At 35.4% G+C, this 115,343-nt stretch carries 88 protein-coding genes and 2 tRNA genes (2 of these 90 running past the window's edge); 56 read left to right on the top strand and 34 right to left on the bottom strand.

Annotation, left to right across the window (positions count from 1 at the left end):
* Nucleotides 1-61 carry the final stretch of an ABC transporter permease gene (locus U6A24_RS02005; protein ID WP_324178262.1) on the top strand. 1,193 nt of this gene lie to the left of the window's left edge, so 61 of the gene's 1,254 nt are visible here — the last part of the coding sequence; the start codon falls outside the window, past its left edge; the stop codon is at nucleotides 59-61.
* Nucleotides 62-80: 19 nt separating this feature from the next.
* Here U6A24_RS02005 and U6A24_RS02000 read toward each other — a convergent pair whose 3' ends face one another.
* The 5 genes from U6A24_RS02000 to U6A24_RS01980 form a co-directional block, all read right to left on the bottom strand.
* Nucleotides 81-518: a retropepsin-like aspartic protease family protein gene (locus U6A24_RS02000; RefSeq protein WP_324178261.1), complete on the bottom strand. Its 438-nt coding sequence runs from the start codon at nucleotides 516-518 to the stop codon at nucleotides 81-83.
* Nucleotides 515-3,079, bottom strand: coding sequence for a CHAT domain-containing protein (locus U6A24_RS01995; RefSeq protein WP_324178260.1), 2,565 nt, complete (start codon nucleotides 3,077-3,079; stop codon nucleotides 515-517). Before U6A24_RS01995 ends, U6A24_RS02000 begins: the two co-directional genes overlap by 4 nt.
* 31 nt (nucleotides 3,080-3,110) lie before the next feature.
* Nucleotides 3,111-5,087 (bottom strand): PKD domain-containing protein, encoded by a 1,977-nt coding sequence (locus tag U6A24_RS01990; protein ID WP_324178259.1) that lies wholly within the window; start codon nucleotides 5,085-5,087, stop codon nucleotides 3,111-3,113.
* Nucleotides 5,088-5,190: 103 nt separating this feature from the next.
* Nucleotides 5,191-6,417, bottom strand: coding sequence for a serine hydrolase domain-containing protein (locus tag U6A24_RS01985; RefSeq protein WP_324178258.1), 1,227 nt, complete (start codon nucleotides 6,415-6,417; stop codon nucleotides 5,191-5,193).
* Between the two features lie 176 nt (nucleotides 6,418-6,593).
* Nucleotides 6,594-7,631, bottom strand: a complete 1,038-nt coding sequence (locus tag U6A24_RS01980; RefSeq protein WP_324178257.1) for a hypothetical protein — start codon at nucleotides 7,629-7,631, stop codon at nucleotides 6,594-6,596.
* Between the two features lie 104 nt (nucleotides 7,632-7,735).
* Between U6A24_RS01980 and U6A24_RS01975 the strand changes: the two genes are divergently transcribed.
* The 11 genes from U6A24_RS01975 to U6A24_RS01925 all read left to right on the top strand — a co-directional run bounded on the left by U6A24_RS01975 (nucleotide 7,736) and on the right by U6A24_RS01925 (nucleotide 14,982).
* Nucleotides 7,736-8,323 carry an RNA polymerase sigma factor gene (locus tag U6A24_RS01975; RefSeq protein ID WP_324178256.1) on the top strand — a complete coding sequence of 196 codons (588 nt, stop codon included), beginning with the start codon at nucleotides 7,736-7,738 and terminating at the stop codon, nucleotides 8,321-8,323.
* Entirely contained in the window at nucleotides 8,320-9,108 is a 789-nt protein-coding gene (locus tag U6A24_RS01970) for a tetratricopeptide repeat protein (protein WP_324178255.1), read from the top strand. The genes U6A24_RS01975 and U6A24_RS01970 overlap by 4 nt, the downstream gene beginning before the upstream one ends.
* Nucleotides 9,109-9,237: 129 nt before the next feature.
* Nucleotides 9,238-9,525, top strand: a complete 288-nt coding sequence (locus U6A24_RS01965; protein ID WP_324178254.1) for a hypothetical protein — start codon at nucleotides 9,238-9,240, stop codon at nucleotides 9,523-9,525.
* Nucleotides 9,526-9,580: 55 nt separating this feature from the next.
* Nucleotides 9,581-10,369 (top strand): TatD family hydrolase, encoded by a 789-nt coding sequence (locus tag U6A24_RS01960; RefSeq protein ID WP_324178253.1) that lies wholly within the window; start codon nucleotides 9,581-9,583, stop codon nucleotides 10,367-10,369.
* 34 nt (nucleotides 10,370-10,403) lie between these two features.
* Nucleotides 10,404-11,438: an asparaginase gene (locus U6A24_RS01955; RefSeq protein WP_324178252.1), complete on the top strand. Its 1,035-nt coding sequence runs from the start codon at nucleotides 10,404-10,406 to the stop codon at nucleotides 11,436-11,438.
* A 67-nt stretch (nucleotides 11,439-11,505) separates the two neighbouring features.
* Nucleotides 11,506-11,596, top strand: a tRNA-Ser gene (locus tag U6A24_RS01950).
* A gap of 80 nt (nucleotides 11,597-11,676) precedes the next feature.
* Complete coding sequence (locus U6A24_RS01945; protein WP_324178251.1) at nucleotides 11,677-12,480, top strand: MotA/TolQ/ExbB proton channel family protein; 804 nt, start codon at nucleotides 11,677-11,679, stop codon at nucleotides 12,478-12,480.
* Nucleotides 12,481-12,552: 72 nt separating this feature from the next.
* A complete protein-coding gene (locus U6A24_RS01940; RefSeq protein ID WP_324178250.1) occupies nucleotides 12,553-13,026 on the top strand; it encodes a hypothetical protein in 474 nt (157 codons plus the stop codon).
* A 2-nt stretch (nucleotides 13,027-13,028) separates the two neighbouring features.
* Complete coding sequence (locus U6A24_RS01935; RefSeq protein ID WP_324178249.1) at nucleotides 13,029-13,637, top strand: ExbD/TolR family protein; 609 nt, start codon at nucleotides 13,029-13,031, stop codon at nucleotides 13,635-13,637.
* 26 nt (nucleotides 13,638-13,663) lie between these two features.
* The gene (locus U6A24_RS01930; protein WP_324178248.1) at nucleotides 13,664-14,146 is read left to right on the top strand and encodes an ExbD/TolR family protein; all 483 of its coding nucleotides are present in this window, start codon (nucleotides 13,664-13,666) and stop codon (nucleotides 14,144-14,146) included.
* 128 nt (nucleotides 14,147-14,274) lie between these two features.
* A complete protein-coding gene (locus U6A24_RS01925) occupies nucleotides 14,275-14,982 on the top strand; it encodes a porin family protein (protein ID WP_324178247.1) in 708 nt (235 codons plus the stop codon).
* Here the strand turns inward: U6A24_RS01925 and U6A24_RS01920 are convergent.
* The 6 genes from U6A24_RS01920 to U6A24_RS01895 all read right to left on the bottom strand — a co-directional run bounded on the left by U6A24_RS01920 (nucleotide 14,977) and on the right by U6A24_RS01895 (nucleotide 20,404).
* Nucleotides 14,977-15,582, bottom strand: a complete 606-nt coding sequence (locus U6A24_RS01920; RefSeq protein WP_324178246.1) for a hypothetical protein — start codon at nucleotides 15,580-15,582, stop codon at nucleotides 14,977-14,979. The genes U6A24_RS01925 and U6A24_RS01920 overlap by 6 nt on opposite strands.
* Nucleotides 15,582-17,042: an RNA polymerase factor sigma-54 gene (rpoN, locus tag U6A24_RS01915; protein ID WP_324178245.1), complete on the bottom strand. Its 1,461-nt coding sequence runs from the start codon at nucleotides 17,040-17,042 to the stop codon at nucleotides 15,582-15,584. The genes U6A24_RS01920 and rpoN overlap by 1 nt, the downstream gene beginning before the upstream one ends.
* Nucleotides 17,043-17,345: 303 nt before the next feature.
* Nucleotides 17,346-17,984 (bottom strand): response regulator transcription factor, encoded by a 639-nt coding sequence (locus tag U6A24_RS01910; protein WP_324178244.1) that lies wholly within the window; start codon nucleotides 17,982-17,984, stop codon nucleotides 17,346-17,348.
* A gap of 260 nt (nucleotides 17,985-18,244) precedes the next feature.
* Nucleotides 18,245-18,928, bottom strand: coding sequence for a sensor histidine kinase (locus U6A24_RS01905; protein ID WP_324178243.1), 684 nt, complete (start codon nucleotides 18,926-18,928; stop codon nucleotides 18,245-18,247).
* An 83-nt stretch (nucleotides 18,929-19,011) separates the two neighbouring features.
* Nucleotides 19,012-19,671, bottom strand: coding sequence for a hypothetical protein (locus U6A24_RS01900; protein ID WP_324178242.1), 660 nt, complete (start codon nucleotides 19,669-19,671; stop codon nucleotides 19,012-19,014).
* A 4-nt stretch (nucleotides 19,672-19,675) separates the two neighbouring features.
* Nucleotides 19,676-20,404: a hypothetical protein gene (locus U6A24_RS01895; RefSeq protein WP_324178241.1), complete on the bottom strand. Its 729-nt coding sequence runs from the start codon at nucleotides 20,402-20,404 to the stop codon at nucleotides 19,676-19,678.
* Nucleotides 20,405-20,996: 592 nt separating this feature from the next.
* Between U6A24_RS01895 and U6A24_RS01890 the strand changes: the two genes are divergently transcribed.
* From U6A24_RS01890 to U6A24_RS01880, 3 genes are read left to right on the top strand one after another with little or no spacing between them, the layout of a single operon-like run.
* On the top strand, nucleotides 20,997-21,812 hold the full coding sequence (locus tag U6A24_RS01890) for a hypothetical protein (protein ID WP_324178240.1): 816 nt from the start codon (nucleotides 20,997-20,999) through the stop codon (nucleotides 21,810-21,812).
* Between the two features lie 27 nt (nucleotides 21,813-21,839).
* Nucleotides 21,840-22,694 (top strand): hypothetical protein, encoded by an 855-nt coding sequence (locus tag U6A24_RS01885; protein WP_324178239.1) that lies wholly within the window; start codon nucleotides 21,840-21,842, stop codon nucleotides 22,692-22,694.
* 26 nt (nucleotides 22,695-22,720) lie between these two features.
* A complete protein-coding gene (locus U6A24_RS01880) occupies nucleotides 22,721-23,560 on the top strand; it encodes a hypothetical protein (protein WP_324178238.1) in 840 nt (279 codons plus the stop codon).
* A 71-nt stretch (nucleotides 23,561-23,631) separates the two neighbouring features.
* Here the strand turns inward: U6A24_RS01880 and U6A24_RS01875 are convergent, their stop codons facing one another.
* From U6A24_RS01875 to U6A24_RS01860, 4 genes are all read right to left on the bottom strand, one after another.
* Nucleotides 23,632-24,108: a GNAT family N-acetyltransferase gene (locus U6A24_RS01875; RefSeq protein ID WP_324178237.1), complete on the bottom strand. Its 477-nt coding sequence runs from the start codon at nucleotides 24,106-24,108 to the stop codon at nucleotides 23,632-23,634.
* Nucleotides 24,105-24,581, bottom strand: a complete 477-nt coding sequence (locus U6A24_RS01870; protein ID WP_324178236.1) for a MarR family winged helix-turn-helix transcriptional regulator — start codon at nucleotides 24,579-24,581, stop codon at nucleotides 24,105-24,107. The genes U6A24_RS01875 and U6A24_RS01870 overlap by 4 nt, the downstream gene beginning before the upstream one ends.
* Before the next feature lie 372 nt (nucleotides 24,582-24,953).
* Nucleotides 24,954-25,550 (bottom strand): hypothetical protein, encoded by a 597-nt coding sequence (locus tag U6A24_RS01865; protein WP_324178235.1) that lies wholly within the window; start codon nucleotides 25,548-25,550, stop codon nucleotides 24,954-24,956.
* Between the two features lie 56 nt (nucleotides 25,551-25,606).
* Nucleotides 25,607-26,005: a type III secretion system chaperone family protein gene (locus tag U6A24_RS01860; RefSeq protein WP_324178234.1), complete on the bottom strand. Its 399-nt coding sequence runs from the start codon at nucleotides 26,003-26,005 to the stop codon at nucleotides 25,607-25,609.
* Between the two features lie 322 nt (nucleotides 26,006-26,327).
* Here U6A24_RS01860 and U6A24_RS01855 point away from each other — a divergent pair, with 322 nt between their 5' ends.
* The 12 genes from U6A24_RS01855 (at nucleotide 26,328) to U6A24_RS01800 (ending at nucleotide 40,885) form a co-directional block, all read left to right on the top strand.
* A complete protein-coding gene (locus U6A24_RS01855; RefSeq protein WP_324178233.1) occupies nucleotides 26,328-27,086 on the top strand; it encodes a helix-turn-helix transcriptional regulator in 759 nt (252 codons plus the stop codon).
* 134 nt (nucleotides 27,087-27,220) lie between these two features.
* Nucleotides 27,221-29,590, top strand: a complete 2,370-nt coding sequence (locus tag U6A24_RS01850) for an outer membrane beta-barrel protein (RefSeq protein WP_324178232.1) — start codon at nucleotides 27,221-27,223, stop codon at nucleotides 29,588-29,590.
* 9 nt (nucleotides 29,591-29,599) lie between these two features.
* Nucleotides 29,600-30,799, top strand: coding sequence for a serine hydrolase domain-containing protein (locus U6A24_RS01845; RefSeq protein WP_324178231.1), 1,200 nt, complete (start codon nucleotides 29,600-29,602; stop codon nucleotides 30,797-30,799).
* Nucleotides 30,800-30,808: 9 nt separating this feature from the next.
* Nucleotides 30,809-31,822 (top strand): sensor histidine kinase, encoded by a 1,014-nt coding sequence (locus tag U6A24_RS01840; RefSeq protein WP_324178230.1) that lies wholly within the window; start codon nucleotides 30,809-30,811, stop codon nucleotides 31,820-31,822.
* A gap of 4 nt (nucleotides 31,823-31,826) precedes the next feature.
* On the top strand, nucleotides 31,827-32,591 hold the full coding sequence (locus U6A24_RS01835) for a LytR/AlgR family response regulator transcription factor (protein ID WP_324178229.1): 765 nt from the start codon (nucleotides 31,827-31,829) through the stop codon (nucleotides 32,589-32,591).
* A gap of 246 nt (nucleotides 32,592-32,837) precedes the next feature.
* Nucleotides 32,838-35,084, top strand: coding sequence for a catalase/peroxidase HPI (gene katG, locus U6A24_RS01830; RefSeq protein ID WP_324178228.1), 2,247 nt, complete (start codon nucleotides 32,838-32,840; stop codon nucleotides 35,082-35,084).
* Between the two features lie 166 nt (nucleotides 35,085-35,250).
* Nucleotides 35,251-35,736 carry an ankyrin repeat domain-containing protein gene (locus tag U6A24_RS01825; protein ID WP_324178227.1) on the top strand — a complete coding sequence of 162 codons (486 nt, stop codon included), beginning with the start codon at nucleotides 35,251-35,253 and terminating at the stop codon, nucleotides 35,734-35,736.
* Nucleotides 35,737-35,745: 9 nt separating this feature from the next.
* Entirely contained in the window at nucleotides 35,746-36,306 is a 561-nt protein-coding gene (locus U6A24_RS01820; RefSeq protein ID WP_324178226.1) for a hypothetical protein, read from the top strand.
* A 256-nt stretch (nucleotides 36,307-36,562) separates the two neighbouring features.
* Entirely contained in the window at nucleotides 36,563-38,017 is a 1,455-nt protein-coding gene (locus tag U6A24_RS01815) for a hypothetical protein (RefSeq protein ID WP_324178225.1), read from the top strand.
* A 96-nt stretch (nucleotides 38,018-38,113) separates the two neighbouring features.
* Nucleotides 38,114-39,115 (top strand): sensor histidine kinase, encoded by a 1,002-nt coding sequence (locus tag U6A24_RS01810; protein WP_324178224.1) that lies wholly within the window; start codon nucleotides 38,114-38,116, stop codon nucleotides 39,113-39,115.
* On the top strand, nucleotides 39,112-40,146 hold the full coding sequence (locus U6A24_RS01805; protein ID WP_324178223.1) for a histidine kinase: 1,035 nt from the start codon (nucleotides 39,112-39,114) through the stop codon (nucleotides 40,144-40,146). Before U6A24_RS01810 ends, U6A24_RS01805 begins: the two co-directional genes overlap by 4 nt.
* Nucleotides 40,127-40,885: a LytR/AlgR family response regulator transcription factor gene (locus U6A24_RS01800; RefSeq protein WP_324178222.1), complete on the top strand. Its 759-nt coding sequence runs from the start codon at nucleotides 40,127-40,129 to the stop codon at nucleotides 40,883-40,885. Before U6A24_RS01805 ends, U6A24_RS01800 begins: the two co-directional genes overlap by 20 nt.
* Before the next feature lie 69 nt (nucleotides 40,886-40,954).
* Here U6A24_RS01800 and asnS read toward each other — a convergent pair whose 3' ends face one another.
* The 9 genes from asnS to rplM all read right to left on the bottom strand — a co-directional run bounded on the left by asnS (nucleotide 40,955) and on the right by rplM (nucleotide 52,498).
* On the bottom strand, nucleotides 40,955-42,397 hold the full coding sequence (asnS, locus tag U6A24_RS01795) for an asparagine--tRNA ligase (RefSeq protein ID WP_324178221.1): 1,443 nt from the start codon (nucleotides 42,395-42,397) through the stop codon (nucleotides 40,955-40,957).
* Between the two features lie 586 nt (nucleotides 42,398-42,983).
* Complete coding sequence (locus U6A24_RS01790; RefSeq protein WP_324178220.1) at nucleotides 42,984-45,383, bottom strand: efflux RND transporter permease subunit; 2,400 nt, start codon at nucleotides 45,381-45,383, stop codon at nucleotides 42,984-42,986.
* Nucleotides 45,384-45,468: 85 nt separating this feature from the next.
* Nucleotides 45,469-47,910 carry a DUF5686 family protein gene (locus U6A24_RS01785; RefSeq protein WP_324178219.1) on the bottom strand — a complete coding sequence of 814 codons (2,442 nt, stop codon included), beginning with the start codon at nucleotides 47,908-47,910 and terminating at the stop codon, nucleotides 45,469-45,471.
* 90 nt (nucleotides 47,911-48,000) lie between these two features.
* A complete protein-coding gene (gene frr / locus U6A24_RS01780) occupies nucleotides 48,001-48,564 on the bottom strand; it encodes a ribosome recycling factor (RefSeq protein ID WP_324178218.1) in 564 nt (187 codons plus the stop codon).
* Between the two features lie 62 nt (nucleotides 48,565-48,626).
* Nucleotides 48,627-49,334, bottom strand: coding sequence for a UMP kinase (gene pyrH / locus U6A24_RS01775; protein WP_324178217.1), 708 nt, complete (start codon nucleotides 49,332-49,334; stop codon nucleotides 48,627-48,629).
* A 420-nt stretch (nucleotides 49,335-49,754) separates the two neighbouring features.
* Nucleotides 49,755-50,576, bottom strand: coding sequence for a translation elongation factor Ts (gene tsf, locus U6A24_RS01770; RefSeq protein WP_324178216.1), 822 nt, complete (start codon nucleotides 50,574-50,576; stop codon nucleotides 49,755-49,757).
* Between the two features lie 142 nt (nucleotides 50,577-50,718).
* Nucleotides 50,719-51,531 (bottom strand): 30S ribosomal protein S2, encoded by an 813-nt coding sequence (gene rpsB, locus U6A24_RS01765; RefSeq protein ID WP_324178215.1) that lies wholly within the window; start codon nucleotides 51,529-51,531, stop codon nucleotides 50,719-50,721.
* Nucleotides 51,532-51,656: 125 nt separating this feature from the next.
* Nucleotides 51,657-52,043, bottom strand: a complete 387-nt coding sequence (gene rpsI / locus U6A24_RS01760) for a 30S ribosomal protein S9 (protein ID WP_324178214.1) — start codon at nucleotides 52,041-52,043, stop codon at nucleotides 51,657-51,659.
* On the bottom strand, nucleotides 52,043-52,498 hold the full coding sequence (rplM, locus tag U6A24_RS01755) for a 50S ribosomal protein L13 (protein WP_324178213.1): 456 nt from the start codon (nucleotides 52,496-52,498) through the stop codon (nucleotides 52,043-52,045). The genes rpsI and rplM overlap by 1 nt, the downstream gene beginning before the upstream one ends.
* A 279-nt stretch (nucleotides 52,499-52,777) precedes the next feature.
* On the opposite strand from rplM, the gene U6A24_RS01750 reads away from it, so the two are divergent.
* Complete coding sequence (locus U6A24_RS01750; RefSeq protein WP_324178212.1) at nucleotides 52,778-55,480, top strand: DUF5916 domain-containing protein; 2,703 nt, start codon at nucleotides 52,778-52,780, stop codon at nucleotides 55,478-55,480.
* 68 nt (nucleotides 55,481-55,548) lie between these two features.
* Nucleotides 55,549-56,748, top strand: a complete 1,200-nt coding sequence (locus U6A24_RS01745; RefSeq protein WP_324178211.1) for a serine hydrolase domain-containing protein — start codon at nucleotides 55,549-55,551, stop codon at nucleotides 56,746-56,748.
* Nucleotides 56,749-56,800: 52 nt separating this feature from the next.
* On the opposite strand, the gene U6A24_RS01740 is transcribed toward U6A24_RS01745, so the two are convergent.
* From U6A24_RS01740 to U6A24_RS01725, 4 genes are all read right to left on the bottom strand, one after another.
* Nucleotides 56,801-57,490, bottom strand: a complete 690-nt coding sequence (locus U6A24_RS01740; protein ID WP_324178210.1) for a hypothetical protein — start codon at nucleotides 57,488-57,490, stop codon at nucleotides 56,801-56,803.
* The gene (locus U6A24_RS01735) at nucleotides 57,487-63,786 is read right to left on the bottom strand and encodes a leucine-rich repeat domain-containing protein (RefSeq protein WP_324178209.1); all 6,300 of its coding nucleotides are present in this window, start codon (nucleotides 63,784-63,786) and stop codon (nucleotides 57,487-57,489) included. The genes U6A24_RS01740 and U6A24_RS01735 overlap by 4 nt, the downstream gene beginning before the upstream one ends.
* Before the next feature lie 77 nt (nucleotides 63,787-63,863).
* Nucleotides 63,864-64,574 carry a LytR/AlgR family response regulator transcription factor gene (locus U6A24_RS01730; protein WP_324178208.1) on the bottom strand — a complete coding sequence of 237 codons (711 nt, stop codon included), beginning with the start codon at nucleotides 64,572-64,574 and terminating at the stop codon, nucleotides 63,864-63,866.
* Nucleotides 64,571-65,581 carry a sensor histidine kinase gene (locus tag U6A24_RS01725; protein WP_324178207.1) on the bottom strand — a complete coding sequence of 337 codons (1,011 nt, stop codon included), beginning with the start codon at nucleotides 65,579-65,581 and terminating at the stop codon, nucleotides 64,571-64,573. Before U6A24_RS01725 ends, U6A24_RS01730 begins: the two co-directional genes overlap by 4 nt.
* Nucleotides 65,582-65,790: 209 nt before the next feature.
* On the opposite strand from U6A24_RS01725, the gene U6A24_RS01720 reads away from it, so the two are divergent.
* Entirely contained in the window at nucleotides 65,791-66,648 is an 858-nt protein-coding gene (locus tag U6A24_RS01720) for a DUF5694 domain-containing protein (protein WP_324178206.1), read from the top strand.
* Between the two features lie 7 nt (nucleotides 66,649-66,655).
* Here U6A24_RS01720 and polA read toward each other — a convergent pair whose 3' ends face one another.
* Nucleotides 66,656-69,484, bottom strand: a complete 2,829-nt coding sequence (gene polA, locus U6A24_RS01715) for a DNA polymerase I (protein ID WP_324178443.1) — start codon at nucleotides 69,482-69,484, stop codon at nucleotides 66,656-66,658.
* A 399-nt stretch (nucleotides 69,485-69,883) separates the two neighbouring features.
* Here polA and U6A24_RS01710 point away from each other — a divergent pair, with 399 nt between their 5' ends.
* Nucleotides 69,884-71,122, top strand: a complete 1,239-nt coding sequence (locus U6A24_RS01710; RefSeq protein ID WP_324178205.1) for a metallophosphoesterase — start codon at nucleotides 69,884-69,886, stop codon at nucleotides 71,120-71,122.
* Nucleotides 71,123-71,202: 80 nt separating this feature from the next.
* Nucleotides 71,203-71,499 carry a thioredoxin family protein gene (locus tag U6A24_RS01705; RefSeq protein WP_324178204.1) on the top strand — a complete coding sequence of 99 codons (297 nt, stop codon included), beginning with the start codon at nucleotides 71,203-71,205 and terminating at the stop codon, nucleotides 71,497-71,499.
* Here the strand turns inward: U6A24_RS01705 and U6A24_RS01700 are convergent.
* Together U6A24_RS01700 and U6A24_RS01695 are read right to left on the bottom strand one after the other, a co-directional pair.
* Nucleotides 71,496-72,149: a polysaccharide deacetylase family protein gene (locus U6A24_RS01700; protein ID WP_324178203.1), complete on the bottom strand. Its 654-nt coding sequence runs from the start codon at nucleotides 72,147-72,149 to the stop codon at nucleotides 71,496-71,498. The two genes, U6A24_RS01705 and U6A24_RS01700, sit on opposite strands and share 4 nt — an antisense overlap.
* Before the next feature lie 44 nt (nucleotides 72,150-72,193).
* Nucleotides 72,194-75,514, bottom strand: a complete 3,321-nt coding sequence (locus U6A24_RS01695) for a glycosyltransferase family 117 protein (protein ID WP_324178202.1) — start codon at nucleotides 75,512-75,514, stop codon at nucleotides 72,194-72,196.
* A gap of 210 nt (nucleotides 75,515-75,724) precedes the next feature.
* Here U6A24_RS01695 and U6A24_RS01690 point away from each other — a divergent pair.
* The 4 genes from U6A24_RS01690 (at nucleotide 75,725) to U6A24_RS01675 (ending at nucleotide 80,766) form a co-directional block, all read left to right on the top strand.
* Nucleotides 75,725-75,797, top strand: a tRNA-Gln gene (locus U6A24_RS01690).
* A gap of 569 nt (nucleotides 75,798-76,366) precedes the next feature.
* A complete protein-coding gene (locus tag U6A24_RS01685; RefSeq protein WP_324178201.1) occupies nucleotides 76,367-78,235 on the top strand; it encodes a T9SS type B sorting domain-containing protein in 1,869 nt (622 codons plus the stop codon).
* Between the two features lie 728 nt (nucleotides 78,236-78,963).
* Entirely contained in the window at nucleotides 78,964-80,556 is a 1,593-nt protein-coding gene (locus tag U6A24_RS01680; protein ID WP_324178200.1) for a leucine-rich repeat protein, read from the top strand.
* Between the two features lie 51 nt (nucleotides 80,557-80,607).
* A complete protein-coding gene (locus U6A24_RS01675) occupies nucleotides 80,608-80,766 on the top strand; it encodes a hypothetical protein (RefSeq protein WP_324178199.1) in 159 nt (52 codons plus the stop codon).
* Between the two features lie 111 nt (nucleotides 80,767-80,877).
* Here the strand turns inward: U6A24_RS01675 and U6A24_RS01670 are convergent, their stop codons facing one another.
* On the bottom strand, nucleotides 80,878-81,132 hold the full coding sequence (locus U6A24_RS01670) for a hypothetical protein (protein ID WP_324178198.1): 255 nt from the start codon (nucleotides 81,130-81,132) through the stop codon (nucleotides 80,878-80,880).
* Between the two features lie 189 nt (nucleotides 81,133-81,321).
* Entirely contained in the window at nucleotides 81,322-82,155 is an 834-nt protein-coding gene (locus tag U6A24_RS01665; RefSeq protein ID WP_324178197.1) for a universal stress protein, read from the bottom strand.
* A 248-nt stretch (nucleotides 82,156-82,403) separates the two neighbouring features.
* Here U6A24_RS01665 and rimP point away from each other — a divergent pair, with 248 nt between their 5' ends.
* From rimP to infB, 3 genes are read left to right on the top strand one after another with little or no spacing between them, the layout of a single operon-like run.
* Nucleotides 82,404-82,868 (top strand): ribosome assembly cofactor RimP, encoded by a 465-nt coding sequence (gene rimP / locus U6A24_RS01660; RefSeq protein WP_324178196.1) that lies wholly within the window; start codon nucleotides 82,404-82,406, stop codon nucleotides 82,866-82,868.
* Between the two features lie 12 nt (nucleotides 82,869-82,880).
* Complete coding sequence (gene nusA / locus U6A24_RS01655) at nucleotides 82,881-84,113, top strand: transcription termination factor NusA (protein ID WP_324178195.1); 1,233 nt, start codon at nucleotides 82,881-82,883, stop codon at nucleotides 84,111-84,113.
* A gap of 44 nt (nucleotides 84,114-84,157) precedes the next feature.
* Complete coding sequence (gene infB / locus U6A24_RS01650; RefSeq protein ID WP_324178194.1) at nucleotides 84,158-86,938, top strand: translation initiation factor IF-2; 2,781 nt, start codon at nucleotides 84,158-84,160, stop codon at nucleotides 86,936-86,938.
* Nucleotides 86,939-87,018: 80 nt separating this feature from the next.
* Here the strand turns inward: infB and U6A24_RS01645 are convergent, their stop codons facing one another.
* Nucleotides 87,019-87,477, bottom strand: a complete 459-nt coding sequence (locus U6A24_RS01645) for an SPOR domain-containing protein (protein ID WP_324178193.1) — start codon at nucleotides 87,475-87,477, stop codon at nucleotides 87,019-87,021.
* Nucleotides 87,478-87,701: 224 nt separating this feature from the next.
* Between U6A24_RS01645 and U6A24_RS01640 the strand changes: the two genes are divergently transcribed.
* The 17 genes from U6A24_RS01640 to sov form a co-directional block, all read left to right on the top strand.
* Nucleotides 87,702-89,021: a c-type cytochrome gene (locus tag U6A24_RS01640; protein WP_324178192.1), complete on the top strand. Its 1,320-nt coding sequence runs from the start codon at nucleotides 87,702-87,704 to the stop codon at nucleotides 89,019-89,021.
* Between the two features lie 52 nt (nucleotides 89,022-89,073).
* Nucleotides 89,074-92,208, top strand: coding sequence for a TAT-variant-translocated molybdopterin oxidoreductase (locus tag U6A24_RS01635; protein WP_324178191.1), 3,135 nt, complete (start codon nucleotides 89,074-89,076; stop codon nucleotides 92,206-92,208).
* Between the two features lie 35 nt (nucleotides 92,209-92,243).
* Entirely contained in the window at nucleotides 92,244-93,974 is a 1,731-nt protein-coding gene (gene nrfD, locus U6A24_RS01630; RefSeq protein ID WP_324178442.1) for an NrfD/PsrC family molybdoenzyme membrane anchor subunit, read from the top strand.
* Between the two features lie 3 nt (nucleotides 93,975-93,977).
* Nucleotides 93,978-94,517, top strand: a complete 540-nt coding sequence (locus U6A24_RS01625) for a DUF3341 domain-containing protein (RefSeq protein ID WP_324178190.1) — start codon at nucleotides 93,978-93,980, stop codon at nucleotides 94,515-94,517.
* A gap of 5 nt (nucleotides 94,518-94,522) precedes the next feature.
* Nucleotides 94,523-95,170 (top strand): c-type cytochrome, encoded by a 648-nt coding sequence (locus U6A24_RS01620; protein ID WP_324178189.1) that lies wholly within the window; start codon nucleotides 94,523-94,525, stop codon nucleotides 95,168-95,170.
* A gap of 41 nt (nucleotides 95,171-95,211) precedes the next feature.
* Nucleotides 95,212-96,537 carry a quinol:cytochrome C oxidoreductase gene (locus U6A24_RS01615; RefSeq protein ID WP_324178188.1) on the top strand — a complete coding sequence of 442 codons (1,326 nt, stop codon included), beginning with the start codon at nucleotides 95,212-95,214 and terminating at the stop codon, nucleotides 96,535-96,537.
* 33 nt (nucleotides 96,538-96,570) lie between these two features.
* Nucleotides 96,571-97,647, top strand: a complete 1,077-nt coding sequence (locus tag U6A24_RS01610) for a cytochrome c oxidase subunit II (RefSeq protein WP_324178187.1) — start codon at nucleotides 96,571-96,573, stop codon at nucleotides 97,645-97,647.
* A 46-nt stretch (nucleotides 97,648-97,693) separates the two neighbouring features.
* Nucleotides 97,694-99,514: a cytochrome c oxidase subunit I gene (locus U6A24_RS01605; RefSeq protein ID WP_324178186.1), complete on the top strand. Its 1,821-nt coding sequence runs from the start codon at nucleotides 97,694-97,696 to the stop codon at nucleotides 99,512-99,514.
* A 115-nt stretch (nucleotides 99,515-99,629) separates the two neighbouring features.
* Nucleotides 99,630-100,652: a Holliday junction branch migration DNA helicase RuvB gene (ruvB, locus tag U6A24_RS01600; protein WP_324178185.1), complete on the top strand. Its 1,023-nt coding sequence runs from the start codon at nucleotides 99,630-99,632 to the stop codon at nucleotides 100,650-100,652.
* Between the two features lie 36 nt (nucleotides 100,653-100,688).
* Nucleotides 100,689-102,020: a cytochrome P450 gene (locus tag U6A24_RS01595; RefSeq protein WP_324178184.1), complete on the top strand. Its 1,332-nt coding sequence runs from the start codon at nucleotides 100,689-100,691 to the stop codon at nucleotides 102,018-102,020.
* Between the two features lie 8 nt (nucleotides 102,021-102,028).
* Complete coding sequence (gene queG, locus U6A24_RS01590; RefSeq protein WP_324178183.1) at nucleotides 102,029-102,958, top strand: tRNA epoxyqueuosine(34) reductase QueG; 930 nt, start codon at nucleotides 102,029-102,031, stop codon at nucleotides 102,956-102,958.
* 205 nt (nucleotides 102,959-103,163) lie between these two features.
* Nucleotides 103,164-104,882, top strand: a complete 1,719-nt coding sequence (locus U6A24_RS01585) for a sodium:solute symporter (RefSeq protein ID WP_324178182.1) — start codon at nucleotides 103,164-103,166, stop codon at nucleotides 104,880-104,882.
* A gap of 16 nt (nucleotides 104,883-104,898) precedes the next feature.
* A complete protein-coding gene (locus tag U6A24_RS01580; RefSeq protein WP_324178181.1) occupies nucleotides 104,899-106,119 on the top strand; it encodes an MFS transporter in 1,221 nt (406 codons plus the stop codon).
* Nucleotides 106,109-107,959, top strand: coding sequence for a trehalase family glycosidase (locus U6A24_RS01575; RefSeq protein WP_324178180.1), 1,851 nt, complete (start codon nucleotides 106,109-106,111; stop codon nucleotides 107,957-107,959). Before U6A24_RS01580 ends, U6A24_RS01575 begins: the two co-directional genes overlap by 11 nt.
* 140 nt (nucleotides 107,960-108,099) lie before the next feature.
* Nucleotides 108,100-110,409, top strand: coding sequence for an NADP-dependent malic enzyme (locus U6A24_RS01570; RefSeq protein ID WP_324178179.1), 2,310 nt, complete (start codon nucleotides 108,100-108,102; stop codon nucleotides 110,407-110,409).
* A 125-nt stretch (nucleotides 110,410-110,534) separates the two neighbouring features.
* Nucleotides 110,535-111,116, top strand: coding sequence for a Holliday junction branch migration protein RuvA (gene ruvA, locus U6A24_RS01565; protein WP_324178178.1), 582 nt, complete (start codon nucleotides 110,535-110,537; stop codon nucleotides 111,114-111,116).
* 5 nt (nucleotides 111,117-111,121) lie between these two features.
* Nucleotides 111,122-115,343: the 5' portion of a T9SS outer membrane translocon Sov/SprA gene (gene sov, locus U6A24_RS01560; protein WP_456062059.1), read on the top strand. It continues 2,993 nt past the right edge of the window; the window shows 4,222 of its 7,215 coding nt (coding positions 1-4,222); its start codon is at nucleotides 111,122-111,124; its stop codon lies beyond the right edge, outside the window.

Genomic DNA, 115,343 nt, shown 5'->3' with positions numbered 1-115,343 from the left:
TTTACCCGCAGTATCAGCTTCAAGACTGGATCCTGTAGAAGCCATTAGAACAGGAATGTAATTTATGGACTTTTATGCCTTTATTTTAAATATAAACACATTCTTTCATAATCAATAACGGCTTTTCCTCTTTTTAAAATGTCAGCACCGATAATTCCGTCTACTGGTTCTGCTTGGTGAGCTATTAAGGCAGCATTGACATGGTTTAGATCAAATAAGATAAGAGATACTCTGTTTCTTGACCAAGTTCCTATTTTAATAGAATTCTTTTTCGAAAGTTGTGTAAGCATATCAGTAGCACCTGCACCTGCTGCTTTTACATCGCTATCTTGAGCAAAGAGATTGAATTTATCAACGGCTTCAAAACCTACACATGAGTTTGATGCGCCAGTATCCACGATAAAGTTGCCTTCAACACCGTTTAGTATGGCTTTAACTTCAAAATGATTGGTTTTGGTAAGGACTAATTTTATGCGATGATATTCTTTTTGGATCAAAAATTTTCTAAGTGTACTCATTTTTTTTGTTGAAGAAACTTGCGTAAAAGTAGTGCAATTAATATGAATAAAACAATACCCATGTAATACCAAACATAATTTAGTGAATCAAGTTGTTCTATTCCCCCATAATATACAAATGCTGCCCAGTAATACGGTGATTTTTGTATGTTCGAAATATCTTCAGCTTTAAGATAATCTAGTTTTGCCTGGTGCAACGAATATCCTTTTGCATTTGACTTTTTTAGGTTTTGATAAAATTTTTCCATTACCACAGAAGTTGTTTTATCATTAACTTTCCATAAAGAGAATAAAACATTTTTCACTCCAGCATATTGAAACCCCCTACTTATACTTATTGGGCCTTCTCCTTTTATCAATTTACCGACTCCTGTTTCACAAGCACTTAAAACTATTAAGTCTGCATTAAGGTTCAATGCATACAATTGATTTACCAGAATGTCTTGATTTCTAAATTTTATAGATGCGGGCTTAGAGAAACTCCCAGATTGGGCATGTGTCGATAAATGAATAATTCCATGTTTTTTATTATTACTTTTCTGAACGAATGTATCATAAGTGGCTTGCTCTTTTTCAATAAACTCTCCATCAAAGTGCTTCTGGATTTTAGTATTTTCGATTGATGAATGAGGGAGCTCTAAATCTGTGTTTTCAAAAATCGGAAACACCCCTAGAACGGTATTTTTATTGAGCCTTGCCTCAGATGTTCGCAGGTATTTACCAGCAGAAATCTCATAACTTGTTTCGATTGATTTTAACAAGAAAGGCATCTTGTTGAAGCTTATACCATTTATATGCTCGATTAATAGAGCTTCGAAAGGAATAAAATACAAGAGGCCATCAGGTATAATTAAGAGGTTTTTTGAATGGATAGGAATTTTGAGAAGCTCGAATGTTTTTATCGCATTTTTTATATACCTCGGTATATCATTTGAAATATTTGAAGGGCTGTCATAAAAACCAATGTGCTCTTTAATTGTTACTTTAAAATCATCTGTATTCTCAATCTTTTTTATGTTGAAGAAATCCGAACGAATCTCAAATTGGTAGATATTGCGGTTGCCATAGAAGTATTCGATCAAAGTCGCTTTGTCTTTTGTTAGCTTTTTTTGAAGTTCCTCAAGAGAAATCGTTTTTTTTGGATGTATGAGTACTGGGTATTTGTCCTGAAGAGCTTCTGTGGTTTTTTTAAGATCAATTGATTTTGAAGCATGAACTTTTACCCATTTTTGAATTTGGCCAATATTAGCGCTACTACCCTTTATTTTTTCCTTTATAATTAATGTTTCGTAAAACGATAATTCAGAGTCAATTTTGTTTTTTGTTCTGATTAAAGAATCATTTTTATACTGGGACAGTATTTCTTTGGATAACAAGGCTTCTGTTACAATGGGAGCTTTAGAGTATTCAGAAGCTTGAAAAGCATGTTCTATAAATGTTTTATTCTTTTCAGAATGATATAACGAAAATAATAGCTCAATGTAGTTTTCGGTTCTATTGCGGTTTTGACTGTGTTGAAGAATTTTAGTCTCCTGGAGTGGATACAAAATGTTAAGTTTTTCGTTTACAGAAAACGCAAGATTAAATGCCTTGATGGCTTTATAGGGTTTGTGTGTTTGTTGATATACATACGCTTGGATATCCAGTGATTTTAATAAAACTTTATCTGCGATGAGGTTTTCTTCTGTAGGGAGTTCATTCTTTTCAGAATAACCTGGAAGAAGGGAAGCATAAATATCATTTAGACTTTTTTGAACTTCTTCATATTCCAATTTGGAAAGCAAGATATCAATATAAGCCAAGTTCCATTTTGCAAAGGATCTTGCAGTCGTGCTTTTATTTTTTAATAGTTGTGATCTTGCTTTAAGAATATATTTTTCGGCAGTATGAAGTTGTTTTTTTTCAAGAGCAATTGCTGCAAGAATTTTATAAGCATTTATCTGGTTTGGGTCAATTTGCAGAACATTATTAGCTTTTTCTTGAGATTGTTCTAGGTCACCAGTTTCCAAATAGTTCGTTGCAAGATTGGTGAGGATGTTGATGTTATTTGGATCAATACGTAGGCCTTTCTCGAGTATTGCAAAAGCCTTGGTGTAATTGGATTGATTATTGTATGCAATAGAAAGATTGATGATGGCTGAAATTACTTTAGGTTCATTTTGGGATTGTTCTGCGAGATAGAGATAGTTTATGATCGTATTTTCGGCTTTTGGCAGATCTCCTATTTTAATATACAAATTGCCTAATGGCTGCAGGCAGTTTTCAATAATGTCATAGTCAGATAGTTTTTTTTCATAAAATAGTTGCCATGCTTTTTCATAATAATGAATCGCCGAAGAGATGCTTCCAAATTGAGAACGATAATATCCCAAATTACAATGTACTATTACCCAAGCAAGCTGATCGGACTTTGTATACAGCTGGTCTTCTTTTGAAGCTATGGTTTTGCTTAGTTTTAATGATCCCAACGATGTGGGGTTGTGTAAAAACAGATCCAATTGTTTGTACAAAAAGTCAGAGGTATTGGTTCCTTGCCAAGAAAAAACGGTAAAGTTACCCATGAAAACAAAGATACAGCTGTAGATAAGTAATTTAAAATTTCCAAATTCCATATAACTGAATTTGACTGTTGGGAGCATCAAAATTATAGACGTATCGTACTCCAAGACTGGGTCCTATTCTTACAGTGCCCAGGTTCATTCCTATAAAGATACCGGCCTGCGTATTTATGAGACTATTTGTAATTCTATCGGTTTCAAAAGAGTCCAGATCTGGATTTGGGTTAAGGTTGCCATTCCCGTCAAGAAGGAAAGCCTGCCCGGTGGTTTCCTGATCATTTTTACTTGTCATATCCATTTTTAATTGTAGCCCCGTTCCCATTGCAAAAAAATTATTGAAATTATATCGCAAGGAAGCCGGCACGGCATAAACAGTAATATTGTGAAATTGATTTAATTCTGAAAATTGTATAACAGTTCTTGATCCGTCTGCGTTAACCGTAGAGGTTTCAAAATTTCGAAGTTCATCGTAGGATCCAGAAGATAACATCAATTCTGCCTGGTAATAGGCACGATATGATTTAAAAGGGGATAGGGTTGCACCTATAAAATATTCTCTCTGATTATCTAGTTCTGGAGTGCTAATATATCCAGCTTTTGCGCCAATCGATATGCCAGGCATGAACCTGGTAGTAGCATAATTGGTGATTATAGGTTCGTTTTTGTCAAAGTAAATTGCCGTGCGACTTTTGGTTTTCTTCTTATGAAAATCCTTGGCAAACTTCATTGAATATTTTACAAACCCTTTGGTAGAATCTATTTCCTCGACATTCTTTTGTTCGCTTCCAGGAAGATAGATTTTATTGAATTGAAAGATGATTTTATCTTTTTGTAAAATAGTATCAAGGCAACTGTAGTTTACTTCCTGTTCTTTTGGGCAAATAGGGCAATCGGGATACATGCCATCTATCCTAAGTGTAGATTTGTCAAACATATCCGGAATATCTGTTTCTAATCGAATTGTATTCGCAGGTCCTTCTCCATTATTCTGAAAACGAATTTTGAATTTAAGTCGTTTAAATCGAACAAATCGATAATTCATGAACCAACCGTTGGATGACATTTTATTGGGATCATGTGATGTCACAATCTCCATTTCGGTATCCTTTACGGTGTGGTTGTCAAAATTTTCGTCGGGCACATAAACACTTCGTAATGTTACAATGGCACTTGTGTCTTTTATCATTTCAGGAGTGGTTCTTAGTGTCCTGAAGATGTTTCGCTCTTCTCCCGGCTGCATGTCATCAAAAGCAATGACTTGATAACTGCGGTATAATGCTTTTGATTCTTCAAGCGTGAGGGGTAAATTTCTTCTTTTGGTGGTATCCTGTGCAAAAAGTGTTTTGTTTTGAAGAAAAGAATTTGAAGAAGAGGCCAGCAATGTTTGGTCATCGTTTTCTCCAAGTACTTCAGAAATTCCTTCTAACGGAATAATGCGCTCACCATGATGCAAGCGAGTATCTTCTATGGTGAAATTATCATTCTTGAATTGATTGTCGTTATAGAACAGGTATAGTTTTCCACTGGAAGCGTAGTTGTTATTGTTTTTATAACTAGTGATCAACACCATTTCCTGATCTGGAATTGGTTCACGGTTTCGTTTCAGTATTAGGTCTTCATTTTCGACAAAGGGTGAAATATTCTCAACCGATGCTTCATCAAAATTACTTGAGATTGTAATTGATTTTGGTCGACTTTTTGGTGGTTTGCCGTTATCATAATTATTGGTTGCCCACAGTTTTGTTTTGTAATTACCAGGTTTATTAAAAGTATGCGTCGGATTTTTTTTGAAACTATAGTTTCCATCTCCAAACTCCCAATAATATGTGTAATAGGCTTTAGGTGCGCCAGCAATTTGATTTAGGGCAGGCATTTTTGCTCCAAAAGTAACCCTGTTGCCCTCTATCTCATGGGTTATCGAAGCAATCCTTAAAGTATCATTGCTTTGAATTTGTGACAAGCTCAAGAATGGGATTAATACCCCAAAATAAAATAGTATGATGCCCCTCATGATTTTGTTTCTTGCTATTAAAGATAAGTAAAAGTTAAATTATCAATTTCCGGAAGGGTTTACCTCCCGGAAATGTAATAAGATTTATAAGAGATCTCCTAAATTATGGTTGTACCCATGCAGCATTATAAGCGTTGTATATCATTTGACGTAGGCTCGTGGTATTTTGCAGAGTCACACCTTGAGAATTCATCACGATCACACAATCCACTCTGTTTGATGGAAACATTACAATTTGTGTTCTTACTCCTTGTGAAACAGTTGCATCGCTACTTGTTCCAATGGATCCTGCTTTACCGTAATAATTTCCATGAATTTCATCGGCGGCATCTTCAGTATCCATACCTAATCGGTGTAATTTCATTTGATCTCTTTGATCTTTGGTAACTAACACTTCGGTCTGCTCGAAAAATGCATTTACTTTTGCCATTTCTAATGTGGTCATAAAATAACCGCCTCCGCCAGATTTGTTGTTCCAGCTACCATAATATTGGCCGTTGGTATTTGTGTTGGAATCATTTGCATTGTAATACAAGGTTGAAGTTTCTCTATCTTCAGGAACGCATCCTACCAAGGGTAAAGAAAGTCTGTTAAAAATATTTTCTTGCATATATAGCAAATACATGAATTGGGTATTGGCATCATTTTCAATATCAATTGCGTTATTGCTAATTGTACTCCATAAAGATGGAATAAGAACTCTGTACAAGGCAAAGTTTACATTCAAATAATTTCGTGTTTTTGAATTTACCACCCCGGTTTCAATACAATCTTTTAATCCGTCGTATCCCAAGGTCGTATCAAAGTTATTGTTGGTGCTTTGTAATCCCGATTCATGTTTTAATAGGTCTTTAAAACTAAGTTCGCTCACTCCTGGCCCTTGTGCCCAAGAATCGGGTAGCCAATCTGTTATTTTATCTTCTATTGTAAGGTCATTTGCTTCTAATAACTGCATTACGGCAATGGCGGTATAAAATTTGGTTACACTAGCCACATTGATTTCTTTGTTTAGAGTGAAGTCCGTGGCCCCATCGGCCGATGTTCTCGCTTGTCCGTAAGCATTAGATCGGGCCAGATTGCCATTTTTACTAATGGTATATGCCCAACCTATAGGGCTGTCTCCCCCAGCTTCTATATAATCAATCAAGTTTTGCTCAAAAAGATCTAGGTCAAATACAGGGCTATTGGTTTGAAAGTCATTGATGTCATTGTCGGTTTCGCAACTTGTAAACGAGATTAATGAAAAAGTAGATAATAATACGTTAATCATGATTTGTTTTACGAACCTACTTTTTTTCGGTAAAGTAAAGATGTTATTTTTTGTTGTCATGAGTTTTTATTTTTTTTGCGTTACACCTCTATATCAACAAGAGTGTTTTTTTGTTACCTACTTTTTGAAACTTTTTCCAAAAAAAAAATCCGGAAGAGAAAACTCCTCCGGAAAATATGCCGGAATGTGCCGTAACCCCCGTTAACCTATTAAGTATATTCCAGTATGCTTATTTGTTAGGGCAATGCATTAATAAGCGCCACTAATTCTGCTTCAGTGCCCGTACTAGTGGATCCGATTACCTCTAGATGATCTTCTTCAATCGTAGCGGCCTGAATCGCATATACGTATTCGCCATTTTGTATAGAAACAAATATGATGTGTACTTCTAATCCGATTGGGATTAATCCGTAGTGCTCAGAGAAAAGCTCGGTTTGGGTATTATAAATATCCAGTAGAGCTAGGGCCGTAGGTTCTCCATCGTAAGATATGTATACATTAGAGTTGGTGTCGTCATATCCTTCGGGGACATCAACATAAAGAACAGTTTTTGGTCTTGGGTCGCTGTACCAACGATCAATATTAGTCCATCCAAAGTTGTCTATAAAACCTCCATAGACAGTTACTCCGGTACCGTTAGGTCCCTCACGTTGCATTTGTTCTAAACCGCCTTGTTCTTGTTCTTCCCAAACTACATCACATTCTAAATCATCTTCAATACAATTATCGTTTTGGCCATTAAAAAGCACCATTTCGTCATCAAATTCATTTGTTGGAGCGAATATTTGAAATCCATTGGCAAGTTCTAATTGTTCTTCTTCCAGAGTTGCATTTACATAGAATTCTCCTCCCGAGACCAAGGTTTCTATATCTCCATTAGGTCGTCTACCATTCGTTGGCATTTTGGTCAATAGCATTTTTGCTTTATCATATATTTCAATGAATTCGATAGTAACATTTCCGGTAACGGGATCACCGTTTTGATCTAGGAAACTATTAGGAGGGAAGAAAAGAATTGTACCTTCGTCACCTTGCACTTCTCCTCCCGCATTCGCGTCTAGAGTGTGAGTTTGCTTTGCATCTTCCCGGTTTTGTATAATTTTTGCGGTAACTTCTAATCCATTGATTGAGGGAGGAACACTCATCTCACTATCATCATTATTACAGCTTCCTAAAAATAGAATAGCTAATGCCAAAAGCAAAAAGCTCACCGTAGTTGTTTTTACACTCCTACTATTGTTCGGTAATGTGATTGTAATATTTCTTGTTTTCATAATTTTAAAATTTTATGGTTTACAATCTCATATCAATCCCCTTTCCTTTTTGTTACCCTTAATCCTGAAACTTTTTTTAAATTAGATGCACCAACCAAGTATGTATGCCAAATAATAAACCACATCCTGATCAGAAGTATATCGAGGCACTTTTGAAAAACGACACCGTACTGCTAGCTGAGATTTATGACAAATTTGCACCCAAGGTGGTGGGATATATCAAAAAGAATAGTGGAGATGATTCTGGAGCCCAGGATATTATACAGGAGACATTAATTACTATATACAGGCAAGCCAAAGAAAAAGCATTACAACTTACTTGCCCATTTGATGCTTACTTTTTCCTATTGTGTAAACGTAAATGGCTGAATGAATTAAAAAAATCTTCTCAAAAAGAGGTAACAATTAATGAAGAGGTTGTATCTATTAATGATGAGAGTGTTCGTTTTGCTGAAGAAACCGAAATTTTTAATGCAAAACACGAACTTTTTACCGAAATGTTTGACCAATTAGGGAAGGCTTGTAAAGAATTGCTAAAAGTAACTTTTACCATCAAATCGATGGAAGAAGTAGCGCAAAAACTAGGACAATCATATGCCTATGTTCGCAAAAAGAAGTCCTTGTGCATTGGTCAATTAACACAATTGGTTCAGAACACTCCTAAGTTTAATCAACTAAAGAATATGTTATGACCCCAGAAGAAAAATACGAACTATTCGAGAAGTTTTGCAGCAATGAGCTTTCTATCAACGAAAAGGCCAGATTAGACAAGTTGATAAGCGAAGATAAAACCATTGAAAAGGAATTACAGCTTTATAAAGAATTACACATTCACTTAGATGCTAGTTTTAATTTAGAAAAAGAGCAGGAGACTCTAAAGGCGAATCTAAAAAGGATTGGAGATGACCACTTTGCAAAGATACCTAAGGAAAAAGTGGTCAAAGAAAAAACAGATAAAAAGAATTCTGGACAAACTACAAAGAAGCCTAAAGTGATCAAGCTCCCTACTTGGTCCTATGCTGTAGCTGCTAGTATAGCAATAATCTTTGGGGTATACTTCTTTACTCAAAGCAATCCAACCTATAATGATTTTGCTGCAATACCAGAGTTGTCTATTTCTGAAAGAGGAGTAGATGAGGAGAATGTGAAAAATGCCGAAAACGCATTCAACAAACAAAACTATGCTATTGCAGAAAAATACCTTTCACTATTAGTATCAAAAGATCCTGAAAATGCAGAGTATCAATTTTATTATGCTATCTCATTATTAGAGCAAGATAAATATTCGGGTGCCTCAGAAGTTTTAGAAAAACTATCTCAGGGCAACTCCGTGTATAGATACAAAGCAATATGGTTTGAGGCCTTAAATCAACTGAAACAGAAAAAATACGATCAAAGTGCAAAATTGCTCAAAACACTTCCAAAAGAGGCAGAGGATTATAATAAAGCACAAGAGTTATTAAAAAAACTTGATTAAGTAGCTCATGATGCTGATTGCAAAAGTGTTAATTAACATTGTTTTTACGCTATAAAATGTTAAAATACTGTAATTTATAGCTTACAATTCCCACTAAATTTTCAGAGTCGAATTTTAAAAACGAAAGTCATGGAGGCTATTGATCATATAAAGCATATCGAAAAAGAAGAAATTAAATTTTTACATTTTCCAAAACAAGAAGTGTTAGGTAATAAAAGAGATAAACGTGATCGATATAGGAAATTAACCAGAGGACTTCGATTGGGAAATTTAGAGCATGTGAAGGTCAAAATTGTTTTTGCCGATGATGCAGGAATAAAAGAGGTAGAAACTACCATATGGGGAATTACAGATAAGTCTGTTATTCTGAAGCGATCTACTATAATTCCTTTGGAAAGAATCATAAGCATTTCATGATATAAGTTCAAATTTACCATTGTAATTGCGTGCAAAATTTATTTACTTTTGCCGCATGATTATTACCGATACACATACACATATTTATAGCGAAGCTTTTGATGAAGATCAGGGAGCAATGATGCAACGTGCCATAGAAAGTGGAATAACGCGTTTTTTTGTGCCAGCGATAGATTCGGCTTATACAAAAACAATGTATGAAGTCGAATCTCGATATCCAGAACATGTTTTTTTAATGATGGGCTTGCATCCAACTCATGTAAAAGAGAATTATAAAGAAGAGCTTGCACATGTTGAAGAGGAATTAGAAAAGCGTTTGCACTCAAAAGGAGACAAAAAATTTTACGCAGTTGGAGAGATTGGGATTGATCTTTATTGGGATAAAACGTTTCTCGAACAGCAAAAGGAAGCATTTCGGTACCAGATTCAATTGGCAAAAAAATATAAGTTGCCCATCGTAATACATTGTCGCGAGTCTTTTGAAGAAATTTTTGAGGTGCTCGAATCCGAAAAAGGGGATGATCTTTTTGGGATTTTTCATTGTTTCACAGGAACAATAGAAGATGCTCATCGCGCAATAGGTTTTAATATGAAGTTAGGGATAGGAGGAGTTGTAACATTCAAAAATGGAAAAATTGACAGGTTTTTGAATCAAATACCTTTGCATAATATAGTTTTAGAAACTGACTCACCTTATTTGGCTCCTACACCATATCGAGGAAAAAGAAATGAAAGTGCATACATAATCAATGTCCTTAATAAGTTGTCAGAAATCTATAATATGCCAGTAGAAGAGATCGCCTCGGTTACCACTCATAACTCCAAAGAAATATTTGGAGTATAGATCGACAATAACTTAAAATTTGTTCATTTGTATTATGAATTCATCACCCAACATACTTCTTATCTATACTGGTGGTACAATTGGTATGATCAAAAACTTTGAAACAGGAGCACTTGCGGCTTTTGATTTTGATGAATTATTGTTGAAAATTCCAGAGCTTAAACAATTAGATTGTTCTATAGATACGGTAAGTTTTGCGGAGCCTATTGATTCGTCAGATATGAATGTGGATCGTTGGAAGGACTTGGGAGATATAATCAATACTAATTATGATGCTTATGATGGTTTTGTAGTATTGCATGGTAGCGATACCATGTCGTATACAGCTTCTGCCATAAGCTTTATGTTCGAAAATCTGGCAAAGCCAATCATTTTTACGGGATCTCAACTTCCTATAGGTGATTTAAGGACAGATGCAAAAGAGAATCTGATTACTGCTGTTCAGATTGCGGCATTACGAGAAAAGGGTAAGCCCATTGTTACCGAAGTAGGGCTTTATTTTGAGTACAAACTTTTACGTGCCAACCGAACCACCAAAATAAATGCAGAGCATTTTGAAGCTTTTCAATCGTTGAATTATCCTATGCTTGTAGAGTCGGGAGTACATCTCAAGGTTAATAAATCATTTTTGCGCCTAGCGAACCGAAGAAAAAAAATGGTATATCACACTCATTTTGATAATAATATAGTTATTGTGAAGATGTTTCCGGGAATAAATGAAAAGATTATTCAACATATTTTTTCTTCTGAAGATATCAAGGGTATCATTATTGAGACGTATGGAGCAGGGAACACGACAACAAAAAAGTGGTTTGTAGATATCATTTCAAAGACAATTAAAAGAGGAATTCCTGTGGTTAATGTAACACAATGCGCAGGAGGAAGTGTTGAAATGGGGAAATATGATACTAGCGTGGCTTTAAAAAAAGCAGGGGTTATCTCTGGAAAGGACATCACAACAGAAGCTGCAGTAGCCAAACTGATGTACTTGTTGGGAGAAAATTTACCTCTTAAAGTCCTCAAAACCATTTATGAAACCTCGCTACGCGGGGAAATGTTAGAAAATTAACGCCTCAAATTTTAGTACTTAACATTTTTTTTGTTATTTGCTCCTCCCATTTTTTGGGAAAACTTTTAGAGAGGTGGCCGAGTGGTCGAAGGCGCACGCCTGGAAAGTGTGTATACGTCAAAAGCGTATCGAGGGTTCGAATCCCTTCCTCTCTGCCATTATATTTAAATTTTTGAAAGATTATATAATATTTTTATATCTTTAACCCTTTAACTAATTAAAATTAAGAATCAGCGCAATGAAAAGATTATTTTCTATTCTGGCAATCGCAGCGGTAATGGCTTTTGGAAACTTACAAGCAGCTACTGCACCTGCCCAGTTATTTACGGCAAACGTGCAATTATTAATTGCTCCTATAACTACGACAACAATACAAGAAGATGCAGCATCTGATGCTACAGAAGATTTATCCTTCCATCAAAACTTGAAAAAGCGTTTTATCGAAGGAGGTCCTGAATTTATGGGAATCGTACTTTTATGTTTAATCCTAGGTTTAGCGATTGCAATTGAAAGAATTATCTTTTTAAATCTTTCTACAACAAACACTAAAAAATTACAACAAAATGTTGAAGACGCACTTAATAGTGGTGGAGTAGAAGCAGCTAAGGAAGTTTGTAGAAATACGAAAGGTCCTGTTGCATCTATCTATTACCAAGGTCTTGACAGAGCAGACGAAAGCATTGATGCTGCAGAGAAAGCAGTTGTTGCTTACGGAGGTGTTCAAATGGGACAATTAGAGAAAAACGTATCTTGGGTTTCTTTATTTATCGCATTAGCACCGATGCTTGGGTTTATGGGTACTGTAATCGGTATGATCCAGGCATTTGATAAAATTGAAGCAGCAGGAGATATGCAGCCTTCACTTGTAGCAGGAGGTATTAAAGTAGCACTTCTTACTACTGTATTTGGTCTTATTGTTGCGATTATTCTTCAGATCTTTTATAACTACATTGTTGCAAAAATCGATAGAATCGTTAATGATATGGAAGATGCTTCGATCACATTGATCGATATGTTGGTAGCTTACAAAAACAAGAAATAATAAGATTTTTCTAAGTAAAGTAAGTAATCTTATTGTTTAATCGTGCGGTAAGCACCAAAAAAATATAAACACATGAAAATTTCTAAAATATTATCATATGTTGTACTGGCAGTAGGTATCATAGGGGCGATCCTTTGGTATGTGATGAGTAGTTCAATTAGTGATTTGATGGATCAAAATGGTGTTTCAGAGGCTAGAGAGCTTTCTTTGGATGAAGCGGCACCAATGGTAAGCCCATTGTATACGCTTACATTGATAATCTTTGTAGTCACCATTGTAGCAACATTGATTACAGTGTTTTCTACACTGGCTAAGAACCCTTCAGGTCTTAAAAATACTTTGATCGGAATCGTTGCTTTTCTAGTTGTCGTAGGACTTGGTTTTGTGATGGCAGAAGGAGTTGAAACTCCTTTGAAAGATGGAGAAGTACTTTCTGAAAGTGGATCGAAATGGGTAGGAACCGGATTGTACGCATTCTACTTCTTGGCTGCAGTAGCGGTTGGTTTAATGTTTCTTTCGGGTATTAAAAAATTAATAGGTAAATAATTATGGCAAGAAGATCAGCACCAGAAGTAAATGCAGGGTCTATGGCAGATATTGCATTCTTACTTCTTATATTCTTCCTGGTTACTACAACTATCGAAACCGATAGTGGTATTAGTCGTAAGCTTCCACCTCCACAGGATACGGATCAACCGCCTCCAATCTTGAAGGAGAAAAATATTTTTGTTGTTGAAGTGAATAAAAACAACGATTTATTGGTAGAGGAAGTGCCTATGGAGTTAAAAGACCTTCGTGAAGCAGCAATTAAGTTCTTGGATAATGGAGGAGGAACAGGTGAAGATAGATGTGGTTATTGCCAGGGAGCAAAAGATCCGTCTTCTTCAGATAATCCAACAAAAGCTGTAATTTCTTTACGTAACAATAGGGAGACTACATATTCTACCTATATTGCAGTTCAGAATGAATTGGTAGCAGCATATACTACTTTGCGTAACAGGGAGGCCGAGCGTTTATACGGTAAGTCTTTTGAGCAGATGGAGAAAGATCTTAAAGATGTTAATTACGCCGGTAACAAGGAAACTCTTAAGGAAGATATCAAGAAAATTCAGTTCTTATTCCCAGAGAAACTCTCTGAGGCAGAACCAAAGAAATAATTGTAATAACGTAAAACAAAATTCTTATGTCAAAGTTTAAAAAGAAAAAAAGTGGTGAATTACCAGCTATTTCTACGGCATCATTACCAGATATTGTATTTATGTTATTATTCTTCTTTATGGTTGCAACGGTGATGCGTCAAAATACTTTGATGATCGAAAATAAATTACCGTATGCAGATCAGATAGAGAAACTAGACAAGAAGAATTTGGTAATGTATATCTATGCAGGTAAGCCAAGTTCCAGATATCGTGCTAGTGCCGGTAATACAGCTAGAATTCAGCTTAACGATAAGTTTGCTGCTGTAGAGGATATTAAAGCTTTTATTCTTGCCGAAAGGGCATCCAAGAGGGAAGAAGAAGTTCCTTATTTAACTACCGCTCTTAAAGTAGATGGAGATACCAATATGGGTCTTGTTGGAGATATTAAAAATGAATTAAGAGAGGTTGAGGCCTTGAAAATTAATTATACCACAAGGCAAGGTAGCGCCAGTCAAAACCTTAAATAAAGGAAAGACTAGAAAGAATCTTTTATAAATAAAAAACCCGCCAAAAATATTTGGCGGGTTTTTTGTAATTTAAAGTTTTATCGTAATAGTATAAATTCAGAAGAAATTGATTTACTTTACGGATGTATATGAAGAAGTTTTTGCTGTATATTATAGGTACTTTTAATTTGTTTCTGGGTGTTTCTCAAGAAACGAAATCTAATGAACAGGAGTATAAGGCTATAGACTCGCTTTATAGAGAAGATCAATTTTATGTTGGGGTAACTTATAATATTCTCCTTAATAAGCCGGATAAAGTAGATCAATCTGGCTTTTCTGTGGGGTTACATTTAGGGTTTACTAGAGATATGCCTATTAATAAACGACGCAATGTAGCATTTGGATTGGGTCTTGGTTATTCGTTAAATGTATATAACCAGAATTTGTTTATTGGAGAAGAGGAGGAGACAGAAAGTAGTGTGTTTACAAGTTTAGAGGGAGAGGATTTTGATACAAATCGAATCACTACTCATTTGGTTGAAGCACCGTTGGAGTTTAGATGGCGAACTTCGGTACCAGAGACACATAAATTCTATCGAATCTATACAGGTTTCAGGATTGGATATCTTTATCATTTTAAGTCTAATTTTAAAGGGTCAAATTTACAGATAAAGCAAACAAAAGTAAATGAGTTAAATCGATGGAGATTTGGTGCTACTTTTACGTTTGGTTGGAACACATTTAATTTTCACTTTTATTATAGTCTAAACGCATTATTTGATGATAATGCCGTTTTAGAAGGAGAAAGTATAGGCTTAAATCCTGCCAAAGTAGGTTTGATATTTTACATTTTATAACCAAAAGTTGACTAGTGTCAATTGGGGGATTACTCCAATTAGAAATCCAAGTATTAGTTCAAGATTGCTATGAGCCTTACAATGTAAACGTGATGTGGCTACGAGGCCATTTGCAATCATAAGGGTCGAAATAAGCAGGATTAGATTCATTCCAAAGTGAATGCTCAAAGCAATAGTAAACATGGTAACGCCACTTATTCCAATCATATGAAGACTGGCTTTGATGTTAAAAAAGACCATGAAGATCGAGCTTAACATCGAAAATAAGATCCCCAAAAAGAAAAAGTAAAGCTCGGGGTAGTGATATATATCGATTATCATTTTTATTACCACAATCAACAGTATGGATTGTAATAATAAAGGAATTTTACGTTGTTTTACATTTTCCAGGTGAATCGAGGTAATAGTTCCCATATTCTTAAGAAAGAAAAACAAGACTATAGGAATTAAAACTGTGAGTACGGTTAGTCCAATAATTTTGGCTTTTATAATATCTTCAGGAATAAATCTGGGCGCCGCCATAAAATAAATTATAGCGCCCATCAAAGGCATTAAAATAGGGTGTAAAATGTACGAAACGCTTTTTAGAAAAAAGTTCATTAAATTTTTTTTCGTAGCCTGGCAACCGGTATTTCCAATTGTTCGCGGTATTTGGCAACTGTTCTTCTGGCGATTGGGTACCCTTTTTCTTTCAGGATTTTAGCAAGTTTTTCGTCGGTTAACGGTTTTTTCTTGTCTTCTTCACCAATCGTTATTTCTAATATCTTTTTTATTTCGCGGGTCGAAACTTCTTCTCCTTCAACATTGGTCATTGATTCAGAAAAGAATTCTTTGATCAGCTTTGTACCATAGGGAGTATCTACATACTTGCTATTGGCTACTCTAGATACAGTACTTACATCCATATCAATCTGATCGGCAATGTCTTTAAGGATCATTGGCCTTAGGTTACGTTCATCTCCGCTAAGAAAATAACTTTTTTGATAGTGCATTATTGCACTCATGGTGATAAAAAGTGTTTGTTGTCGCTGTTTTACTGCTTCGATAAACCATTTTGCCGCATCAAGCTTTTGCTTTATGAACATTACCGCGTCCTTTTGAGATTTAGATTTCTCTTTACTGGCTTTGTACCCTTGAAGCATATTATTGTACTCTCTGGATACATGAAGTTCTGGGGCATTGCGGCCATTGAGGGTGAGTTCAAGCTCACCATCTATAATCCTAATAGTAAAATCAGGAACTACATGTTCGATAATACGATTGTTGCCGGCATATGCTCCTCCTGGTTTAGGATTGAGATGCTCTATTTCATCAATGGATTCTTTTAATTGCTCTTCGGTGACATCGAATTTTGCCAAAAGTTTGTCATAATGCTTCTTGCTGAAATGATCAAAAGCCTTTTTTAATATTTCTGAAGCTAATTTTATAGGGATTGTGGTTTCTTTTCTATCGAGTTGAAGCCAAAGACACTCCTGCAAACTGCGAGCTCCTACACCGGCCGGATCCAATTGTTGTACAATTTTAAGAACGCTTTCGATTTTATCTTCAGTGGTGTATACATTTTGAGTAAAAGCAAGGTCGTCCAGGATATCTGATAGTGATCGTCGTATGTAACCGCTTTCATCCACACTACCGACCAAAAATTCGGCTATTTCTCGCTCTTCGTCATCAAGTCTGTAGGTGTTTAGTTGATTTACCAAATGTTGATGAAAAGAAGTGCCCGATGCGTAAGGCACACTTTTGTCTTCGTCATCAGAACTATAATTATTTGAGCTTAATCGATAACTTGGTATTTCATCGTCACTTAGGTATTCATCAACATTGATTTCGGTTTCTATTTTCTCGGTACCATAATCCTCATCTCCAAGGTTTTCATTGCTAAAAGCGTCTTCAAATTCATCTGCTTTTTCTTTGCCACTATCCAAAGCAGGATTTTCTTCCATTTCCTGCTTAAGTCTTTGTTCAAAAGCTTGCGTAGGAAGTTGAATCAACTTCATGAGTTGAATTTGCTGAGGAGATAGTTTTTGAGAAAGCTTAAAATTTAATTGTTGTTTTAGCATAAAAATATCAATGTTCTTCTACTCACAAAAATAAACAAAAAAACAGTGTTTTTATTGAAGTATAAGATGGTTAGTTTATTCAAAAAGTTGTTAAATCACAATATTTACCAAGATAATCGTGACTTTGTTTTTTGCTTTTATCAATAAACGAGCCAAAAGTAAGTACAATATGCAATAAAGATAATTTTTTTGGTATAAAAATATCTTAAAAACATGAGGTAATTATAGCATCTACCTTTCAAAGGTAAATGTTATTATTTTGAATTAGAGAATAATAAAGAATAAAAGCCTAACATTTATTTGTTAAGGAGTAAATATTTTACTCTTAATCGCATAAATAACAAGGCCTGTACGATTTTTAAGATTCAACTTTTCAAAGATAGAATCTCTATACCCTTCAATGGTTTTTGGGCTCAAGCACATGTCGCTGGCAATCTCTTTGTATGTTTTTTCGGTGCAGGCATGTTTTATAAACTCTACTTCTCGATCTTTGAGTACAACCTCTTTATCCTCTTTTGGATTTAACGATCCAAGCAATAGGTTGGTTACATCTTTGGTATGGTAGAAGCCTGTTTCCTGTACTTGTATGAGGGCGTTTTCAAGAATACTTTTTTCGGTATCCTTTAACAGGTATCCTTTTGCGCCTGCTCTTAACATTTTTAATATGGTGTTTTCGTCTTCTTCTACAGACAGGGCCAGTACCTTCACTTGTGGGTATTCTTCTTTTAATGCAGCTGTGGTTTCTATGCCATTCATGATAGGCATATTAATATCCATGAGCACGATGTCAGGAATGTTTTTTGGATCCTTAAAGCGTGTTAGCAATTCTTTTCCGTTTTTACAGATATATAATATTTTGAATTTATCAAATCCGTTTACTAACCCAGATAGGGCCTGAGATAATAAAATATGGTCTTCTACGATTACGACTGAATACTTCATCTGTTTAATTTTTAATGCTTTTCTAAATCATCAGACCTTTCTTGCCGGTAGGCGAGTAAAATTTGTCATTGGAGGGTTGAATTTAGGTTATGATCTTCAATGACTCGTTTTATGAGTTGTGATTTATGTGCGTTCCCTTAAAATATATTTACAAAATTAATCAACTTGTATTGATTATGTCTTTCAAAAACCAAGTCTTTCCTTCTTTTTAATTAAAATAAGGTCCTGGTTGTTCATCTAGGATGCTATATTGCCCAAAGCTAATTAACTTCAGTGTCTAATGATGTTAAACTTTTCTTATTATAAAAATAAGTGAGTGTCATAGCGGTTCCTTTACCTTCTTCAGAATCAATGGTAACTTCTGCACCGATTAATTTACATCTGTTTTGTATGTTGCCTAATCCTATGCCTCGTTTTGCATTGGTATTTGAGTTATCAAAGCCTATACCGTCATCACAGGCATGGATTACTATTTTTTCTTCATCATAATTTACGTTTACTACCAGGTTCGATGCTTTTGAGTGTTTGATAGTATTGGTAAAAAACTCTTGCAAAATCCTGAAAATTATAATTTCAATTTTGTCATCCAGGGGTTTTACCTCTTCGTTACTAATAATTGATGCATTAATAAACTGCATCCTGTTAAATCGTTCAATTTCAAGAGTAATAGCTTCGGTTAAATTAAGACTCTTTATGGCATCGGGGTTTATTAACTTTGATAGTGATCGTAGCTCGGTTAAACTTTTGGTTATAGTATCGGTTACTTCTTGTAGTTTCGCGGGGTCATCTTGGGCTATGTTTACCTGTATTTTGGCCAATGTAAGTAACTGGCCAATGTTATCATGTAGCTCCCAGCTTATATTGCGTAATGTCTCTTCTCTTATTTCGATCTGCGTTTCGGCAATAGCCGTTTCAAATCTCTTCTGAGCCTCTTTTTGCTGCATCAACAAGCTGTTTTTTCTTTTCTGAAAAATTAAGAAAAGAAAAACAATTATTGCTATTAGCATAATTAAAATACAGCTGGCAATTAATATGATTGTTTCTTGTCGCTCCATATAAAGCCTATGATAAAGCAAATATTTAAGACTATAATTAATAAATAATTAATAGAAAAAAGCTCATTAAATCCTCCTATGTTTGCATAATAATTTAGTGCTATTCTAAAAGGAATGCTTCCAGCATAAAAAAGCAGAAAGCCAATACTTATCCAGAATAAAAGGTTTTTTTTAGCATGAAGAACTTTTTCGGTGCTTAAAATCCCTACGAAATAAAATATTATTGCAACAATCAATAAAGCTGAAGCAACTATAAATGGTATTGTTTGAGAGCTTGTTAAATAATTCTCGAAAAAGCCATTTATAACGAATATTAGTAAATATAGAATACTCGAAAATTGAATAATCCTTTTTTTCTTTTTATTCTTTACAATGGCACTATATAAATAGAATAAAAAAGTAAAACTGATCAAGTAAAACAGGTTAAATAACCATGCATTATTTTCTACTAAGCGATATTCAACAATTATGTAACCAGAGATTTCTAATAAGACTATAAACCATAAATAAAACAAAAAGAATTTAAGCACGGAATTTTTGTACTTCGAATAGAATATCGTACCTAAGATTGCAGAAACTAGTTCTATTATTGTAGAAAAGTTTCTTAGTATTATTAAAGTCTCTTGATCCACAGTTTTATTGGTTTGCGTCCTTTATATCTGATGGCGGAGGGCTTAACTGACCAGCATTTCTGGCCTGAGATTCTGCCCCATTATAGATTATTGAACTAGAAGGTAAAATTGATATCACCGCAGCTTCTTGTATTACTTTTTCTTCATTGGATAATTGTCCTAATCCTTCATTTAGAGTGTCTAGGACACTAATTAGGGGAACTGCACTCGTTTTATTGCCAGATCTTAAAATTGCATATGATAAATCCCCTTGTTTTTCTCCGCTTGAAAAAACTGTGGTAGGGTTGAAAAATAGAGTTTGTTTAAATTTTTTGTCCTTACCTACATTACTACCATATTGTCCAAAATAAAAGCGTAGTTGAGAGATCTTTATATTTGCTTCTTCTGCATTGTTTTGAATGAAATCTAGATAGTCTATTAATCCCTGATAATCGAAAGAAACAGCTCTGGAAGTTTCAAATGATGGATCGTTATTTCTTTGTCTCGTGTAATTTCGAATTACCGTATCCAAATTGTCAAAATTATCGTAAAAATCTAAAATCTCAACAAATGATAGAGTGTCTACTGGGTTTCCGCTAGGAGGATAAGGGCCAAAATCCCTTCCTTGCTTGCCAAAAATTAAAAACGCAATTAATGCACCTAAAAGAGCAACACCTAAGTATTCTATTGGATACTTGCTGATTCGATTAAAAAAGTTCGGTTTTTCTTGTTCGTTGTTTAATTCGCCTGCCATGGTTTAGGTTTTTTAAGATGTTAGTGAATCTTAAAAATACTATTATTCTCTTGTTTTTAAAAAGGTATCCCAAAATTTGTTAAAGAAAATAGAAGATAACACCTTGTTAATTAAGGGTTTTTGTAAGAATTGCAGTTGTAGGAATTAAAAACTAATAGAGAAAAAAAGGGGGAAAAACCCCTGTTTAAATGAGGGGATTGACTCTTTTCTTTGTTGTAAGGTTTTAATTGGTGAGTTTTTCTTAGTAACGAAAAATACTTAAAGTTTTCATAAACCCCAATGAAAAGGTTTTTGTAAGAGCAAAATAGCTACGATAATTTTCGTTTCAAATGCCGATAATTTTTCGTGATAATTGTGATTTTCTAAATACGATATCGTTTTTGGTTGTATATCTGATAATTCCAATTTTTTGAAATTAAATTTTGGTTAAAATGACGGGAAACCGAAAACGTTTTTAGTAAAATAATTGTTAAATCCATCCCCGTCAATTGCCCAGTTTCACTACGGGACATACCTTCATAATAACCCTTTTAACAACCACTAAACTTTTCGAAAAGAAAGTAACCGCATTAACATCTAACAAACATTAATTATGAGAAAATTCTATTTAGTATTCATCGCCATTTTGGGCCTGTACTCTTGTACAAATGACACAGATAATTTGGAGTTGATAAATGAGTCAATCGAACTGAAATCTAAAAACAGTTCAACAAATGTAAAACTGCTTAGAGCCTGGACATCGAATAGCAGTAGTCCTGTAAGACAACGATTTGTAAAACGTTTTGTCGTAAAAGTAAAAAACCTTGCATTCCAAAAACAGGTGGCAATACATAATGCCACTAGTAACGGAAACTGGGTGGATATCCCGTTAACTTTTCAGCAAAACATTGGAAATGATGAAGAGATCTGGGTAGGAGAAGTCGAGCCAGATACCCAATATTATGATGACGAATTTGTTGTAAAATATACCGTAAATGGAGAAACTTTCTGGGATAACAATAATGGGTCCAATTATAGCATGTCTGTAAACGAAGGAGCATTTCTGGCTCCAGAAATTGAAGTTTTAGTAGATAATTACTATACCCGGTTTTCAGGAAGTTATTTTGCTATTAATGTAGATGCGAGAAGAAATTATGGTGATGCAGGAAGCGTTGAAGTGGTCTATACAACAGACAATTGGGCTACCACACAAAAAGCTTTATTAAGTTATCAAAGATATTTTAGAGTTGGATATTCGAATTACATTATAAGCCCCAATCAATTTGATATTGATAAGTGGGAAACTTCAGTTCAGGTCGATCCCAATGCGAACTCGATCGAGTATGCAGTTGTTTACAGAACTGCAGGTCAAGAATATTGGGATAATAATTACGGAAATAACTACGTGATTAATAAAATAACTTACTAATAAAATCATCACACATACCACTCTAAAATGAAAAAGTACATATATCTACTAATAAGCCTTGTTGCTTTCTCTTGTGCAACAGATGATAGCTTAATTAATGATCAAAATCTGGAAAACAAAAGTGAAGTAATTCAAAAATCGATCGCGAATGATCAAAACGTTACATTGATAAAAGCATGGAACTCTTATAGCTTTTACAGAGGGTTTAATACTTGGACTAGAAGGTTTACAGTTAAGGTGGCAAACCTTTCATATGACAAAAATGTAAGTGTATTTCATGAAAAAGTTGATGGCAGCTGGGAAGAAATTCCATTGTCATTTAGCATAAGTGTTGATGATCAAAACGAGATCTGGACAGGAGAATACAGGTATACAGCATATACCGATGGTAAAATCTATGATGACGAGTTTGCGATTAAATATGAAGTCAATGGTACTACCTATTGGGATAATAATAATGGGGACAACTATCGTATTGAAGAAAAAGAAATTGGCGCTTTGTTTGCGCAACCAGATTTAAATATAAGTGTAGATGCAGATTTTGATAGCCTCTATCCTGTTTACGGAAGTGATGGTCTTAGGTTTTCTGTTGTTGCCGATATACGAAATATTTCTCCTTATAAAGAGGTTGAAGTAGTTTACACTACAGATGGATGGCAAACACAACAGTATTTATCACTTTCATATACGCCAAGATGGTATAGTGGTTACAATTATGTACTGTTAAGCCCAAATCAATTTGGGATTGAACGCTGGACAGGATCTGTAAATGTAGATGAATCTGTAAATACTATCGAATATGCAGTAGTCTATAAAGTAAATGGACAGGAATATTGGGACAATAACTATGGTAGAAACTACCGTATAATCTCTTCAAACTAAATATTAACTTTTAAAACCAAAAACCAATGAAAAAATTAGTTTATCTATTAATCAGTTTAGTTATCTTCTCTTGTTCGACAGAAGATAACTTCGAAGAAACGCCAGAGAGTGTGCTCACTAAGAGTGCAATTCCAACAAAAAACTCAGAACCTGTAAGTTTGGTAAAAGCCTGGACGGCTTCTGGATCGTATCGGGGGTATACTTCGTATTCAAGAAAGTTTACTGTAAAAGTAGCAGATCTTGATTTTGATAAAAGCGTAAGTATCTTTCACGAAAAAATAGATGGTAGCTGGGAAGAAATACCGCTATCTTACAGTTTCGATATTGACGACCAAAATGAGGTATGGACAGGAGCATACAATCATGGAGGATACGGAGTGTCAAGAATATATGCAGACCAATTTGTTGTTAAATATGAAGTTAGTGGCAACACATATTGGGATAATAATAATGGTACAAATTACTCCATATCTAATAACGAGGGATACTTTCTTGCAGATGCTAATGCCAATGTAAGTGTGGACACAGATTATGATAGTTTATTTTATGTACCCTACTATGATCAAAATTCTCTTAACGTTACAGTAGATGTGAGAAATCTTGCTCCAAATAAGGAAGTAGGTGTTGTGTATACAACTGATGGATGGCAAACGCAAGGATATTTTACACTTGATTTTAGAAGGTATTGGTACAATGGTCCATCATTTTATATCCAAAGTCCAAACGAATTTGGTATTGAGCGTTGGTCGGGTACAACAAGAATTGATAAATCAGCAAATAATGTGGAGTATGTAGTTGTATACAAGGTTAATGGGCAAGAGTATTGGGACAATAACTATGGTAAGAACTTTACAGTATCAAAATAATTCATGATTAGTTAAAAAGGGGAAGTTTAACTAAGATGTCCGCTTTGTTATAAAAGACAAAGCGGACTTTTTTATAAGACAAGTTCCATTTTTATATTGCTACGCTTGTAAAGGGGATTGTCCTCTATAGGAATCTCTATAAAACCGAATTTTTGGTAGATGTAAATGGCGTTTTCAAGGATTCTGTTGGAATACAAGACAAGTTTTTTCCAATGTTGTTCTTTGGCAAAGTCTATACAATGACGTAGTAATTGTTGTCCGATTTTTTTCCCTTGAAAGTTTGGAGAAACAGCCATTTTCCCAAGTTCGTAGGTAGCATCTTCAATTTTGATCAAAGAAAATGTTCCGGCAATTTCTTCTCCAACTTTGGCAAAGAAAATATAACCGCCTTTATTGATAATGGTCTCTTCGCATTGTTCTAAAAGCTCTTTATCCAAAGGTTCGACTACAAAATATTTCTCTAACCATTCTACATTAAGGCGTGCAAAATCTTTCGCGTATTTTGGGTCAAAGGGTATTATTGTTAATTGTTCTACGGTCTTTCTCATAATTTTTCTAGTATTCTTTTACTTAATGACTTTTCTTTAAATTGATTTTCGATATGGGCGAGATGTCTTGTTAAACCTGTTGAACTTCCTTCGGTTAACCATTTTACTTGCTCATCAATTACTTTCCAGACAGGAACCATGTTTTGATGTAACTTTTTGCCACTGGGAGTAAGTGTAAAAAGCTTCTTTCTTTTATCGGCTTTATCAGTTTTGTAGGTCACTAATTTCCTGTCACTTAGTTTTTTTAAGGATTGTGTGATTGCGGGTTGCGTAAACTGTAATCCTTCTTGAATCATGGTTGTGGTGGCAACTTCATGGTCTATTATGAATTTGAAAACAGGGAATAGGTAGGGGTCAAAATCAATATTACAAGCGTTATAAATTAACTGAGTTTCTTTCATTAAATATTCACTTAACCTTTTTAACCTGGATCCTAACCCTAGTTCACCATATTCTTGTAATTTATCTTGCATAAGTATTTATATAAGTGCTTATGTAAATTTACAAATTTTTTGGAGTTCATTGCATAATTATCAGAAAAAAACAGGGCTTTTAATAATTGAAAGATATATGAAGTTTATAATGATTATTAGTTTTGTTCAATAATATCATTACATCTTGTCATTCTGAATTTACTTCAGAATCTCATTATGCTCATAAACAATCATGAACTATAAGAACTTAAAATAAGTTTAGGTTAATAATTGTGATATTAGTATACATTGGCTTTAAACGGATCGATTCCAATGTTCAAGTAAAACTTTATCTAAGAAAACCTTAGCTTAAAATCGCTAATGTTTTTAAATATATGAAATAGGGTAATTAGTTATAATTTACTCTTTGATCTATCGTTTAAACTCTTGATTTTTTGGTATGGGAGATGCTTTAGTTTCTAATTTTTCAATTTTTGTATCTCCCCCTAATCTTTTTGTTAAAAGCCAATAATCATCAAAGACCGATTTATAACAAATTTCGATATTTATTTTATCTTTTCTTTCAAAAACCCATGCCGCCAAATTACGATCTTCTTGAAGTTGAGCCCAGTAGAATTCTTCATTCGCAGATACAACCGAGTTATAAATATCACGATTTGCAATTCCGTCGTCTATCGAATCTGGAAGTTTGGATTTTTTAAACAAATCCCACCAGTCAATGGTATGCTGATCTTCGTATAACACTCTTACACCTTCTATAATAGCTGGTCCAGTACCTTTGTTGTGTATTTCTATATTTAAAAAGAGAGGGGAGTCGTCTCTGTCAAACCCGATATTTAATCCAACATCTAATCTTGGCCATGCATTGGCTTTAGTTTGTTCGAGTAAAATATCAGTTTGTTTACTCATTATATTCGCTTGTTTTATATAAACAAAAAGAGCAGAAAAACTAGCAATAAGAACTCCAATTGCTATTAATAAATTTGGATCAATTTTTCTTTTTTTCATCTAGTTACAGTATTGTCGTGTAGAAGATACAATATAAGTTTTACTAATTTTTTGATTTATGAATATCTTGAAAAATTAATGATTTGTTCAGAATATTCCCCTAATAAGATTCCGATCGAATTTAATGAGCCCTCCAATTCATTCAGATCAAGATTTGCGATCTGCAAGGTGTCTCTAAAAATTACTTTTTCACCGGTTTCATCCAATACAAAAGCACCATGAAGAATGTCCCTGTTTTTTTGCAGAAGATTGCGATACACAGTTTCACTTTTGTTTTTAATATTGCAAATGTGTTGTTCCATAATCAAAATCGGTGGAGCAACCCCAAGAATCATATTTTTAATTCCTTCAGATTCTTTGCTAATCATAAAAATTCCTTCTCGAGTATTTTCATGAGTGATATCATAATGAAGTTTCTGTAAATAGTCTTTTACAACTTTAAAATGATCTTGCATTAGATGAGTGTTTTTTGATTGATAAATAATAGTACTTCCCGTTTCTATAGGTCTTTCAATATTACAAAAAGTAACAAATATTATGAATAATATGTTTGGCTAAATCGGCCAAATGTAATACAAGAGTAATCATGGGTATGAATGATTTAAGTTAGTAAATTGTTTTATGCTAAAAATTTTAGTATAGTTCCCCCTAATTCTTAAGAAAAGAATAAAACAACAAAGTATTTCTACTAAAATTAGCTTTTTAATCAAATATTAGCTAATATTGTTAGTGTAAAAGTACAATTATTTTTGATAATTGCAAATAAAATTAGCAAAAATGTCATTTTTTGGAAAAAACATTAAAAAAATTCGTGGAGTAAAAGGCCTGAGTCAACAGGCTTTTGCAGAGCTTTTTGACCTTAAAAGAGGTACTTTGGGAGCCTATGAAGAGGGTAGAAGTGAACCGAAAATAGAAACAATTATAAAGATTGCTAATCATTTTAGCATACAAATTGATAACTTACTCACACATGAATTAACCGTTAACGAGCTTCTTAAGTTTAAAGGAGATCTTACCACATATGCCGAAGATGTAAAACGTGAACAATTTGCCACTATTCCTTGTATAACCGAAAACTCTTCTAGTGATTACATTACCTTTTTTGATAAAGAGGGGTTCATAAAAGAATTACCCGCATTACAATTGCCGCTCAATCCTACCAAGGAGTTTCGAGGATATACCGTTACAAATCTTGAAATGACATCACACGATAAAGGCTTTTATCCCAAAGATGTGGTTATTGGAGAAAAAGTTCCTTCTACAGTAATAAAAAAACTTAATAATGGCACTTTGGTATTTGTTCTGGTAGATAATAAATTAATCTTCAGAAGGCTTTATATTACTAAAAGCAATGTTGTGTTAAGAGCCGATCATAAAAATATTGAGGATGAAGAATACCCAATTTCTGATGTAAAAGAATTATGGCGCGTACGCTATGTCTTTTGTAGACGAATTCCCGAGTTTGGAGATCATGTAGAAGACAAACTGCTGCTTATCGAACAAGAACTTTTGAAGATGAAAAATAGACTTTCTTGAGATCATTAGAATATCTAAAAAGGAAAATAAACCGATTTGACCGGTTTTTTACCCTACTTCGTCAGAATCACCTTTTATGTACATAGCTCTTACTTCTAGTTTTGTTTCAGCAAGTATAACGAAACAAAGTAAGCATGGGATTCAAAAAATTGATTTTCTTTCTATTAGTTTACATAGGGATAACAAATGTAAATGGCCAAAATTCAATTACAGGACGTATTTCTGATAGTAACAATGAGCCATTAGTTTTTGCCAATGTTATTTTATACGAAAATGAAACTAGCAAAGCAGTTACCGCTATGGCAACAAGCGAGACAGGTGTTTACCTGTTTGAAAATGTTAAAGAAGGTTCCTTCAAGATCGAGGTTTCAATGTTGGGATTTGAAACTAAAACATCCGAAATCATAGCATTAACAAATCGAGGTGTTGATATAACCTTGGATTTCACATTGCAGTCTGAACAGCTTGATGAGGTGGTCGTGACTTATAAAAAGCCGATTATAAAACAAACCGCCGAAAAACTGATTGTTGATATCGAAAAATCGGAGATGATTAATACAAATCTACAGGATGTAATGAAAAAGGTTCCAGGGGTAATAGTGACCAACGGAAGACTAAACTATGGGGGGCAGGGTAACATCCGGATTTTGATCAACGGAAAAACAACCGATTATATAGATGTCGATGCGCTATTGCGAGAAATGCCTGCAGATAACATTGCAAGAGTTGAACTTATTCAGCAACCTGGGGCCGAATATGATGCAGAAGGATCAGGACCGATTATCGATGTGATCTTAAAGAAAAATGTAAAACTTGGTACTCACGGTAGTGTAAAAAGTACCCTGGGATATGTAGACGATTACCTTTATGGCGTAAGTGCATCGATAGCTAGTTATAAAAATAAACTGAATTGGCAGGCGAGTGCCGGATATAATAGATCTTCATGGAGAGAGGATCTAATAATTTCGAGAGAGGTGTTGGACGAAACGTATAACCAAACGTCGATTTCACCTTTCGATCCAGAAACATATAGGGTAAGCGGAGGATTTGATTATTATCTAAACGACAAAAATACATTCGGAATCACTGCAAACGGAATTCGGGCAAAGTCAGATCGAATTACCAGTAACAATACTTCCATTGTAGCAGAAACTTCTCAAACTATGCTCGTAACAGATAATAGTTTCGATAGGGACCGAACTACATATACCATAAATCCATACTATGAATACAAGGATGAAAAGAATAAAGTAACTCTCGATTTCAATTATATAGATTATGAATATACCAACCAAAATAATCTATTCAAAATAGAAGAAAGCCCTGTGGATTATGATAATCAACGTTATTTTCAGGACGCCACTTATGAGATTTTTACTTATCAGGGAGATTATAAACGAATTGCTAGTGATAACTTTAGTTGGGGAGCAGGGGCAAAGTATTCTGAGGTGAATTCTGACAGTGATTTACAATCATTTACTCAGAATGATGAAGGTGTTTTTGTAAACAACACCACTCAAACTAATAGGTTTTTGATTGATGAAAGTATCGTGGCTCTATATTCAAAATTTAATGCAACTCTAGACAAGTGGTCTTTTTCCGGAGGATTGCGATGGGAAGAAAGCAATACCAAAGGAACTTCAGTAACCCAAAACGAAACCAGAACTAGAAATATATCCAAGTTTTTTCCTAGTATTACGCTTACCAGAAAAATTACAGATGAGATTAGTGTAAATACAGCCTATACTTATCGCATACAAAGACCTTCATATAGTTCATTAAACTCGTTTGTGTATTATTACGACCCATTTACCTTCGAAGAAGGTAATCCAAATCTTAAACCTGCTTTTACCAATAGTTTTCAGTTTAGTCTTACTTATGATGACCAACCATTTTTCAGTGTTGGATACAAGCAAACTACCGATGCATTATTCGAAATTATTACACAAAACGATGCTTCTGCAGAAACATCAAGGTCGGTCATCAATCTTGCCCAGAATAACAATTTTAGTGCTAGTCTTTTTGGGCCATTAAATTTTGTAAAAGGCTTAGATGGGTTTACCGGGGTCATTGTAAACTACAACGAATATCAATCCAAAAGATTGACCCCAGTCTTAGATCTTTCACAATGGAGTTTTACTTGGTATACTAGTGCAGAATATAAATTACCATGGGGTATAAATTCTGAGATATCTGGGTACTATACCACAGGAGGCTTAGAAGGGCAAATTGAGTATAAATGGATTGCTGGAGTAGATATAGCTTTAAGTAAAAAGTTTTTAAATGATCGCCTCAAAGTAAGTGTAGAGTTTGAAGAAATCTTAAACAGAAGGTTCTTTGGAGCGATTACCTATGACAATGTTAATGCTACCATAGAAAATGATTGGGCAAGACAAAACATTTATCTTCAGCTACATTATAGTTTCGGTTCTAAGTACAGTAAGAACAAGAAAAGAAAAAATGTTTCAAGAGAAGAACGCGATAGAATAGAAGATAATAACTAAACTTGTAGTATGTGTAGATTTATAAAATTACTTAGAATAGTAATCCTACTAGGAATTTTAGGGGCCTGCTCTTCAAAAACCGATACAATAGATAGTTATCTTGGTTTTGATATTCCTAAAGAGACTTTGGATGGGTTTCTCGATGCTAAAATGGAAGAATATGATATTCCTGGATTATCGATTGCCGTTCTTAATGATGGTAAAGTTGTATGCCACAAAACCAAAGGTTTGGCCGATGTTGCTAATAAAATACCTGTAGATTCCAAGACTATTTTTGAAGGTGCATCAATTTCGAAACCAGTTTTTGGATTTTTTGTAATGACTTTTGTAGAAGAAGGGGTACTAGATCTTGATAAACCATTATTTGAGTATTTGGAATATCCAGATATCGCACATGATGAACGGTACAAAAAAATCACAGCAAGAATGGCACTTAGTCACCGCTCGGGGTTTCCAAATTGGCGAGAAGATAATAAGGATGGTAAACTTAATATTCAATTTGAGCCGGGGACCGATTATTTTTATTCTGGTGAAGGATATCAATATGTAACACAAGTAATAAAACATATTTTAAACACGGATGATGCTGGACTTGAAGCCGAATTTCAAGAAAGAGTTGGTAAACCCCTGGGACTGAAACACACGGTATATATTCAAAATGAGTATACCAGAAAACACAAAGCAGAACCCTATGACGAAGACAGGAATTGGATAGACTGGAAAAATGATTATTGGGTACAAAAAGAGGAAGGTAATTTTTATGCACCTTCATCCATACATTCAGAATCTTTGGATTTTTCAAAATGGATGATAGGCGTAATGAATAAAAAAGTTTTATCCAGGCAAAGTTATAATGAGCTGTTGAAACCACATTCAAAAGTACCTTATGACGGAGTTGATGTGTCATATACACTAGGTTTTTTAACCATTCATTTTCCATTCACCAATATTTATCTGCACAGTGGCAATAATGAAGGATTTACTAGTTGGTTTACTTTGGATACAGAAAAGGATTGGGGGTTTGTAATATTTACCAATTCTGAATATGGAGAACAACTGGGGCAAGAATTGTTCTTTTATATGCTTGCAGATCCTGGAAGAACAAAACTGTATGTCATTTTAGGAGTGAGTTTTATTTTTCTTATTCTTGTCATAATATTTTTTGCAAGATGGATTATAAAGCAAATAAGAAAGCCTAAACAATTATAATTTAATTTAATGGAGACTAGGTTAAACAAGTCCGATTATACTGTTATAATAATTGTATATGTCATTACGACGATATTAAATTGTATCAATTATTATAGACAAGATAATGAGCTTTTAGAATATCTGATAGATATACCGGCAGCAATTATTACTTCTTTTGCGGTAAGCTTACTTTTTATATACTGGATTGTTCCTAACTTTCTAATTAAAGAGAAGAAATATTTTCAGCTTGCGTTTTGGGGACTTACTATATTGGGTATAGGTGGTTTTATTACTTATTTGGCTGGTTATTGGTCTGGAGGGCATGATTGGAATAGTTTTCCAACATGGTATAATCTTATAGCTATTAGTGTTTTTGAAATCACCGAAGAGGTGGGATTCACACTAGGTATTTTACTGTCCAAAAAATTCTATGAAAGTCAAGCACAGTTTTTTAACGTGCAAAAACAACAAAAAGAAAATGAGCTTAAATTGCTACGCTCTCAAATAGATCCTCATTTTTTATTCAATAATCTTAATACTCTCGATGCATTAATTGATAGTAATGCTACAAAAGCCAAAGAGTACATTAATAGGCTTTCATTGATCTATCGCTATTTGATACAGACCAAAGATGCCGAAGTAATGGAGCTTTCTGAAGAAATTGAACTTGCCGAAAACTATATTTTTCTTATTCAGACCCGGTTTGGAAAAGATTACAATTTTGAAGTGAAAAAAGATATCACCTTAGAAGATAAATTTATTCCAACGGGAGCATTGCAAACCTTACTCGAAAATGTAGTGAAGCATAATAAAGCGGTGGGGCAAGGTCGTATTAATGTATTGGTTGAAGTTACTGATGATTGGTTGACAGTAATTAATAACAAATCCAATATGCGTTCTGGACAAGAATCCTTTGGTACGGGTTTAGAAAATTTAAAAACAAGGTATAAATTGTTATCCGATCAAGAGATACAAATCATTAATACAGAATCAAAGTACAAGGTGTCAATTCCCATTATTAAATTAAGTAGTGAATCATAGAACAATGCGTATTTTAATTTTAGAAGACGAAATTCCAGCTTATCAAAAGCTTGTTAAATATCTCGACGAATACTTTGGTCAAGGTATTGCTCATGATTGGTCACGTTCTGTGGCTGAAGGCAAGAGTTTTTTAAAATCCGAAACATACAACGTAATATTATCAGATATTCAATTGTTGGATGGTATTTCCTTCGATTTGTTTAATGAGATAAATGTTGATTGTCCCATTATCTTTTGTTCGGCTCATGATGAATATTTATTCCAAGCATTTAACACCAATGGTATTGCATATATTTTAAAACCATATTCTAAGGGCGATTTTAAAAAGGCGATCGATAAGTATGAGTCTTTATTTAAACAAGGGCAATATAACACCTTAAATTCTTCAACTCTCAATTTTCTGAAGTCGGCATTACAAGAAGAGCATATACAGTATAAAAAAAGATTTGTAATAAAGAGAAGTAAGGGAATACAGTTATTAAATGTTAGCGATATTAGTGTTATTGAAGCTTCAGGAGATTTTTGTATGGCTACAGATATACAAGGTAAGAAACATCCAATTCTTCAAAAAATTAGCGTTCTTGCAGAACAGTTGCATCCAAAAAAGTTTTTTAGAATAAATCGAAGTCAAATTATACATATAGAATACATAGAAAATATTGAAAATCATTTCAAAAACAGATTACTTATAAAACTTAAAGGTGTTGAAGAAAAAGTTATGACTAGTTCTGCAAACACATCAGATTTCAGAAAATGGATAGAGCAATAGTGATCTTAAGCTACAGTATTCAAGCTTCAAATATAATTTTATGAATATTATATAATCTTCTTTTAGGTTAGAACCAATGCATTTTGCTAAATTTAAAAAGGGAAAGTCTGCATAAGAATTTGATTTATAAGTGTCTCAAATAACAGTATAGATCTTATATATTGAAATTTTATAAATAATAGGGAAATGTTATTGTAAATTTGGAAAAGTAGTAACACATTATCGTTTAATCTTAATTTACAAGCAATGGAAACTAACAATCTTAAAACCACTCATCCTCATGGCTCAAATTATAGTGGTAATGGGCAAGAAATGTGTCCTTTTTTAAATGGTTCTCTAAAAGAAGGAGCAGGTGGAGGTACCACTAATCGTGACTGGTGGCCAAATCAATTAAAACTAAATATCCTTAGACAACATTCTTCTTTATCCAATCCAATGGATACAACGTTTGATTATGCAGAAGAATTTAAATCTCTTGATCTTGATGCGGTTAAAAAGGATCTATATGTACTTATGACAGACTCTCAGGATTGGTGGCCTGCAGATTATGGGCATTATGGTCCATTCTTTATTCGAATGGCCTGGCATAGTGCAGGTACTTATCGAATTGCTGATGGTCGAGGAGGTGCAGGATCAGGAACACAACGTTTTGCACCATTAAATAGCTGGCCAGATAATGGAAATCTTGATAAAGCAAGATTATTGCTTTGGCCGATTAAGCAAAAGTACGGCAGAAAGATCTCTTGGGCAGATCTTATGATTCTGGCAGGGAATTGTGCTTTAGAATCAATGGGGTTTAAGACGTTTGGTTTTGGTGGAGGAAGAGAAGATGTATGGGAACCAGAAGAAGATATCTATTGGGGGGCAGAAACTGAGTGGCTTGGGGATAAACGTTATGAAGGAGACAGAGAATTGGAAAATCCACTGGGGGCAGTACAAATGGGATTGATTTATGTAAATCCAGAAGGACCCAATGGAAATCCTGATCCTGTAGCATCTGCCAGGGATATACGTGAAACATTTGGGCGTATGGCAATGAATGATGAAGAAACTGTAGCACTTGTAGCTGGTGGTCATACATTTGGAAAAGCCCATGGTGCCGCAGATCCTGATAAATATGTAGGAAGAGAACCAGCTGGAGCCAATATCGAGGAACAAGGTCTTGGTTGGAAAAATACCTTTGGAAGCGGTCATGGTGACGATACCATTACTAGTGGTATAGAAGGTGCATGGACTCCTAATCCTACAAAATGGGATCATGATTATTTTGATGTGTTACTAGGGTATGAGTGGGAGCTTACAAAAAGTCCTGCAGGAGCCCATCAATGGAAGCCTACTGCAGCATCTGCGGCAAAAATGGCTCCACAAGCTCACGATTCTTCAAAGAACCAGGATCTAATGATGACTACTGCAGATATGGGATTAAAAATGGATCCGGAATATTTAAAAATATCTAAACACTTTCAGGAAAATCCGGCAGAGTTTGAAGAAGCCTTTGCTCGTGCATGGTTTAAGCTAACACATCGTGATATGGGTCCGGTGGTTCGTTATTTAGGTCCTGAAGTTCCTCAAGAGGAATTAATTTGGCAAGATCCAATACCAAAAGTAACACACCAATTGGTTGATGATAGTGATATCGCTGCTTTAAAAAGTAATATACTAGCTTCTGGTTTGTCCATTTCTGAATTAGTATCGACAGCTTGGGCTTCTGCATCAACGTTTAGAGGTTCTGATATGCGAGGAGGTGCTAATGGGGCTAGAATTCGTCTTGCTCCACAAAAAGATTGGGCGGTAAATAATCCTAAACAATTGGCAAATGTGATTGATACCTTAGAGCGTATTCAAAAGGAATTCAACAGTTCGAATAGTGATAAAGAAGTTTCGCTTGCCGATATAATCGTTCTCGCAGGAAATGCAGCTATAGAAAAAGCAGCAAAAAACGCCGGTCATGAGGTAGACGTTCCTTTTACTCCTGGACGCGGTGACGCTTCACAAGAACAAACCGATGTAGAATCTTTTTCTATACTTGAGCCCAGAGTCGATGGCTTTCGCAATTACGTTAAAGGAAAATATGGGGTTTCTACAGAGGAAATGTTGGTAGATCGTGCTCAGTTGTTAACACTTACTGCACCCGAGATGACTGTTCTTGTTGGAGGTCTAAGAGTTCTTGATACCAATGCAGATAAATCAAAACATGGGGTTTTTACCAATCGTACAGATGCTTTAACTAATGATTTCTTTGTGAATTTATTAGATTTAAGTATTACATGGAGAGCAGCTTCAGAAAGCGAAGAATTATTCGAGGGGCGCGATCGATCCACCGGAGAATTAAAATGGACCGGAACCCGGGTAGACTTAATATTCGGTTCAAACTCAGAACTAAGAGCACTTGCCGAGGCATATGGTTGTGCAGATTCTCAAGAACAATTTGTGCATCATTTTGTGGCGGCATGGAGCAAAGTTATGAATCTAGATCGTTTTGATATAGTTTAATATTTATCATACAATTACCAGAATTTTCTCGGGTGGTTTGTTGTCAAATCACCCGTATTAATTCAATTACAGATAATAAGAATTGTAAATCCTTAGGATTCTGTGAGATCTAAGTTTTTTTTGATACCTTAAGGTTGAATTTCAATCGTTTATTTTAACTTTTTTAATGAAGATATTTCATGCTATGGAAGATATTTTTAATGCTATAAGATCCGGAGATTTAACAGAAGTAGAGGCAATACTAAATACAAACCCAAACCTAGTAAATGTGAAGGATACAAGGGGATCTACACCTTTATTGCTGGCATCATACTACGGTCATAAAGAAATGACAAGAGGTATTCTAGGTTTTAATCCTGATATAAATATAAAAGACGGATCGGGTAATACAGCCTTAATGGGGGTGTGTTTTAAAGGATATTATGATATAGCAAAACTGTTAATCGAATCCGGAGCCGATGTAAATGCCAAAAGTTTTAATGAGGCTACGGCTTTAATCTACGCTGCAACTTTTGGGCAAGTTGAAATTATTAAGTTATTGATCGAAAATGGAGCCGATATAATGGCCAAAGATAATAAAGGACATACTGCTGGTATGCACGCAAAAAATCAAGGCTTGGAAATACCAGAGTTATCCAATGTTGCTTCATGATATATTAGTATGAGTATAAAATCAGTAAATATAAGGTCGATAGACATCAAGAGACGACTTTTGATGTCATCGGCTATGGTTACTGTTTTTGAATCTTTTTTGAAAGAAAACATTGGAAACGAAGTATTAGTTGTCAACACGAACATAGGTATGGAAGTATACTATTATTCCACAAATGATTATAGTATTTTTATTAAAGAAAGTGTTTTGTTGTATACATTGAAACAAATTGATGCTTCCAAGCTTAGGTTCAGAAATAACCTGAGTAAAGAGGAAGTGTATCAAAGTTTTTGTGAGGCATTAATGACTTTTGCCCAATATCCTCAGATTTTCCTGGCATATACCAAAAAATTTATTCACATCAAGAGAAGAAATGAATCGAGTAAATACTTAATTCCTATTTTGAGCGGTTTTTTTGAGGAAGTCTTAAAAGCACTTACCGAAACCAATAAAATGCCACATTACGAAAAAATAAAAAGAGCAAGAAATAAGTCTCAAAAGCCCGATCCTGAAAAATTGGTAATTCAAGATTTGATTTCTGAGATTTTGATGAAAAAACATTATAATTAAGTAATACTTTGTTCTGAACATTGAATTTGAAGTCGCAATCTATTTTCGCCAAAACTAATGCTTTCACTATAGATTTCATTGTTATTAAGATTTTCCTTTGTACTACTTTATAGTTATTTTGATTGTTATTTTAACATGAAATTTATATCATATGTACATTTCAATACATAACCTGTACAGTTCACTTCATTAGTTTTTTATTATAGAGAATAACGTTTCATCTTTGGGTTAATCATTAATCAAAAAACGAATAGTTATGTATCTGGTATCAAGAATTATTACCGCGAATCTAAGCAGGATTATATTTTTAATTGCTTCTTTACTCTTTCTTTCTACTCTTAATGCTCAAAACACATCATATGCCGTAAATTACAATAATGGCAAAACTTCAATTAAGGTTCAAGATGGTTTTTTTGGGGATTTTTCGGTGAATTACGAAGGTGAAATTACGTTATCAAACGATGACAAAGATATTATCGCAATTTCAGAGGGAGGTTATATCGAAATAAAGAAATCTGCTTTTGGAAGTAGGCGTAAGATTGTAATCGAATCTGATGCCAATGGGAGGCTTAATAAAAAATACTTCGTTGGATCCTCTAAAAAAGATTTCGAATCTGAAGGTAAAAAATGGCTGGGAGAGATTTTACCAGATGTTGTAAGAACAACAACCTTGGGTGCAAAAAGCAGAATAAATCGCTTTTATTCACAAGGTGGGGCCAACGCAGTTTTTAATGAAATTCGATCATTAGAGAGTGATCATGTAAAATCTGCGTACTTTAAATTGGTGCTCGAAAAAAATCTTTCTTCCCAAGATTTGGAAACGTTACTTAAGGTTGCCGGAGAAGAAATAGAATCAGATCATTATCTTGCTGGATTGTTAAAATACAGACAAGATAGTTTTCTGGCCTCAGGAACCTTGATTTCTGCCTACATAGAAGCTGCAAAAAGTATTAGTTCTGATCATTATGTGGCTACGGTATTAAATACTGCCATAGAAAACAGAAGCCTTTCTGATGACCAGATTGGTAAGCTATTTAAAATCACGACAGGAATTGATTCTGATCATTATATGTCTCAAGTACTTATAAAAGTGATGAAAAACAGAGACCTTAATGATACTAACCTTACACTTTTAATTGAAAATTCTAAGCAAATAGGATCCGACCACTATAAATCTCAGGTGTTATTAAAAGCATTAGATTTACCTAGGCTTTCCAAAGAAAATTATAAAGCATTTATCGGGACAATTGAAGACATTCAATCGGATAGTTATATCACCAAAGTTTTTGCGAGGCTATTGGATCGGAAATTAAACAGTAGCGAATTAGGTGATTTACTTCAATTGGCAGGCTCCTCTGTTGGCTCTGATCATTACATGTCTGAAGTTCTAACAAAAGTGATCAATCAACAAGGTCTTGATGGTGCAAATTTAGATGTGTTTTTGCAAGCATTATCAAGTGTAGGTTCAGATCATTATACTAGTTTTATTCTAAAAAAACTTGCCAAGAGAAAATTGAACAATATCCAACTAATATCAGTACTTAGAGCTACAGATCAAATAAGTTCTGATCATTACTTATCCTCAAGTTTGATGGCCTTTGCATCATCGGTATCATTATCTGCAGATAATGTGAAAGAAACATATCGCAATGCCTGTAAAAGTATTTCATCTGAGACATACTACGGAAGAGCGATCAGGGCTATAGAATAATAAGATTATATTTCATCCTATCAAGTTTATTTTATTGACTATTTTGGTAGGATGAAATTTGGTTTGGATCAATATATTTATCGTCAATCATCAATCGTGAAAAAACATTTCATTGTCATTTTTGTAGGTTTTTTCTTAGGAATACTCTCATATAGTTTTGTTGGTTACTCTCTCGAAAAAGAGAATGCAAAACTATTATTGGGTTCGGGTTGTTTGGGCATTGCCATTGCATATACTGTTAGTATGTTTAATGAAATGCTTAACAATTATATTTCCTGGAAAAAATACACGGGACTGCGTCTCTTGGGAGGTATATTATCCAATACAATTGTTGCTTTTCTTATTACTTATGGAGTCTTATATGGCTTTTCTTTTATCGAAAATCAAGAAACTGCTTTTACCGATGAATACAATGAGATATTGTTAAAACTGGCTATACTTTTATTTTTTGTCTCCTTGATTTATAACATTGTATATTTCGCAATTCATTCGTATTATCAATATGCCAAAGGGCAGATAATGAGGTTGCAAGCAGAGCGAAAACAAACCGAATTGCAATTGACAGCATTAAAATTGCAATTGAGTCCTCATTTTCTATTTAATAGTATGAACACCATATCTTCTTTGATATATAGCGATATCAAAAAAGCAGAGCTTTTTATAAGAGAATTAGCAAAGTCATATCAATATACCCTTACTAAATATGAAGATAAATGGTTAAGTGTAGAAGAGGAGTTGCAGTTTGTTAATTCATATTATTTTTTATTGCGAACCAGGTTTAATGATCGCATTCGCTTAAAAGTTCTATTGCCAGATTCAGTTTTAAAAACCAGAATCCCTCCTTTAGCACTTCAGATGTTAATTGAAAATACGGTAAAACATAATCAGTTAACAGATTCGCAGATCGTAGAGATAGTTATTACGAGTGATCGTAATTATATTCATGTGTCAAATAATAAAACTGCTCTTCCAAAAAGAGTAGATTCTTTTAAAATTGGTCTTAGTAATATAAGATCGAGGTATGAGTTGCTATTTGACAAAACTATACAAATTGTAGATGATGATAGCTTTACCGTAAAACTTCCAATTATTAGATGAATAGGTTATTTATACATCATCCGGTTTTTAGACTCATTGGTCCGTTGTGTAGCGGGACGTTGGTGTATATGTTAATTTTGTTGGTTAACAATAACGTTGCTCAATTACAGGAAGAGTTTTTGGGTCAAGAATTATACGTCTGTATTGCATTATCATATCTTATCCAGGAATATTCCAGAATATCGTTATTCTTTTTTGAAAAATTGAGATCTCCAAAGTCCTTGGTTGGTAAAATTATGCTTCAGGTGGTAATCTCGATAATGATTACAATCATTTTGGTTACCGTGTCAATGTTCTTGTACTTTGATTTGGTATTGGGGTTTACTCCTAATGTTTCAGAACTTATAATTTTTAACAGTATTTTTTCATTAATAACCATTATATATCTTTCGCTATATCTAAGCCATCAGTTTTTGCATAAAATAAATACTGAAATTATTACTCAAGAATTATCCAAGAAGCAAGGGGTCGAAAAGGATTTTATTCAGTTTAAGAAAGGGATAAATCCTATATTGATGTATGAAACACTCGAGGCATTGATTTTACTAATGAAGAAAGACAAGGAGAAAGCCGAGCTTTTGGTAGATCATTTTTCGGCAGTATATCGTTACATTCTGGCCGAAACGTCAAAAGAATTGGTTTCACTAAGCAGGGAATTAGAAGTTTTGGATCAACTATTGCTTCTATTTGGTCACTTGCCTTACAGGAAAACAAGTTGCCTTAATAAAGAAACCATTACTACCTGGGTAGTACCAGGGAGTATTTTGTCTTTTGTAGAGCAAATAATTCGAAGTACAATAGTTTCTAAGGATGAAGAGTTGATCATTACTATACTAGAGAACTCTCAATATATTTTATTAAAATACCCGCATCAGGAAAAAATTATTGAAACAATGGATCATAGCGCCATTAAAGATATCCAGGACGCTTACCGATATTATTCGGATCTTGAAACTAGTATCACCGTAGATGATGCGTTCAAAATTATTCAGATACCAAAACTTACTGTAGATGAAAGTAGTTATAGTTGAAGACGAACCTTTGGCCTCAGAAAAATTAGAGCGATATCTGCATAAGTATGATGCAGAAATTGTGGTAATGAATAGATTAACATCCATAGAAGAAGCTGTAGACTGGATGAGACATCATCAATTAGAAGTGGACCTTGTTTTTATGGATATTCAGCTTGAAGATGGTTTAAGTTTTGAGATTTTTGACAAAGTTGAAGTAAAGAGACCGGTTATTTTTACTACAGCTTTTGATGAGTTTGCTATTGATGCCTTTAAAGTAAATAGTATAGATTATCTTCTAAAACCTATCTTGTTTACAGATCTTTCAAAAGCGCTAAAGAAGTTTACAACACTACGTTCTCAATTTTCTAGCGGTCATGAAATAAATGAGGTGGTTAAACATATTTCAGAAAAGGGATTTAAAAATAGGTTTTTGGTGCGTTTGGGTAATCATATTCACTCTGTGAAAAGTGAAGACATTTCATTTTTCTTTGCTGAAGGCAGGGATGTGTATCTCATTGTAAACAATAAAAAGAAGTATATTATCGAATATACTTTAGAAAAACTAGAAGAGTTATTGGCTCCCAGGATTTTTTTTAGAGTAAATCGTTCTTTTATCGTAAACATTAATTCAATTCAAGATGTTTTGGTGTATACAAATCGACGTTTAAAATTAACATTGTACCAGCATATAGATAAAGAGGTTATCGTGAGCAGAGAAAAGGTAGTTGATTTTAAAAAGTGGTTCGAAGGAAATTAAGTATATAAAAAACACCATCCGGAATTTAATCAAATTCCGGATGGTGTTTTTTATCTTTTGAGATTGCTATTAGAATTCTGCATTCAGCGGAGTTCTTGGGTAAGGGATTACATCTCTAATGTTCCCCATTCCGGTTACAAATAGGACCAATCGCTCAAATCCAAGTCCAAAACCACTATGTACACAGGTTCCAAAACGTCGGGTATCTAGGTACCACCATAATTCTTCTTCAGGAATATCCAGTGCAGCCATTTTTTCTTTTAGTACTTCAAGACGTTCTTCACGTTGAGAACCTCCTACGATTTCTCCAATACCCGGGAAAAGTATATCCATAGCTCTTACCGTTTTTCCGTCTTCATTTAAACGCATGTAAAATGCTTTTATATCGGCAGGGTAATCAAATAAGATTACCGGACACTTAAAATGTTTTTCAACCAAAAATCGTTCATGTTCACTTTGTAAATCTGCTCCCCAACCATCGATAGGAAATTTAAATTTCTTTTTCTTGTTGGGCTTAGAATTTTTAAGTATTTCTATGGCTTCGGTATAGCTTACTCTTTTAAAGTTGTTTTCTAAAACAAATTTCAGCTTATCTCTAAGCAGCATTTCTGCACGTTCTGCCTGAGGTTTTTGTTTGTCTTCTTGCACTAGGCGATTTTCCAAAAACTCAAGGTCATCCTGGCAATGATCAAGAACATACTGGATCACATATTTAATGAAATCTTCAGCAAGATCCATGTTTCCGTCTAGATCACAAAAAGCTATTTCAGGTTCGATCATCCAGAATTCTGCCAGATGTCGAGATGTATTTGAATTTTCGGCTCTGAAAGTTGGTCCAAACGTATACACCTGACCAAGTCCCATTGCATAGGTTTCAGCTTCTAATTGCCCAGAAACAGTTAAGTTGGTTTCTCTTCCAAAGAAATCCTGCTTATAATCTACTTCGCCATCTTCATTTTTGGGAATATTGTTGAGATCTAAGTTAGTAACTTTAAAAGCTTCTCCGGCACCTTCGGCATCACTACCTGTAATTATTGGCGTATGCACATAGTAAAAGTCATTTTTCTGAAAATAGTCGTGTATGGCAAAAGATACTTTGGAGCGTACGCGCATTATAGCACCAAATGTATTGGTGCGAACTCTTAAATGTGCCTGTTCACGCAATTTTTCGAGTGTGTGACGTTTTGGGGATAGAATGGTTAATTTAAGCTCTTCGGGGTCGGCATCACCTTCAATTACAACATTAGATACTTGTATTTCTACACGTTGCCCCTTTCCTTGACTTTCTACCAAAGTACCTTCAATTGTAAGTGCTGCTCCTACGTTTATTCTGTTTTTAATAGATGCATCTATTGTTTCGTCTTCTATAACGCATTGAATGTTCTTTATGGTAGACCCATCGTTGAGGGCAATAAAGCGATCATTTCGAAAAGAACGAACCCATCCCTTTACAGTTACGGGCTGTAATAGCTTATCACTTTTTAGTACTTCTATTACCTTGGTATGCTTCATTATGTATATTTTTTCTAATGTTATTAAATCTCCAATGGCTTAAATACGCTTGTCAATAAAATTTGAGGTTGCAAAGATAATTTTTTAATCTGATTGAAGCATAATGTTCTGAATTCAAAAAAGATTATACTTCTCGGTAGTTTGGTATTCTTTTTGTTAATTATAAATCTAATTAAGGGAAAATATAGAAATCTGACGTTTTTTTCGAGGACGATTCTATGAGGAAACCCGTAAAACAGTATTTTTTTGCGGTAAAACGGCCTATTTTTTACAGTTTTTTTAAGATTAAATTATAATTTTTGAAACAATTTTAGCATATTTAATAACCTGATAATCAAGCAATTATTTGTTTTTTTGCTTAAAATTACAAGTTTAAATAATGTTAATTTTTAAGTTAAATTACAAAAAAGGGGATTTTTCCCCCCCTGAGGCTATTTCAAAATAGAAAAAGGCATAGTATCTTGCTTATGCAATTATGACGATTGTGTTTACGTTAAGTTTAGTTCGATAGGTTTTGGGGTAATCTATCTTACACAAGTCCCGCTAAGTTTTTAGCGGGGCTTTTATTTTTTAGGATCTTTTTCTTTTATTCTTCAGAGTCTTCTAATTCCTCTTCATTGGGGATAATTTTCAGGGTAGGTTCTTTTAACGTCTTTTTATTGGCAATACTTCTTTCCAAAGAAAGTAGTAAAGAAGGTAGTAATAATAAATTTGCCAACATAGCGAACAAAAGAGTGGTAGATACCAAACCTCCAAGAGCCTTGGTTCCTCCAAAACTGGATATCATAAATACCGAAAAGCCAAAAAATAGTACCGTAGAGGTATAGAACATACTTACTCCCGTTTCACGTAATGAAGAAAGTACAGATTTCCTGATCCTCCAGTGATTAGATTTAAGCTCTTGCCTATATTTTGCCAAGAAATGAATGGTATCATCAACAGAGATTCCGAATGCAATACTAAAAACAAGAATCGTTGATGGTTTGATGGGTACTCCTAGATATCCCATTAACCCCGCGGTCATTAGCAGTGGTAGTAAGTTAGGAATTAATGAAATAACAATCATTTTCCAGGACCTAAACATCCAGGCCATAAACAATGCAATGAGTATAACGGCCAATCCAAGAGAGAAAGTAAGGTTCCACACAAGATATTGGGTTCCTTTTTGAAAAATTAATGCTTTTCCGGTAAAGGAAACTTCGTAGCGATCCTTCGGAAATATTTTTTCAAGCCTTGGTGACAGCGTAGCTTCTATGCGATCCATTTGATCGGTGCCTATATCTTTCATAAAAGTAGTGATACGAGCATACCTACCCGTAGAATCGACATAACTTTGCATCACACCTGCCTCCGATTCAAAACTTTTTGCATATGGTAGAATGAAATTTCTTTCCTGACTTGTTGGTATTTGATAGTATTTTGGATTTCCGTTATAAAAAGCTTGTTTAGAGTATTTTACTAGACTCACTATTGAAATAGGCTTGGACAGTTCGGGTGTTTCTTCTAGAAGTTCTTGGAGTTGCTCCATTCTCTTGAGTGTAGATAATTTTAATACGCCTTGTTTTCGTTTGGTGTCAATTAAAATTTCTAAAGGCATAATGCCGTCAAACTCTTTTTCAAAAAAAGTAATGTCTTGATAAAATCCAGCTGTTTTTGGCATATCCTCAAGCAAACTTCCAGAGACTTTTATGGTGTATATACCAATAATGCTTACTATTAATATTATTACAGATGTGAAGTAAATTGTTACTCTTCTGTTTTTTACCATGTTTTCCATCCAGTCTACAAGCTTCTCCATCCATTTTTTACCAAGATGTTCCAAGTGTCTTTCTTTTGGCTGAGGCATGTAACTGTATATTATTGTAATTACCAAAAGACAAAGAATAAATAAGGCAATGATATTAATAGAAGCAACAATACCAAATTCTTTAAGAAGCTTACTTTCGGTCAACGCAAAAGTGGCAAATCCAGATGCTGTTGTCACATTGGTCATCAAAGTGGCATTACCCACCTTGGTGATTACTCGCTGAAGTGATTTTGCTTTATTTCCGTGTTTTTTTATCTCCTGTTGATATTTGTTAATTAGGAAAATACAGTTGGGAATTCCTATTACTATCACCAAAGGAGGAATAATAGCGGTTAATACCGTAATTTCATATTCTAAAAGTCCTAGCAATCCAAAGGCCCACATCACTCCAATGATTACGGCCGTCATTGATATAAAAGTAGCTCTAAACGACCTAAAAAAGAAGAAGAATATTATAGATGTTACTAATAAGGCTGCCAAAATAAAAATTGAAATCTCATCCATAATGTTTTGAGAATTCAAGGTTCTTATATATGGCATACCCGAAACCTTTACATCAAGGTCATGTTTTGCTTCAAAAGTTTCTACTGCAGGTTGCAATACATTTTGAATAAACTTTTTCCTTACAGGAGTATTTACGATATCCTTTTTTAGGTATAATGCACTTTGTACAGTATGAGATTTTTTACTGTACACCAAACCTTCATAGAACGGTAGATTATTGAAGAGCTCATTTTCGTAATCAGAAACTTGTTTCTTGGTATATGTCGAATCCTTGATCAATGGTACCAATTCGAACCTAGCTGGATTATCTTTTTTTTCTAACTTTTTTAGATCGGCAATAGAAATTACAAGATCAATCTCTTGATACTTTTTAAAGGAATTATTGAAATCATTCCAGGCTTTTAATTTCTCTGGTGTAAAAAGGGTACTGTCTTTGACAGCCATTACAATCAAATTTCCTTCTTCACCAAACTTGTCAAGAAAATTTTGATATTGTATATTAATTTCATGATCGTCAGGTAGAAGATTGGCTTCAGAGTGAGAAAATTTCATGTTTTTCCACTGAAACCCCATAAAAACTGTTAGCCCAACTATTACGAGAAATATTATAGCTCTATTGCGGAGTATAACACCGGCTAACGCATTCCAAAATCCAAAAGTGAATAATTTTGTCATTCCTTTATTTTCCAGTTGCAAATGTAAGGATTTGATGAGTTATTACTCATGAATTTGAATAAGAAAATTATTTACCTCTAAATGATTATAATTTGAGATAAAAAGTAAACTTAAATGAGATATTATCTTCAAATCTCGGAAGGTGATAACCGCCATAGCGATAAGCAAAACTTAATCCAAAACCTGCAAATAATTTATTAATCTCGAAGCCTGATTCTTGATATCCCCGTTGCAAAGATGTAAACTCTACCCCCTGATGATTATCGCGATTACTTACATCTCCTATAGCATATCGTGTAATAAAAACGATTTCGGGTTTAAGCCAGCTTGCCACTTGTAAAGGTCTAATTCTATGTTTTATTTGTAGAGTAGCAAGTCTATCACTAAAAAACTCTCCAAAATACATGGTTTCAAAGGTTCTTCGTCCTGCAACAGAGAAACGTTGAAAAACAGTCTCTTTTGTAGGGGCATTTGGATATGCATGATACAAATGGGTAAGAGGTACATCACCATTGGCTATATCGGCTTCAAAAAGAATGCTAGTGCCGGATTGATTAATTCTATTAATACTGTATTCTGCTTTGATACCCACTTTGCTATAGCTAAAATCACTTTCGAATACTCCTTTTAACCCTTGCGAATATTGCGCTGTAATTTTGGGATACCCTTCTTTTATTTCTTTAATCCCTTTAGGGGTCTTTAGAAATTTACTGAAAGGACTCCATCGCAAAGCAAGCGTAGCTTCTGCCATTTTATACCCTGAAAAGGTCGTTTCATTATTCAAAAAAGTATATCCTCCAGTTTGATTAATGTTGCTAACAGAAAATTGAGTCTCTGATAATAATTTGGGAAAAATTTGATACTGCACCCCAGTGCTCCAGGTTCTATGTTTATAGTAAAAATCTATGTTTACTAATCTAGGTTCAAATAACGAATAAACTCTTCTATCAGTCAGGTATAAAAAACTACCCACTTCTCTGATGTCGTCAGTATAGTTGAAGTTGAGCCAGGAGTTTGAATTTTTATTTAATAATACTCCTGTGCCTACCCCAAACTTTGATCTTGAATCTCTGAAGCCATACACGACATATCCTTCAACTCTAAAGCGTTTTGAGAATTTATTATTGGTTAAACCACCAATTCCCAGTCGTAATCCCTCGTAATTATTATATTTTATTGGATATGTGAGATCAAAATCGAAAAATCCAACAGGATAATACCCCAAGTTAAAACTTTGTATTACATCAATTCTTCGTTTTATGTTTTGTGCTTTCACAATACTGTCAACAACAGGAAAAGAGTTTAAATCTTTTTCGGTAATCGTGCTAGTGCGATATTGATTCCAATATTCTTCCGATCTACTATTGGCTTCTGGGTCAATCTTTATAGAAGCTTGACTTTGTTTTATATCTTGTTCTCTGTTTAACTCAATCTCAAACAAGTCGGTTTTAGAAACTAAAAAATCATTATTGCCCGTAAAACTTCTCTGGTCACTAGCCAATCGCCCCACAGATATTTGCCCCCCAAATAGGCTTACTTTTTGTCTGCCATAACCAGGTCTGATAGAAATCTCTTGACTTACAGGAAACCAGCTATTGTGCTCAGAGAAATATGTAAAGTTATGAGTTGCCATAACATTGAACTCTCCTCGCAATTCAATTATAGCTTTTTGTATGGCCAACGTTTTCATATCGATATACAGTACACCTTCCAAACTGGCATGTTGCTTTGATTTACGAGGTTGAAACAGTATTACGAAAGCTGGGTTTTTGTCTTGTGTCGTGTCAAGAATTTTATAATAATAGTTTCTGAGAGCTCTATTGGATAAAGGCCCAATATATTTGTCTTGAAAAATGGTATAATCTTCATTATATAATGAATTAGATTGCACTTTGATTCCAAGTATATTATATATGGGTTCTTTGAAACCAGTCATTCTGGTCGCTAATACTGTTTCTTTTTCTCCGGCTTTTTTACTGAACTGATGGGTGCTTATCTTTTCGCTTAAAAAAGAATGTGCTTTATTAATAAGTTGCTTTATATCTACATGGGTAGAATCTGGGGTGTCTAATGTTGCTCGGTTATCTTCTGTAATAGTAAATTTGTTGTAGCTTTTATAACGATAACTATTCAAAGATTTTTGAGGATTATTTTGATTTTTTTTCTGAATGGCTTCTTTGATGATTTTGGCAGCAATATTTTCGGTGGCATCAAGATTTACAGGAGATAGGTTTTCTTCCTTAGGAAAAAGTTGTATTTCAATTTTTTCTATATCATTAGAGGTGATGACAATATTCTTGGTTTGATACCCTATATAGCTTATTGCAAGGTTTACTGGGTAGTCTTTACTTCTTATGATAAATTCGCCGGTTACTGAAGTTAATGCATACGAAGAAGTACCAGTTTTTACAGTGGCAAAGGGTAGGGGTTGGTTAGAACTTCCGTCAATTACAATACCATTAATGCTAATTTGAGATATTAAGACGAAGTGCGTAAAAAATAATAAACAAAATAATTTGTTCCGCATTATATTGACCGAGTTCAAAAAACGAATATACGAAAAAGCGTTTCCATAAAGAAAACGCTTTTGTATATTATTAACGTATATAACAAAATGTTAAACCGTCATAATTTCTTTTTCTTTTATGGTAAACATGTCATCAATTTTTTTGATGAATGTATCTGTAAGTTCCTGGATATCTAGCTCAGCATTTTTTGCCATATCCTCAGATAATCCATCTTTTTCTAGTTTTTTAATTTCGTTGTTAGCACTTTTTCGATCATTACGAACCCCAACTTTAGAGTCTTCTGCTTCAGCCTTTGCTTGCTTAACAAGTTCTCTACGTCGTTCTTCAGTTAAAGGTGGTACATTAATGATTACGCTTTCACCGTTGTTCATGGGATTAAACCCAAGATTTGCTATTTGAATTCCTTTTTCTATTTCTGGAATAAGAGATTTTTCAAAAGGTTGAATAGTAATTGTTCGAGCATCGGGTGTAGTTACATTTCCTACTTGATTAAGCGGTGTAGGAGAACCATAGTATTCTACCATTACACCACCAAGCATAGCTGGAGAAGCTTTGCCGGCTCTTATGTTAAGTAATTTTTTTTCTAAATGTGCAATAGCAGCTTGCATTGCTTCTTTAGTTGAATCTAGAATAAAATCTATTTCTTCGTTCATTTTTTTATTTCTTTACATTTGACTGATCTCAAAACGTGTACCACATTTTGATGCAATACTGATTATAAGTTTACTTGAGTACCTACAGATTCTCCAGAAACAACTTTAAGAAGATTCCCGGCTTTATTCATATCGAAAACTATGATCGGTAATTCATTTTCTTGACTTAATGTAAATGCAGTAGTATCCATAACCTTTAGTCCTTTTCGCAAAACATCATCAAATGAGATAAAGTCGAATTTTGTTGCATCTGCATTTTTTTCTGGATCGGATGTATATATTCCATCCACTCTTGTTCCTTTCAGGATTACGTCGGCATTAATTTCAATTGCTCTTAAAACAGCAGCAGAGTCGGTTGTGAAATAAGGATTTCCGGTTCCTCCTCCAAAAATTACAACTCTTCCTTTTTCAAGATGTCTTATTGCTCTTCTTTTTATGAAAGGCTCAGCAACTTCGTTAATTTTTATCGCCGATTGTAATCGAGTGGGGATTTCAGCATCTTCTAAGGCACTTTGTAATGCCAACCCGTTGATAACCGTGGCTAGCATTCCCATATGATCTGCTTGCACGCGATCCATTCCTTTGCTGGCTCCTGCTACCCCTCTGAATATATTACCTCCTCCAATAACGATAGCGACTTCTACTCCTTTATCGGTTATTTGTTTTATTTCATATGCATATTCTGCTAATCTTTTTGGATCAATCCCATATTGACGCCCGCCCATAAGAGCTTCGCCAGATAATTTCAGTAATATTCTTTTGTATTTCATTGCTCGGTTTAACTGTGATGCAAATATAATGATATTCTTAATTTAAGAAATAATTTAGAATATAAAGCTATGGTTTTTGATTCTGTAAATAGCACCAAAATTAAAAAACCCCTTTAAAAATGGGTTCTTTTCCCCTATGGCATGTATTGATTGGCATGGAATTATGTTATAGGTTTGCCTCGAGGAAAACAAAAAAAATGAGGGGGATGATAAATATTTTTGAAATAGTGCTTACACGTTTATACAGACTGATTGGGGAGTTAGTCTTTATTTTGGGGGCAAGACCTTGATGAGGTTCAAGGTTTTGTATTGTTGCGAGTGCTATCCAAGAAATATTTTGAAAAATGAGGAAGAAAAAACCGCTTCTAATTTACTTAGAAGCGGTTTTTAATTTTTTGCTATTAAGCGATTTTCTTTAGACTATCCTAGAGCTACTCTTTCAAAAGCAACTACAGATACATCACCAAGAGTTTTTACATAATCAGCAACACTTTGTTTGCTATCTTTTATAAAAGCTTGGTTTACTAATGTATTGTCCTTAAAGAAACGCTTGATTTTACCTTTGGCAATATTGTCTAACATTGCTTCAGGCTTACCTTCTTGACGTAATTGATCTTTTGCGATTTCGATTTCTTTATCGATCACAGTTTGATCAACACCATCTTCATTTAAAGCTACTGGGTTCATAGCGGCTGCCTGCATAGCAACATCCTTAGCAACTACTTCGGCACCATCTGCAGATCCAGAAAGACCTGTTAAAACCCCAATTTTATTACCAGCATGGATGTAAGAACCAACGAATGGAGCTTCAAGAATTCTGAAATCACCAATTTCAATTTTTTCTCCGATAACACCGGTTTGCTCGGTTAATTTTTCTTGTACAGAAATACCATTAAAATCTTTGGCCAGTAAGTCTTCTTTTGAAGAAGCGGTAAGTGCCAGATCAGCTAATTCATGAGCCAAAGAAACAAAAGTTTCGTTTTTTCCTACGAAGTCAGTTTCACAATTTAGAGAAACGATTACACCTTTGTTTTTTGCATCATTTACTTTTGCAATAACAGCACCTTCGGTAGAGTCTCTGTCAGCTCTGTTTGCAGCAACTTTCTGACCTTTTTTTCTTAAGATTTCGATTGCTTTATCAAAATCTCCTTCAGCTTCGACAAGCGCCTTTTTACAATCCATCATTCCGGCACCTGTTGCTTTTCTTAATTTATTTACTTCTGCGGCTGTAATCTTTGCCATATCTTTAAATATTAAATTTTGTATTGTGTTTTTTATAAAAAACAAGTCGTTTAGTTTATACTGCAAAAGTAAAGAACCAAACGACTCATCAATTTTATGTTAAAGTTAACTTTAACTATAGATTGTTAAACGGCCAATCTGCTTATTCTTCCTCTTGCTTTGCTGCTTCAGAAACTACCGGCTCTTCAACTTTTGCTTCTGCTTTTGGAGCAGGAGCAGCTTCTTTTTTAGAAGCTTCTTCTTTTTTAGGAGCATCTTTTGATGCTTTTCTTTCGTTCAAACCTTCTATTATTGCATCAGAAACGTATGTCATTACCTTATCAATAGATTTTGAAGCATCATCATTTGCAGGGATTAAATAATCAACTTGACGAGGGTCAGAGTTGGTATCTACCATTGCAAAAATTGGAATGTTTAATTTTTGAGCTTCTTTTACCGCGATGTGCTCACGAGTAATATCTACAACAAATAATGCTCCAGGTAGACGAGTCATGTCAGAGATAGAACCAAGGTTCTTTTCTAATTTTGCTCTTAAACGATCTACTTGTAAGCGTTCTTTTTTAGATAAGGTATTGAAAGTACCGTCTTTCTTCATTCTATCGATAGCTGCCATTTTCTTAACAGCTTTACGAATAGTAACAAAGTTAGTAAGCATTCCACCAGGCCATCTTTCAGTAATGTATGGTTGGTTTGCTTTGCTTGCTTTTTCGGCTACGATTTCTTTAGCTTGTTTCTTGGTCGCAACAAAAAGGATTTTTCTGCCGGACGCTGCTATTTTTTTTAAAGCTTCACTTGCTTCGTCGATTTTAGCAGCAGTTTTATATAAGTTAATGATGTGAATACCATTACGCTCCATATAGATATATGGTGCCATATTTGGGTCCCATCTTCTTGTCAAGTGTCCAAAGTGTACACCTGCATCAAGTAATTCTTTTACTTCGATATTGTTTGCCATTTTTGTAATAGTTTACGTTCTGTTGAATTAGCAATGCTCAAGTGGCTACTTTTGTAAGGCCTTGTACATTTAGATGCTAAACTAACCCTCGTTTAAGAGGTAACAACAAATACTGTTTTAATAAATTAACGTTTAGAGAACTGAAATTTCTTACGAGCTTTCTTCTGACCGAATTTTTTACGCTCTACCATTCTTGGGTCTCTGGTCAATAAACCTTCTGGTTTAAGGATTGATCTGTTTTCTTCGTCTAGCTCGCATACAGCTCTAGATATTGCTAAACGAACAGCTTCAGCCTGACCAGTGATTCCTCCTCCGTATACATTTACATTTACATCATATTTGTCCTCATTACCAGTTAAGGTAAAAGGCTGATTTACTTTGTACTGTAAAGGTGCGGTTGTAAAATACTCGTTAAGGTCTTTTTTGTTCACTGTAATTTTTCCAGAACCATCTTTAAGATAAACTCTAGCTACAGCCGTTTTTCTACGACCAATTTTGTGAATAACTTCCATTACTTAAAGTCGTTTAAGTTAATAGTTTTAGGCTTCTGAGCATCTTGACCATGTTCTGATCCTGCATAAACCTTTAAATTACGGAATAAAGCTGCTCCTAATTTGTTTTTAGGTAACATTCCTTTTACCGCTTTCTCGATTAAACGCTCTGGGTTTTTGTCAAATAACTCCTGAGCAGTAAGACTTCTTTGCCCTCCAGGATATCCAGTATGACGGATATAAGATTTATCTGTCCACTTTTTTCCTGTTAAGTTGATTTTTTCTGCATTGGTAATGATAACATTATCACCGCAATCAACGTGTGGGGTAAAGTTAGGTTTGTGCTTCCCTCTAAGTAGTACAGCGACTACAGAAGAAAGACGTCCTAAAGTCTGTCCTTCAGCATCTACGTGCAACCATTCTTTGGTAACGGTAGCTTTGTTGGCAGATACTGTTTTGTAACTTAATGTGTCCACACTAATTAATTTTACTTATTAAACATTCCTTTTCCTATATAAAATAGGGGTGCAAATGTACAATTATAAATTTATATAGCAAACCGCAAATTGATATTATTTTTAAAGTATGATTCCTTGGTTTTCAGATAGATTACCAAACGCCATTATAAATTGTTCATTTTTTAAAGTTAAATGTGTATTTGCTGTTAATTTTTTACTAAAAAACCATAAAAAGTGTGACAAACAATAATAATTTGGGTCATCTTAGATATATCAATCATTAAACATCTAATCATCATGAAACTGTTATACCATTTTCTGGTACTCTCATGTATTCCTTTATGCATCAATGCGCAAGATTCCACAAAAACGGCTACAGTAGTTAAAAAACGAATTTATACTACAAAGCCACTTAATGGTGCCGAAGCGCCTACTATAGATGGTATTATAGATGAAGCTAGTTGGAATCTTGTTGAGTGGACCGGAGATTTTGTCGAGAATGAACCCGATGAAAATACACCGCCTTCACAACAAACGAAATTTAAAATAGTATACGATCAAAAATATCTGTATGTAGCATATCGATGTTATGATAATGAACCTAATAAAATAGAAAAAAGATTGTCTAGAAGAGATGGTTTTGCAGGGGATTGGGTAGAGATTAACTTGGATACGTATCATGATAAAAGAACTGGATTTTCATTTACGATTACTGCTGCTGGGGTAAAGGGAGACGAATTCATTTCTAGAAACGGTAATAATTGGGATGGAAGCTGGAACCCTATTTGGTATACGGCTACCAATATTGATGATGAAGGTTGGACGGCAGAGGTTAAAATTCCTTTAAGTCAAGTTAAGTTTGGGAAAAGTAAAGAACAAATTTGGGGTCTTCAGGTAAATCGAAGGTTTTTTAGAAATGAAGAGCGATCGGTTTGGCAGCGCATACCGCAAGATGCTCCAGGATGGGTGAGTGAATTTGGAGAACTACATGGTTTGATTGATATCGAACCACAAAAACAACTAGAAATTCAACCTTTTGGAGTGATTCAGTTTGATACCTTTCCCGAAGAAGAAGGAAACCCCTTTAGAGATGGCGATGAATTTAAACTAAACGGGGGATTAGATGCAAAAATTGGAATTACCAATGATTTGACTTTGGATCTTACCGTTAATCCTGATTTTGGACAGGTTGAAGCCGACCCTGCAGCGATAGCATTAGACGGATTTCAAATTTTCTTCAGAGAACAACGCCCGTTTTTTGTAGAAAACAAAAACATATTTGATTATCGTTTTGCCAATGGGCAAGATAATGTGTTTTACTCTCGTAGAATAGGTAGAAGCCCTCAAGGGTCTATCACCGAATTAGATGGCGAATTCGTAGACAGACCAACCAATACAACTATGCTTGGAGCAGCAAAGTTTAGCGGGAAAACCAAAGATGGATGGTCAATTGGTATTTTAGAGAGTGTTACAGAGCGAGAAATTGCGAAAATACAAGATGAAGACGGAAATGAAAGAGAAGCTGTTGTTGAGCCTTTGACCAATTATTTTGTAGCTAGAGCGCAAAAAGACTTTAATGAACGTAACACATATATAGGAGGGATTTTTACGGCTACGAATCGCAATTTAGGAGATGCTTTTGAAATCGATAGTGATAATCCCGATACCGACGAGACCTCAGAACTTGTTGGTACGCGAGAAAATAATTTATACGCTTTGCGCAAATCGGCCTATTCTGGGGGGCTTGATTTTAGGCATAACTGGAAAGACCGGAAATACTATATTGAAGGGAATATGGTGCTGAGCCATGTCGAGGGATCAAAGGAAGCCATAGAAGCTACTCAACGAGAACTTACACACAATTTTCAAAGACCTGATGCCGGACATGTGGAGGTAGATCCAAATAGAACTTCGCTTACGGGTACAGGAGGAAAAATTACCGGCGGAAAATCTGGAGGTGGACGATGGCGATATAACGCAGGGATTTTCTGGAGATCGCCAGAGCTAGAACTCAACGATATAGGATTCTTGCGCCAAGCAGATGAAATAAGACAATTTGCCAATGTAAGATACTTGTTTTTGAAACCAACAAAGTTTTATAGACGTGCTAATATTTTTGCAGAGCAATTCTCGACTTTTGATTTTGATGGAAACTACAACCGGATCCAATATTTTATCAGAGGCGAAATTAATTATATGAATAATTGGTGGACTGAGGCAGGTTTTGGCCATAAACCAAGGATTTTTTCGAATACTATTTTGCAGGGAGGGCCAAGGTGGCGTTTTTCTGAAGAGAATTTTGCTTTTCTATTTTTTGGTTCAGACAGGAGGAAAAAATTCAATTTTACTTTGGGATACGACGGTTCAAGGGCGAAGCAAAATAATTTTTCTTTTAATAGATATGTAGTACGACTTCGTTATCAGCCTATTAATGCATTAAGTATATCTCTTAATCCACAATTTAGACAAAACCCCAACAAAACACAATATGTTACCGAGGTTGATTTTAATGGTACACCAAGATATATTACTGCAAATATAGACCAACAAACCTTGAGCGCTAGTATTCGATTAAATTATAATATTAACCCAAACCTTACGATACAATATTATGGTGAGCCCTTTATTTCCAGAGGAAGGTATAAAGATTTCAATTTTGTGAATAATCCCGTTGCTGAAGATCTTAATGAGCGCGTAACTCTATATGATCAGGATCAAATTTCATTTTTAGATGATGTATACTCTGTAGATGAAGATAGAAACGGGATAGTTGATTACACCATAGATAATCCGGATTTTGCATTTGTACAGTTTCGTTCCAACCTTGTATTACGTTGGGAATATATACCTGGTTCTGAAATATTTTTGGTATGGTCTCAGGGAGTAACGGGTAGCGGTGATCCTGGGGAGCATTTATTTCGCAGTCTTAATAATCAAATTTTGGATCAGCAGCCAGAGAATACATTTTTGATTAAGGCCACTTATAGATTTGTACTGTAAGTTTTTTAAAAAGTATTTTGCATTTTTAATTAATAATGTATTTTGCGATCACCTAGATTTGTGATCATATGAGATATATTTATGTTTTCTGTATTGGCATGGTATTCATGTCTTGCAATACTTCAAAACCTAAAGTCCAAAATGTAGTTGAGGAGAAGCCTATTGTTTCAAAGGTAGACTCGTTATCTTTCTTTTTGGATCATTATGAAAAGTTCTTTGCTACCAATTTTAATGTTTCAGAGTGCCCGGGAGCAGCTGTGGTAATCGTTAAGGATTCTGCAGTTATTTATAAAAAGGGCTTTGGGGTTAAAGAGATAAATACTACCGATTCTGTTGATGTTAATACAGTCTTTAGAATTGCGAGTCTGTCCAAGGGGGTTTCTGCAATTCTAGCCGGAAACATGGTTGATCATAAAGAATTGTCCTGGGATCAAAATGTTAAAGAAACCGTTTCTTCGTTCGACCTGAGAGATAGAGATCAGGCAGATAGGCTTAAGGTAAATCATGTGTTGTCTCATACAACCGGGCTTTATCCGTACACCTATACAAGACTAATACAGCAGGGGTTGTCTTTGGATCAAATTATTAGAAGTTTTAAAAGAAAAGGTGTTGTTGCCAGAGAAGGGGTCGATTATGAATATCAAAATGCGATGTTTTCGGTAATCGAAAAAGTAATGGAAAACCAAACTGGAAAACCTTTTGGTGTATTATTGAAAGAAAGAGTTTTTGATCCGTCTGGAATGAAAACCGCATCTAGTACTTATCAGGATATAAAGAGCAATACCAATGTAGCATTCCCTCATTCGTATAATCACTATTCCAAGAAATATAAATTAGATAAGCTTCATAAGAATTATTATAATGTAGCAGCAGCGGGTGGTATTAACGCATCGATTTCTGATATGGGAGAGTATCTTAAAGTGCTTTTGGGGTATAGACCAGATGTGATATCCAAAGAACGTCTAACTGATATTTTTAACCCTGTAATTTGTACCAGTGATGAAGACACATATGTAAACCTATGGGATGGGGTAACCGATTCTTATTATGCGTTGGGATGGCGAGTTTTGGATTATAGCGGAAGAAGAATTGTTTATCACGGTGGAAACGTAAATCAATACAAAACCCAGTTAATGATAGACCCCGAGAATAAAATAGGGATTTGTGTTTTGTTTAATGGTCCAAATCCATTCAACGGACCCGTAATTCCTACTTTTTTGAATTACTATGACTTTTATAAAGATATGATCCTGGAAAAGAATTTGTAAATAAAAAAAGCCTTGTCTATAACAAGGCATTTTTTGTTCTAATGCATTTACCCTAACTTCTGAACTTAAAAGTTTTTTTACTGCTAGAGCTATTCCCATTTAAATCCTTGGTGATTACTTCAAGCGAATATTCGGTGCCATAGTCGATCACTACGTTAGAAATATTGTCTTCTTTGGTAGTGCTTATTAATTTTGGATCCTCTCCTGTTTGATTATTTTGAATGTAAACTTCATAAATATCAATATCGTTATCCAAATCAGAACCTTCCCACAAGATATTAATGGTTCCGTCTTTATTATCTTGAAGCGTAATTAAAGCAGGAAAAGGAATGTGATTTGAAGTTGAAATTCCTTCAGAGTAAAAATTCCTTTCGGCATTACTGTCTTTGGTTTTATCACTTGCTGTAGCAGTTACTTTCCAGGTAAAAGGTGTTCCTTTCGGAAGGATAACCGCTCCAGAGGTTGATCTGGTAGTAGCTTCATATTTTTTACCAGTTTCTGTATCGGTGACTTCTATTGTATACGAAGTTGCATTTTCTGAAGCTGTCCATCGAAATGGAATTTCGACTGTAGTATTAGAAATGTCAACACCTTCAGAGCATATCTCGTTATTATCTGGAAAAGTTAAGTCGAATGCTCCCAATTCTGTTGGTGCAAGTTCTTGTCCGGGGCCATCATCACTTCCTCCACAGGATTGAAGAACGACAACTAGGGCTATAAGGATATATTTTAAAATTCTCATTTCTTGAATATTTTAGTATTGATAGTTTGGGTTGAGTTAATGATTGTTATCATATACATTCCAGCAGCAACATTATGCATCGGTATTGAATATTGATCTTTGTTAGTAATCGTTTTAGAAAAAACAACTGAACCAGTAAGATTCGAGACAGAAATAGTGGTTTCTGTTTCGTCTAATCCAGAAATAGTCAACTCATCTGTTGCAGGAATCGGGTAAAATAATAGTTTTCCGGTTGTGATTATTTTACTGAACTTTCCTTGACAAATTTTATCGGTTTTTATTTCAACATTATTTGATCCATTTTGTAACTCAAAACTAATTTGTCTTTCTGAAGTGTCTTCAAAATTAAACTCATAACTTTCAGAATTCACTTTTACACTGTAGTATTTGCTTCCAGATACTGTATACGTGGCTGTTTTCTTGCCTATTTTGTTCTCTGCAACTTTAAGATCGCCTGGTGCTTCTACAATGGCTTCAAAACATTGTGACTCAAAAAGAGGTTCATTAGGGATGCTTACACATACCGAATAAACTCCAATATTCAGTCCGGGAATAATAAGTTCTTGAGAAGCATTAACATTATCAAAATTAATTGGATTTTGATTATCGTCTACTACTTCGACTTTGTAAGTATAATCTTTCTTGAATGAAACCTTAATTTCTCCATTCGCTTTATTGTTACATGAGGTGCTGATTACTTCTATTTCAATGTCACCCGGAACAATATCCACCAATTGAGTTGCAGAGCAACCATTACTATCTACAATATCTCCAGAAGGAGTATTTGAGCATTGATCAAGGCTATTAACAATACCGTCATTATCATCATCTAACTCATTTTGTGAACAACCATTGGTATCTACGACGTCTCCTCCAGGAGTATTTGGGCATTGATCCAAATCATTGGTAATACCGTCATTATCATCATCCAACTGGCTAGGTGAACATCCGTTTGCATCTACACTTTCACCTGTTGGAGTGTTAGAACATTGATCTATATCATCTGCAACGCCGTCACTATCGGCATCACGAATAGTAACCTCTAGAGTTATTGTATTGCGTATTAAAGTTAAATTTGGGATAACAGAATTTGTAACTATACAAGAATAGTGTGCCGCGTCATCAAAAGTTGCTCCTGTAATGGTGAAATCTTTGGAGTTCGCACCAAAAATATCGATTCCATTCTTTTGCCATTGATAACTGTTATTTGGACTAGAAGTTGCATTTACAGATAGAGTAATGTTTTCTTCTTCAACTACAGTAAGTGTTTCGATGGTATCAAGTAATCCTTGAGGTTCATAGGAAAGACCTTTTGCAATTAATTCTGCAAAATCACTTTCAAAATCATCAAAAACAAATTGATTATTCTCTATAGATATGGCAGAAAGTGTGGTAATGTCTTTTATTACCGAAGGAATTTGTCCTGATAATGCATTACCATGGAGGATAAGTCCTTCTAACTTTGTTAAGTTACCCAATTGAGAAGGAACAGCACCAGCTAATTCGTTATTTGCCAGGCTAAGTGTTCTTAACTCCGTTAAGTTTCCTAGTTCTACCGGAATGTTACCCGATAATTGATTTTGATACAATACTAAAGTTTGCAAGTTTGTAAGGTTTCCTAATTCAATCGGTATATCACCTTCAAGTTGGTTACCATTGATTTCTAAAAGATACAGATTTGTTAAACTTCCTAATACCGAAGGTATTGTTCCTGAAAGTTGATTGAAAGATAACTCCAAATTGGAAAGTGAAGTCATATTGCCAATCTCTACCGGAATTTCACCTGTAAAGTCATTATCATCTGCTTTAAATACTTGCAGCTGCGATAAGTTACCTATTTCTCTAGGGATACTACCTGTAAGAGAATTTCCAGATAAGTATAGGACCTGTAGTTGTGTTAAATTTCCAATTTCTACAGGTAAGTTTCCTGATAAATTATTTCCATCGACATAAAACGATTGTAATTGAATCAGGTTGCCAATACTATTAGGAATATCTCCCATGAATTGGTTCTCTCCCAAATCAACGTTTTGTAATTGAGTAAGATTTCCGATTTCGACAGGGATACTTCCGGATAACTGATTGTTAAATGCATCTAAAACAACCAAATTGGTCAGGTTACCAATCTCAACAGGCACTTCTCCTGATAATTGATTGGAAGAAAGAGAGAGTTCATTCAGAAAACTTAGATCACCCAGTTGTGAAGGTAAAATTCCGTTCAGCTTATTACCTACCAAAGATAGGTTCGTAACATTTTTTGAAGCATCAAGAGTAACTCCAAACCACGTACTCATATCTTGATCTATATCCCAACTGTCTGTCCAGTTAGGCCCATCGGTAGCATTGTATAAAGCTATTAATGCCTCTTTTTGTACTCTTAGAGCACTTGTCGTGATTTCAACTTCATTTTTTTCTATGGTAAGTCCGGGTACATTACTATTGGTAATAAGACAATCGTAAGTCCCTAAATCATTAGTAGAAGTATTGGTAAGCGATAAAGTTGCATTGGTTTCTCCAAATAGATCTTCACCGTTTTTCCTCCATTGATAACTGTTATTAGGACTTTGGGTTCCCAGGATTGTAAATGTTACATCTCCTCCTTCGACAAGATCAATAGATACTTGTTCATCTACATTGGCCTGAGGGGCATAATTAAATGAGTTTAAAACACTATAAGAAGTGAAATCATTTTCGAAATCTTCGAAGACAAACTTATTGTCAGAAATAAAGAATACTTGCAACGATGCAATATCTTTAATTCCGGTTGGAATAGGACCATATAATTGGTTTTGATTAAGATAAAGGCTTCTTAAATTCGTTAGATTAGCAATTTCTACAGGTATCGATCCTTCTAATTGATTGTCGTATAGGTACAATTGATCCAGGAGATTCAGGTTTCCTATTTCAGCGGGGATTTCTCCTACTAACTGGTTTTTGGATAAATTTAAAAACGTAAGGTTAGTAAGGTTCCCAATTTCTACAGGAATGTTACCAAAAAATTGATTACCTGTTAAGGACAAAGCTTCTAAATTGGTAAGATTCCCAAATTCGGTTAGAATTATACCCGATAATTGATTGTCATTAACAAAAAACCTTTCTAAACTCGTCATTCTCCCTACTTCAATAGGGATTTCTCCTGTTAGCTGATTAGAACTAAAAGATAATCTTTTTAGCTTGGTTAGGTTTCCAATTTCTTGAGGAATTGGACCCTCAAGCTGATTAACCAGAAGAAATAATGTTTCTAACTCAGAAAAATCTCCTATTTCTCGTGGTAGTGATCCAGTTAAATTATTGTCCCGCAGATCTATTGCGCTAACACGACCATCTGTATTATAAGTAATCCCATACCATGAACTGGCACTGCTATTTAGATCCCAGGTGTTTGTCCAATTAGGCCCGCCGGTAGCATTGTAAAAGGCGATTAAAGCATCCTTTTCTGCTTGCGGGATTGGATTAATAATATTTATAGTGTTTTTATACAAAGTAAGACCAGGAACATTAGGATTGGTAATAATACAATCATATAACCCTAGGTCGGTATTTGAAATGTTTGGCAAAACTAGTGATGCACCTGTTTCTCCTAAAAGTTCAATACCATCTTTTCTCCATTGGTAGGTGTTGTTTAGACTTTGAGTTGCGTTTACAGTAAGAGTTACATTCTCTCCTAAAGTGGTTTCTATCGTTTCTTGAGTATCAATAGTAGCCTGTGGAGAATAAACAAAAGAGGCTAAAGTGTTGTAGCTGGTAAAATCATTTTCGAAATCCTCAAATACGAAATTATTATTTTGTATAAACAAACTATTGAGGTTCGGTAAGTTTTTAATATCCGATGGAAGTGGTCCGTCGAAATTATTATTATTTATAGATAGTGAATTCAATTGAGACAAGCTGCCAATTTCGGATGGAATGGTTCCAGATAATTGGTTGTAGCTAATATTAAATGATTGTATACTGCTAAGATTGGAAAGTCCAGTAGGGATCTCACCAGAAAAAGAATTATTGGAAAGTCCTAGAAATTCTAAATTGAATAGGGTAAATAACTCGGCAGGAAGGTTGCCAGAAAATTGATTACCGAATAGTTCTATGGTAATTAATTGCGATAGGTTACCTATCGTTACAGGGATTTCTCCAGTGAAATTGTTAATTCTTAGATCTAAGAACTTTAGGTTGGTTAACCCCATAAGAGGATCAATTGTACCTGATAATTGATTTTGATTTAACTCCATTTGAATTAGGTTAGTTAAATTTTCAAATTCGACTGGAATCCCACCAGTTAATTGATTAGAACTTAAATTGAGATCTTGCAAACTGAAAAGATTACCCATCTCTGCAGGGATTTCTCCCGAGAATTGATTCAAATAAAAATTAAGCACTATTAGACTTGGTAAGTTTCCTATTTCTGGTGGGATGCTACCGCTAATTTGATTTGTGCCAAGGTTTAATTCTTCAAGATTACTTAGGTTACCAATCTCAAGAGGCAATGAGCCCGTAAGTCCATTATTATTTAGATTTAGATACTCAAGAAAAGGCAGGTTTCCTATTTCTGGCGGTAGTGTGCCTATAAGATTATTGCTTCTTAAGTCTATCCTTGATACATTACCAGAAGAGTTAAAAGTAACCCCGTACCAAGAACCAGCATTACCATTTATATCCCAGGTGTTTGTCCAGTTTACTCCACTGGTAGCATTATATAAAGCTATTAAAGCGTCTTTTTCTGTTTGCGGGATTGGGTTGATTACCGTTACTGTATTTTTTTGCAATGTTAGGCCAGAGACATTTGTATTGGTAACTTCACAATGGTAGGCTCCAAAGTCTGAATTGCTAATATTTGATAATACTAGGGATGCACTTGTTGCACTACTAAGAAATTGTCCATCTTTGTACCATTGGTATGCGTTATTAGGGCTTTGAGTCCCGGTAACCGATAATGTCAAGTCACCTCCTACAGTTGCTTCTATAGCTTCGGTAATGTCCACATTTGCTTGTGGAGAGTAGCTAAAACCATCTAAACCACTTAGTGCGGTGAAGTCATTTTCAAAATCTTCGAATACGAAGTTATTGTTGAAGATTGAGAAGAATTTTAAGCTTGATATGTTTTTAATACCTGCTGGAACAGTGCCTGATAATTGGTTATTGTCTAAAAACAATATTTCTAGAGCATTCAAATTTCCAACTTCGGTGGGGATTGTTCCGTTCAATTGATTTCCTTGAAGCTGAAGATTAGTTAAATTCGTGAGATTACCTATTTGGCTTGGGATCGTACCATTTAGGTTGCTGTAACTTGCATTAAGGATGCCTAAATTGGTCAAATTACCTATTTCAATAGGGATGCTTCCCGAAAAATTATTACCATTGAAAGTAAGATGCGTGAGATTTGTCAAATTTCCAATAGCCGAAGGGATGTTTCCAGTAAAAAAGTTTGTATCTATATCCAGTACTTCCAGAGCGGTAAGTGAAATTATTTTTGTAAATATTTCTTGGTCTAGCTGGTTTTGATTTAACTTTAGGGTTTTTAATAAGGTTAAGTTTGCAACTTCTGTAGGAACCCCAGCATATAAATTATTTCGAGATAGATCAAGGCTTTCTAGGGCTGTGAGATTTCCAATTTCGGGAGGGATTACTCCTGTTAGATTATTATTGAATAGATCTAGGGATTGTAATTCCCCTAAAGCGTCCAGAGTAACTCCATTCCAGGTGCTCATATCTCCATTAATATCCCAGGAATTTGTCCAACCATCACCGTTGGTTGCATTGTAAAGAGCTACCAAGGCATCTCTTTGTGCTGTAGTTCCTGTTTCTACTACCTGGATATTGTCTATATACACTTCAAAAGCGTCACCTATAAAAGAAAAAAGACTTATTTCGAGATACCAGCTTTCGGTTTGGGTAGGGGTGAGTTCTGCTGTTACTGTATCCCAGTCAAAGTTTTGCGGAATCCTATTGCCATTGGTGTTGGGAGTAAAATCTGCACCCCCGAAGGCATATCCAATTACTTGTTGCCCGAAAGAAGGATTTGCTGTTTTTACTTTGTAGTCAAAACTTAACTGATATGTTTTTCCAACTTCCAGGGTGTAGTTGGTGGCAATTAATTTTGGGGTTGTGGTACCATTTACTAGTAAAGCACTAGAAGTACCATCAGTAAATTCTGTGTTGTCTTCGGTAATGCTTCCTTCAACGGTCCAATTTAGTGGAGTGAGAAGCATATCGTCCCATGATTCGAGACTTCCGTTTTGTATTAAATTTTGAGAAAATGCAATAGCAGGTAATGCTATTAATAAGCATAATAGTCTTTTCATAGTTAAACCGGGTTAGATTTAGGTAGGCGAGCGAAAATAATCAAAATGAGGCAATTAACAAAATATTAAGAAAAAAACTAAAGCCTATAATCATTGAGTAGTTTAAATAAATCTGCTCTATAGGTATCTCCAACGGGTAGTTCTTTATTATTAATCTGTATTGTTGTTGAGGTTGTTTTTTCAATATGATGTATTGAAATAATGAATGATTTATGGATTTGTACAAAATCTGTAACGGGTAAATTTTCTTTAATACTTTTTAAGGTATTGTATGTTATTATCTGATTGCTTTTTAAGTGTAAAGCAACATAATTCTTTAAACCTTCAATGTATAATATATCACCAATTTTTACTTTCTCGAAGTTGTTTTTACCATCTGTTTTAACGAAAACAAAATCATTGCTAATATGTTGTTTTTCAATATCATTTTTTGTGGTCTCAACTTTTTTTACAGCCTTATAGAACCTTTCAAATTCAAAAGGTTTGAGTAAATAATCCGTAGCATTAAGATCATAGCTTTCTATAGCAAATTGCGGGTATGCTGTCGTAAAGATTATTTTGATACGTTCTCTAATTATTTTAGAAAGCTGAATTCCTGTTAAATTGGGCATTTGAATATCCAAAAAGACCAAATCAATATTTTCTTTCTCCAAAATTTGTAGCGCTTCCAAGGGGTTTGTAGTGGTTGCTGCCAATTCCAGAAATGATACTTTTTCAATATATTTTTTTAAAAGGCGTATTGCAGGGGGTTCATCGTCTACAATAACACATCTAATACGTTTGCTCATATTGGAATTTTTAGATAAGTATAAAAGTTATTTCCTTTGGTGCTATAGTTTAAATCATAGTTTGTATTAAAAATTGCAGTTAATCTTCTTTTTACATTTTGTGTTCCGATACCCGAGTCCATATATTTTTCAGATGACAAAATTGCATTGCTAGTTTCTAATTCCAGTTTATCATTAGTTATGGTAATATTTATTTTAGCCGGATTTTTCTTGTCATTTACTACACCATGTTTAAATAGATTTTCTACAAAATGAATTAATACAAGAGAGGGTATTTGTTGATTTTGAATGCTTCCGTCTATCGAAAAATCGAGGGATAGTTCTTCTTCAAATCGTTTATTGAAAAAATGCATATAATCGTTCAAGAAATCTATTTCCCTTTGTAAGGGAACAAAATCTTGTTTCGAGTCATAAGTTACATATCGTAATAGCTCTGATAGCTTATGTACATCCTTTGCAACTTTAGGTTTGTCATCTATAAGTTCAACATAAAAAGCATTCAATGTATTAAATAAAAAATGAGGACTTATTTGTGATTTGAGTAAATCAAGTTCTGCTTTGTTTAGGTCTTTATCTTCGATAAGTTTTAAAACCAGATACACCATAGTGCTGTATAAAATAGGAGGTAAAGCAAAATAAGAATTGTCAATAACGTAATACCAAAACCTTCTCGTCTCTTCAAAATAATTATGCTGGCCTGTGATTTCAAAAACAATCACTTCTTCAAGCGTATATCGAATAGCTGCAAAAATTAGAACCAAGCCTAGTGAAGAGATAATAAACCATGATAGATAGCTTTTTTTAAGAAATCTAGGGCAAACGATTTTGAAATTAATAAAATATACGGCAATACTTGAGATAAAAAATGTGGATTTGAGGCATAAATACATAGCATCAAGATTTTTAAGCAACTTGAATTCATCGCTATTCAATATTTTAAAAAAATCCAAACCTATCAGAATTAAGGCAAGAATTAAATGATATTTCCACTCTTTTTTAAGATACATACTGCAAAGTTATTTTTTTTAAGTATTGATTGTGATGATTAGGACAAACACCATTTTTCTATGGATCAATACCCTTTTTGGTACAACAAAAAATATTATACGGTACAATCGCTAGTTCATTTGATAATTATGCCGTTTGCTATAAAAGGAAAATTTAAGGTTGCGATGCTAAATATATTTGAACTCCATAAAACATAAAAATATATACAATGAGAAAATTATTATTAATTCTAGTTATCATAATTACATCTTGTAATGCGCAATCTACAAATGAGGCCGAAAATCAAATTAACCAAGAGAATAAAAAATCGGGAAAAGTGCAGGTCTTATTAATAGGGACATCACATTGGGATAATTATCAAAAAGCAGATCTTGATGTAGCTCAAGCAGATGAAATCGATATATTGTCTAATCAATATCAAAGTGAACTTACCGAAATCATTGCTAAAATTGTTGAATTTAACCCGACCAAAGTTTTTGTTGAAAGAACTATAGCATATCAACCCAAACTTGATTCTATTTATAATTTATATAAAACATCAGACTGGGGCAAGAAAAGCAGAAATGAGATTGTTCAGCTTGGGTTTAAGGTGGCCAAAAAACTAGATCATAACAAAGTGTACGGTATAGATTATAGAGAAACTTCTTTTCCGTATGATAGTTTAATGAAAATAATGAAAGTATCGAAGCAGGAGAATTTAATTTCAGAATTCGAAAATGATATTAAAAATTTTGAAAAAGAATATAACGAACTTGTTTACAATAAAACGCCGCTTAAGGATATTCTATACTATTTAAATGATAAAGAGCGAAGAAAATTTGATTTAGGATGGTATTTAAACAAAGCTACCCAAGCTGGGGGTGTTGAGGATCATGTAGGAGCATTTTTAGGCTCAGAATGGGTAAAACGCAATATCTATTCGTATGGTATCATGCAAAAATATACTGATTCTGATGACGAACGAATAATGGTGCTAATGGGAGCAAGTCACATTGCTGTTTTCGAAAATTTAATTGCCTACAATCCAGGTTGGGAAGCTGTAGAGTTAAAAGACATTATGAAATGATAGAATCTTAATGTGCTTCCAACCAATTATCGCCTAGTCCAAGATCCACATCCAAAGGTACTGTAAGCTCATAAGCATTTTCCATTTCAGTCTTGATGAGTGTTTTGATGTCTTCGAGTTCTGGCTTGAAGACATCAAACACCAATTCATCATGTACTTGTAAAAGCATTTTGGTCTTGTAATTCCCTTCTTTTAGCTTTTTATGAATATTAATCATTGCAATCTTAATAATATCTGCAGCACTTCCCTGGATTGGCGCATTTACAGCATTACGTTCGGCAGCACCGCGCACCACAGCATTGGCAGAATTGATATCTTTTAAGTATCGACGTCTTCCTAATACCGTTTGTACATAACCGTTTTCTCGAGCAAAGTCTACTTGCTCACTCATATAATTACGCAATTTTGGATAGGTTTTGTAGTAGGTATCGATCAGTTCCTTGGCTTCACTACGCGAAAGGCTGGTTTGATTACTTAATCCAAATGCCGAAACGCCATAAATAATACCAAAGTTTACCGTTTTGGCATTACTACGTTGTTCTCGACTTACTTCAGCGATTGGCACATCAAAAACTTTTGCAGCTGTAGAAGCATGAATGTCTTCACCATTTTTAAACGCCTCGATCATAGTTTCTTCTTGGCTCAGGGCGGCAATAATGCGTAATTCAATCTGCGAATAATCTGCAGCCAATAAAGTATACTCTTCATTTCTTGGTACAAAGGCTTTTCTTACTTGTCGTCCTCTTTCTGTTCTAATTGGGATGTTTTGCAAGTTAGGGTTGTTTGAACTTAATCTTCCTGTTGCAGCAACCGTTTGCATATAATCGGTATGTACTCTTCCGGTACTTTCATTAACCTGATTTGGTAAAGCATCTACATAGGTGCTTTTTAGTTTTGATAAACCTCGAAATTCTAGAATATTTCTGATAATTTCATGGTCTTTTGCAAGATAGGATAAGACATCTTCTGCGGTAGAATATTGCCCTGTTTTGGTTTTCTTTGGTTTATCTACCAGTTTCATTTTTTCAAAAAGGATAACTCCTAGTTGTTTTGGAGAAGCGATATTAAATTCTTCTCCGGCAGCCGTATAAATTTTGCTTTCTAAGGTCTTAATATCTTCATCAAGTTCTTTTGAAAGTGTCTCTAAAAACTCTTTGTCTAGATTAATCCCTTCAATTTCCATGTCGGCCAGTACACGTAAAAGAGGGATTTCAATATCTTCAAACAAAGAAACTGTTTTGGCTTCTTTAAGCTCGGGTGCAAAATGTTCTTTTAACTGAAAAGTAATATCAGCGTCTTCAACAGCATATTCTGTTTGTTGATCCAAAGGTACTTGCCTGAAGGATAACTGATTTTTTCCTTTTTTACCAATAAGTTCTGTAATCGAAACGGGTGTATAATTAAGGTAGGTTTCAGAAAGCACATCCATATTGTGTCGCATATCGGGATTGATAAGATAATGGGCCAACATGGTATCAAACAATGCTCCTTTTACTTCAACATCGTATTTTGCTAATACTTTGATGTCGTATTTTAAGTTCTGTCCGATTTTAGAAATATGCTCTGCTTCAAAAAATGGGCGTACTTGTTCGATTAACTCTTGTGCTTCAGATTTATCTTCGGGAAATGGGATATAAAATCCTTTGGTTGCTTCCCAAGAAAAAGCAATACCTACCAATTCTGCAGTAAGTGGATCTAGTCCTGTGGTTTCAGTATCAAAACATACATTTTCCTGTTTCAAAAGGTTTTGTAGAAATAGCTTCATGGCCATTCCGGGAGTGATGCTTTGATAAAAATGTTCGGTGTTTGAAATGGTCTTTCTGTTAGAGTAGGAGGTTGATTCTCCCGAGGTGTCTTCGGCATCGCCAAATAACGAGAATTGCCCGGCACCAGCCTGAGTAGCTTTCTTTTTTGGCTTGGTATTGTTTTCTGTTGAAACTGTAGTTTCTTCTCCAGAGAAAATTTTTATAAATTGATCTTTTAGCCTTCTAAACTCCAATTCTTCGAATATCTCTTGTACTTTTTTGGCATCTGGTTCAGAAAGCTCATAGTCCTTGGCATCAAACGTAACATCGCAATCGGTAATTATAGTAGCCAGTTTTTTTGAAAGAAGCCCTAACTCGGCATTTGCCTCAACTTTTTCTTTCATTTTACCTTTTAACTCATTGGTATTTGCCAAAAGTCCTTCCATAGAACCATATGCAGCAATAAACTTTTTGGCTGTTTTATCCCCCACACCAGGCAAACCGGGGATGTTATCTACTGCATCTCCCATCATACCCAAATAATCAATAACTTGTTCTGGTTTTTGTACTTCAAACCTTTTTTGCACTTCTGGGATTCCCCAAATTTCGATACCATTACCCATTCGAGCAGGACGATACATAAATATGTTTTCTGAAACTAATTGCGCATAATCTTTATCTGGAGTAACCATATAGGTTTGATAGCCTTCTTTTTCTGCCTGTTTTGCAATGGTGCCTATTAAATCGTCGGCCTCGACACCTGCTTGTTCTATTATGGGAATGTGCATGGCTTTCAGGATTTCTTGAATTATAGGGACAGCAATTTTTATGGCTTCAGGAGTTTCGTCTCTATTGGCCTTATACTCTGGGAATATTTCTAAACGATCTTTACTTCCTTCTTTGTCAAATGCTACCGCAAGATGATCTGGTTTTTCTCTTTTTATCACATCAAAAAGAGAATTTACAAACCCCATAATAGCAGAGGTGTCCTGGCCTTTAGAGTTGATTCGGGGATTTTTGATAAGCGCGTAATATCCTCGAAAAATTAAGGCGAATGCATCCAGAAGAAAAAGACGTTTTTGTGACATGATATGAGTAAAATTTTAGAGATGCAATATAAAAAGAAGATTACTGAATTAAATATGAAAACTTATTAATTAATGCAAAAAAGAAATGCCGCCAAGAACTGACGGCATTTCGCCCCAAAATAAAATTGATAACAATGTATCAACTGCTATAAATATGATTGTAATTGTTTATCTATATGAACTGTCTTTATTAAAGAAACTTAAAATCACTATTAAATATTGTCCGAAGTTACAAATAAAAATCATACTTCTAAAAAAAATCAATAAGATTTATGATTTTATAAGGTGCCATTTTTAACCCTTTTTATACTTTAAATTATTATATCGTTAATTTTTACTTAAAAATAACGACAAATTAAAAAGGAGAGATAGTTTTGTTATGTTAACGAATTAGAAAGAATTATGCGCTGGTTAATACCAATAGTTTTATACTTATTGCTTGAGCTTTATGCTTTTCAAGCTGTAAAAACAATTTCCAAAAATCAAATTATTCATATTGTATATTTACTTGTTTCAATATCGATTCTAGGATATGTAATTTATACCTTTTCAAATTATGACCGAAGTGTTGGTCCTACAAAATATACTTTGAGAGCAAGTGGAATGCTCTTGCTTACCTTGGTTCCAAAGTTGATTCTTGTTTTATTTATGTTTGGAGAAGATATTATAAGAGTATGCGTTGCGGGATATACATATTTGACCAATACTTTTTTTGAAGGAACTGCAACCCAGTATTTGCCGGATCGAAGAAAATTTATTAGCCAAATAGCTTTAGGTGTTGCTGCTATACCGTTTGCTGGATTATTGCATGGGATATTTAGAGGGAAGTATAATTTCAAAGTCATTCATCATGTGTTGCATTTTAATGATCTTCCCAGCGCGTTTGACGGTTTTCGGGTAACACAAATTTCTGATATTCATTCTGGTAGTTTTGATGATCCTGCAAAAATAGAGTATGCCGTAGATCTTATTAATGAGCAGAATACCGATCTTTTACTTTTTACAGGGGATATCGTAAACACCATGGCCAAAGAAATGGATGATTGGATTGATACCTTTAAGCGAATTAAAACACCACAATATGGAAAATATTCGGTGTTAGGAAATCATGATTATGGAGAATATGTAACTTGGGAAAGCCAGGAAGCCAAAGAAGCCAATTTTCAGGCAATAAAGGACATTCATAATAAAATTGATTTTAATCTGTTACTTAATGATAATAGATATATAGAAAAGGAAGGAGAGAGGATTGCTGTAATTGGAGTCGAGAACTGGGGACATAATTTTAAGAAAGCTGGCGATTTGACAAAAGCGACGAAGGGTGTGAACAAGGAAGATTTTAAAATTTTGTTGAGTCACGATCCGTCACATTGGGAACATGAGGTTAAAAAACATGATGATCATTTTCATCTCACACTAAGCGGGCACACTCATGGTTTTCAGTTCGGTATTGAGATACCAGGATTTATGAGATGGAGCCCGGTGCAGTATGTGTATAAACAGTGGGCAGGGATGTATTCTGAAATGGGACGTTATCTTAATGTAAATCGAGGATTTGGCTTTCATGCATTTCCCGGAAGAGTAGGAATATGGCCAGAGATTACGGTTATAGAATTGAGAAAAGGTGAAAAACCAACTTAGTTCACAGAAAGTGTTATATTTACAAAGGTTTAGAGGCTTATATATTATCAAAAAGCCTAAAACATAAAAGTTTTTGAACAATGTCAAAGTTTGGAGATATAATAGGTATTAATGTTCCCGTTTTGTTGGATTTTTATACCGAATGGAATGAACCTTCTGTTGCTATGCATCCAGTTTTAAAGGATGTGGCAGCCGCCATAGGCGATAAAGGAAAGGTAATAAAGATCGATGTAGATAAAAATGAAGAGCTGGCGACAGCCTTAAGAATTAAAGGTCTGCCTACTTTGATGATCTATAAAGAGGGTGAAATGGTATGGAGGCAAAGTGGAGAGCAAGATGCCAATACCTTGATTGGGCTCATGAAGGAATACCTTTAGATTTCAATCTTATCAAAAATAAACCCCTTTTTGGTAAAATAGTCCAGAACCTTTGGTAAACAATATGACAGTTTTTTTGATGCTTTAATGCTGTCATGAAAAACTATAATACTTCCTTTTTCGGTGTGTTGTATTACATTTTGTAAACAATCTTCTTCGCTAATTTTTTTATCCCAATCTTTAGATAAAATATCCCAAAGTACAATTTTGTACCCCTGTTTTTCCAGAAGTTTGAACTTTGACAGACTAATTTGACCATAAGGTGGTCTGAAGAGCTTGGTTGCGCAGTTATTTATGTGGTGTTGCCTTATTATTGAATCACACTTGTGTACATTTTCTAAATAAGTATCTTCATCACATTTCCAAGCCTTAAGATGATGCATTGTGTGATTTCCAATAGAATGTCCATGCAATACTATTTTTTTAAAGATATTTGGATGTTTTTGGATATTATCACCTATGCAAAAAAATGTTGCCTTGGCATTGTATTGTGCAAGTTCTTTTAAGACAAATTCGGTTACCTCTGGTATAGGGCCATCATCAAAGGTTAGATATATTCTTTTCTGATTCTCAACATCAATATCCCAAAGATATGTGTTGAAAAACTGTTTTAAGATTTTTGGAGTTTTATACGGAATAAATTTAGCCACAAGCAAAAATAAAAAAAGTGAGCCTAATTAGACTCACTTTGTTATTATTGTGATATACTATCTTCCTGTGAAATTCCTTTTAATGTATCTTGTTTAGCATCGACTTCGTTTTGAAGTTCTCTGATTAGTTCTTCTTCCTGTTTTCGAATTTCTTCTTCATTATATCCTTCATCGGCAGAATACAATCGTGTAAACAAGCCTATATACCTATTAAATTCATCTGCTTTTTCTTCGATGAGTTCACGATCTTGATTGATTAACAATAGGTCTACTACACTGCGGTAGCGTTCTACATTGGTTACTATCTCTTCGGCATAGCGATATTGTTCCTTAAGTTCGAGGCTACCAAAATATGTAAGTTTTTCCTGATACTTTTTGGCAATTTTGTTCCAAAGATCACGTGCTTTTTGTTTTTCGCCAACCTCATAGTATCCTGTAACATAGGGTTCTAGTAAGGTATAATATTCATAATACTCTATAGGCATTTTGTCCATAGCAAGATCGATTATCTCTTTGGCTCTGTCTTTTTTGCCTTCTGCGATTAATGCTTCAACCAATCGGGCAAGGTTGCTTCGATAGGTAATTGCATTTTTTCTAGTCTCTGGGTCATGATAGATATTAGGACTATTGCTGTTACCCCAATCCCAACTAGTAACATTTTTATACATCAAATCGGTATCGATCCTACCCATTTCGTAAGGGTTTCTAGGATTCATTTTGGTTCGAATAGGTACTAGTTTATAAGTGACACCATCAAGTTGTAAATAATCCTTCATCCATAAGAAATCATCATCACCGTAACTTCCGCCAGTAAAATATATTGGTCTTTCCCAATTGTTATTGGCAATAATATCTAGCATCAAAAGTCGGTTTTTAAACAATAAATCACCCTTAAGATGAATATCGATATAGGGTACTATAAGATCGGCATCTTCTTGAGATACAATACCATTTTTAAGTACAGCTTCTTTGTTTACTGGTATTCGTATATGTTTGGTAGGGAAAGTGTTTACTTTTTTACCACTTTGTAAATCTCCTTTGGTTCTTGGGTCGTCTGTTTCTATCCATCTCATCCAGTTTTTAATGAGCATGGTATCATTGGTTACTGGTTTATAGTAAATAGCATCATTATTTCCCCATTTATAGAAATCATGCGTTAACTGTGAAGGTATAGGTTTACCTTCATAAGCTGCTGCTTTCATTTGGTCAATATACCAATCTGTGGCGAACAGACTTGTGTTTACGGTACGTACATCTGTTCTATAGCCTTCAATTTCTTGTGCATACCAAAGAGCAAAAGTATCATTATCTCCTATGGTAAAAAGAATGGCATCTTTCTGGCAGGATTGTAAATACATTTTTGCCATTGCTTGGGCAGTATAACGATCAGAACGATCATGGTCGTCCCAATTTTGTGCTGCCAATAGCACAGGAACAGCCAATAAACAAACTGCTGTAACTATGGGAGCTAATAGTTTTGGTTTTAAGTATCCTTTTAATAAATCGAATAAGGCATATACCCCAAAACCAATCCACATAGCAAAAACATAAAAAGATCCAACTAGGGCATAATCACGTTCTCGAGGTTCAAAGGGTCTTTCATTAAGATACACTTTTAGGGCTAATCCCGTAAAAAGGAAAAAGATAAATAATACCCAGAAATTCTTCTTATCTCGTTGAAGCATGAATACAAATCCAATAAGACCTAATAAAAGAGGTAGAAAATAATAAGTGTTGCGCGCTTTGTTTTTTAAGGCATCACTTGGAAGGTTATCTTGAGACCCTAACCGCATTTCGTCAATAAATTTAATACCGCTTAACCAGTTGCCTTCTAGATCAGTAAGGTTACCTTGATTGTCATCTTGTCTCCCAACAAAATTCCACATAAAGTAACGCCAATACATATAACCCATTTGATAATCGAACATGTAATAGATATTGTCCAAAAATGAAGGTTTTTCGACGTTGATATAATTACCAAAGGATTGTAAAAACTTATTATAGTCGTCATTATCTAGTTTACCACTTGCATAGTCTCTTCTAAACTGTGTTACGGCATTAAGTAATTCTTCTTCACCTTGATATTCTGGCTTTATGGTAAATTTTATTGGTCCGGTAAACTCCATATAGTTGGCAATATGTTCGGTGCTCCACATTCTTGGTAAAATAGCTTTATGAGCATCATCCAGATTTTGTTTTGCATTTTTCCAATCATTCACAATAACATATTTCCCGGTTTTAAGATCTTTCTCATATTTGGGCTTATCATCCTCATAGGGGTTGTCCTGATCTAGACCAGCATAGATTTCGGTAAATTGAGGTCCGTAAAAAAGATGGGTTTCAGGATACTGTTCAAGATTATAATATGCCAATAACTCTCTTGCGTTATTGGGGTTGTTTTCGTTAATTACAGTACCTGCATTAGCTCTAATGGGCAACATTACCCAGCTTGAAAATCCAACCAAAATAAAGACTATACATAATAATAATGTGTTTAATTGCACATAATCTTTTTTGCGAGTGTATCGAATTAGAGAATAGAAAGCTGCAATGATAATTAGTGCAGCAATTATAGTTCCAGAATTGAACGGAAGCCCAATTGAGTTTACAAAAAATACTTCGGCTGCACCAAAAAATTTAAGTGTTGATGGTAAAAGAAGTTTAAAAATAAACAACAATATAGCTACTACGACCACATTGGCGATAATAAAGTTTTTTACAGTAATTTCTTTGTAATTCTTAAAATAATACAACAGTCCAATAGCCGGAATTGACAATAATCCCATAAAGTGAACTCCAAACGATAGTCCAACGATAAACGAAATCAAAATAAGCCATTTGTTTCCTCGTGGCTTGTGCATATCTCGTTCCCAAAGCAGGCCTAAATAAAAAAGTACCGATAAAATGCAAATGGCCATGGCATATACTTCTGCTTCGACAGCATTAAACCAAAAACTATCGGTGAATGTAAAAGCCAACGATCCAACTAGCCCACTACCGAGAACGGCCATGGCTTTACTCTGAGTAAACTCTTCGTCCTTTACTATAAGTTTTTTTACCAGGATCGTAATCGACCAAAACATAAATAATATAGCAAAAGCACTTGCAAACGCAGAGGTCATATTAACCATAAGTGCTATTTGAGTGGGGTCTGAAGCAAAAATTGAGGCGAATGCCCCTATCATTTGAAATAGGGGAGCTCCCGGGGGGTGGCCAACTTGTAATTTTGAAGATGTTGCTATGTATTCACCTGCATCCCAAAAACTTGCTGTAGGCTCAACGGTCATCGAGTAAACACAAAGGGCAATTGCAAAAACGGTCCATCCCAATATTTTATTCCACTTGGTAAAGTTGAATGTGCTCATATAAATGTATTCGGTTATATAACGTGTGGCGAATTTAGTAATAAAAAATACTTTCACCTTGTTTTTTTAGGAAACGCTTAACAGAAGTTTATATTTTGGATCGCAATAATGAATGTTTTTTGGTATAAATTAGTCTTTAGAAAGATATTTTTTAAAAAAATATTTGCAGAGCAAAAAGAAAGTTTTAAATTTGCACCCGCAATGACGCATTGGTCTATGGTGTAACTGGCAACACGTCTGGTTTTGGTCCAGAAGAGTCTAGGTTCGAGCCCTAGTAGACCAACATAAAAGGAACAACTAATTTTAGGTTGTTCCTTTTTTTTATTTTTTGAAAATAAATGTTTTTTACGGGCGAGAAGTGTATCCTAGAGCCCTAGTAGGCCAACATAGCAAAGCCCTGAGTATGCAATCACTCAGGGCTTTTGTTTTTTTAGTGGTATAACATTCATTTACTTTTTCTGATGTTTTTCAATATCATCAATATATGAATTATTAATGATCTAAGCGGTTAATGAGTTGTCTTATTGATTGTTGTATTGGGATTGGTAATCGACAAACATTACTTCTATTCTTTAGCCATTCTTTTTCATTAACAGATGATTTATTCAAAATGTGGTTTCGGAAAAAACTAAAAGTCAAAACACCAAATTTTTAGGTGACCGCTCAAAAATTGGAAAATATTCAGATTCCACAATCCCTTTTTACTTTTTTTTTGTCCCAGTTTTAATGGGTCTCAGCACTTTTTATAGGATAGTTTGTGCATAAGGAGTAATTTTTGATTAGAATAATTTTAAAGGAGTCATCTTAGTTTATATCAACATCTTACCATAAGAGGCAAATTTTCCCAAAAGAATGCGAATTTATTTACTTTTTTTTCTGGTTTTATTTGGTCTTTTTTTCCAAGAATCGAATGCGCAATTGGGTTTTTGCGGCGGTAATTATGGCGATGCCATTTTTACAGAAGATTTTGGCACTGGTGTTCCAAATGGACCTGCTTTGCCTGCAGGCACCACAACCTATACTTACGTAAATGGCCCACCTGATGATGGTGAATATACCCTATCCAGTACAACGAATTATTTCGATTGGCATGATGTAAATGATCGCACTCCAGGAGATACCAACGGAAAATCTTTTATAGTGAATGCCAGTTTTACTGTTGGAGAGTTTTTTAGGCAAACCATTACCGGGCTTTGTGAGAACACTTCATATGAGTTTTCCTCTTGGCTTATCAATTTACTTCCAGTGTCTAGTTGTAGTCGCAATGGGATCCCAGTAAATGTAGGGTTTGAAATTTGGGATAGCACCGATACCAGACTATTGGCCTCTGGAAATACAGGTGATATCCACGGTACAGCTTCTCCCGTTTGGGAACAATATGCCCTGGTATTCCAGACTTTGCCGGGTCAAACCTCGGTCATTTTAAAAATGTTGAACAACGGCGGAGGGGGATGCGGCAATGATCTGGCTATTGATGATATTATTTTTAGGGCCTGTGGAGATCGAATCATGCTTGCAGATACATTCAACAACACAAACATTCTAAGTGCGTGCGAAGAAAATGCACCTCTCTCAGTAGAGCTTACAGCAAACCCAGATTTTTCCGTTTACAGTACCCATGCTTATCAATGGCAAGAAAGTATGGATGGCGTTACCTGGATAGATATTGTTGGGGAGACCAACTCAACCTATATCTTTTCTCCTATCTTCGGTACTACTTCATACAGGGTTAAAGTTGCAGAGGACCCTATTAACCTTTCCAATCCGAAATGCAATGCGTTATCCGATGTTTTTGAAGTCATTATTGAAGGCAAGCCAAATGCCCCTACCTCAATGGGGGATGTTTCACTCTGTGCAGACAATCCGGGAGGAGTACTTGTATCTGTGTCAAAGGGCATTACTGCCAATTGGTATGATGCCCCAGTAGGAGGGAACCTATTGCAAGCTGAAAGTCCCTTTTATGAAACCAAAATCAGTGGAACTTATTATGCGGAGGCCGTCACAAAAATTCCGGGCTGTTTTTCAGATACAAGAACCGCTGTATCGATTACTTATTTTGATTTACCTGTCGTGGAGGACGAAAGTTTGACTTTCTGCGAGGGACAATCAATTTCGTTATCAGCAGGCATTACCAATGCTTCCTATTTGTGGGACACCGGAGAAACGACCAAGGAAATAGTGGTAGCTTCTCCCGGCACCTATACTGTTGTTGTCACTAATGGAAATGGTTGTTCTGGCACCAAAACGATTCAACTTTCACAAATTGACAATCCGGTTATAGACAGGGTAGTGTCAGACCACCGGGATTTGACCATTTTAACGCTCAATTCTGGAGATTTTGAATATTCTCTCAATGGTCTTATTTATCAGGAAACACCCTTCTTTGAAAACTTACGGGGTGGGGCATATAACGCTTTTGTAAGGAGTAGAAGTGGTTGTGATGAGGTACAATTGCGGTTTATCCATCTTGTAATTCCACGTTTTTTCACTCCAAATGGAGATGGCATCAATGATGGTTTCAGTCTCGAAGGAGCGGAGTTTGTCGATTTTTTCAAAATCAGTATTTTTGATCGCGCTTCAAGATTATTGTTCCAATCCACTGCCAAAAACTTTTCTTGGGACGGTATGTTCAACAACCGCCTACTGCCTTCTTCAAGTTATTGGTATCGTATAGAAATTGAACAAAATGTTGTTAAGGGTTACTTTACCTTAATACGATGATTAGGCGTTTTTGGGCAACAATAAGGACAGGTCTCTAATTGTTGTAATACAATCTAATACATACTTTTTTTTCGTACTGATTTTTTCGCTATGACTCTATACATTGAACGTTATCAAGGCCACTGGCTGATTTCATCCTATTTTTGGTGATACTAAATATCGCTTTGGTGCTTTTCCTGTTCTTTTGATTTCCAGGATGCTTCTTTGATCAGTATAATATCTCAACTGCTTTTTTCCTTCCATTGCCTGTCTATTCTGTTTTTGTGACAGCTAAATACAGTTCGTTCCCTTGGTTTCCAATGCCTTGAGACGTGCATAACAGGCATTATTAGAAGGACTTTGCCTCAGAAAAAAACGACGGGGATGACTACTGCAAATCCCCGCCGCTACTATTAACCAAAACCGTGAATAAAAAAAACTTTGTCCCTTGTAAACCAATGGGTGATTTAACCCCACGTTAATCAATCCATTGCGCATAGTCTTTTTGATAAACGTTTGTTGACAACAAATATGGGTCTTTAATACGAGATCGAACGATAAAATGTGTTCATACCGTTTAAAACCGGGACGAACAAGGGGTAAAAGGGGATTACAGGGTTTCTATTGTCCCAAAAGCACCTTGTAACATCCCATTTTTAAAGGGGTTTAGCACTAATTGTTTGATATTTCCTCTGTATATCTATTCTTTGATCTCGGGTAAACATAAAAATCATAAAAAATAGAACCTTATGAAAAAACAACTACAGTTGATATTACCTATCATCTTTATGATGTCAGTGAACCTTGCCGGCTATGGGCAACAATTAGGTGATGAATTTACCTCTGACGATATCGCATACAAAGTAATTTCGCACCACCCAGGCAGAGTAATAATTGTAGATTATAGAGGGACAGCTACCAACGTAAACATCCCGGAAAACGCAACCTCTCCTCAGGCAAGTAACTTTGAAGTTACAGGTATTGAGGAAAATGCTTTTAAAAACAACACCTTAACCAGTGTGGTCATTCCCAACAGCGTTACCAGTATTGAGGGTTATGCTTTTTTCAACAACCCAAACCTTGCCATAGTGGTGTCACAGGGCACAGTTCCTCCTTCAATTCAGACAAATACCTTTACAAACGCAAACCGTAATCAAATAGACCTGATAGTACCTGTAGGTAAGAAAGATGATTATCTAGTTGCAGGGTGGACGGGCTTTAAATCCATCTCAAGTGCAGTACTAGGAGATACCTTTACCGATGGTGACATCACATGCCAAATAAGATCATTGCTGCCCTATACAGTAATGGCCATAGACTATACAGGTACGGACGTTGATGTTAATATTCCCAAAAGGGTTAAAGGGTTTTACACGGTGACCACTATTGGCGATGAAGCTTTTAGGGATAACCAATTAACTAGCGTGACCATACCGAACAGTGTAACCAGTATTGGGGATAGTGCTTTTAAGGGCAACAACTTGACCAGTGCGATTATACCGAACAGTGTAACCAGTATTGGGGATAGTGCTTTTGAAGAAAACGCCTTGACTAGTGTAACCATACCAAACAGTGTGATCAATATCGGGATTTATGCTTTTGCTCTTAATTACCTGACCAGTGTGACCATACCGACCAGTGTGACCACTATTGGGAGAGGTGCCTTTCATGAAAACCGATTGACCAGCGTGACCCTACCGACCAGTGTGACCAGTATTGGGTATGGTGCCTTTGCGTATAACTCTTTGGTCAGTGTAACCCTACCGACCAGTGTGATCAGTATTAGGGGCGCTACTTTTAATGGCAACCAATTGACCAGTGTGACCCTACCGAAAAGTGTGACCAGTATTGGGAGAGAGGCTTTTGGGGATAACCCAGATCTTGTAGCAGTGGAGGTAAAGGGTGCCATTACACCGTTGCTTAATGAAGATGCTTTTCTTAATGCAGATCGTAACCAAATAGACTTAATAGTGCCTGCAGGTAAGAAAGGTGCATATCTAGCTGCCGGGTGGACAGGCTTTAAATCGATTACAGAGGGTGGGGTTGCGGGACAAAGCACCAGTGCTAAGGTAGTGGTGGCATCCACTTTAAAAAGTAAAGAAACACCGGTCTATATAAATGATGTTACGGTGTATCCCAACCCCGTACAAGATTATATCAATATAGAATTGAGTGATGGAGAATCGTTACAGCAGGTGAACATATACAATGCCCAAGGTGTCCATGTGCATTCCGCACGCACCTTACAAATAGATGTAAGCCATTTGCCTAGCGGTATATATGTACTGGAAATAACAACCATAACAGGGGGCAAAGTAGTTAAAAAAATAACCATAGAATAAAACCATGAAAAACAACTGCAATTAATATTAGCTATCATTTTTGTGGTGGCAATGGGTCTTACTAGCTATGGGCAACCGGTTACAAACCTGAAAGAATCTAATTTTAAAGTTGATCCTCTTATTGTTGGACCTGGAGTTTATGTATTTGTCGTTGCTGTGAATGATAATGGAAAAAAGGATCAAACTTTAACATCTGTTCTAATAGATTAAAAGATAAAAAAATAAGGGGAAGCAGTTCCCCTTAAGATTTAATCGTGATTTGTGGATGCAATAGTTTTATTGCTCGTTTAAATTTACCTCCTCCTAAATTTGTTATTTGGTTTAACTTTCCTCGTCTCCTATACCTTCGCCTTGTGTGGTTACCGATCCAGTGCTCGCATTGCCATATACTGGACTTTCATTTCTTAGAATGTCGATTACACGGGCAAAATTTTCTGAAGTCATGTATGGAGTTTCTTCTCGTTTTCCTTGAAACGTAGTGAAATAAAATTTTCCTAGATCTATCTTTGGATCCCATATTGCTTGATAGCTCTTTAATTTTGTCCATCCAGCAGTTCCTTGCGCATAATGTGGCATAATTCTAAATTTAAGTTGTTAAGTGATAAAATTATGGGGTTGGGAGTAAATTGAAAAGAGCTAAAAGCCTTATTTTGTAGGGTTTTTTGCCTGAATATGCAGCTCTTGTCTGGCATTTTGTTTTTTTTGCATAAAAAAAGAGCAATAACTAATATTACTCTTTTTTATGTATTCAACTAAAACTTTGTTTTAGATTTTAAAAGTAAGTACAGGTCGCTTGGCATGATTCACTACATCTTCGCCAAGACTACCGTTAATAAAATGTGATATTCCTTTTCTGCCATGTGTACTAATTCCTATCATACCTGCTTTAATAGAATCTGCAAAATTTAGAATTCCTTTTTCAACCGTAATATCATTATATATGTTCAGGGTATAATTATCAATAGCCAGGTCGGCTATCATGTTGTTCATTTTTGTTTCGGTCTCATAAGTAGTTTTAAAACCATTGGCGGTGTTGATCCAAACCAAATGAAGTTTTGCACTTATAGATTTGGCAAAATTGTTTGCTGCCAATAAAGAGGGCTTATCTTCATCATCAAAATTTGTAGCATAAACAAAGTCTTGAACATTATAAATATCGCAGTCTTCTTTAATCACCAAAACGGGTTTCTTTGACGTACGAACAATTTTTTCGGCATTTGATCCAATAAACAACTCTTCAAAACCTGTTGAGCCATGGGATCCCATAATAATAATGTCTACATCATTTTTTGTGCTAGAGTCTATAATCCCATGCATTACATCTTCAAAACTTACGGTTTCGACAACTTCTATGCCTTTTAGGTAGTCTTGATCCATAACTTCTTCGAATTTTTTATGTGTTTGTTTCATAAAAAAAACAGCTTCGGGTGCAGGTGCGGGCGCTCCCGATGCCATAAGATCGGTAAGGTGTATTGGGAGCTCCAAAATATGAAGCAAATAAATTGTGGCATTATTTTTTTTTGCGATTTGTGCGGCTACTTTAAGTGCGCTTTCGGCTTGCTGAGAAAAATCGGTAGGCACAAGTATACTTTTAATCATAATATTGCTTTTTTGAAATAAGTTAGTTAATCATTGGTTTTTAGAGCAATTATCAAATAGGAACGAATTAGAATTGATATGTAATTCTTTTAAAATTAGAAAACTACCCCAGATTTGCATATCTTAAATTTACGAAATAAATTCATTCTTTATCATGTTTTGAATCTAAGATATTATTACTATCTTTGCACCGTTGAAATTAAAAAACCAGATTGAGGGGACGAAAAGTCCCCTCTTTTTATCTATTTATGTCATTGAAAGATAAAGCTCAAAAATTATTAGAAGAAGCACTTGTAGAGCATCCTTCGTTGTTTTTAATCGATTTTAAAATCAGTCCAGATAATAATATTGAGGTTATTATTGATGGGGATAATGGGGTAAAGGTTGAAGATTGTATTGCAATAAGTAGAGGGATCGAGCATAATTTGGATAGAGAAGAAGAAGATTTTTCGCTTCAGGTGATGTCGGCAGGAGTTTCAGAAGGCTTAAAGCATATTCGTCAATACAAAAAAAATACGGGTAGAAAATTAAAAGTAAAAACCGCAGAAGAAACCGTGGAGGGGCAATTAATTTCAACTACAGATAAAGACATTACTTTAACCTGGAAAATAAGAGAGCCTAAACCCGTAGGAAAAGGTAAAGTTACTGTTACAAAAGAAGCTGTAATAGCTTATGAAAATATTGTTGAAGCAAAAGTTATGATAACATTTTAATTACACATTGATATGGAAAATATCGCATTAATAGAATCATTTTCAGAATTCAAGGATGATAAATTTATAGATCGTGTGACACTAATGTCGATCTTGGAAGATGTATTTAGAAATGCTCTAAAAAAGAAATTTGGTAGTGATGATAATTTCGATATCATTATAAATCCCGATAAAGGAGATTTAGAGATTTGGAGAAACCGTGTTGTTGTAGCAGATGGAGAGGTTGAAGATAGTAATCAAGAAATATCACTTACTGAAGCACAAAAAATAGAACCTGATTTTGAGGTAGGGGAAGATGTTTCAGAAGAAGTAAAGTTGATTGATTTGGGAAGACGTTCGATTTTGGCACTACGTCAAAATCTGATTTCTAAAATCCATGAACATGACAATACGAATATATATAAGCAGTTTAAAGAGTTAGAAGGAGAAATCTACACTGCAGAGGTGCATCATATACGTCATCGAGCTATTATTATGCTTGATGATGAAGGGAATGAAATTATTTTACCAAAAGACAGGCAGATACCTTCAGATTTTTTCCGTAAAGGTGAAAATGTAAGAGGAGTAATCGAGTCGGTAGAGCTTAAAGGTAACAAACCTTCGATTATTATGTCTAGAACATCACCGTTGTTCCTGGAAAAATTATTCGAATCTGAAATCCCTGAAGTTTTTGACGGACTAATTACTGTAAAGAAAGTAGTAAGGATTCCTGGAGAAAAAGCCAAAGTTGCTGTGGACTCATATGATGATAGAATTGATCCAGTAGGAGCTTGTGTTGGGATGAAAGGTTCTCGTATACATGGTATCGTGAGAGAGTTAGGTAATGAAAATATCGATGTTATTAATTATACTAATAACGTACAATTATATATCACCAGAGCACTTAGTCCGGCAAAAGTAACTTCGATCAAAATTGATGAAGATAATGGAAGAGCCGAAGTAATGTTAAGACCTGAAGAGGTTTCAAAAGCGATTGGTAGAGGAGGACATAATATAAGATTAGCTGGTCAGTTGACTGGTTTTGAGATCGATGTGTTTAGAGAAGGTGTAGAAGAAGATGTAGAGCTTACAGAGTTTACTGATGAGATTGATTCTTGGATTATAGAAGAATTTGCCAAAATTGGATTGGATACTGCCAAGAGTATTTTAGAGCAGGATTTATCAGATTTGGTGAAACGAACAGACCTTGAAGAAGAAACAGTAAGTGAAGTAATCAAAATATTAAAATCAGAATTTGAGGATTAATAAACTCAATTAATTTATATTTGAGCATAAAATAAGAGGCATTTATGGCTGAAGCAAAAACAATGAGATTAAATAAGGTACTTCGTGAGTTCAATATCTCGCTAGATCGGGCTGTTGACTTTTTGAGTTCAAAAGGTCATGATATTGATGCGCGTCCTACCACAAAAATTTCGGAAGAAATTTATCAGCTCTTGTGTGATGAATTTCAGACTGATAAAAGTAAAAAGGTAGCTTCAAAAGAAGTTGGAGAAGAGAAGAGGAAAGAGAAAGAAGCTTTACGTGTGCAGATTGAGCATGAGCAGGAAGAAAAGCGTAAGCAAGCCGAAGCACGCGAAGTTGTAAAAGCCAAAGCTCAAATAACAGGTCCTAAACAAGTTGGTAAAATTGATTTAGGAAAGAAAAAGGAAGAAACAGTGTCGCAGCCCGAGCAAAAGATCGATACTGCTCCAAAAAAGGAAGAACCAAAAAAGAAAGAGCCCGAAGTAGTTTCTAATAGACCTGCAAAAAAGGGAATTAAAATTACAAAACCGGCACCTCCGAAAGAAGAGAAACAAAAACCTTCAAAACCAGAACAACCGGTTGTAAGTAAGGAGGATAAAAAAGCACCAGAAGCTGATTCGGTTGCAGAAACAGGAACAGTTAAAACACAATATAAAAAGTTGGATGGGCCTAACTTTACTGGTCAGAAAATTGACTTAACTCAGTTTAAAAAGCCTGCAAAGAAAAAAGAGGATAAAACCGATAAGAAAGCTGGTGCTGGATCAGATCCTAAAAAACGTCGCAGAAGAATAAGTAAAGAAAGTGGTGGTGCCCAAGGTGGAGGAAATGGAAGACCTGGTCAACATGGTGGAAATCGTGGACAAGGTGGAAGAGGTCGTGGTCCTGCTAAAGGAAAAAGACCGCCAATTGTAAAGGAGGAGCCAAGCGAAGAAGAAGTACAAAAACAGGTTAGAGAAACTCTGGAGAAATTACAGGGTAAATCTAACAAGTCAAAAGCGGCAAAATATCGTAGAGATAAAAGAGATCAACACCGTCAGAAAGCAGAAGATGACGTAGCACAGCAAGAACAGGAAAGTAAAGTACTTAAAGTAACCGAATTTGTTACAGTTTCTGAAGTAGCTACCATGATGAACGTTTCTACAACTGAAGTAATTTCTGCGTGTATGTCTCTTGGTATTATGGTGACCATGAATCAGCGTTTGGATGCTGAGACACTATCTATAGTCGCAGATGAATTCGGATTTGAAGTTAATTTTGTGACTGCAGATATCGAAGAGTCTATAGAAGAAGTTGTAGATGCTCCAGAAGATTTAGTGAACAGGGCCCCAATTGTAACTGTAATGGGTCACGTAGATCATGGTAAAACCTCTTTACTTGATTATATACGAGAAGAAAATGTAATCGCAGGCGAAAGCGGTGGGATTACTCAGCATATCGGTGCTTATGGAGTGCAGCTCGAAAATGGTCAGAAGATTGCATTCTTAGATACTCCTGGTCACGAAGCGTTTACCGCAATGCGTGCTCGTGGTGCTCAGGTTACAGATTTAGCAATTATTGTGATTGCAGCAGACGATGACGTGATGCCACAAACCAAAGAGGCGATAAGTCATGCCCAGGCTGCGGGAGTTCCTATCGTGTTTGCAATTAATAAAATTGACAGACCAGAGGCGAATCCTGATAAAATCAAAGAAAAATTGGCTTCTATGAACCTGTTGGTTGAAGATTGGGGGGGTAAAATACAATCTCATGATATTTCAGCAAAAACAGGATTAGGAGTGAAAGAATTACTTGAAAAAGTGCTTCTTGAAGCTGAAATTCTTGAGTTGAAAGCTAATCCGAATCGATTAGCCTCAGGTACCGTAGTTGAAGCTTTCTTGGATAAAGGCCGAGGATATGTTTCTACTATTTTGGTACAAACAGGAACGCTGCGCGTAGGAGACTATGTCCTTGCCGGGAAAAATAGCGGTAAGGTGAAGGCAATGCAGGATGAGCGTGGAAATAATGTTAAAGAAGCCGGGCCTTCTACTCCAGTTTCTATCTTAGGACTTGATGGAGCGCCGCAGGCCGGAGATAAATTTAATGTGCTTGAAGATGAGCGTGAGGCTAAAGATATTGCGGCAAAACGAGCGCAATTACATAGAGAGCAATCTGTACGTACGCAAAGACATATTACGCTCGATGAGATTGGAAGACGTATCGCGCTTGGAGATTTCAAAGAGTTGAATATTATTCTGAAAGGTGATGTGGATGGTTCTGTTGAAGCATTAACAGATTCGTTCCAAAAATTATCGACAGAAGAGATTCATGTAAATATTATACACAAAGCAGTTGGTGCGATTACTGAAAGTGATGTGTTGTTGGCCTCTGCTTCAGATGCAATTATTATTGGATTTAATGTAAGACCTGCAGGGAATGCAAGACAAGTTGCCGATAAAGAAGAAATCGACATCAGGACATACTCTATCATTTATGATGCTATAAATGATCTTAAAGATGCAATGGAAGGAATGCTTTCTCCTGTGATGAAAGAAGAAATTACAGGTACTGCCGAAATTAGAGAAACGTTCAAGATTTCTAAGATAGGTACCATCGCCGGATGTATGGTTCAAAGTGGTAAGATTTTCAGAAATTCTGGAATTCGATTGATAAGAGAAGGAGTCGTTGTTTATACAGGTGAGCTGGCTTCATTAAAACGTTTTAAAGACGATGTTAAAGAAGTGAGTAAAGGATATGATTGTGGTATGCAAATCAAAAACTACAATGATATTAGAGTAGACGATGTGATTGAAGCTTATCAAGAAGTTGCAGTGAAGAAAAAACTATAATTCAATTAGTTTTTAATACTATAGAAAAAACCTCTATGATCACATAGAGGTTTTTTGTTTTTATATGTGCAATAGAAAATTTACTCCGGTTTAAAAATGAAAGCATTTGGAAATTTTTCATGAACTTCTTTAAGAGCTCTATCTGCATCTAGCCTTGTTCTGTAATTGCCTAACCAAACTTTAAAGTTAGGTGTTTCCCATTTGATAGAAGAGTCCCATTGTGGGAATTCCTGTTTTGAGGTTTCCATGATTTCGTTTGCCTTATTTAAATTTCCATAATACAATTGAATTTTATAACGATCACTAAAATCTCCTTCTTTCTCCATTTTTGCTTTTAAATTAAGCAATATTTTAATTCTTGGATCCTCATTTATGGTTACAATGGCTTCAGGTTGTGGGTTGTAGGTTATAGGAACAAAATTGTTTGAATTTGGCTCATTAATTGGAGAATTTGAATTGTCCTGAGCAATTAATGATAAAGTTCCTAATAGATAAAAACTTAATAAGAAAATATTGGATTTTATGTTTAACATTCTCATTACAAATTAATTTGATGCAAAGGTAAAGTTTAATAACTCATAATTGCTAAAAATTATTATTTAGAATTATTATAAATTAGCAGTTAACGGTTCTCTAACATTTCTAAAATCGACTTATTATAGTACTTTTGTCGTCGAATTAAAAGTGCCGGTTTTTTTATAGCTTTTTATGAGGTTAGTGAAAAAACCGTACCAAAATTAAGACGATAATTCTACTTAATAATATGAAACAGGTGAAATACCGAAATTCAGCCTCCAAAATCCTAATCCTAGGAACTGTTTTTTTATTTACTTTTCTTAATCCTGTTTTTGGACAGGAAGAAGCAACTGCCGATGCAGCTGCTACAGAAGCTTCATCTGGAGGAGATGTGGCCAAAGGAGAAGAGTTGTTTAAATCTCTATGTGCGGCATGTCATAAACGTTATAAAAAGATGACAGGTCCTGCTCTTTTTGGGGTAGCTGATAAATATGAGAGAGAATGGTTGTACTCTTGGATTAAAAACAGTGCAGCTATGATCGCTGCGGGAGACGCTCAAGCCGTTGCCATTTATGAAGAGTATAACAAAACAGCAATGAATGCTTTTCCTCAGTTGTCAAATACTGATATCGATAACATTCTTGCTTATGTAATGGTTCCTAAAGCTGAGCCTGTTGCTGTTGCTGCCGGCGCAGCTACTGATACAGCAAGCGGAAGCGGTTCTGGAGTTTCAATTAATGTTGTTCTTGCAATACTGGCATTAGTGTTTTTGATGCTTATGGTAGTGCTGTTTTTGGTTAACAAAACACTTCGAAGTTTTGCCGAAGCAAATAATGTAGCGTTGCCAGAAGCTGAAGCCAGAACTCCGATCTGGAAAGCATTTATTCAAAATCAATTTTTAGTATTGGTAACTGCAATTTTCTTGTTGCTGGCTAGTGGGTATTTCGTGTACGGATATTTCATGCAGGTTGGTGTTGATCAGGGTTATGCTCCAATACAGCCAATTCATTATTCTCATAAAATACATGCAGGTGATAACCAAATAGAATGTAAATACTGTCACTCTTCTGCCAGGGTTTCTAAACACTCTGGTATTCCTTCTTTAAATGTATGTATGAATTGTCATAAGTCTATTAGTGAGGTTGCTGAAACAACAGCTACTGAAGATTACTCAAAAGAGTTTTATGATGGCGAGATCCAAAAGCTTTACAAAGCGGTTGGTTGGGACACAGATTCACAGTCCTATACTGGAAAAACAGAGCCAGTAAAATGGGTTCGTATTCACAATTTACCTGATTTTGCATACTTTAATCACTCGCAGCATGTAAGTGTAGCAGGTGTTGAATGCCAGACATGTCATGGTCCTGTAGAAGAAATGGAAATTATGTATCAGCACGCTCCGTTAACAATGGGATGGTGTATTAACTGTCACAGAGAAACTAATGTGAAAGTTGCAGATAATAAATATTATGAGAAGATTCATAAAGAACTTTCTAAAAAATATGGTGTAGACCAATTAACAGCAGCTCAAATGGGTGGTCTGGAATGTGGTAAATGTCATTATTAATAAAATTTTATCCGAAATTCGGAAAATAGTAAGAAGCTAATATCAATTATATATGTCATCAAACAAGAAATACTGGAAAAGTGTTGAAGAGCTAAACGAAAACAGCTCTATTGTTGAGACGCTACAGCAAAACGAGTTTGTTCAGGAAATTCCAACAGACGAGTTTTTAGGAGATAAGTCATCTTTAGAGAGTTCTTCAACCTCTAGACGTGATTTTCTTAAATATGTAGGTTTTAGTACTGCTGCTGCTACGTTGGCGGCTTGTGAAGGTCCTGTTAAGAAATCAATTCCTTACGTAGTGCAACCCGAAAGAATCGTTCCTGGAGTTGCCAACTATTATGCAACCACAATTGCAGATGGGTTTGATTTTGCTAGTGTTTTAATAAAAACGAGAGAAGGTCGACCAATCAAGGTAGAAAACAATGATTTGGCCACATCAAATGGTGATGCCAATGCCAGAGTACATGCTTCGGTATTATCATTGTACGATAGCTCACGCCTTCAAGGTCCTAAAAAAGCTGGTGAAGATATTAGTTGGGCAGATTTAGATAAAGAAGTAGGAGCCAAGCTTAAATCTCTGGGAGGAAAGCAATTGGTACTACTTACTCAAACATATGCAAGTCCATCTACCTCTAAATTAATAGCAGAGTTTAAAGCAAAATATCAAAATGTAACTCATGTTGTTTATGATGCAGTTTCTCAAAGTGAAGCTTTGGATGCGTATCAAAGTATGTATGGGGAGCGAGCTTTAGCCGATTACGATTTTTCTAAAGCAAATACTATTGTAAGTGTAGGTGCCGACTTTTTAGGAGATTGGCAAGGAGGAGGATATGATAGTGGGTATGCTCAAGGTCGTATTCCTAAAAATGGAAAAATGTCCAAACATATACAGTTTGAGTCAAATATGTCTCTTACTGGAGCGAATGCCGATACAAGAGTTGCAATTACGCCTTCACAACAAAAACAAGTGTTAGCCGCATTGTATGCTTATGTAACGGGTTCTGGCTCTAAGAGTTCTTTGGGAGCGAATTTGGATGCTGCAGTAGTTAAAGCTGCCAAGCAAATACAGAAAGCCGGAAGAAATGCGGTTGTGGTTTCTGGTATCCAGGATGTTGATGCACAACTTGTAGTGTTGGCAATTAATAAAGCTATAAAGAGTAAGGCTTTCAATGAAAGTACTCCACGTACTATTCGTAAGGGAGATGCAAAAGCTGTTAGTCAACTTGTGAAAGATATGAATGCGGGCCGCGTTGGCGGACTATTAATCGCTGGAGTAAATCCAGTGTACTCGCTTCCAAATGCAGACGAATTCAAGGCAGGTCTTGAAAAAGTAAATGCTTCTGGGGTTTCCGTTGCATTTAGTATGCATAATGATGAGACTGCCGAATTGTGTAGTTATGTGGCTACTACTCCGCACTATTTAGAATCTTGGGGAGATGTTGAGCTGAAAAAGGGAAGTTATAGCCTTATGCAGCCAACTATTAAGCCATTATTTGATACTAGACAGTTTCAAGAAACATTATTAACGTGGACTGGAAATACCGATAGTTATTATAATTATATAAAGAGTGCTTGGACTGGAATCCTTGGAGGGACTTCATGGAACAAAGCACTACAGGATGGGGTTTTAGTAAAACCTGCATTACCAAAACAAGAATTAGTAGAAGCACTTGATACTCCAGAAGGAGATGCTGCTAATCTTGAGACCGCACCAGTTGCAGCAATAGCAGGACCCGATGTTGGAGCTGCGGCTAGAAGATTATCGGTTGCAAAATCAAATGGGTTAGAACTTACCTTATACACCAAAACTTCATTAGGTGATGGCCAACAAGCTAATAACCCTTGGTTACAAGAGATGCCTGATCCTATTACAAGAGCATCTTGGGATAACTATTTAACGGTTTCTAGAGCCGATGCATCGGAATTAGGATTGACCAATGAAAATGTGGCCAATGGAGCTTTAAATGGTAGTTATGCCAAAGTAACTGTTGCTGGTAAAGAAGTAATTGTTCCTGTGATTATTCAACCAGGGCAAGCAAAAGGTTCTGTTGGATTAGCATTGGGCTATGGTAAATCTAAAGGGCTTAAGGAAGAAATGAGCGTTGGTGTAAATGCCTATGCTTTATATCAAAACCTTAATGCAGTACAAAATGTTTCTGTTTCTGCAGCAGAAGGTGTGCACGAGTTTGCGTGTGTGCAGTTGCATAATACATTAATGGGTCGTGGAGATATTGTAAAAGAAACGACTCTCGAAATATTCAATACAAAAGATAAGCACGAATGGAATGCTATTCCTGAAGTAAGTAAAAATCATATTGAATATGAGGTTACTTCTCCAGAAGTTGATCTATGGGATGAGTTTGATCGTTCTGTAGGGCATCATTTTAATCTTTCTATTGATTTAAATGCTTGTACAGGATGTGGTGCCTGTGTAATTGCTTGTCATGCAGAGAATAACGTTCCGGTTGTTGGTAAGTCTGAAGTGCGGAGATCTAGAGATATGCATTGGCTGCGTATCGATAGATACTATTCTTCACAGGATACTTTCGAAACAGATAATGTGAAGAAAGATAACATCGCAGGTCTTGGAAGTTCCTTGTCAGAGTTTGGAGAGATGGAAAGTCCATCAGACAATCCGCAAGTGGTGTTCCAGCCAGTAATGTGTCAGCACTGTAACCATGCTCCTTGTGAAACGGTATGCCCGGTAGCGGCTACATCGCATGGTAGACAAGGTCAAAACCATATGGCTTATAACCGTTGTGTGGGTACAAGATATTGTGCAAATAACTGTCCTTACAAAGTGCGTAGATTTAACTGGTTCTTGTATAACAACAATGACGAGTTCGATTACTACATGAATAATGATCTTGGGAGAATGGTAATTAATCCTGATGTAACTGTTCGTTCTCGAGGGGTTATGGAAAAATGCTCTATGTGTATTCAAATGACTCAAAAGACTATTTTGGATGCCAAAAGAGATGGTAGAGAGATCAAAGATGGTGAGTTTAAAACAGCTTGTTCTGCAGCTTGTTCATCTGGAGCAATGATATTTGGAGATATCAATGATAAGGATAGTAAAGTTGCTAAACTTAAAGAGGATAAGCGTATGTATCACTTACTTGAGCATGTTGGAACAAAACCTAACGTGATGTACCAAACTAAAGTAAGAAATACTACAGAAGCCTAATTAACTAAATAAAGAATCAATTCAATATATAAAGGATTATGTCTCATTACGAAGCACCTATAAGAAAACCTTTAGTAACCGGAGATAAAACGTATCATGATGTAACAGTCGATGTTGCGGCGCCGGTTGAAGGTAAAGCAAATAAATCTTGGTGGATTGTGTTTTCTATCGCACTCTTTGCTTTCCTTTGGGGAATAGGTTGTATTATATATACAGTTTCTACAGGTATAGGAACCTGGGGATTAAATAAAACGGTTGGATGGGCCTGGGATATCACTAACTTTGTTTGGTGGGTAGGTATCGGTCACGCAGGAACTCTTATTTCGGCAGTACTTTTGTTATTCCGTCAAAAATGGAGAATGGCAATTAACCGTTCTGCAGAGGCGATGACCATCTTCTCAGTTATTCAGGCAGGGTTATTCCCAATCATTCACATGGGTCGACCTTGGCTGGCCTATTGGGTATTACCTATTCCAAACCAATTTGGATCATTATGGGTAAACTTTAATTCTCCGCTGCTTTGGGATGTGTTTGCGATCTCAACGTATTTATCAGTTTCATTAGTTTTTTGGTGGACTGGTCTTTTGCCTGATTTTGCAATGATCAGAGATAGAGCTATTACACCGTTTAACAAAAAGATTTATAGTATTTTATCTTTCGGATGGAGTGGTAGAGCAAAAGATTGGCAGCGTTTCGAAGAGGTGTCTTTGGTACTTGCAGGTTTGGCAACTCCACTTGTACTTTCTGTACATACCATTGTATCCTTTGACTTTGCTACTTCTGTTATTCCAGGATGGCACACTACAATTTTCCCTCCGTACTTCGTTGCAGGGGCAATTTTCTCTGGATTTGCCATGGTAAATACGCTTCTTATTATCATGAGAAAAGTATCTAACTTAGAAAACTATATTACCATCCAGCATATAGAGTTAATGAATATTGTAATCATGATTACAGGTTCTATAGTTGGTGTGGCGTATATCACAGAGTTATTTATCGCATGGTATTCTGGAGTAGAGTATGAACAGTATGCATTCTTAAACAGAGCAACAGGACCTTACTGGTGGGCATACTGGGCAATGATGTCTTGTAATGTGTTCTCTCCGCAGTTTATGTGGTTCCCAAAGCTAAGAAGAAGTATCATGTTCTCTTTCATTATATCTATTGTAGTAAATATAGGAATGTGGTTTGAGCGATTTGTAATTATTGTGACTTCGCTTCACAGAGACTACTTACCGTCTTCTTGGACAATGTTCTCACCAACATTTGTAGATATAGGTATTTTCATAGGTACTATCGGATTCTTCTTTGTGTTATTCTTATTATATGCAAGAACGTTCCCGGTAATAGCACAAGCCGAAGTAAAGACAATTTTGAAATCTTCTGGAGAGAAGTATAAAAAGCTTAGAGAAGCAGGAAAAGATCATAGAGATGAACTTCCTAAAACTGAAGCGAAAGTAGTTGCCGAAGAAGCACCAGCCAAAGCTGAAAAAGTAGAAGCTAGTGAAGACGATATCAATGATCTTTTGGGTAATTTAGGAACATTTGATCCTGCAACTCAAACTGCAGATGATCTTAAGAAAGTAAATGGTATTGGACCAGTGATGGAAAAGAAACTGAATGAAATTGGGATATTTACTTTTGATCAGGTTAGTAAAATGACCGAACAAGAATACAACTTATTAGATAATATCACCGGATCGTTCCCAGGAAGAGCACAACGTGATGATTGGGCTGGTCAAGCCGAAAAACTTAAAAATAACTAGAGTATGGCATCAAAAGTTATACATGCATTATATACAGATGATGATGTCCTTATGGACGCAGTAAAAAAAGTTCGTGCAGAGCATTATCATATTGAAGAGGTATACACCCCTTTTCCAGTCCACGGGTTAGACAAAGCAATGGGCTTACCCCATACACGCTTAGCAATTACGGCATTTATGTATGGCTGTGTTGGGCTTACGGTTGCAATCACAATGATGAATTACATTATGATTGAAGATTGGCCACAAAACATTGGTGGAAAACCAAGTTTTAGCTACATCGAAAACATGCCTGCTTTTGTTCCTATTATGTTTGAGCTTACCGTGTTTTTTGCAGCTCACTTGATGGTGATTACTTTTTACATGAGAAGTAAATTATGGCCTTTCAAAAAAGCTGAAAATCCAGATGTAAGAACTACCGATGACCATTTTTTAATGGAAATTGATCCAGGTAATAACGATCTTAATAAGGTTACAAACTTATTAGGTGATACGGGAGCTGTAGAAATTAAAGTAATAGATAAGGAAGAAGATAACCATTAGTAATAATGAAGAATACTATAAAAATATTAGCATTAGCAGTAGTAATAATTAGTGTGGTTTCTTGTCAAAAAGATTCAAAACCTAATTATCAATATATGCCTAACATGTATGAACCATTAAGTTACGAAACGTATGGTGAGTATGCAGTTTTCCCGGGAGGACAAGAGGCAATGTTACCCGCAGAAGGGTCAATTCCAAGAGGATGGATGCCTTACGACATCGAAAATTCGAATGAAGGTTATAAACAAGCTAAGGATTCTTTGAAAAATCCTATTAAGTATACCAAAGAAAATGAAGAAACCGGAAAGGCTTTGTATGATATTTATTGTGCTGTTTGTCACGGTGCTAAAGGTGATGGTAAAGGTATCTTGGTAAAAAGAGAAAAAATTCTTGGTGTTCCTAGTTATGATGATGTAGGGAGAGCGATTACTGAAGGAAGTATTTATCACGTGATGTATTATGGAATAAACTCTATGGGATCTTATGCTTCTCAAACAAGTGAACATGAACGTTGGCAGATTGTTCAGTATGTAGAAAAGCTAAAAGCCGATCTTGAAGGGAAGGCCCCTAGAATTGATACAGAGGTTGCCGTTGTTGCACCAAAAACTGAAGAACATCACGAATCAACAGAAGAGCATAGTAACGCACACTAGTGCATAGTTAAAAAAGTTAAGAATAACGATATTATAAAGATATGTATACGCTATCAAATAGATTAAGATTATTTTCTATCATTCTTATGGTTGTAGGTTTTGTAGGTCTTATTATTGGATTTGCAGATAGACCTGAATCTGTAGAAGAGGTAAAAGAAATGATGGCAGCTCACGATGCTCATGGTGAGGGTCACGGTGAATCTCATGCCGCGGCAAACGATCATAGTCAAGGACATGAAGAAGACGCTCATGGAGGAGATGCACACTACGAGCATGTTTTACATCAATTACAAAATAAGCCTTGGGCTTCACTATATGTGGCAGCATTCTTCTTTTTTATGATTGCCCTTGGGGTATTGGCATTTTATGCCATACAATTTGCTTCGCAAGCTGGTTGGTCTCCTGTACTGTTTAGAGTGATGGAAGCTATCACTGCGTATTTGGTTCCAGGTGGGATTATTCTTTTTGTGATTCTTGCTTTGTCTGGTTTCCATGTAAATCATTTATTTGTATGGGCAGATCCCGAAGTAGTAGCGCATGATAAATTGATTCAAGGTAAATCAGGTTGGTTAAATGGAACCGGATTTATCATTAGAGCAGCGATCTTCTTAGGGGGATGGTTGCTTTATCGTCACTTTGCTATAAAGTATTCGAGAAAACAAGATGAAGAACCAGAAGGGAATAAGTGGTATAAAAAGAGTTTCAAGATCTCAGCTGGGTTCTTAGTATTCTTTATCTACACAGAATCTATGATGTCTTGGGATTGGATTATGAGTTTTGACCCACACTGGTTTAGTACATTATTCGGTTGGTATGTATTTGCGAGTTTATTCGTTTCAGGAATTACAACTATTGCATTGATGACAATCTACCTGAAATCAAAAGGATATTTAGACTTTGTAAATGACAGCCATATACATGATTTAGCTAAATTTATGTTTGGTATCAGTATCTTTTGGACATACCTTTGGTTCTCACAATTCATGTTAATATGGTATTCAAACATACCAGAAGAGGTTACGTATTTCATTACTCGTATAGAAGATTATAAATTACCTTTCTTTGGAATGTTAGTAATGAATTTCATATTCCCACTATTGGTATTAATGAATAGTGATTTCAAACGGGTTAATTGGTTTGTGGTCATGGCAGGAATTGTAATTCTTCTAGGACACTATATAGATGTATATAATATGGTAATGCCTGCAACGGTTGGCGAGTCTTGGTTTATCGGTATAAGCGAAATAAGCGCTGTATTGTTATTCTTAGGACTATTCTTGTTTGTTGTGTTTAGAGCACTTACTAAAGCTCCATTGCTGGCAAAAGGAAACCCATATTTAGAGGAAAGTAAACATTTCCATTATTAAAATTTGAATTGTATTAAAAGAAGATAGATAAAAATGACTGTATTCTTAACCATAGTAGTTATAGCACTTTTCGGGATCACATTGTGGCAGATGTCCAAGATTCTGAAATTGTCACAATTAAAAGATGCTGATAATTCTCAAGTAGCAAATGATAAAGATAATAATATGCAAGGTAAGCTTATGCTTGGTTTTGTGATATTCATTTACTTATTGACCATTTTTTGTTTTGTAAAATATAATAGCTTTTTCTTACCAGAATCAGCTTCAGAGCATGGTGTAGATTATGATCAATTGATGTTGATCTCTATGGTTTTAATCATGTTTGTACAGATTATTACACAAGGTTTGTTGCACTATTTTGCCTATAAATACAGAGGGAAGAAAGAAAACCAAGCTTTGTTCTTTGCCGATAATGATAAACTAGAGTTTATTTGGACAATTATTCCAGTTATAGTTTTAGCAGGATTAATTATATATGGATTGTTTACCTGGACAGATATCATGAATATTGATGAAGAAGAAGGAGATCCGTTAATTGTAGAGTTATATGCTTATCAATTTGACTGGAGAGCAAGATATTCTGGTGAAGATAATGTACTAGGAAAGGCAAATGTTCGCTTTATTGAGGGAATTAATACACTTGGTATTGATGCTTCTGATAACTACGGAAAAGATGATAAGATAACTACCGAGTTACATTTACCAGTTAACAGAAAAGTTATTTTTAAAATGAGATCGCAGGATATTCTGCACTCAGCATATATGCCTTTCTTTAGAGCACAGATGAATGTAGTACCTGGTATGATTACTGAATTTTCTTATACCCCTACTATTACTTCTGAAGAGATGCGAAATAGTGATTTTATGGTAGAAAAAGTTGCTACTATAAACAAAATTAGAAAAGAAAAGAGCAAAAAATTAGTTGCTGCAGGTGACGAAGCTTTAGAGCCTTATACATTTGAGTATTATCTTTTATGTAACAAGATTTGTGGAGCATCTCACTACAATATGCAAATGAAAATCGTTGTTGAGTCTGAAGAAGATTATGAAGCTTGGTTAAAAACTCAACAGACTTTTGGAGAGCAGTTATCCGCTCAAGCAAGTAACTAAGAAGAAAAAGAAAAGATTAATATTTTATTAAAAAAGAAATAGCGTTATGTCAGCAACACACGGAGATAACCACGATCACGGACACGACGATCACGGGCACCACCATAAAGAGACATTTATCACCAAATATATCTTTAGCCAGGATCATAAAATGATCTCAAAGCAGTATTTGGTTACTGGTTTGATCATGGGTATTATTGGTATTGCAATGTCAATTTTGTTTAGAATGCAATTGGCATGGCCAGATCATAAATTTACTATTTACGAAATTTTCTTGGGTAAATTTGGTGCAGATGGAATAATGGATCCAAGCATTTATCTGGCATTGGTGACGATACATGGTACAATCATGGTATTCTTTGTGCTTACTGCAGGTCTAAGTGGTACTTTTAGTAATTTACTTATTCCATTGCAAATAGGAGCACGTGATATGGCTTCGGGATTCTTAAATATGATATCATATTGGTTATTCTTTTTAAGTAGTGTGATTATGGTATTATCATTATTTGCTGAAGCTGGACCTGCATCTGCGGGATGGACTATTTACCCTCCGTTAAGTGCATTGCCACAGGCTATCGGTGGTTCTGGTACAGGTATGACACTTTGGTTGGTTTCTATGGCAATATTTATTGCTTCATCATTACTTGGTTCATTGAACTATGTGGTAACAGTAATCAATCTTAGAACTAAAGGGATGTCTATGACAAGAATGCCTTTAACGATTTGGGCTTTCTTTGTTACCGCTATCATTGGTATCGTATCGTTCCCTGTTTTATTATCGGCAGCACTGTTGTTGATTATGGATAGAAGTTTTGGTACTTCATTTTACTTAAGTGATATTTATATTCAAGGAGAGGTATTGCATAATCAAGGTGGTTCACCAGTACTTTTCGAGCATTTGTTCTGGTTCCTTGGGCACCCAGAGGTATACATTGTATTATTACCGGCATTAGGAATAACATCTGAAATTATTGCAACAAACGCACGTAAACCGATTTTTGGATATAGAGCGATGGTTGCGTCGATTTTAGCGATAGCATTCCTTTCAACTATAGTTTGGGGTCACCATATGTTTATTTCAGGTATGAACCCATTCTTAGGGTCTGTATTTACCTTTACAACGTTATTGATTGCAATTCCTTCTGCAGTAAAAGCATTTAATTATATAACAACACTATGGAAAGGTAACTTGCAACTTAACCCTGCAATGTTATTCTCTATTGGTCTTGTATCTACATTTATCACAGGTGGTCTTACGGGGATTATCCTTGGAGACAGCACTTTGGATATCAACGTTCACGATACCTATTTTGTGGTTGCACACTTTCACCTGGTAATGGGTATCTCTGCGCTTTATGGTTTATTTGCAGGGGTGTATCACTGGTTCCCAAAGATGTACGGAAGAATGATGAATAAAAACTTAGGGTACATTCATTTCTGGGTTACTGCAATTGGAGCGTATGGAGTTTTCTTCCCAATGCACTTTATAGGAATGGCAGGATTGCCACGTAGATATTATACGAATTCTAATTTCCCATACTTTGATGATTTGGCAGATACCAATGTTCTAATTACCGTATTTGCGATTATTACTGCGGCGGCACAGTTAGTGTTCTTGTATAACTTCATTCACTCTATGTTCTATGGTAAGAAAGCGGTTCAGAACCCATGGAAATCAAATACCTTAGAATGGACTACCCCTGTAGAGCATATGCACGGTAACTGGCCAGGAGCGATTCCTCATGTATACAGATGGCCTTATGATTATAGTAAGACCAAAGAAAACGGAGAGTATGTAATCGCCGGACAGGATTGGGTGTCTCAGATTACACCGCTACAAGACGGAGAAGAAGAATTACATCATTAATTGGATGTTTAAAAATATTGTAAAGCCTTTTCACAAAAATGAAAAGGCTTTTTCTTTTTACATTATATTTGTTTTTATTCAGAAGATAGAAGAAAAAACAGCTAGATAGAAAGACATGAACGAAAACCTGGATCCCACAAACGAAAATTTTAGCAATGAGGAGCTTGATATCGAAAGAGCATTAAGACCCCTTGCTTTTGAAGATTTTGCAGGTCAGGATCAAGTGTTAGAAAACCTTCAAATCTTTGTTCAAGCTGCCAATATGAGGAATGATGCATTAGATCATACCTTATTTCATGGTCCCCCAGGTTTAGGTAAAACGACTTTGGCACATATTCTGGCTAATGAATTAGGAGTGGGTATCAAGGTTACATCGGGACCTGTTTTGGATAAACCAGGGGATCTTGCGGGATTGTTAACCAATCTAGAAGATAGGGATGTTCTGTTTATAGATGAAATTCATCGTTTGAGCCCGATTGTCGAGGAATATTTATATTCGGCGATGGAGGATTATAAAATCGATATCATGATAGAAAGTGGTCCAAATGCAAGAACGGTACAAATCAATCTTAATCCGTTTACTCTTGTTGGAGCGACCACACGTTCGGGACTACTTACAGCACCTATGAGAGCTCGATTCGGGATTCAATCCAGGCTTCAATATTACACTACAGAATTACTATCTACCATAGTGCAGCGTAGTGCACATATTTTAAAAGTCCCTATTTCTATGGAAGCTGCCATAGAAATTGCAGGTCGAAGTAGAGGGACACCACGTATTGCCAATGCATTATTACGCAGAGTACGTGATTTTGCCCAAATAAAAGGAAATGGTACAATCGATATAGAGATTTCAAAATTTGCGTTAAAAGCGCTTAATGTAGACGCTCATGGACTGGACGAAATGGATAATAAAATTTTAAGTACGTTAATAGATAAGTTTAAAGGGGGACCTGTAGGTATTACTACCTTGGCAACAGCAGTGAGCGAAAGTGCAGAAACAATAGAAGAAGTGTATGAGCCTTTCTTGATTCAACAAGGGTTTATTATACGAACTCCCAGAGGTAGAGAAGTAACCGAGGCTGCATACAAACACCTGGGACGAATAAAAGGAGGAATTCAAGGTGGACTTTTTTAAAAACACCTATTTTTTAGCTTATGATAGCCCAATAGTATGAGTAATAGTCTCCCAACAGTTTCATTTTTCAAAGTACTTAAGAATGCCAGCAGGATTCTAAAAAACCCTTTACCCTTTCATAATGAGAACTTCGAAAAACATGGGGATATCTTCAGGGTAAATTTGGGATTTGGCAAAAGTGTAATCTTTACTCGTGATGCGGGACTGGCCAAACATACCCTACAAAAAAATCATAGAAATTACCACAAGTCTTCTTTGCAAACCAAAGATTTGGCAAAATACATTGGGGAGGGCTTGTTAACGGCTGATGGTGAAAAATGGTTAAAACAGCGCAGATTAATCCAGCCAGCTTTTCATAAAAAGAAACTTGAGGAAATTATTGGTACTATTTACAGTGTAATTAAAGAAGAATTATCTCAAATTAAACCCAATGAAACCATAGATGTTTTTCCTTTGATGAGTAATTTGGCCTTTAGAGTCGTAGCAAAATCACTATTTAGTTATACAGATACTGGAGACACTATTTCCCGACTTCAACACATTACACAAGAGGCGCAAAAAACCTTGATTAAAGAAATAAGACAGCCTTACAAAAGATGGTGGTTCTATTTAAGTGGAAAAATAGGGAGAACACTAAAGCTTACCCAAGAAGCACGGGCTATTTTGAATGGGATTATTGAAGAACGTAAAAGATCTAAGGCAGAACATCATGATTTACTTGATATGTTGTTAGCGGCAAGATATGAAGACGGTAGCGTGATGAATAATGAGCAACTCATTGATGAAATTTTAATTCTATTTACCGCAGGGCATGAAACGACTTCAAATGCATTAACGTTTACATTAATGCTACTTGCCAAACATCCAGAAATACAAGACAAAGCATATCGTGAAATAATGGTTTTTGACAATAGTGATGTGCAACCTTTAGAGCAAATTGCAAAATTGCAGTATACTAAACAATGTATAGAAGAATCGATGCGACTCTATCCTCCTGCATATTTTTCTGATCGTGTGGCCATAGCCGAAGACACCTTTGGTGATCTTGTTCTTAAAAAGGGAACAATGATTCTTATTTCATTTTTTGAGATACATAAACATAAAGACTTATGGAAAGATCCATATACTTTTAATCCTGATCGATTTGACCCCAAAATTGATAAAAAAGAATATTCGGATTGGTATTTCCCGTTTGGTGCGGGACCAAGAATGTGCATTGGTAATAATTTTGCCATGTACGAAATGATTTTGGTTATAAGCGAATTACTTCGTGACTATGAAGTGTTGCCGCATTTTGATGGCATTGAGGTAAAACCATTAATTACGTTAAAGCCGGCATCTTCTGGGTTAAGATTTAAACCAAGATAATTTGTATTGTGGATTTTAGAACTACATATTCGCAACGTATAAAAACCGAAGCCAAACGACTTGGGTTTTTATCTTGTGGTATTAGCAAAGCCGAATTTCTTGAAGAAGAAGCTCCGCGATTAGAAAAGTGGCTTAATAATCAGATGCATGGCGAGATGAAGTATATGGAGAATCATTTTGATAAGCGTTTGGACCCAACAAAATTGGTCCAAGGTTCAAAAAGTGTAATCTCCCTTTTACTTAATTATTACCCTTCCGAAGGTCAAAAAGATCCTGATGCTCCCAAAATATCCAAATATGCCTATGGCACCGATTATCACTTCGTGATAAAAGATAAATTAAAACAGTTATTACATTTCATTCAAGAGGAAATAGGCGAAGTGCAGGGAAGAGCCTTTGTAGATTCGGCTCCTGTTTTAGATAAAGCCTGGGCGGCAAAAAGTGGACTGGGATGGATTGGAAAAAATAGCAACCTTCTTACTCAACAAGTGGGCTCTTTCTATTTTATTGCCGAACTTATTGTTGATCTTGAACTTGAATACGATACACCCGTAACAGATCATTGTGGTACCTGCACGGCTTGTATTGATGCGTGCCCAACACAGGCTATTGTAGAACCCTATGTAGTAGATGGTAGTAAGTGTATATCGTATTTCACAATTGAACTAAAAGATGAGATTTCCAAGGATTATAAAGGACAATTTGATAATTGGATGTTTGGATGTGATGTGTGTCAGGATGTGTGCCCATGGAATCGTTTTTCGAAACCTCATAATGAGCCATTATTTAACCCAAAACCTGAACTTTTAGAAATGTCAAAGAAAGATTGGGAAGAAATTACCCAAGAAGTGTTTTCTAAAGTTTTTCAGAAATCTGCGGTAAAGAGAACGCAGTTCTCTGGACTTACTCGGAATATTAGATTTTTAAAAGATGATTAACATTTTTGTTGAAAATTTCGCAATACAAACGTTTGTATAATTAATTTTAACGTTTTTGATGAATAAAATTTTATCCATTTTACAAGAATCTTGTATATTCAGTAAATTTTTAACACAAATTAAACAACTTTAGTTTTTAAAGCCTTTCCCCAAACTCTTTTACTTTAGAAACATTTAACTTTGGTTTAGCTTAAATACTTCACACATGAACGAGTTATCGTATATTGACATTACTGTCATCGTAGTTTATTTAATCGGAATTATTATCTACGGAATATCAAAATCAAAAAGAGGGAGTTCAGAGGATTATTTTTTAGGGGGGCGAACAATGACCTGGCCCATTGTAGGGATTGCTTTATTCTCGGCAAATATTTCTAGTTCTACCTTGGTTGGATTGGCATCTGATGCATATCAAACCAATATAAATGTATACAACTACGAATGGTTTGCTGTGGTGGTTTTAATATTTTTCGCCATATTTTTTCTTCCTTTTTATTTAAGATCCGGTGTGTATACGATGCCCGAGTTTTTAGAAAGGCGATACGATAGCAGATCCAGATATTACTTTTCCTTTATTACCGTGGTAGGTAATATTTTGGTAGATACGGCAGCTGGTTTATATGTAGGTAAGATTGTTTTAACATTGCTATTCCCCTCATTAGACTCTACTCTTATTTTGATTATTCTTGCGGTTGCTGCAGCAGCTTATACAATACCAGGAGGGCTTAATTCTGTAATCCAAACAGAAGTTATTCAAGCAATATTATTGATATTAGGTTCCTGTTTACTTACCTATTTTGCCTTTGATCAATTAGGAGGCGGATGGTCTGGTATGATGGCCAAACTGGATGCAATGCTATCTGCCGGCGAAGTTAACTTTGGCGATCGTGCAGCCGAAGGTAAGTACATACCGCAAAACTCTGAAGATGTATTTAGTTTGGTACGCCCAAGTAATGACGAATTTATGCCATGGTGGGGATTATTAACAGGAGTTCCTTTATTAGGGTTTTACTTTTGGGCAAATAACCAATTTATGGTGCAACGGGTATTAGGAGCCAAAGATTTAAATCATGGTCGATGGGGAGCACTTTTTGCCGGACTATTAAAACTACCTGTAATTTTCATTATGGTGGTTCCTGGTGTATTAGCATTACTTTTGTTTAGTACTTTGGATATTTCAGGACTTAACTATGGATTAACCAATGGAGAGGTTTGCAATAATCTTGCCGATTGCCCTAATCTTACCTATCCGGTATTATTATTTCAATTATTACCAGTTGGGGTATTGGGTCTTGTAGTTGCTGGATTAATGGCGGCGATGATGTCATCTGTATCTGCAACGTTCAACTCGGCTTCAACCTTGGTTACTATGGATTTTGTGAGACAATTAAGACCAGATTTAACAAGTAAGCAATTGGTTCGAGTTGGTCAAATTACTACAATTATTTTGGTAGTTTTAGCAATTTCGTGGGTTCCTTTTATAGAAAGTGTAAGTGATTCTCTTTGGACCTATCTACAATTAGTAATTGCATATACTTGTCCGCCAGCAGTATCTACTTTCATCTTAGGGTTATTTTGGAAACGCGCTAACGGTACAGGTTCTATTGTAAGTTTACTAACCGGGTTTTCTCTGGCTATTTTAATGATTCTTTCGCAGACTTTTGATTGGGTGCCCGAAGTTAATGAACTTCATTTTTTGGCCAAAGCGACATGGTTGTTTGTAATCTGTGTAATCCTGCATATTGTAGTTAGTTTGTCTACCAAACCCCAATCAGAACAGCAAATCAAGGAATATACCTATAAAAGAGAGATGTTTGCAGAAGAATCAAAAGATCTTACGGGGTTACCTTGGTATAAAAATTATAGAACATTATCAGTCATTCTGTTGATTGTAACCGCTGTTGTGGTTGGATTCTTTTGGTAACAAAAAAATTGAATGGATGAAGAATCTTGGGGTAAAAATATCCTTATATCTTAATTATTTTGTTTTCGCTATTCTACTTAATAGTGTTGGAATAGTGATTTTAAAATCACAAAACAATTATGGCGTAGACGAGGTGCAGGCCAGTGCTTTAGAAGCTTTCAAAGATTTGCCAATCGCCATCGTTTCATTTTTTATAGCCTCGTTCCTTCCTAGATTAGGGTATAAAAAAGCGATGTTGATTGGTTTGGGACTTGTTTCAGTGGCATGTATGTCGATGTATTTTGGTAATTCTTTTGCCTCGGCAAAAATATTATTTGCCACAGTGGGGGTTTCCTTTGCATTGATCAAGGTTTCAGTATATTCCATGATTGGTATGGTTACTTCTGGTGAAAAAGAACATAATAGCCTTATGAGTTCTATCGAAGGTGTGTTTATGATCGGAATCGCTTTGGCATATTTTTTATTTCCCGCATTTAATTTTGAAAGAGAACCGGATTCTTGGCTTAATGTATATTGGCTTTTGGCTGGAATGTCTATAGCATCGTTTTTATTTTTATTTTTTACAAAATTTGAAAAAGAACCCGAAATTCCGGGGACAGACCTGAAAGATGACTTTGCTCAGATGTTTCGATTGCTAACAAAACTTTTGATTATCGTATTTGTGATTAGCGCATTTTTGTTTGTGATGATAGAGCAAGGAATTATGACCTGGCTACCATCTTTCAACGATAAGGTTTTGCAACTTCCTGAAAATATAAGCATTATGATGGCTAGTATACTAGCAATTTGTCTTGCAATAGGAAGGATATCTGCAGGGGTAATCACTCAAAAAGTTAATTGGATCTGGGTGCTTTCTATATGTACAATTTTGGCCATGATGATGGTAGTTTTTATTCTTCCCAAAACTGTAAACGTTCAGGTGGGAGAGATTAATGGCATTAGTGATATACCCCTTATTGGTTTTGCTTTTCCAATTGTAGGGTTGTTTATAGCTCCTATTTATCCGTTGTTAAATTCTGTAGTATTAAGTGCGCTTCCCGAAAAATTACATAGCCCAATGACAGGTCTTATTGTAGTTTTTTCTGCTCTTGGTGGTACTTTGGGGTCAAGAATTATTGGTTGGCTATTCAAAAATCAGGGGCCAGAGAATGCGTTTTATTATACCTTAATTCCTATGGGTCTGCTCTTAATTTCGTATTTTATTCTCAAAAAGATGACAACCAAAAATGCGTTTTAAACTTCACATAGCAGACACATTAAAATTACTCCTGGAACAAGAGGATACCGATGCCGATAAAAAAATTACAATCGAAGATAAAGGTCCCAAAAGATTTGTCATTATTTCTGTTGAAGGAGAATCATATGAAGTAAAGGGGACATATCATCTCAGTAATCTTCTTCAAGAACTTGCTTTGGAGCAAAAGTTAAACAAGGTTGTTGCAGAAATTCGATTAGAAAAAATAGAGGAGTTACCATCACAGAGGATTTCAAGAATGATAAAAGAATATTTTTGGGATGATCTTACCAGAACGATTGATAAAGAGGGATTGAATAAAATTCTTAATGACGAAAAAGCAAACGATTCAACACAAAGAATCTATATTCCTGAAGAAGATGTAGTAGGGCAAAATTATTATCGGTTACTTCTTAAGAAGATGCCTAATCTTAATATTGAAATTCTTCCAAAAGAGATTGCCCCTAAGTATGTAAAATCTATTAATAGTAAACCGGGACTTCTTGCACTTGCACTTAAAAACGAAAAAGGAGTTCCCTTTGTAGTTCCCGGAGGTCGTTTTAATGAAATGTATGGTTGGGATAGTTATTTTGAATCGGTTGGATTGTTAATAGATAATCGGTTGGATTTGGCCATGGCCATGGCAGATAATTTTGCGTATCAAATCAGGTATTATGGTAAAATCCTTAATGCAAATCGAAGTTATTATCTTACCAGAACACAACCGCCTTTTTTTAGTTCCTTGCTTAAGGAGATTTATCTTAAAAACTCTGATGTTTCAAAAAATTGGCTTTCAGAGAACCTAAAGATGGTGATCAAAGAATATGAAACCGTTTGGATGCAAAATGGAATTCGGCTAACCGGTACAGGGTTAAGTCGTTTTTATGGAGAAGGAATCGGAATTCCACCCGAAACTGAAGAAGGGCATTTTGATTTTGAACTTAACAAATATGCAAAAAAACATAAGCTAGATTTAAATGAATTTGTCGATAAGTATAAAAATGGAGAATTGGTTGATGAAGAACTAGATCATTATTTTACTCATGATCGATCTTTAAGAGAGAGTGGACATGATACCTCTAATCGCCTGGATGATATATGTGCAGATTTGAACACAGTCGGACTCAATAGTTTGTTATATAAATACGAAGTAGATATTGCTTTTTTAATTAAAGAGATATTTGATAATAATTTTGAAGGTCACGATGCAAAGTTTTGGTTAACTAAGGCTACAAAAAGAAAAGATCTAATGAATGATTTGATGTGGGATGATGAGGCAGGAGGGTATTACGACTATAATTTTGTAACCCAAAAACAACAAAAAACAGAAGCTGCTACAAATCATTACCCGCTATGGGCTGGAATTTGCTCAGATGAGCAGGCAAAGAGAATGGTAAAAAATCTGTTTGAAAATCTTGTTGAAAAAGGTGGAGTGGCAGGGACTAGCGATATTTCAGATAAAACCAATGCTAATGCACCACAACGTCAATGGGATTACCCAAATGGTTGGGCACCGCACCAAATGCTTATTTGGAGAGGTTTACAGAGGTATGGATACGAAAAAGAAACTCAAGAACTAGTTTATCGATGGTTATGGATGATCACCAAAAACGCAGTAAACTATAATGGAACCATCCCCGAAAAATATGATGTGGTAAAATGCACACACAAAGTATATGCAGAGTATGGTAATGTAGGAACTGAGTTTGATTACATTACTTCAAGTGGATTTGGATGGATGAATGCTTCCTATCAATTAGGATTAAACTTTTTAACAGAGGATTTAAGAGGTAAACTTGATCAATTGGTTGATCCTGATCATATTTTTAGAATTAAAGCCTAATAATTGTCATATTGTCAATATAACTCTTAAAAAACCACATACTTTTTGGTTATGTTGATTTTTCTAAAGATTAGCAGTTATTAATTTCCGCATCTCCCATAGACTTGTAACTTTGTATTGCACATTTATCTTGATTTAGTATGAGTATTGAAAGTAAAAGAAGAGAAGCTTTAGTATATCACGCAAAGCCTACCCCAGGAAAAATCAAAGTGGTTCCCACCAAAAAATATGCAACTCAAAGAGATCTATCTTTGGCATACTCTCCTGGTGTTGCAGAGCCTTGTTTAGAAATAGAGAAAGAAAAATCAAATGTATATAGATATACGGCAAAAGGTAATCTTGTAGCCGTAATTTCAAATGGAACTGCCGTTTTGGGGCTTGGAGATATTGGCCCCGAAGCATCAAAACCAGTTATGGAAGGAAAAGGTCTGCTTTTTAAGATTTTTGCCGACATAGATGTTTTCGATATTGAAGTAGATACCAAAGATGTGGATGCGTTTATCGAAACGGTAAAAAATATAGCGCCAACATTTGGAGGTATAAATCTTGAAGATATTAAAGCACCAGAAGCTTTCGAGATCGAAAGACGATTAAAAGAAGAGCTTGATATCCCTGTAATGCACGATGATCAGCATGGTACAGCCATTATTTCTGCAGCAGCATTGTTAAATGCTCTAGAAATAGCAGATAAGAAAATTGAAGATGTAAAAATCGTAGTAAGCGGTGCTGGAGCCGCGGCTGTTTCTTGTACAAGACTTTACAAGGCTTTCGGAGCTAAGGCTGAAAATATTGTCATGACCGATAGCAAGGGTGTAATTAGAAAAGATCGCGATAATCTTACTAAAGAAAAAGCAGAGTTTGCCACCGATCGAGACTTGAATGACTTAGATGATGCAATGAAGGATGCCGATGTATTTATTGGTTTGTCAATGGCAAATCTGGTTACTCCAGAAATGCTTATGTCCATGACAGACACCCCTATTGTATTTGCAATGGCGAATCCAGATCCAGAAATTAGTTATGACCTAGCTATAAAAACTCGTGATGATGTGATTATGGCAACAGGAAGAAGTGATCATCCTAATCAAGTAAATAATGTTTTAGGTTTTCCATTTATTTTCAGGGGAGCAATGGACGTAAGAGCAACAGGGATTAACGAAGAAATGAAAATGGCAGCGGTTAAAGCCCTTGCCGAGCTTGCCAAAGAGCCAGTGCCCGAGCAAGTTAATATCGCTTATGGAGAAACACGTCTTAACTTTGGTCGTGATTACATTATTCCCAAGCCTTTTGATCCTAGGTTAATAGCAAAAGTACCTCCTGCCGTGGCCAAAGCGGCTATGGAAAGCGGAATTGCTACCGAACCCATAACAGATTGGGAAAAATATGAAGATGAATTGTTAGAGAGAATGGGCAATGATAATAAGTTGGTAAGACTTATGCTTGATAGGGCTCGTACAAACCCCAAAAGAGTTGTATTTGCTGAAGGCGATCATCTTGATGTATTGAAAGCTGCTCAAACTGTTAAAGAAGAAGGTATCGCTATTCCAATTTTATTGGGAAGAAAAGATGTAATCCTGGAGCTAATGAAAGAGATAGATTTTGATCCTGAAGGAATTGAAATCATTGATCCAAAAGCTGATGAAGAACGCGAAAGGAAAAATAAATACGCCGAAAAATACTGGAAAAATAACAAAAGAGGCGGGATTACCTTATACGATGCCAAACGTTTATTAAGAGAACGTAATTACTTTGCAGCCATGATGGTTAATGAAGGGGACGCTGATGCATTGTTGTCTGGATATTCACGAAGTTATCCTACTGTGGTTAAACCAATGTTGGACCTTATAGGATTGGCCAAAGGAGCAACGCGTATCGCCACTATGAATGTAATGATGACCGATAGAGGACCGTTATTTATTAGTGATACTTCCATTAATATAGATCCATCTTCGAAAGAGTTGGCCAAAATTGCACAAATGACCGCAAGAACCGTAGAAATGTTTGGTATTAAACCTGTGGTTGCAATGGTGTCATATGCAAATTTTGGATCGTCCAAGCATCCCAATGCTACCAAAGTGCAAGATGCTGTTGCCTATTTGCATCGATATTATCCTAATTTAATAGTTGATGGAGAGTTACAAATGAACTTTGCTTTAAATAGAAAGTTACGAAAAGACAAATTCCCTTTTTCAAAACTTAATGGTCAAAAAGTTAATACGCTGGTATTTCCAAATCTAGATTCTGCCAATAGTAATTATAAATTACTTAGCGAATTGAACAATGCCGAATCTATTGGGCCCATTATGATGGGAATGGCTAAGCCGGTTCATATCCTTCAGTTGGGAGCCAGTGTTGAAGAAATGATCAATATGGCTGCTGTCGCAGTAATCGACGCGCAAGAGAAAGAAAAGAGAGATTTACATTTGTCACTAATCTCTAAAAACATTTAAGATTTATAAATAACATAAACCAAGTTTAATACCCTTTAAAGTAATCATTTTTAAAGGGTATGTTTTTATACTTTTTTGTAGGATAATTTTATTACATTTGACTCCTTAACACATCAACTTAATTAATGATCACTCATATCAAAGGGAGGCTTGTTGAAAAAAATCCTACCGATGTTGTAATAGATTGTGGAGGCGTAGGGTATATACTACATATTTCACTACATACATTTTCATTACTTCCCGAAGGGGAGAGTATAAAATTATTTACTCATCTGCAGGTAAAAGAAGATTCTCATACGTTGTTTGGTTTTGCCGAAAAATCTGAAAGAGAAATCTTCAGACTTCTTATTTCTGTATCAGGTATTGGAGCAAGTACTGCAAGAACCATGTTGTCATCATTACACCCCGACCAAATCAAAGATGCCATCGCTTCCAATGATGTTGCAACTATTCAATCTATCAAAGGTATTGGTGCCAAAACAGCGCAACGTGTTATTATAGACTTAAAAGATAAGATTCTTAAAGTTTATGATATTGATGAAGTTTCTGTGTCACAAAGCAATACTAATAAAGATGAAGCGTTATCAGCATTAGAAACTCTTGGATTTAACAGAAAATTGGCAGAAAAAGCTATAGACCGAGTTTTAAAAATCACCCCCAAAGAAACAGTTGAAAATATTATTAAACAAGCACTAAAAAATTTATAAAAACATTGAGTTCTTCAAATTACTTACATTTCAATTTTTTTAGAATAGTAGTATGTTTGATAACACTTTATAGTGGGGTGTTGCATAGTCAAGAAAACGAAACGGTTCGTGATTCTACGAGTACTACATTTTCATGGGGTGAAATCTCTTTACCCGACCCCAATAGTATAGTTACAAAATATGAGTACGACCCCATTACCAATCGATATATTTATCGTGAAATGTTGGGTGATTTCAATGTGAAATATCCTTTGTTTTTAACACCAAAGGAGTATGAAGCTCTAGTCGAAGAAGAACAAAGAAGAGCCTATTTTAAAGAAAAAATAGAAGCTTTTAGTGGAAAAACGGACGGAAGCGAAGAAAAAAGAAAGAATTTACTTCCGATCTTTTATGTCAATTCAGGATTTTTTGAATCTGTTTTTGGAGGCAATGAGATTGAGATTATCCCACAGGGATCTGTAGAAATGGATCTGGGGCTATTATTTACCAAACAAGATAATCCTGCATTTTCACCCCGTAACCGTAGTAACTTTACTTTTGATTTTGATCAAAGAATAAGCCTTAGTCTTTTAGGTAAAATAGGAACTCGATTACAAATAACCGCAAACTACGATACAGAATCTACTTTTGATTTTCAGAATCAATTAAAACTAGAGTATACACCTACAGAGGATGATATCATCCAAAGTATAGAAGTTGGTAATGTTACAATGCCTCTTAATAGTGCATTAATCCAAGGGGCACAAAGTCTTTTTGGAGTTAAACTTGGACTGCAATTTGGTAGAACCACTATTACTGGGGTGTTTTCCGAACAACGTTCTGAAACCAGATCTGTAAATGTTCAAGGAGGAGGTACTGTAGAGGATTTTGAGCTTTTTGCGTTGGATTATGATGAGAATCGACATTTCTTCCTTTCTCATTTTTTTAGAGATAACTATGATAGATCTTTGGCGCGCTACCCTTTCATCAATAATAACATTCAGATTACAAGAATAGAAGTATGGGTAACCAATAGAGCAACAAGCGCACAAACACTTACCAATGCGCGTAATATTGTTGCGCTTCAGGATTTGGGAGAACCTAATGTAGCTGGTAATATTACAATTCCTCCAGGGCTATTTAATCCTGGGGCAGGATCTTTTCCAGACAATAGTAATAATGACCTTGACCCTTCTGCAATTAGTCCAGCGGGACCGGTTACAGAGGCCGTGCGACAAATTTCTACCGTTCAACAGGGGTTTGTTGGCCCTATATCTGGTTTTAACGAAGGGTTTGATTATGCGATTTTAGAAAATGCAAGAAAACTTAACCCTAGCGAATATACTTTAAATACCCAGTTGGGGTATATTTCATTAAATCAACGATTAAATAATGATGAGGTTTTGGCTGTAGCATATCAATATACAGCCGGGGGAAGAGTTTTTCAAGTTGGTGAATTTGCAAATGATGGCGTCGATGCTACCGTTGGGGATGTTACTGGTGGGGATACGACCGGTGACGATACAGAAATCGGTTCCAGCCAGAGTTTGGTAGTAAAAATGTTGAAGAGTCCTATTATTAATGTTACCCTTCCAATATGGGACCTGATGATGAAGAACATTTATAGCACGGGAGCATTTAGACTTGAGCAAAATGATTTTAGATTAAATATTTTATATTCTAATCCTTCACCGGTAAATTATATTACTGCGGCCGAAGGTTCTTCAGTGCCCTTGCCTGATGATGTAGATCAAAATACGTTGTTGCGGGTATTTAATATGGATCGTCTTAATCCAAACAATGACCCTGTTGATGGTGGAGATGGTTTTTTTGATTACGTACCAGGAATCACTGTTGATACAGAAAATGGCCGAATTATATTTAGTACCGTAGAACCCTTTGGTGAACACCTATTTAACAAATTGAATAATGGACCAGTAGGAGCAAGTTATACCAATGAGGATTCGTATAACCCTAATCAGGCAGAATATGTATTTCGAGATCTTTATACCCAAACCAAAGTTATTGCAGAACAACGATCGGCAGATAAAAATTATTTTCAGTTAAAAGGACGTTATAAATCTTCGGGGCAAGATGGGATTCCTTTAGGAGCATTTAATGTGCCTCAAGGTTCGGTTACAGTAACGGCTGGTGGAAGAGTTTTGCAAGAAGGAGTCGATTATACTGTAAATTATCAACTGGGAAGAGTAACTATTTTGGACGAAGCTTTGCTTGCTTCCAATACGCCAATTCAGGTATCGACTGAAAATAATGCAGTTTTTGGCCAACAAACCAAGCGTTTTACAGGATTAAATATTGAGCATAAGTTTAGTGACGACTTTATAGTAGGGGGAACCTTTCTTAATCTAAATGAAAGGCCTATTACTCAAAAATCTAGTTATGATTTTGAGCCTATTAATAATACCATTTTAGGTCTCAATTTGAGCTATTCTACCGAGGTTCCTTTCTTGACCAGAATGGTAAATAAATTACCAAATATTGATACCGATGTCCCTTCAAATGTCTCTCTAAGGGCAGAAGGAGCATATCTCATAGCGGGAGCACCAAAAGGAGCAGATTTTGATGGTAAAGTTACAACGTATATAGACGATTTTGAAGGTGCTCAAACCAGAATTGATGTTTCGTCACCTTTGTCGTGGGAGCTTTCGAGTGTGCCGATAGGCTTTGGAAACCCTGACAATACAAGCCAGACTATAGTGGATGGAATACAGTCAGGTTATAAAAGGGCAAAACTGTCTTGGTATTCTATTGATCCAATTTTTTATAGTAACAGTAGACCAAGTGGTATTACAGATGAGAGCCTGGCTTCAAACAGAACCAGAAGGGTATTTATTGATGAAATTTTTCCCGAAACAGACATTGCTCAAGGACAATCTTTGGCACTATTTACTTTGGATTTAAGTTATGAGCCCAATGAAAGGGGGCAATATAATTTTAACCCAGATTATGCTCCAGGGAGTAATCCTGCAGATCGACCCGATCCAAGAAATAATTTCGCAGGGATTACAAGGCAATTAACCTCTACTAATTTTGAGCAATCCAATGTAGAATTTATAGAGTTTTGGTTGTTGGACCCATTCGAGTTTGATGATGTTGATAATCCTGGGGGTAAAATAGTTTTTAACTTAGGTAATATAAGCGAGGATGTTTTAAAAGATGGAAGAAAACAATATGAAAATGGATTACCATCTACGAATCAGGATGCAAATACTTTTGAAACCGATTATGGTACTGTTCCCACAAATCAATCATTAATTTATGCATTTGATACTGATGGTCAGGATAGGACAGATCAGGATGTGGGCTTTGATGGTTTGAACGATTTACAGGAACAACAAAAGGAAGAATACGGTGCATTTCGTTCTTTGGATGATCCATCTGGTGATAATTATACGTATTTTTTACAAGCTCCAGGAAGTGATATTGTAGAGCGATATAGAAACTATAATGGAACGCAGGGAAATTCTCCCACAGATGTTACCAATGACGATCGAGGAAATACAACCTTCCCTACTGCCGAAGATGTAAATAGAGATAATACCATGAATACCATAAATAGTTATTTTGAATACGAAATACCTATTTTTAGAGGTATGGATGTTGGGAATGATGGAGGTACAGGATATATATCTGATGTTACTCCTCCTGGATTTACTGTACGGGTTTCAGGAAGAGATATTCCTGTTAGATGGGTGCGATTTAAAATTCCAATTTATGAGCCAACAAATCAATTTAATGTTAGCGATTTTAGATCCATCCGTTTTATGAGAATGTACCTAACAGGATTTTCCCAGCCAACATTATTGCGATTTGGGAATCTGGATTTAGTACGTGGTGATTATAGAAGGTACATTCAATTAGGAAATACATCCAACGATCCAACTAGTGGTTTAAATGTTTTTGGAGAAAATGAGGTTATCGTTACTTCTGTAAGTGAAGAAGAAACACCAAATTATGTGACTCCGCCCGGAGTAGTAAGAGAGCAGTTAAATAACAACAACAATATTATAAGAGAAGATGAACGATCACTTGCGCTAACGGTAACTAATCTTCAGTCTAATGCAACCACAAGCGATGCTCGCGGTGTGTATAAGAATTTCAATGTTGATATGCGGCAGTATGAGAATCTCGAAATGTTCTTGCATGCAGAGTCTGTTCCTAATCAACCTGAACTACAAGATGGTGATCTCAGGGCGTTTATTAGAATGGGTAATGATTTTACCAATA

Origin of the sequence: Aquimarina gracilis (assembly GCF_035285365.1) — a bacterium.
GTDB lineage: Bacteria > Bacteroidota > Bacteroidia > Flavobacteriales > Flavobacteriaceae > Aquimarina > Aquimarina gracilis.
Note: the sequence above shows the minus strand (reverse complement) of the source record. Positions and strands in the feature narration are given on the sequence as shown.

Bases quoted from the DNA above. Each gene is read 5' to 3' on its own strand.
- U6A24_RS02000 (WP_324178261.1), bottom strand. From the start codon at position 518: ATGAGTACACTTAGAAAATTTTTGATCCAAAAAGAATATCATCGCATA.
- U6A24_RS01995 (WP_324178260.1), bottom strand. From the start codon at position 3,079: ATGGGTAACTTTACCGTTTTTTCTTGGCAAGGAACCAATACCTCTGAC.
- U6A24_RS01990 (WP_324178259.1), bottom strand. From the start codon at position 5,087: ATGAGGGGCATCATACTATTTTATTTTGGGGTATTAATCCCATTCTTG.
- U6A24_RS01985 (WP_324178258.1), bottom strand. From the start codon at position 6,417: ATGACAACAAAAAATAACATCTTTACTTTACCGAAAAAAAGTAGGTTC.
- U6A24_RS01980 (WP_324178257.1), bottom strand. From the start codon at position 7,631: ATGAAAACAAGAAATATTACAATCACATTACCGAACAATAGTAGGAGT.
- U6A24_RS01975 (WP_324178256.1), top strand. From the start codon at position 7,736: ATGCCAAATAATAAACCACATCCTGATCAGAAGTATATCGAGGCACTT.
- U6A24_RS01970 (WP_324178255.1), top strand. From the start codon at position 8,320: ATGACCCCAGAAGAAAAATACGAACTATTCGAGAAGTTTTGCAGCAAT.
- U6A24_RS01965 (WP_324178254.1), top strand. From the start codon at position 9,238: ATGGAGGCTATTGATCATATAAAGCATATCGAAAAAGAAGAAATTAAA.
- U6A24_RS01960 (WP_324178253.1), top strand. From the start codon at position 9,581: ATGATTATTACCGATACACATACACATATTTATAGCGAAGCTTTTGAT.
- U6A24_RS01955 (WP_324178252.1), top strand. From the start codon at position 10,404: ATGAATTCATCACCCAACATACTTCTTATCTATACTGGTGGTACAATT.
- U6A24_RS01945 (WP_324178251.1), top strand. From the start codon at position 11,677: ATGAAAAGATTATTTTCTATTCTGGCAATCGCAGCGGTAATGGCTTTT.
- U6A24_RS01940 (WP_324178250.1), top strand. From the start codon at position 12,553: ATGAAAATTTCTAAAATATTATCATATGTTGTACTGGCAGTAGGTATC.
- U6A24_RS01935 (WP_324178249.1), top strand. From the start codon at position 13,029: ATGGCAAGAAGATCAGCACCAGAAGTAAATGCAGGGTCTATGGCAGAT.
- U6A24_RS01930 (WP_324178248.1), top strand. From the start codon at position 13,664: ATGTCAAAGTTTAAAAAGAAAAAAAGTGGTGAATTACCAGCTATTTCT.
- U6A24_RS01925 (WP_324178247.1), top strand. From the start codon at position 14,275: ATGAAGAAGTTTTTGCTGTATATTATAGGTACTTTTAATTTGTTTCTG.
- U6A24_RS01920 (WP_324178246.1), bottom strand. From the start codon at position 15,582: ATGAACTTTTTTCTAAAAAGCGTTTCGTACATTTTACACCCTATTTTA.
- rpoN (WP_324178245.1), bottom strand. From the start codon at position 17,042: ATGCTAAAACAACAATTAAATTTTAAGCTTTCTCAAAAACTATCTCCT.
- U6A24_RS01910 (WP_324178244.1), bottom strand. From the start codon at position 17,984: ATGAAGTATTCAGTCGTAATCGTAGAAGACCATATTTTATTATCTCAG.
- U6A24_RS01905 (WP_324178243.1), bottom strand. From the start codon at position 18,928: ATGCAGCAAAAAGAGGCTCAGAAGAGATTTGAAACGGCTATTGCCGAA.
- U6A24_RS01895 (WP_324178241.1), bottom strand. From the start codon at position 20,404: ATGGCAGGCGAATTAAACAACGAACAAGAAAAACCGAACTTTTTTAAT.
- U6A24_RS01890 (WP_324178240.1), top strand. From the start codon at position 20,997: ATGAGAAAATTCTATTTAGTATTCATCGCCATTTTGGGCCTGTACTCT.
- U6A24_RS01885 (WP_324178239.1), top strand. From the start codon at position 21,840: ATGAAAAAGTACATATATCTACTAATAAGCCTTGTTGCTTTCTCTTGT.
- U6A24_RS01880 (WP_324178238.1), top strand. From the start codon at position 22,721: ATGAAAAAATTAGTTTATCTATTAATCAGTTTAGTTATCTTCTCTTGT.
- U6A24_RS01875 (WP_324178237.1), bottom strand. From the start codon at position 24,108: ATGAGAAAGACCGTAGAACAATTAACAATAATACCCTTTGACCCAAAA.
- U6A24_RS01870 (WP_324178236.1), bottom strand. From the start codon at position 24,581: ATGCAAGATAAATTACAAGAATATGGTGAACTAGGGTTAGGATCCAGG.
- U6A24_RS01865 (WP_324178235.1), bottom strand. From the start codon at position 25,550: ATGAAAAAAAGAAAAATTGATCCAAATTTATTAATAGCAATTGGAGTT.
- U6A24_RS01860 (WP_324178234.1), bottom strand. From the start codon at position 26,005: ATGCAAGATCATTTTAAAGTTGTAAAAGACTATTTACAGAAACTTCAT.
- U6A24_RS01855 (WP_324178233.1), top strand. From the start codon at position 26,328: ATGTCATTTTTTGGAAAAAACATTAAAAAAATTCGTGGAGTAAAAGGC.
- U6A24_RS01850 (WP_324178232.1), top strand. From the start codon at position 27,221: ATGGGATTCAAAAAATTGATTTTCTTTCTATTAGTTTACATAGGGATA.
- U6A24_RS01845 (WP_324178231.1), top strand. From the start codon at position 29,600: ATGTGTAGATTTATAAAATTACTTAGAATAGTAATCCTACTAGGAATT.
- U6A24_RS01840 (WP_324178230.1), top strand. From the start codon at position 30,809: ATGGAGACTAGGTTAAACAAGTCCGATTATACTGTTATAATAATTGTA.
- U6A24_RS01835 (WP_324178229.1), top strand. From the start codon at position 31,827: ATGCGTATTTTAATTTTAGAAGACGAAATTCCAGCTTATCAAAAGCTT.
- katG (WP_324178228.1), top strand. From the start codon at position 32,838: ATGGAAACTAACAATCTTAAAACCACTCATCCTCATGGCTCAAATTAT.
- U6A24_RS01825 (WP_324178227.1), top strand. From the start codon at position 35,251: ATGAAGATATTTCATGCTATGGAAGATATTTTTAATGCTATAAGATCC.
- U6A24_RS01820 (WP_324178226.1), top strand. From the start codon at position 35,746: ATGAGTATAAAATCAGTAAATATAAGGTCGATAGACATCAAGAGACGA.
- U6A24_RS01815 (WP_324178225.1), top strand. From the start codon at position 36,563: ATGTATCTGGTATCAAGAATTATTACCGCGAATCTAAGCAGGATTATA.
- U6A24_RS01805 (WP_324178223.1), top strand. From the start codon at position 39,112: ATGAATAGGTTATTTATACATCATCCGGTTTTTAGACTCATTGGTCCG.
- U6A24_RS01800 (WP_324178222.1), top strand. From the start codon at position 40,127: ATGAAAGTAGTTATAGTTGAAGACGAACCTTTGGCCTCAGAAAAATTA.
- asnS (WP_324178221.1), bottom strand. From the start codon at position 42,397: ATGAAGCATACCAAGGTAATAGAAGTACTAAAAAGTGATAAGCTATTA.
- U6A24_RS01790 (WP_324178220.1), bottom strand. From the start codon at position 45,383: ATGACAAAATTATTCACTTTTGGATTTTGGAATGCGTTAGCCGGTGTT.
- U6A24_RS01785 (WP_324178219.1), bottom strand. From the start codon at position 47,910: ATGCGGAACAAATTATTTTGTTTATTATTTTTTACGCACTTCGTCTTA.
- frr (WP_324178218.1), bottom strand. From the start codon at position 48,564: ATGAACGAAGAAATAGATTTTATTCTAGATTCAACTAAAGAAGCAATG.
- pyrH (WP_324178217.1), bottom strand. From the start codon at position 49,334: ATGAAATACAAAAGAATATTACTGAAATTATCTGGCGAAGCTCTTATG.
- tsf (WP_324178216.1), bottom strand. From the start codon at position 50,576: ATGGCAAAGATTACAGCCGCAGAAGTAAATAAATTAAGAAAAGCAACA.
- rpsB (WP_324178215.1), bottom strand. From the start codon at position 51,531: ATGGCAAACAATATCGAAGTAAAAGAATTACTTGATGCAGGTGTACAC.
- rpsI (WP_324178214.1), bottom strand. From the start codon at position 52,043: ATGGAAGTTATTCACAAAATTGGTCGTAGAAAAACGGCTGTAGCTAGA.
- U6A24_RS01750 (WP_324178212.1), top strand. From the start codon at position 52,778: ATGAAACTGTTATACCATTTTCTGGTACTCTCATGTATTCCTTTATGC.
- U6A24_RS01745 (WP_324178211.1), top strand. From the start codon at position 55,549: ATGAGATATATTTATGTTTTCTGTATTGGCATGGTATTCATGTCTTGC.
- U6A24_RS01740 (WP_324178210.1), bottom strand. From the start codon at position 57,490: ATGAGAATTTTAAAATATATCCTTATAGCCCTAGTTGTCGTTCTTCAA.
- U6A24_RS01735 (WP_324178209.1), bottom strand. From the start codon at position 63,786: ATGAAAAGACTATTATGCTTATTAATAGCATTACCTGCTATTGCATTT.
- U6A24_RS01730 (WP_324178208.1), bottom strand. From the start codon at position 64,574: ATGAGCAAACGTATTAGATGTGTTATTGTAGACGATGAACCCCCTGCA.
- U6A24_RS01725 (WP_324178207.1), bottom strand. From the start codon at position 65,581: ATGTATCTTAAAAAAGAGTGGAAATATCATTTAATTCTTGCCTTAATT.
- U6A24_RS01720 (WP_324178206.1), top strand. From the start codon at position 65,791: ATGAGAAAATTATTATTAATTCTAGTTATCATAATTACATCTTGTAAT.
- U6A24_RS01710 (WP_324178205.1), top strand. From the start codon at position 69,884: ATGCGCTGGTTAATACCAATAGTTTTATACTTATTGCTTGAGCTTTAT.
- U6A24_RS01705 (WP_324178204.1), top strand. From the start codon at position 71,203: ATGTCAAAGTTTGGAGATATAATAGGTATTAATGTTCCCGTTTTGTTG.
- U6A24_RS01695 (WP_324178202.1), bottom strand. From the start codon at position 75,514: ATGAGCACATTCAACTTTACCAAGTGGAATAAAATATTGGGATGGACC.
- U6A24_RS01685 (WP_324178201.1), top strand. From the start codon at position 76,367: ATGCGAATTTATTTACTTTTTTTTCTGGTTTTATTTGGTCTTTTTTTC.
- U6A24_RS01680 (WP_324178200.1), top strand. From the start codon at position 78,964: ATGAAAAAACAACTACAGTTGATATTACCTATCATCTTTATGATGTCA.
- U6A24_RS01675 (WP_324178199.1), top strand. From the start codon at position 80,608: ATGGGTCTTACTAGCTATGGGCAACCGGTTACAAACCTGAAAGAATCT.
- U6A24_RS01670 (WP_324178198.1), bottom strand. From the start codon at position 81,132: ATGCCACATTATGCGCAAGGAACTGCTGGATGGACAAAATTAAAGAGC.
- U6A24_RS01665 (WP_324178197.1), bottom strand. From the start codon at position 82,155: ATGATTAAAAGTATACTTGTGCCTACCGATTTTTCTCAGCAAGCCGAA.
- rimP (WP_324178196.1), top strand. From the start codon at position 82,404: ATGTCATTGAAAGATAAAGCTCAAAAATTATTAGAAGAAGCACTTGTA.
- nusA (WP_324178195.1), top strand. From the start codon at position 82,881: ATGGAAAATATCGCATTAATAGAATCATTTTCAGAATTCAAGGATGAT.
- infB (WP_324178194.1), top strand. From the start codon at position 84,158: ATGGCTGAAGCAAAAACAATGAGATTAAATAAGGTACTTCGTGAGTTC.
- U6A24_RS01645 (WP_324178193.1), bottom strand. From the start codon at position 87,477: ATGAGAATGTTAAACATAAAATCCAATATTTTCTTATTAAGTTTTTAT.
- U6A24_RS01640 (WP_324178192.1), top strand. From the start codon at position 87,702: ATGAAACAGGTGAAATACCGAAATTCAGCCTCCAAAATCCTAATCCTA.
- U6A24_RS01635 (WP_324178191.1), top strand. From the start codon at position 89,074: ATGTCATCAAACAAGAAATACTGGAAAAGTGTTGAAGAGCTAAACGAA.
- U6A24_RS01625 (WP_324178190.1), top strand. From the start codon at position 93,978: ATGGCATCAAAAGTTATACATGCATTATATACAGATGATGATGTCCTT.
- U6A24_RS01620 (WP_324178189.1), top strand. From the start codon at position 94,523: ATGAAGAATACTATAAAAATATTAGCATTAGCAGTAGTAATAATTAGT.
- U6A24_RS01615 (WP_324178188.1), top strand. From the start codon at position 95,212: ATGTATACGCTATCAAATAGATTAAGATTATTTTCTATCATTCTTATG.
- U6A24_RS01610 (WP_324178187.1), top strand. From the start codon at position 96,571: ATGACTGTATTCTTAACCATAGTAGTTATAGCACTTTTCGGGATCACA.
- U6A24_RS01605 (WP_324178186.1), top strand. From the start codon at position 97,694: ATGTCAGCAACACACGGAGATAACCACGATCACGGACACGACGATCAC.
- ruvB (WP_324178185.1), top strand. From the start codon at position 99,630: ATGAACGAAAACCTGGATCCCACAAACGAAAATTTTAGCAATGAGGAG.
- U6A24_RS01595 (WP_324178184.1), top strand. From the start codon at position 100,689: ATGAGTAATAGTCTCCCAACAGTTTCATTTTTCAAAGTACTTAAGAAT.
- U6A24_RS01585 (WP_324178182.1), top strand. From the start codon at position 103,164: ATGAACGAGTTATCGTATATTGACATTACTGTCATCGTAGTTTATTTA.
- U6A24_RS01580 (WP_324178181.1), top strand. From the start codon at position 104,899: ATGAAGAATCTTGGGGTAAAAATATCCTTATATCTTAATTATTTTGTT.
- U6A24_RS01575 (WP_324178180.1), top strand. From the start codon at position 106,109: ATGCGTTTTAAACTTCACATAGCAGACACATTAAAATTACTCCTGGAA.
- U6A24_RS01570 (WP_324178179.1), top strand. From the start codon at position 108,100: ATGAGTATTGAAAGTAAAAGAAGAGAAGCTTTAGTATATCACGCAAAG.
- ruvA (WP_324178178.1), top strand. From the start codon at position 110,535: ATGATCACTCATATCAAAGGGAGGCTTGTTGAAAAAAATCCTACCGAT.